Genomic DNA, 115,343 nt, shown 5'->3' on the forward strand with positions numbered 1-115,343 from the left:
CCTGATACATAATCATAGGCGTCTTCTTGCTTTACATTCCGGGCTGTTTTTCCGATGACAACGGCTAGCTCACATTCGTAGTGCATGAAGGTTACATCAGACGGGCGGTGGGTTTGTCCGCGGTGACCGACGAACGTATTCGGCCCTTTTAAAAAGACAAGTGGTTCGGTTGGCGCGTTAAAGGCTAGTTCACTAGCATGATCTGCATAATTAAGACCAAGAGCAAAAACGGTTTGTGGCTCAAGAGGGGTGAGCCATTGGACTTCTTCTTCTGATACAGTGCGACCATCTTGTAAGATCAGTTGCCCGTTTTCTTCTCTTCCTTCGTGGATCGCTCCGGCATATACAACGCGTGCAGTTTTCATTAGCGGTTCCCTCCTTTAAGCGGAATTTCTTGTTCTGGTAAAATTGTATTTTCGAGAAAGCCTGCTCCGTCAATTTCAATACGGACGTGATCGTAGGCTTGGACTAATGGCGCGTCCTCAGCAACACCAATGAGAAGAGTGTCTCCTTGGTAAAGAGTCATGAATTCGGTAATGTCTTCAAGTAATTGTTCTACAGAGCGGATGAGGTTCGCGGTCGTATTTTCCTGGACGAGTTTACCGTTAACCCACGTGCGGATCGAGACGCTGTTAGGAGATTCAAACGAGTCTTTTTCAACAATCCACGGCCCCATTGGGCAAAAACCGTCTCGGGAGCGGTGTTTGACCGCTGGACGAAACACACTTTCGTGAGGAACGGTCACGTCATTTACGACTGTATAACCCATAACGTAATCTAAAGCGCTTTCTTTTTTTAGTTTAGTAGCGGTTTTTCCGATCACGATGCCGAGAGTGGCTCCCGTTTGAATGAATTCTATGTTTTTTGGAAGAGGAATGGGCTGTTTGTGACTCGTGTGGGTATTCCTCGGTTTTATGTAAAGAACAGGTGCCTGTGGAGGCTGGTTGTATGGGTCTTGATTTACAGCGTCACCTAGTTTAGCAAGCTCTCCTTTATAGTTTAAAAGTGTCCCGTAAACAGTGCCTGTGACGGGTGTCTCGTACTGTAATTCTTCCATGTTCCGTTGGATACCTTGATAAAAAATACTAGACTTTGATTGATCGAGTGATGCAATTACATCATCACGTTGACCAGATAGTTTTACTCTGACTTTTTGCATAAAATTCACTCCTCATTTTTCTGAATGTTCTATCTTCTATTTTATCATATGAAAAGGTTTTGTTGTGCGAATGACTTTTTTTGTGTGCTTTGTTGAAACTTGTTATAATTATGTAATGTAAATTTATTCACTTGATTCAGGGGGAGTTGACATTATGTCTATGAAAAAACAACAAGACTTAGGTCTTTTTCAAACAATAAACGAGCGTCACTCTGTACGTAAATATGATCCGGAGGCGACGATTCCTGAAGAGGAATTGACTGAAATATTAGAGGCTGCGTCAAAAGCGCCTTCATCTTGGAACTTGCAACATTGGAAGTTTCTCGTTGTTGATGATCCGAAGAAAAAAGAACAGCTTTTGCCAATCGCTTACAACCAGCAGCAAATCGTTGATAGTGCGGCAGTTATCGCTGTTTTAGGTGATGTACAAGCGAATGAAAATGCTGAAGATGTCTATCAAGGCGCTGTCGATAATGGCTTTATGACGGAACAAGTGAGAGACACACTCGTCGGGCAAATCAACAAAGCGTATGAAGGGGATACACCTTTTCCTCGCGATGAAGCTTTCTTAAACGCATCTCTTGCTTCGATGAATCTAATGCTTGCAGCGAAAGCAAAAGGATACGACACTTGTCCAATGGGTGGCTTCCAGCGTGGGGCCTTCGTAAAAGAGTTCAATGTACCAGAACGTTACGTACCTGTCATGCTCTTAACGGTCGGGAAAGCAGCAAAACCTGCTCACCAATCTGCACGCTTTGACCTGGAAAAAGTCGTTGTAAAGAACACATTTTAGTAGTTTGTCTATTTTTCTAGGGCTCTGCCTCTGAACGGTCGTTCAGGGACAGAGCCCTCTCTTTGTTGTTTGGAAGTTTTAAAACCCGGGGTGAGGGTAGTATTTACATAATGACCTTTCTTGGAGGTGCACGTACGATGGCTAGAACTGTTGTTGCGGTAATGGACTCATTGGGGCAAAGGGAAGAAGTTTTCGGAGAGCTGCTAAGGGATAAAGGCTATTCAGAAAGTGATATTCATGTCATTTCTAAAGACGACGAGGAAGCGGATCGTTATGCACGCTACTTTGAGCAAGGGAATTACGTCGTTACGGTTGATGTTGAAAAGGATCTTGGTAAGAAGCATAAACAAGACCCGGAGCATTTTGCAAAAAAGCACGAATCTATCGCAGATCAAGGGCACTATCCGCATCATCATATGAAGCGAGGGATGTAACCGCGGATTGCCCGCTACTTTAGTTAAATAGCTAATTTGCCTGGTATCTTCTTTTAGATATCAGGCTTTTTCTTTGGGGAAAGAGCGATCCTGCTCATATTAAGGGGGCCGAACCAATGAACTGTTAAGCTTGGCAGTACTTACGGCAGAGCGTGAATAACCAGATTAAAAAGCAGTTTGACTAGAAAAAGAGCCTAGTTGACCAGATCCCACCCACTCCCAACGAGCAGGCATAACCAAAGCGGGCTAATCCAATGTGTAGTAAGATGAAGAAAGGTTTAACAGGCGGTATTCATTGCTGTGAAGACATACACCTAGAACAGGACGGGATTCAAATGATATGGGAATTGCTTTTTATTTTTTTGATCATCTTAATTGGAGGTTTTGTTCAAGGGGCTAGTGGGTTTGGTTTAGGGCTCGTGGTCATGGGGTTTTTGCCTCTAATGCTTACAATTAAAGAGAGTACGTTAATTGTGATTGCTTTATTACTTGTCGCTTCATTAAGTATACTTCGTAAAATCTATAAACATATTGAATTAAAAGGATTAATTATCGTTTTGAGCTCGGCTCTTGTTGGACGAGTGTGTGCTTTTTTTGTTTTGAATGCGTACGGGGAAATGGAGATTATGAAGCAGTGGCTGGGCTTCTTTTTAATCGGGATGGTCATTTATTTAGTATTAGATAAAAAGAAAAAGGACTCTTCAATTGGGATCAACCCTATAATTCCGATCATACTTGGGTTTCTTAGTGGGTTTGTTGGAGGCGTGTTTGCTGTAGGAGGCCCATTTATGGTGTTTTATTTCTTGATAGTCTACAAAGATAAGCTTAAATACAGTGCTAACCTGCAAGTGACGGTTGTTGTCACCACGTTGTTCTCCCTTATTTTGCATGGTTTGAACGGAGACTTTAATACTGGCTTTTATGTGTATTTCTTCGTAGGGGTTGTCGGTGTTTTTATTGGAACGAGTTTAGGTTTGAAATGGTTTGAAAAACTACCAAATAACGTGATTCGCAAATTTGCGATGATTTTAGTATTTATAGCTGCATTGAATTTAATTATATTCAGCTAGATTCGGAGTGGGGGTGTGTCTTACCCTCTTTGTTAAAATTCTGGAAAAGCTCTTTAGAGTTAACGAAATTTATTAGTGGGCATGATATGATAGAACTAGTTTCAAGAGGTTGTGATTTTTTTAAAAGATACTGCAATAGATTGTATTTAGGAGGTAGTACTCGTGGAAAATAGAAAACAAGATTCAACGGTGGCACAGCCGTTTGTCGATAAAATTATTGAAAATGTAGAGAAGGTTGTTGTAGGAAAGCGTAGTGAAATTGAGCTAAGTTTAATCGCGATGCTCAGTGGTGGGCACGTCCTTTTAGAGGATGTTCCAGGAGTTGGGAAAACGATGATGGTAAGAGCAATTGCTAAATCGTTAGGCGCTGATTTTAAACGAATTCAGTTTACGCCGGATCTCCTTCCTTCTGACGTGACGGGTGTTTCTGTGTTTAACCAGCAGACGATGGATTTTGTTTTCCGGCCAGGACCGGTGATGTCCAATGTCGTTTTAGCTGACGAAATTAACCGGACATCTCCGAAAACGCAGGCGGCTCTGTTAGAAGCGTTAGAAGAAGGAAGTGTGACGACCGACGGAATGACACGAGAGTTACAAGATCCCTTTTTTGTCATGGCTACTCAAAACCCGATTGAGTATGGCGGTACGTATCCGCTTCCTGAAGCGCAGCTCGACCGGTTTTTGTTCAAATTTAAAATTGGTTACCCTTCTAAACGTGAAGAGCTTGAAGTTTTAAACCGTGTTGAAAAGAAGCATCCGATCGAGGCTTTAAAGGAAGTCCTTACCCTCGATGATTTACTGAACATGCAAAAAGAAGTGGTCAATGTTTATGTTGATGAAATGGTGAAAACGTACATTATTAATCTTGTAACTGCAACACGAAAGCACCACACGGTTTATTTAGGTGCTAGTCCTCGTGCTTCTATTGCGCTTATGAAGGCAGGACAAGCCTATGCTTATATGCAAAAACGGGATTACGTCATTCCTGATGACATTAAGTTTTTGGCACCTTATGCATTAGGACATCGTATTCTCTTAAACTCGGATGCAAAACTTTCAAATTTAACCAATGATCACGTGATCCGTGATGTCATTAAACAAGCAAATATTCCTGTTCAAAAGGAAGCTACTAAAGGATGAGCTACCTGAAATCGGTGTACCTGGCAGTAAAAAAAGTGATGAAGCTTATTGCTCTAGTAGCAGTTGTTGTTGGAACGTTTAGCTATGCGATGTTTCAAGGCGGCTTTGTGAGCTGGTTTTTGTTTTATGCGGTAACAACGATTTTTGTCGTGATGCTTTTGTATATAGCGATTCCTTTAGGAGCTTTGGAAGTAACGAGATCTTTCGGACAGTCGGCTGCTGTTGCTGGTTCGAAAATGACAGTGACGGTAACCATCAAAAGAAAGTGGCCGTTTCCGTTTTTATACTTGGTCGTAGAAGATGAGATGGACGAAGGGTTGGAGAGACAGCTTGATTGTTCTCCGAAAATGATTTTTTACCCGACCGTCAAAAAAGAATTGACATTTCAATATACGATTCCTTCGTTGAAGCGGGGGGAGTATGCATTTAAAGGGACTCGTTTAGAGACGAGTGATATGTTCGGGTTGTTTCAAAAACAAAAGTATGTAGCTGCTTCCGAGGACCTTCTTGTTTACCCGGATTATCATCACATTGAACGCTGGTCCGCTTATGAAAGGCACGATACCGAAACGCGGTTGTCGGCAGCTGATTTTGTAGAGGATGTAACGTCAGTTGCTGGGGCGAGGGAATATGTACCGGGGGACAAGTTAACGAGTATTGATTGGAAAGTGAGCGCTCGTGCGAATAAGCTCATGACGAAAGAGTTTGAGGAGTATATTGGGCAGAATTTCCTTATGGTCTTAAACGAGCGTGTAGCTGATTATCAGTCGGACACATTGGAGGCTTTTGAAAAAGGAATAGAGCTTATTACGTCAGTTGTAATGTACTCCCATCGCAGACAGCTTCAGTATGGGCTTTGGTCAATGGGGGAGCATGTAACAAAATTCCCTTTGGATGCTGGTGCAGATCAGCAGCAGCGACTCGTTTATCATTTGGCAAAAGTGAAAGCGACAAGGACAGGGGACTTTGAAGCGCGCTTTCGTGAAGAAAGTGATCAAATCCCAAAAGGAACATCGTTCATTTTAGTTACAACGGAATTAAGTGATGAACTTCTTAACCGTGTGAAAATTTTGTTAAGCAGACGTGTACAGGTGTATGTTTGCTTAATGGTGACAAAAGTGGACCGGGACCCTTGGGAGAAAGAACGCTTTTATGAACTAAAGCGGCAAGGGGCCGTGACTTATATGATTTCAGACGGTAATTTATCAGACGCGATCTCTACAAATGAAGGTGAGCGCTATGAAACGATTCGATAAAGAAAAATCTCATACATTTGTTCATTTTCTTGTGTACGCTCTCGGCTTCTTGCTTGTTTGGGAGTGGCTAAAGCCGATTCCCTTAGTGACGTATACCGGTGAAATTGAAATGTTTGCCTACTTTGCTATGTTGGCTTTTCTGTTAATCTTTTTTAAGGTTCCATTTTACGCTACGATCCCACTGCTCTTTATTGGGAGCTTGTATGGACTTCATACGATTTTTCACGAAGGCAGCTTTTTTAGCAGAGAAGGAGGCGGAGAATCAGTTCGCTTCTTTTTTGCAGACCTTGCACAAAACTTCCGGTTCATTCTATCTTGGGATCTCTATGCTTTAACCGATCCGTTCCGTTCGTTTTTGTTCTTTTTATTACTAGGGTTGGTCGCTTATTTAATGTATTTTTGGATTTTCCATATTAAGAAAATCTTCTTTTTTATTTTTGCAACGATTGTTTATATCACCCTTCTTGATACGTTTACTGTAGTTGATGCAAGTATGGCGATCGTTCGCATCGTCGTCATTAGCTTCTTTTTAGTAAGTATGCTTCACATGCTCAGTGTTCAGGCAAAAGAGAAAGAAATTGGCAGACGTTCTGCTTCCTTTATGTCAACAGCCTGGCTTTATACATTGGTCGTTATGATTTTGGCCGCGACGACAATCGGTTACGCAGCTCCGAAATTAGAGCCGCAGTGGGATGACCCTGTCCCGGCAATGGAACGGTGGGTTACAGGTGAAACGGGTATTGGCGGCGAAGGAGTCAGACGTGTAGGTTACGGGGACAACGATGAACGTTTGGGTGGCGGATTCATTCAGGATGATACTCCGGTCTTTTATGCGGAAACAGAACAGCCGGGGTACTGGCGAGGCGAATCAAAACATGAATATACGGGCCATGGCTGGGTTTCAAGTCCGCAGTACGAAGAGTCATCCTCCGTTTTCCAAGAGGAAGTAGATTATTACATGTACGACTCTTCTGTTAAAACTGAGAACTATTCAACATTGCTAACGATGGAAGAAGGGGTAGGCTATTCGAATCTTTTTTACCCTGGACAGCTTACGTCTTTAAACGTCGATACGATGGGCTTCTCTGTAGACGGCCAAACGGACGGAGCTCCTGTGCCGCAGTTTGAAACCGATGTCGTTGGCGGTGAAGTCGTTGCTCGGGGGCAGGGAGGAAATGAGGATGTTCAACTTTTAGAATATGAACTTCAATATGACTATCCTGCTTTTAATATTGATACACTAGAATCTTCAGATCAGGAAGACCCAGACGACATTCGCGATCTGTATTTACAGCTTCCTGACGATTTGCCTGAGCGAGTAGTTGAGCTGGCAGAAGAAATTACAGACGAACATGACAATCGTTATGATAAAGTGGTTGCAGTTGAGCAGTATTTTTCAGAAAATGACTTCACATACGATACCGCTGACATTCCTGTTCCAGAAGAAGGTGAAGACTACGTCGATCAATTTTTGTTCGATTCTCGTCGTGGCTATTGTGATAATTTTTCAACTTCCATGGCCGTTTTACTAAGGTCCGTTGATATTCCGACGCGCTGGGTGAAAGGCTTTACGGAAGGGGAGTCCGTTGAAAATCTCGACGATGGCCTGGAACGTTACGAAGTTACGAATGGAAATGCTCATTCTTGGGTAGAAGTTTACTTTGAAGGGGTAGGTTGGGTACCATTTGAACCGACACAAGGATTTAATAACAACGTCGAGTTCACTGAAGAAAGTGAAGAGCTAGATATTACCACAGAAGATGACGAAGAAGATGAGGATAGAGAGTCTGCTGAAGTGCCGGGCCAAGATGACATGACACCGCCGATGGAAGATGACCTTGATGAAGGCAGTGCCGGACCTGGTAGCGGAGGGACGTTTAACCTCGGCTCCATCAATTGGCTTACACCAAAAACGTTTTTCATTTCACTTATCGTCCTTGTCATAGTATTGATTATGTATCAGAAAAAACATCGGATGCTCAACCGGTATTTCTTATGGTATTACAAACTACTAGGGAGAGATGAACGTTTTGTAGAAGCCTATCAGCGTGCGCTTTGGATACTCGATAACGAAGGTATTCCACGAGGTGATGGAGAAACACTCAGGGAGTACGCTAAGCGCGTCGATCATATTACAGGCACAATGGCCATGGGGCGCTTAACAGATCGTTATGAAAGAGTATGTTATGGTGGGAAAAATACCAAAAGCAACTGGTCAGAAGAAAAGCATTCTTGGGAAGAGCTGGTTAATGCATTGAAGTCTTGACCGGGGAGCTTTAGATTGGTAAAATGAATCCGTTCGAAAACCAACGTGTTAAGAAACAATGAGGTAAAAAAACAACTGGATCCTTCGTATATCCTTAGGAATAAGGCCTAAGAGTCTCTACCGGGTTGCCATTAACTACCTGACTATGAAGGCAGATTCTATGTTTGCAATAGAGAGGTTCAAAAATTCTTTTGTACGCTCATTAAAACTAGAATTCTGCCTTTCTGTCTTTTATTGACGGCAAGGGGGATTTCTAGTTTTTTTTAAGAGTTGAATGAATTTCATAATTCTGAGCCCAGGCTACGTTGGACGGAAACTCCTGCGGAAAAACGGACCATCTGAGACCCGGCAGGGCGCTTTTCTCGAGGAGGCTGAAGCGTTGCCTGCGGAAAGTGAAGCCATGGAAGCGGCACCCTTTGTATTTGAGTTCTAGAGTTATTCAGTAATCCCCAATTAACCTGTCCTATTAAATGTAACCAGCACTTTTTATCGGACAGAACATAGGCATGTCATCGGGTAAGGGCGCCTTGCGCTTTTCTTTTACTAGGAAATAAACAGGCTTCAAGAGTTTTTGAGCCTGATCTGCATGAAATGAAAGCATAGCCGATCATAATAAGGAACAGATAGCGGATCGGGTTGACAATAATGTAAAGGTGGATGGATGATGCAGGAGATTAACGAAAAGATTATTGTCCTTGATTTCGGAGGACAGTATAACCAGCTGATTACACGTCGTATTCGTGATCTTGGAGTGTTTAGTGAGTTGCACTCCCACAAAGTAACGGCAGAAGAAATTAAAGAAATGAATCCAACAGGCATTATTTTTTCAGGTGGGCCGGGAAGTGCTTACGTTGAAGGAGCACCTTCTTGTGATGAAAAGATTTTTGATTTAGGCATTCCGGTTTTAGGGATTTGCTATGGTATGCAGCTGATGACACATCACTTTGAGGGAAAAGTGGAAGCGGCAAATCACCGAGAATACGGAAAAGCGATCATTGATGTTGAAAACGAAAATAAACTATTTGAAGGACTTCCAAAAGAGCAGTCTGTTTGGATGAGTCACGGTGATAAAGTGGTGGCACCTCCTGCTGGTTTTGTTGTCGATGCTACGAATGTCTCTTGTCCGGTTGCGGCAATGAGTGATGTACGCCGTAAACTATACGGGGTTCAATTCCACCCGGAAGTACGAAACAGTGAGTACGGAAATGAACTTTTGAAGAACTTTGTCTATAGTATTTGTGAATGTGAAGGCAACTGGTCGATGGAAAATTATATCGATATGGAAGTTGACAAAATACGTGAAGCTGTTGGCGATCGTCAAGTGTTGTGCGCTCTAAGCGGAGGTGTAGACTCTTCTGTTGTAGCCGCTCTTGTTCATAAAGCGATTGGTGATCAGCTTACGTGTATGTTTATTGATCACGGCTTGCTTCGAAAAGGGGAGGCTGACAGTGTGATGAAGACCTTCACTGAAGGGTTTGACATGAAGGTCGTAAAAATTGATGCCCAAGAGCGTTTCCTTTCAAAGCTAGCGGGGGTATCCGATCCTGAGCAAAAACGTAAAATTATCGGTAATGAGTTTATTTACGTGTTTGAAGAAGAAGCAGGTAAACTTAAGGACATGGACTTTTTGGCTCAAGGAACGCTGTATACTGATATTATCGAAAGCGGCACGGATACGGCACAAACGATTAAGTCTCACCATAACGTAGGTGGACTGCCGGAAGATATGAAATTTGATCTAATTGAACCGTTGAACACACTGTTTAAAGATGAGGTGCGTGAGGTCGGTTCTGAGCTGGGTCTTCCGGACGAAGTCGTGTGGCGCCAGCCGTTCCCAGGACCAGGGCTTGGTATCCGAGTACTTGGAGAGATCACAGATGAGAAACTAGAAATTGTCCGTGAATCTGATGCTATTTTACGCGAAGAAGTGAAAAATGCTGGTCTTGAACGTGAAATCTGGCAGTACTTCACAGCGCTTCCGGATATGCGAAGTGTCGGTGTAATGGGTGATGAAAGAACGTATGACTATACAGTAGGTGTGCGTGCTGTAACTTCGATCGATGGCATGACTTCTGACTGGGCGCGCATTCCTTACGATGTGCTAGAGAAAATTTCTACACGTATTGTAAATGAAGTTGCTCACGTAAACCGGGTTGTGTATGACATAACATCTAAGCCACCTTCAACGATTGAGTGGGAATAAACCTTGTTTTTGGGTGCGAAACCGAACATTAGTTAAAAATTGGATTGTGAATATTCGTGTTTAACATTGACACCTCTTTCTAACCTCTGGTACTATAAGTGAGGAACACAAGGTAGTTCGTATAATAACGGGAATAAGGCCCGTAAGTCTCTACCAGGTTGCCGTAAATGACCTGACTACGAACGATCGAGTTGGAAAGAGGAGGGCTCTTAACTAGAGAGCTTGAGCTTGTATTCATTTTTCAACCTTTCGTCGTATTTTATAGAAGACTTTCGCTCCGGGCCTACTTGTAGGCTCGGAGTTTTTGCGTAGAAGAGCAAAAAGTTCAGGGGACTGTCCCCCGAACAATTTGTCGGGGGACAGTCCCCGTACAATTTTGTGAAGAAATGAAGGGGAGATTGGGGAATGAAAGGTTACTTTCAGTTTGATGAATTAGAGACGAATTATCGTCGTGAATTTTTAGGTGGTTTGACGACATTTTTGGCGATGGCATACATTTTGTTTGTGAATCCTAATGTTCTTGAGCCGACGGGGATGGATACGGGTGCGGTGTTTGTAGCTACAGCACTTGCTGCAGCGATTGGAACCGCGATTATGGGGCTTGTTGCTCGTTATCCGATTGCCCTAGCACCAGGAATGGGACTTAACGCATTTTTCACGTTTTCGGTTGTCCTGGGTCTTGGGATTCCGTGGGAAACAGCTCTACTTGGTGTTTTTATTTCCGGTATTGTCTTTATAATCATTTCTGTCATCGGTATTCGTGAGTTAATTATTAATGCGATTCCAGCTGAACTTAAATACGCAGCAGCAGCAGGTATTGGATTATTTATTGCTTTTATTGGGCTGCAAAATGCTGGAATCGTCGTGTTTTCTGAAGATACAATGGTACAAGTAGGAGATCTTACGAATCCAACGACGTTACTTGCTGTATTTGGTGTAGTCATTACCGTCATTCTGATGACGATTGGCTTAAAAGGCGGTATCTTTTATGGAATGATCGCTACGGCTGTAGCAGGAGTTCTATTTGGACTTATTGAAATGCCAAGTTCCATTGTCGGATCAGTGCCAAGTCTGGCGCCAACGTTCGGAGCGGCTTTTGCCCCGTTCGGTGAAATGGCTTTATCTGAAATTTTCACATTTCAACTATTAATTGTTATCTTAACGTTCTTATTTGTAGATTTCTTTGATACAGCGGGAACTTTATATGCTGTTGCAAACCAAGCTGGCTATGTGAAAAATAACAAGCTTCCAAGAGCGGGCCGCGCGTTATTGGCGGACTCTTCCGCATCGTCTATTGGTGCGATTCTTGGTACATCGACTACGACGGCTTATATCGAATCGTCTTCAGGAATTGCTGCAGGTGCCCGAACAGGGTTTGCCTCCCTTGTCACAGCGTTCTTTTTCTTGATAGCTTTGTTTTTCTCACCACTCCTTGTGGTCGTAACAGGAGAAGTAACAGCTCCTGCATTGATTATTGTCGGTATTCTGATGGCTGGTGCTCTTTCCAATATTGACTGGAAACAGTTTGAAGTAGCTGTACCTGCATTTTTAACGGTGATCGCGATGCCATTAACGTATAGTATTGCCACAGGAATTGCTCTCGGGTTTATCATGTACCCAATTACGATGATCGCGAAAGGTCGTTGGAAAGAAGTTCATCCAATCATGTACGTGATGTTCTTTGTGTTCATTCTTTATTTTGTTTATCTAGGTGAATAAAGTATAATCCGGGGGTCTGTCCCTGAGCACTCGCTCAAGGACAGACCCCTTTTTGGTATTAGATGTTAGAAAAAGAGCTTTTTAGGGTAAACTACTTGAAAATGTCGTTTGCCTTTGGGGAGGGCTTACATATGCCAAGAGTCTTATCGATAAGTACGGAAGTGCCACCTCATACAGTAGAACAAAATGAAACGGAAGCCATTGTCAAAGAAATGTTTCGCGAGTCATTTACTGATATTGATCGTCTAATGAAGATTTTTGGGAATGGTCAGATTCAAAGGCGGAATTTCGTCGTTCCGAAAGAATGGTTTGCTGAAGATCATTCGTTTGAAGAAAAGAATGACTTATACATAAAAGAAGCGGTACACCTAGGAACTGAGGCAGTCCGCACATGCCTTGCTCCAAACGAATTTCTTAATGAGGCCATCGACTATAATGACATTGATGCGATCATTTACGTATCGAGCTCGGGCTTAGCTACACCAACGATCGATGCACGAATTATCAACCAACTGCCGTTTTCTCCGCACATTAAACGCATCCCGCTCTGGGGACTAGGGTGTGCAGGCGGGGCAGCTGGTGTGAGCCGGGCCTATGAGTATTGCCGAGCCTATCCAGATGCCAAGGTTCTCGTCTTGTGTGTTGAGCTATGTAGTATAACCTTTCAGAGAAATGACATCAGAAAAAGCAACCTCGTTGGCACGTCGTTATTTGCAGATGGAGTCGCTTGTGCCCTTGTAGTAGGAGACAACGTTGAGACCGAGAATAATCAAGCATTACCGGCGATTCCGCATATTCTTGGCACACAGTCTACTCTCATGAAGGACAGTGAAGATGTGATGGGGTGGGATGTGAAAAATGAAGGCCTCCACGTCATTTTTTCCCGCGATATCCCGTCTATTATAAAGGAGTGGCTAAGGCCAAACGTTGACATGTTTCTCGAACAACAAGGCTTAACAAAAGAAGACATTGCTCACTTTGTTGCCCATCCTGGTGGAAAGAAAGTACTGGAAGCATACGAAACAGCAATGAATTACTCTAAACAAATGACAGAAATACCGAGAACAGTCCTTGAAAACCACGGAAACATGAGCGCGCCTACCGTACTCTATGTATTAAAAGAAACGATGCTTCAGCGGCCAGAGAGTGGGAGCCAGGGGATCATGACCGCATTAGGACCTGGTTTTTGTTCTGAAATTCTTCACTTGAAATGGGAGGCGGTCAGATGATGATGCTTTTTGGGACGTTAATCGGGATCATAGTGGCACAGCGAGGAATAGAACTTGTTGTAGCCAAAAATAATGAACGATGGATGCGCGAAAAAGGAGCCCGTGAATTTGGCGAATCTCACTACAAGTGGATTGTGGTTATGCATGCGAGCTTCTTTCTCATTCTCATTGCTGAAGTGTTTATGCTAGAAAAGTCAGCGATCACTTGGTGGGCACTCCCGTTTACGATCTTCCTTTTAGCTCAGGCTGGACGGATATGGGCACTCACATCACTTGGGCGCTATTGGAATACAAAAATCATAGTATTACCTGGTGCGAAGTTAGTTAAAAAAGGTCCGTATCGCTGGCTCAGTCATCCAAACTATGCGATTGTTACGATAGAATTTCTCGTGATCCCGCTCATTTTCGAAGCATATCTCACGTGTATACTCTTTACGCTATTGAATGGGCTCATTCTATTAAAAGTGCGGATTCCAGAAGAAGAAAAAGCACTCGGATGGGCGACGGAACAAGTCGGGAATAAATGATAACAAGTCAGGAGAAACGCCACAAATGCGAACAGTATTCTTCTACCTACACAAAAAGGAGTAATCCGTCAGAAGACGATTACTCCTTTTTGTATGGGTGACAGAAACTATTTACACCAACTCCGACTGCAAATAGTGATAAAGTAACTTCGTCGTTTCTTCAATTGAGGAACGATGGGTTCTTTCAAACGCATGAGAGGAATCAATTCCGGGACCGACTAACCCATGTACAATATCATGTCCCGCACGGATCGCCGCTGAGGCATCTGAGCCATAGTAAGGATAAATATCAAGCTTATAGTTCACTTCATTTTCTCTTGCAAGCTGAACTAAATGCTTACGCAATCCATAGTGATAAGGGCCACTCGCATCTTTTACGCATATCGACACGGTGTATTCATCGGTAGATTGACCATCACCCATCGCTCCCATATCGACAGCTAAATATTCTACTGTCTCAGGTGTGATGTTCGAATTCCCGCCGTATCCGATTTCTTCATTGTTTGAGATCAAAAAATGCGTTGTATAAGGCAGCTCCACGCTTTCTTCCTTCACTTGTTTGATTAATTGTAAAAGGATACCGACACTCGCTTTATCGTCTAAATGGCGAGACTTGATGTAGCCATTAGCCAACACTTCGGCCCTGGGATTAAACGAGACAAAGTCACCAACTTCAATTCCAAGAGCACGGACTTCATCAGCACTATGTACTTTTTCATCAATACGGATTTCCATATTATCTTGATTACGCTCAGCTTTCCCAGCGTTTTTATACACATGGACCGACGTTTGATGCATGAGAATCGTTCCACTATATTTCTCTCCAGCGGTCGTTTCAATTTGACAATACTCGCCTTCAATCGAGTTGTATTTAAAACCGCCGATAAGGTCGAGCTTCAAGCGGCCACTCGCTTTTACTTCCTTGACGATCGCGCCTAACGTATCAACGTGAGCGGTTAGCATGCGATGTTGATCGCTATCCTTTCCTGGAATCGTAGCAATCAATCCACCTTTTCGGTTCCGCTTTGTTCCCACTTGCAGGTCACGAAGAACCCCCTCTACAAATGAAATTACTTCGTCCGTATTCCCAGAAGGACTCGGAATCTCTACTAATTCTTTAATCAATTCAATCGTTTTATCAGCATTCGGATAACTCATGACACCCACTCCTGTCAAAAAAATTCTGTTAGTTATCCCTCTATTATATCGGTAAAAGAACGAACGACAAACCAAATCATTAGGATATTCCTGAACTCGCAAAAAATCCGTTATAATAGAATGGAAATAATATTTTAAAATTTTAAATAATTTGGGTAATTCTTCACTACCCATTATAAAGAAGGTGTTATCGATGAGGATTCATAACAAATTTATGGTTTTCTTTATTATTGTTCTCTCTCTCATGTGTGCGATTACGTTAATTATTTACAAAAATAGTCAAGAGTCTATTGGTCAGTATGATCGTATTCTCCAACGTTTTCTCGTTTTAAATGAAATCTCACAAAACACAGATGAGATCAATCACGTATTTCAAGATTATTTATTAGTCCAAAACGAAGAAAGGCTTGAAGATTTTGAACAATATAAGGCTGAAATCTACTCGAATCAAGCACAGTTCACAGAAGTTATTTCACCACAATACGATACTTCACTTTCAAAAAATTATTATCACATGCTTTCCTATTTTATTGATCAAATGGAAAGGTCACTAGAGACTCAAACGCAAGAGCAGACAACAGAGCACTTTATATATCGAGAGGAAGTCGAGAAAGTAGCGACTTGGTTAAATGAGACGACGTTAAGGCTAATCAATCACGAATTGGAGGATTATCATCAACTGCATTCTGATAGCTTAATGCAAAACCAGTTTCATTTATCCTTTGCGATCTATGGCGCGATGTCCCTTTTTGCTATCAGCCTATTATTCACGTATTTTATGTCGAAAAGGATTCTCTCACCTATTCATCGTTTAGTAGAGCAGGCGAATGAACTTTCAACCGGAAACTTTGATGTAAAAGATGTCGAAGTGACCAATGATGAGGTTGGTGTTCTGAGCGAAACCTTTAATCAAATGAAACGAAACGTAAAACAACTATTTGTAGAAATCAAACAACGAGCTAAGCTGGAACAAAAGTTACAGGACCAGGAAATCAAAAACATTGAAACGCATCGTTTATTAAAAGAAATGGAATTACGCTCATTACAAAATCAGATGAACCCTCATTTTTTATTTAACACGTTAAATGTCGTCTCTAAGATGGCGTACATCGAAGGAGCGGAAAAGTCGAGTGACTTAGTTGTCTCGATTTCGAAGCTGCTTCGTTATAACTTAAGACCACTTGAAAAGGCGGTTACTTTACGAGATGAGATTAGCCATGTGAAAGAATATATTGAAATCCAGCAAGTGCGTTTTAGTGAAAGGATCGTAGTTGAAATTAAAATTGAAACGAATGATTTAGACATTCCGATTCCTTTACTAACACTACAGCCGATTGTAGAAAATGCGTTCATTCACGGGGTGGACGCAAAAGAGTCAGGCGGAGAAATATGCATCCGTGTTTTTGAAAGAAATCATGCAGTTGTTGCCGAGATTTCGGATAACGGTGAGGGAATTGATGCTGACGTCCTTAAAGAATTAACGGATGAACCAAAAGGACATTTAACAGGGATTGGCCTCATGAATGTCCAAAAAAGACTGAGAATGTTTTATGACAAGGATGATACCGTGAAAGTAAATTCCACTTTAGGGTATGGAACGACGATCCAACTGTCATTACCGAAAACAAATGAAGCTGAAAGGTGGGCTTGACATGAAGCATAGAATGATGGTTGTGGATGATGAGGTGTTAGAAAGACAAGCTTTAAAATCAATGATCACTAAATTGTTTGATGATGTTGAGGTCGTAGCTGAGGCCGGAAATGGGAGGAGTGCAATTGAACTTGCAGATGAAAAGCACCCTGACATTATTACGATGGATATTAAACTGCCAGGTATGGACGGATTACAAACGATTGAAGAAATTCAGTTAAACCATCCTCATATTCGTTTTATTGTCCTTTCAGCATTTGATACATTTTCTTATGCTCAAAAAGCGATGACGTTAAACGTCAACCATTACTTGTTAAAGCCATACAAACAAGAGGAGCTTAAGGAGACGGTGTCCAAAATATGCAGAGATAGAGAAAGGGAACAAAAAGCTAGAGTTGAAAAAATAAAAATGAAGGACCACCAAGAGCATATGAAAACATTAGTGGAAGTGGAATGGGTCTCGACAATTATTCACAACCAAATACAAGATATCTCGATCGATGAATTGAATCAACTTATTGGACTTAGCTTCAATGAAGGCATTGGTGTTATTGTATATTTTCACGAAAAAAACGGTCATATTGAAGACTCTCAACAAAAGTCATATCTATATCAGCAAGTTAAAACGGTGTTAAAGCAAACCTCCAACTGTTTGGTCGGACCGATGATTTACGATCATATTCCTTTGTTTATGTTAAAACAAAGCGGAGAAGCAAAAGTAAGTTTGCGTAATCAAGTGATCACAAATATGAAAAAACTATTTGACCATCTATCAACTATTCCTCATCTTAAAGACGTTTCTGTATCAGCCGGTGCGGGAACCTCAGTTTATAACCTTGAAGGCTTTCAAGAATCTTATCACGAAGCATTAGTAGCTTCGCGAAGTGAAACGAAAGATCGCCGTGTGCAATTTTATCAAGATTTAGCAAAAGAAAAACCAGTAAAGGTTGATTCTATTAATCGCGAGAAAGAATTGCTCGTTACCATTCAACAAGTGGATTATGAGCGGGCACACCGGATGATGGAAGGAATCATCAATGATCAGGTGTTGAAGCATGGTGTTCATCTTGAAAAGATCAAAAGATCCCTGACAGAACTGTTCATCTTAATATCGCGGCTTTCGGACTTTCCACTAGGACAAGAATTAGCTTATTTTCCTGAGGTTGTTTCTGTAGATCAGTTAAGAAATACAGCTTTTTACCGACTCAACAACGTGATGCAGGTTTTAGAAAAACAAAAGGAACAAAAAAGTGAAGATATGTTAGAGAACATTCAATCTTATATAAAACAGCATTTTAAGGATGACCTCTCGCTAGAATCGATTTCAAATCAAGTCAACTTAAGCCCTTCCTACTTTAGTAAACTTTTTAAGGAGAAGACGGGGCAAACGCTCATAGATTATTTATCTAAAGTGCGCATTAAAAAGGCGAAGGAATACTTAAACACTTCAGATTTAAGTTTGAAAGAAATTTGTTTTGAAGTAGGGTATCATGATCCGAATTATTTTAGCCGGGTTTTTAAAAAGTATGAACGTGTATCTCCTAGACAATATCGTCAAGAGGTGGCGAAAAAGCAACAGAGTTGACGATAACATCCAAAGGTAAAAGAAAATTGTCCTTGTTTTTCGTAAAATTATGCTAGTTCACTAGACTTAAGTATGAATTTATTTCACAGATGATAAAAAAGTAAAGGTGATAACAAAAATATAAGTAGTAATATTCTGAAAACAACCTCCTTGGCATGATTAAATATGGATGTAAGCGATTTCAATTAAATTCAGACCAATCTAAAAGGGGGATTTCCAATGCCATTGAAAAAGTATGCTTCATTTCTACTATTATCGATGCTGTTACTTTTAGCTGCATGTGGATCTGATGATGTTGATTCAGAAGATGTAAATGGAGCAGACGAAGGTGAAAGCGAAACGACTGAAGATGACGGAGAAGAAAGCTCATCGGAAGCGACCGGAGATACAGAGGGTGAGTTAGAGATTTTCAGCTGGTGGACAGGAGCTGGAGAAGAGGCTGGCTTACTCGCTTTAATTGATTTATTTGAAGAAAAAAACCCTGACATTGAAGTAGTCAATGCGGCTGTCGCTGGTGGAGCTGGAACGAACGCTCAAGCTGTTTTAGCGAGTAGAATGCAAGGAAATGATCCGCCAGGTACTTTCCAAATTCATGGTGGAGCGGCACTAAACACAGGCTGGGTGGCTGCAGGTAGAATGGATCCACTTACTGATCTTTACGAAGAACAGGATTGGCTGGACAAATTTCCGCAGGATTTAATTGATATGGTAACAAGTGATGGAGACATCTATTCTGTACCGGTGAATATTCACCGAAGTAATGTTCTCTTTTATAACGTTGAGGTTTTTGACGAGCATGGGTTAACCCCGCCGACAACGTTTGATGAATTTTATGAAGTAGCAGATACATTGCAAGAGGCAGGAGTTACACCACTTGCACTAGGCGATCGTGAAAGCTGGACTGCACTTCACCTATTAGAAACGATTGCGTTAGGTGTTCTCGGCCCAGATGGCTATAACGATTTGTGGACGAAGGATTTAGCGTTTGATTCATCGGAGTTTCAAGAAGTATTAGAGCATTTTGACCGTTTCTTAGATTATACCAACGATGATCATGCCGCTCGTAACTGGCAGGACGCATCTCAATTGGTGGCGCAAGGAGACGCGGCAATGAACGTTATGGGAGACTGGGCAGCAGGCTATTTTGCTACTGATTTAGAGTTAGAGCCGAATGAAGATTTTGGCTGGGTCGCTACTCCTAATTCTGCGGGATCTTTCATGGTTGTAACCGATAACTTCGGCTTGCCTAAAGACGTAGAAAACCCAGAAATAGTGAAGGATTTCCTTCGGGTACTCGGTTCTGTAGAAGGCCAGGATACGTTCAACCCGCTTAAAGGCTCGATTCCTGCTCGAGTAGATGCTGATCCAGAGCAATATAATGCTTACGGACAACAAACAATTGAAGAATTTAATGAAAGTACATTAACGCCTAGCTTAGCACATAACTCGGCCGCTCCTGCTGGCTTTGTTTCACAAGCAGACCAAGCGATCAATGTCTTTGTATCTTCAAGAAACATCGAACAAGCGATGGAGACATTACAGCAGGCTGCTGAAGAAAACATCGAGTAATCATTTATGTGTGTGGGGGTTAAGGGTGGTAGAATGCCTACCACCCTTTCCTATTTTTCCTTTAAGAGGATGTTCAAAAAGTCCGCTAAAAATAGCTGTTGGAGTGGAGAGTATGATCTCCTGCTACATACCACCACGTCCTGGGGAAGATCGTTGGCTCGCTTCTTTTAGCATCAGATGTCTCTTTCGTAGCTAATTAAGCTTACGAAGAGTATCCGTCGAGACAGGTTGTAGTGGTCGCTATGATGTCTTGCTCGTCGCTCCGGTGCTCGAAGACTTTGCCGCCTCGACCTAATCGGCTCTGTTTATGCTCCATTTAAACACGGACTTTACAAAAGCATGATTTTTCGTAAGGGGTGATGTACTTTGAACCAAAAGAGGATTTCTTCGGATAAAGTCCTTCCATTTTTATTTATTTTACCTTCGATCATTGCAATTGGTATTTTTGTTTATGGCTTCATTAGTTGGACAGGGTATGTTTCCTTTACAAATTGGAATACCTTAACGCCAGACTTGTCATTTGCAGGTCTGAAAAACTATATCTTTTTATTTAACGACTACCGCTTCCAATCTGGCATGAGAAATACGTTATTTTTCACCTTATTTTTTATCATTGGTGTTTTAATGTCAGGTTTTTTTCTGGCCATTTTTATCGATTCGAATATAAAACAAGAATCAATCTTTCGAAATATTTTCTTATTCCCGATGGCATTGTCATTTGTCGTTACGGGTGTTGTCTGGCAGTGGCTTTTAAACCCGAGTACAGGGGTGAACATTTTATTAAGCAATCTGGGCTTTGAAAAACTACCAGGATGGTACACAGACACAACGATTGCCTTTAGTTTTCCGCTTGGTAGTATCGATTTTGGAATTCCAGTAGCAATGATTGCTGTCGTCATTGCCGCGATTTGGCAAATGACGGGATTTTCACTGGCGATGTATTTAGCTGGGTTACGAGGGATTCCTGAAGAAGTTAAGGAAGCGGCAAGAGTGGACGGAGCAACGGAGTTTCAAGTGTATCGAAAGGTCATTTTTCCGATGCTTATGCCAATCACAGTAAGTATTGCCATTATCATGGGTCATATTTCATTAAAGATCTTTGATCTAATTTATGCGATGACAGGTTCAGGTGCTAACTTTGTCACGGATGTTCCGGGTGTTTATATGTTTGAAACGACATTCAGAGGAAACTTTTTTGCAAATGGAGCAGCGATTGCGATGATTATGCTCTTCCTCGTGGCCGTTGTCATCGTCCCTTACCTGGTTTCTGCAAGAAGGGGGGATTCGTAAATGATAGTGAGAAAGAAAGTGAGTCGTATTTTCCTATATGCGATTTTAGTGGTCATGGCCCTGTTTTTCTTAATGCCGATTTACGTCATGATTATTACGAGTATTAAACCGCTGGATGAAGTGTCGCTCGACCGGATGTGGGAGTTGCCATCTACAGTATCTTTTGAAGCCTATCGATATGCTTTTGAAAGACTATATCCTAACTTTTTGAATACGTTATATCTCGTTATTCCAGCAACGATTCTATCAGCTCTCTTTGGCTCGTTAAACGGGTATGTTCTTTCAAAGTGGAAGTTTAAAGGCTCGGATTGGATTTTCACGGCGATTTTGTTCGGAATGTTTATACCTTACCAAAGTATTCTCATCCCATTAATTCAATTTCTCCAAAGTATAGGACTTTACAATTCGATTCCTGGGTTAATTCTCGTACATGTTGTTTATGGTCTGCCAATCACAACGTTAATTTTCAGGAATTTCTATGCGAATATTCCTTACGACCTTATTGAAGTGGCGAAGATTGACGGTGCTGGATTTGTAGGAATTTACAAGCATATTATCTTCCCGCTTTCGATTTCAGGGTTTGTCGTCGTTTGTATATGGCAATTCACAAATATATGGAATGAGTTTTTATTTGCAGTCAGTATCACAAGTACAGGATCACAGCCGATTATGGTCGCGCTGCAAAACCTTTCTGGAAGCCAAATTGTGCAATGGAACGTCCAAATGGCCGGCGCGCTGCTAGCTGCCCTGCCAACCTTACTTATTTACATTTTAGTAGGGAAGTATTTTGTAAGAGGGTTGTTGGCTGGTTCTGTGAAAGGGTAAATATCATAAAAAAGCCTGGTAATCCTGGATTGCCGGGCTTTTATATACTTTAAGAAAATTTAACTTCTCTAAAGGAATAAAGCATAAGCGTAACTAAGGCTTGGCGGTAAGCCAAGTTTTCATTAGATTGATAGGATATATTACGATTTTCTTTGTTCGCTCAGAAGGTTCCTTTTGTTTCGTCTTTGCTATAACAAATTTGTCCATATTAAAAGTAAGAAAATACAGAAAATTAAAATAAGTAAATCATCCCTTCGTGATAGGATTTAAAATGAAAGCGATAACAAAAATGAGGGGAGAGATTGGGTGCAAAAAAAATGGAAGGTCGTAACGTCAGTGATGCTTACTAGTTCACTTATGATGTCTAGTCTTTTTGTTAACACAGCGGCAGTGAATGGACAAGAGGAGGGTAATCCCCCGCAATTAACGGGAGAAGCATCGATTGATGAGGTTGTCGATGCGATGACACTGCAAGAAAAAGCAGCTCTACTCGTCGGTGGGAACAAGGAAGTATTAGAGGAGATTGATAACGAGATTATCGGTGATCAAGCAACAAGGGTTCCTGGAGCGGCTGGGCAAACGCAAGCAATCCCAAGACTCGGGGTTCCTTCTATTGTTTTAGCAGATGGTCCAATGGGGGTCCGCATTGATCCGACACGCGAAGATGATGATGACACCTATTATGCAACGAAATTTCCTGCTCCTAACGTACTAGCCTCAACATGGGATACAGATTTGGTCTATGAAGTAGGCGAAGCGACAAGCCACGAGCTTAAGGAATACGGTGTTGATTTACTACTGGCTCCTGGGATGAATATTCAAAGCTACTTGCTAAATGGACGAAACTATGAATATTTTTCTGAAGATCCTTATGTGACAGGAAAAATGGCCTCTGAATTCGTGAATGGTGTAGAAGACCAAGGTGTTGGGACGACGATCAAGCACTTCGCTGCTTATAACCAAAGAGCAGATAACAATATCGATTCAATCGTTAGCCAAAGAGCACTAAGAGAAATCTACCTAAAAGGGTTCGAAATGACGGTGAAGAATTCTGATCCATGGGCGATTATGGATTCTTACAATAAAATTAACGGTACATGGGCGACAGAAAATGAAGACTTACTTACCTCTGTTTTAAGAGATGATTGGGGATTTAACGGTTTTGCCATGACGGACTGGGAATTTGGCTCCAGAGATATTGCAAAACAAATGGAAGCAGGTACAAACCTGTTAATGCCAGGAAGTGAACATCAATCAGAAGCGATTGTCGATGCCGTGAACGATGGGTTACTGAATGAAGAAATTTTAGACAGAAATGTGAAGGAGATGCTTGGAATCATCGTTCAAACCCCAACATTCTTAGGGCTTGAGCCTTCAAATGATCCCGACTTAGAAACAAATGCTGAGATTGCAAGAAAAGCAGCGGCAGATGGTATGGTTTTATTACAAAACGAAGCGGATACTTTACCTTTAGACAGTAACTTGAATGTTTCACTATTTGGTACGCCACAAGTGGAAACGATGACTGGAGGAAGAGGGAGTGCACTTGTCCATTCTGCCTATCATCTAGGAATTCCAGAGGGCTTACAAAATGCAGGGTTTACGCTTAACGAAGAGCTTTACGATAAATATGAAACGTATGTTGAGGAAATGAGAGATACAGATGAATACCGAGAAACAGGCGGAGGATTTTTTAATTCTACGTTCCCAACGCTGCCAGAAATGGATGTAGCAGATGAGGCTGTTACAGCAGCGGAAAATTCTGATGTCGGCATCATCGTTTTATCATCGGAATTCGGAAGCTATGGTTCAGACCGTTCTTTAGAAGATTTCTACCTATCTGAATCTAAGGAAGAGATGATCACAGATGTATCCGAAGCTTTTCGTGAAGAGGGCAAACCAGTCATTGCGATTTTGAATGTGGAAGGTCCGCTAGAAGTTGCTAGCTGGAGAGATCAGGTCGATTCTGTCTTACTTTCTTGGCAACCTGGTCAGGAATTAGGAAACGCAGTAGCCGATGTTGTAACGGGGAAAGTGAATCCATCTGGTAAACTGCCACAAACCTTCCCTGTTGTCTATGAAGATGCCCCTTACTCAGAAACCTATCCTGGAACGGATCAGTTTATTTACGAAGAGGATATTTATGTGGGATATCGTTACAACACGACATTCGATGTAGAGCCAGCCTATGAATTCGGTTATGGATTATCGTACACAACATTTGACTACGATAATGTTCGTGTAAATCGTAATGGAAACTTCAAGGACAAAATTACTGTATTTGCTACTGTTGAAAATACAGGGGACGTCGCTGGTAGAGAAGCCGTTCAAGTTTACGTCAACGCACCAGACGGCAAATTGGAAAAACCAGAAATAGAATTGAAAGCTTTTGATAAAACGAAAGAACTTCGCCCAGGTAAAAAAGAAAACTTAAAATTTGAACTAGATGCTCAAAACCTTGCTTCTTTTGATGAAGAATTATCTGCTTGGGTTCTTGAAGAAGGAACCTATGAAGTAAGAGTCGGAGCTTCTTCACAAGATATCAGAGACACTACTACCTTTACAGTGGATGAAGACATCATTCTTGAAGAAGTAAATGACGTATTAGAACCACAAATAGAGTTTGACCGATTATCAAAGCTAAACTACTAACCTTTATTGCTGCCACTAAAAGTTCACTCTTTAGTGGCAGCATTTTTTAGGCTCATCCCCCAAAAAAAATCTGTACGATCTTCTGGAAATAAGACTAAATATATATACATATAAATAGTATAGGTAAGGAAGAAGGAGTAAATGGAGAGTAAACTCCTATTATCGTAAAATAAGAATAAATACCGAGATTTATGAATGAATATGATTGTTTCAGGGGGAGAGGCATTGATCCAGACTGTTTTGGAAAATGCAGTAGGAATGCTCGTAATTATTCTCGTAATTAATGTAGTGTATGTCACACTGTTTACGATTCGGATGATTTTTACGTTGAAAAGTCAGCGGTACTTAGCTGCAGTAACTAGCATTGTAGAAATATTGGTATATATTATCGGATTAGGGCTGGTCCTCGACAACCTCCACCGAGTCGAAAATTTGGTTGCCTACGCGTTGGGGTACGGCATTGGTGTTGTGGTTGGGATGAAAATTGAAGAAAAGCTCGCTTTAGGGTATATTACTGTTAACGTGATTACGAAAGAATACGAACCTGACATTCCGAATGCATTACGAGATAAAGGATACGGTGTGACAAACTGGGTTGCATATGGACGTGAAGGAGAGCGGCTGATGATGGAGATTCTCACCTCACGAAGGTCCCAAACCGATTTGTATAATACAGTCAAAGGCCTCGACCCGAATGCCTTTATTATCTCCCACGACACGAAGATGTTTTATGGAGGGTTCTGGGTCAAAGGTATACGGAGGTAATGGATAGACATGACGAAAAAAAGAAAAAAAGAGAAGTTTTACGTAGAGGAAGGGGAAACGGTGGCCGATTGCCTCAACCGCATGGCAGCAAACGGCTATCAACCCGTCCGAAGAATGGAAGAACCCGTGTTAAAAGAAGTCAAGAAGAACGGCAAAGTAGATGTGGAAGTTTCCCATCAGCGGATTATGTTTGAAGGAAAGCTAAAAGAAGAGTAGAGAGTGTCTCATGGAGGCATTCTTTTTTGTTTGGGGCGGGAGGAAATAATTAGAAGCGGAGTTGTTTTGATTAGAAAGGGATCCCGTTTGACCAGAAAAGAAGCTGTTTTGACCAGAAAAGGATCCCGTTTGACTAGAAGCGTAGCCTGATTGATTAGATACCCGCCGTGCTGTCCTCCGAAAAATAGCAATTGTCGACGACAGAAGGACAATATAAAGAAAACTAATGGTAAAATACGAACGATGAATTTATTTATATAACATATTGTTCGATTTTGGTTGACACTCCTCGCATCCTCTTGTTAAGATAAAATCGTTAAAAGGAATTGAACAGACCTCATATAATCTTGGGAATATGGCCCAAAAGTTTCTACCTGATGACCGTAAATCGTCGGCCTATGAGGACGATCAGTATACGTAATTACTATGTAGACGACGGATTCTTGCGTGCGTATTAGCACCCGTGTGTCTATATGCAGTGTACACGTGTGCGTTTGTCCTCTTGTGGGACAGATGTACACGTTTTTTTGTTTTTATAGACCTTTAATAGTATAGACAATTGAGAGGTTATTCTCGTGATGATTTTTAATAGAAAATGAAAGTAGGTTGAGAGTATGGCAAAAGTCGGTGTGATTATGGGTTCTATTTCGGATTGGGAAACGATGCAGCATGCGACAGAAGTGTTGGAGGAGATTGGTATCCCTTATGAAAAGAAAATCGTGTCGGCTCATCGGACGCCGGATCTCATGTTCGACTATGCGGAAACCGCGAGAGAGCGCGGCCTTGAAGTGATCGTTGCTGGGGCTGGCGGGGCGGCGCATCTTCCGGGGATGGTAGCGGCGAAAACGCTTTTGCCAGTCATTGGTGTTCCGGTTCAATCGAAAGCGTTAAATGGACTTGATTCTCTGCTTTCGATCGTGCAAATGCCTGCGGGTGTGCCGGTGTCAACAGTTGCTATCGGAAAAGCCGGCGCAACGAACGCTGGACTTTTAGCCGCTCAGCAGATTGCCGTTCATGACGCAGAAGTTGCTAAAAAGCTAAAGCAACGTAGAGAAAACAAATACAAGGAAGTACTGGAAAGCGGGGAAAAGCTATGAGTAGAATCCTTCCTGGTAAAACGATCGGTATATTAGGTGGCGGGCAGTTAGGGAGAATGATGTCTTTGGCGGCTCGTGAAATCGGCTATCGGATCGCTGTTCTTGAGCCAAAGCGCGACTCTCCTTGCGGCCAAGTGGCTGATCTAGAATTGACGTGCTCTTATGACGATCTCGGAGGAGCAAAAAAGCTGGCGACAGCTAGTGACGTGATCACGTATGAGTTTGAGAATATCGACTATAAAGTAGCTTCCTGGCTAGAGGAGCATGCTGCTTTTCCCCAAGGAAGTGATCTGCTTGCGATTTCACAAGACCGACTTCAGGAGAAACAAGCGATTACTTCTTTTGGAGTGCCGGTAGCTCCTTATGCTGAAATTAGCACGTTAGAAGATTTACAACGAGCAGCCACGAAGCTTCAATTTCCTTGTGTGTTGAAAACAACGCGAGGTGGCTACGATGGCAAAGGGCAAGCTGTCATCCAAAACGAAGTGCAAATCGTTAAAGCATGGCAGGATCTTAATGGAAAAGGGCCATTCGTTTTAGAAAAATGGGTGCCGTTTAAAAAGGAACTGAGCGTGATTATTACGAGGAGCGTGTCCGGTGAAGTTCGTGTATTCCCGGTAGCAGAAAATATTCATAAAAACAATATTCTTCATCAAACGATTGTGCCTGCGCGTGTGTCGAAAGATGTTGAAGCGAAAGCGATTCTTATCGCTGAAAAGCTGGCGACTTCTTTCCACCTAATTGGGACGCTGGCAGTGGAAATGTTCTTAACCGAGGACGACGAGATTTATGTGAATGAATTGGCGCCGAGACCGCACAACTCCGGTCATTTTTCCATTAATGCCTGCCAAACATCACAGTTTGAACAGCACATTCGCGCGGTTTGTGATCTTCCGTTAGGGAAGACCGATTTACTAAAGCCTGCTGTGATGGTTAATATATTAGGGGAGCACGTACCAGGAGTTTTGGAAAATCTACATGAATTTCCTGAAGCTCACCTTCACCTTTACGGGAAGGATGAGGCGAAGCCCGGACGAAAAATGGGGCATGTCACGATTCTTGCAGATGATGTGGAACAAACTTTGGTACAGTTGAACTCCTCCTCAATTTGGAGAGAAAAAGAAGTAATGGAGGCAAACAAATGATTGAACGTTATACGAGGCCTGAAATGGGTGCGATTTGGACGGAGGAAAACCGCTATCAAGCGTGGCTCGAAGTCGAAATTAAAGCGTGTGAAGCGTGGGCGGAGCTTGGTGATATTCCAAAAGAAGACGTGGCAAAAATCAGAGAAAATGCGAGCTTTGATGTGGAGCGCATTCTTGAAATTGAAGCCGAGACTCGTCACGATGTGGTTGCTTTTACCCGGGCAGTTTCTGAAACTTTAGGTGAAGAGCGAAAGTGGGTTCATTACGGGTTGACGAGTACGGATGTGGTCGACACGGCGTTATCTTATCTTTTAAAACAAGCAAACGAGATCATCCTTGCTGATCTAGAGCGATTTATCGACATTCTTAAAGATAAAGCGATCGAGCATAAAGATACGGTGATGATGGGGCGTACCCACGGCGTTCACGCTGAACCAACAACGTTTGGCTTAAAGCTTGCCCTTTGGTATGAAGAAATGAAAAGGAACCTTGAGCGCTTCAAACAAGCAGCAGAAAGTGTTCGTGTTGGAAAGCTGTCTGGTGCTGTTGGGACTTACGCAAACATCAATCCGTTTGTTGAGAGCTTCGTATGTGAAGGGCTTGGACTGGAAGCGGCGAGCGTATCGACACAAACGTTGCAGCGTGACCGCCACGCGCATTATATGGCGACGCTGTCGTTAATCGCAACATCGATTGAAAAAATGGCAGTTGAAATTCGCGGCCTGCAAAAAACGGAAATGCGCGAAGTAGAAGAGTTTTTTGCAAAAGGTCAAAAAGGGTCTTCTGCGATGCCGCATAAGCGAAATCCAATTGGCTCAGAAAACATGACCGGCCTTAGCCGTGTGATCCGTGGTCATATGGTTACAGCTTATGAAAACGTTCCTCTTTGGCATGAGCGTGATATTTCTCATTCTTCAGCTGAACGAGTGATTTTACCGGATGCGACGATTGCCTTGAACTACATGCTTAACCGTTTTGGCAACATCGTGAAAAACTTGACGGTGTTCCCGGAAAACATGAAACGTAACATGGGGCGTACGTTCGGCCTCATTTATTCTCAACGTGTGCTGCTCTCTTTGATCGACAAAGGGTTGGTGCGTGAAGAAGCATACGACTTGGTTCAGCCAAAAGCGATGGAGGCTTGGGAGAAACAAGTACCGTTCCGTGAGCTTGTTGATGCTGATGAAAAAATTACCGACTTGCTATCTAAAGAAGAATTAGACGATTGCTTTGACTATCAGCATCACTTAACGCATGTGAATACGATTTTTGAACGAATCGGGTTTATCAAATAGGGTACAGAAAGAGGGGACTATTCCCCCTTTCGATCCTATGAATTGCCAAAATTACGAATCTTCACATATTTGAGGAGGGGAAATATGAGTCAGCAAGCGTGTTTATACGAAGGGAAAGCGAAGCGAATCTATGAGACAGAGACTCCAAATGTGTTTCGAGTGGCTTACAAAGATGACGCCACAGCGTTTAATGGAGAAAAAAAGGATGTCCTAGGAGGGAAAGGACAGCTAAATAACGAGATTAGTAGTCTTATTTTCACCAAGCTTCACGAAGCAGGCGTTGCCAACCATTTCGTTGAGCGTCTATCTGAAACCGAGCAGCTAGTGAAGAAGGTTGCGATCATTCCACTTGAAGTGGTTGTACGAAATGTAGCTGCTGGAAGTCTCGTAAAGCGGCTTGGTCTTGAAAAAGGTGACGAGTTTTCGGAGCCAATCATTGAGTTTTATTACAAAAGCGACGAACTTGGTGATCCGCTTATTAACAACGACCACATCCGCTTTCTAGATTTGGCAACCGAAGGAGAGCTTCATCAGATCAAATCAGACGCCATTCGCGTCAATCAAGTCCTTACTGATCTTTTCCAAAACATCGGGATCAAGCTCGTCGATTTTAAACTCGAGTTTGGAAGAGAAGAGGATGGCACCGTTCTTTTAGCTGATGAGGTGTCGCCGGATACGTGCCGGCTTTGGGATCAAGAAACGGGAGAATCATTAGATAAAGATTTGTTTCGCTTTCAACTCGGAGACTTAAAAACAGGGTACGAAACGATATTAACACGCTTAGGGGGAGTCAACTCATGTTCGAAGTAAATGTATTTGTCACGTTAAAGGAAGCCGTTTTAGACCCGCAAGGAACGGCGGTCAATCATTCTTTACACCAGCTAGGGTACAACGAGGTAGAAGATGTACGGATCGGAAAAGTTCTGACGCTTAAAATGGCGGGTGAAAAAGCCAGCGTAGAGACTCGAGTTACAGAAATGTGTGAAAAGCTTCTTGCCAACCCGGTGATTGAAGACTATCGATTTGAAATAAAGGAGGTCCTGGCGCAATGAAGTTTGCCGTTGTTGTTTTTCCGGGATCGAACTGTGACATCGACATGTACCATGCTATTCAAGATGAGCTTGGTGAAGAAGTAGAATACGTGAGTTATCAAGAAACGAGTTTAGCAGACTATGACGCGGTGCTATTACCAGGAGGGTTTTCGTTTGGGGACTACCTGAGATCAGGTGCGATTGCTGCGCGTCTGCCGATAAGTGAAGGCATTAAACAAGCAGCTCTAGCAGGCAAGCCCGTTCTTGGGGTTTGTAATGGATTTCAAGTTCTACTTGAGCTCGGTCTTCTTCCAGGGGCGATGCGTCGCAACCGTCAGCTGACGTTTCTATGTAAGCCGGTTCAGCTTATCGTTGAAAATAACGTTACGGTGTTTACAAACAGCTACGAAAACAAGCAAGCGATCACGGTTCCGGTCGCTCATGGTGAAGGGAACTACTTCTGTGATGTAAAAACGCTTGACCAGCTAAAAAAGAACAACCAGATTGCGTTTACGTACGCGGATGATGTGAACGGATCTCTTGAACGGATTGCGGGTATTACAAACGCAGCCGGCAACGTCCTTGGCATGATGCCTCACCCTGAACGAGCGGTAGATGAGCTGCTTGGTTCTGCCGACGGATTAAAGATGTTCCAATCGATTTTACAACACTGGAGGGAATCCCATGCAATTACTTCATGAGCCGTCACCTCAACAAATTAAAGAACAGCGAATCTATACGGAAATGGGCCTGACTGATCAAGAGTTTGAATTGGTAGAAAAGACGCTCGGTCGCCTCCCAAACTATACGGAAACCGGGCTTTTTTCCGTCATGTGGTCAGAGCACTGCAGCTATAAAAATTCGAAAGTACTTCTAAAGAAATTCCCAACAGAAGGGGAACGTGTTCTGCAAGGTCCTGGTGAAGGGGCTGGGATTATTGATATCGGCGACGAGCAAGCGGTCGTTTTTAAAATCGAAAGCCATAACCATCCGTCTGCGATTGAGCCTTATCAAGGAGCGGCAACGGGTGTTGGCGGGATCATTCGTGATGTATTTTCCATGGGAGCGAGACCTGTGGCACTACTCAACTCCCTTCGCTTCGGTGAACTTGGAACGCCGCGTGTGAATTACTTGTTTGAACAAGTGGTAGCTGGGATTGCAGGATACGGAAACTGTATCGGGATTCCGACCGTTGGAGGAGAAGTGCAATTTGACCCATGTTACGAAGGCAATCCGTTAGTGAACGCGATGTGTGTCGGGCTAATTGATCATAAAGATATTCAAAAAGGCCAGGCAAAAGGCGTTGGCAACCCGGTCATTTATGTCGGTGCGAGCACGGGAAAAGACGGAATTCACGGCGCTACGTTCGCGTCTGAAGAGCTGAATGAAGGATCTGAAGCCAAGCGTCCGGCTGTTCAAGTAGGCGATCCATTTATGGAAAAATTACTTCTTGAAGCGTGTCTTGAAGTCGTGAAAAATGATGCGCTTGTTGGGATTCAAGATATGGGAGCAGCAGGCCTTACGTCGTCTTCAGCGGAGATGGCGAGTAAAGCTGGCTCTGGAATTGAGCTAAACCTTGATGAAGTTCCTCAGCGTGAAAAAGGGATGACGCCATACGAGATGATGCTTTCTGAATCTCAAGAGCGGATGCTGCTTGTCGTTCAAAAAGGTCGTGAAGATGAAATTATGGACATTTTCGAGCGCCACGGACTTCTTGCTAAAGTGGTCGGTCAAGTAACAGATGACCGCAAGCTTCGACTTGTTCACGAAGGACGTGTTGCAGCAGATGTGCCGGTAGACGCACTCGCTGAAGAAGCGCCAGTTTACCATAAACCATCGACAGTTCCGGCTTACTATCAAACGTATCGAAAGCAGGAGATGACGGTACCGAAAGTAGAAGACCCTACGCAAACACTACTGTCTTTACTTGCTCAGCCAACGATTGCGAGTAAGGAATGGGTTTACGATCAGTACGATTATATGGTACGTACAAATACGGTTGTAATGCCAGGCTCTGATGCAGCTGTACTTCGCATTCGCGGTACAAAGAAAGCTCTAGCAATGACAACAGATTGTAACTCTCGTTATCTTTACCTTGATCCGAAAGAAGGCGGAAAGCTAGCAGTTGCTGAAGCGGCTCGTAACCTCGTATGTTCTGGTGCAAAGCCTCTAGGTGTAACGGATTGTTTAAATTACGGAAGTCCTGATAAGCCGGAAATCTTTTGGCAGCTAGAAACTTCTACGGACGGCTTAAGTGAGGCATGTCGAACACTTGAAACACCGGTGATCGGCGGGAACGTGAGCTTATATAACGAAACAAACGGAGAAGCGGTTTATCCGACACCGGTGATTGGCATGGTCGGACTCATCGAAGACCTGGATCATATTACGACACAGGCATTTAAACAAGCTGGCGACTTGATTTATCTCGTCGGAGAAGCAAAAGCAGAATTTGGCGGCAGCGAGCTTCAGAAATTTATAGACGGTAAAATTTCCGGCCAGCCGCCGACGATTGATTTAGATGTGGAAAAAGCTCGTCAGGAACAGATTCACAGTGCAATTACAGCAGGTACACTCCAGTCAGCACATGATCTTTCAGAAGGTGGATTTTTAGTCGCACTAGCGGAATCGATGATGAAAACAGGACTAGGTGCTAGCGTGTCGATTGGCGAAGATGTTGTGACTGAAGGATTTTCGGAAACACCTTCACGTTACCTAGTATCTGTTGCAAAAGAAAAACGTGCGGAGTTTGAAGCAATTGTAACGGATACCCGCTGCATTGGGGAAGTGACAGATATAGCGAAGCTTGAAGTGTACGGAAAGATGGGTGACACGGTACTGTCTGTCGATTCAACGAGACTCGAGGAAGCTTGGAGAGGAGCGATTCCATGTTTGCTGAAATCAAAGGCTTAAATGAAGAATGTGGCGTATTTGGCATTTGGGGTCACGAAGAGGCTTCACGCATTGCCTATTATGGTTTGCATAGCTTGCAACACCGCGGACAAGAAGGAGCAGGCATTGTCGTTTCAGATGGCGAACGATTAAAAATTCAAAAAGGCCTCGGTCTTGTAAATGATGTGTTTAATGATGAAAATTTAAATGAACTTACAGGTAGAGGCGCTGTCGGGCATGTTCGTTATACAACAGCTGGAGATCATGATTTGGTCAATTGTCAGCCATTCCTTTTCAATTCGCAAACGGGGAGCCTGGCGCTTGCTCATAACGGGAATTTGGTTAATGCCAATGATCTAAAACATCAGCTTGAAAGGCAGGGCAGCATTTTTCAAACGACCTCAGACACCGAAGTTCTTGCTCATCTCATGAAACGGAGCGGTTATGAATCAGAGGAAGAGCGATTGATGAACGCTCTTACAATGGTAAAAGGTGCTTATGCCTTCATGACGATGACAGAAAACCAACTGATGGTTGCTCTTGATCCGAATGGCTTACGTCCACTGTCTCTCGGTCGGTTAGGCGACGCTTATGTAGTCTCCAGTGAAACATGTGCGTTTGATATTATCGGAGCCGAATACGTCCGAGAAATTGAGCCTGGTGAAGTGTTGATTATAAACGATGATGGGATTCGCAGCGAACGCTTTTCTTTTTCCACCAAAAAATCGATTTGCTCAATGGAATATGTCTACTTCGCTCGTCCAGACAGCCATTTAGAACAAATCAACGTCCATTCTGCTCGGAAAAGTCTTGGGAAGCAGTTGGCTATGGAAGAGCCGATTGAAGCAGATGTCGTCACAGGTGTTCCAGATTCTAGTATATCAGCCGCCATCGGTTATGCTGAGCAAACAGGGATTCCGTATGAATTAGGGCTCATTAAAAACCGTTATGTCGGCCGGACGTTTATTCAGCCTTCACAACAGCTACGCGAGCAAGGGGTAAAAATGAAGCTGTCTGCGGTGCGTGGTGTTGTCGAGGGAAAGCGTGTAGTGATGGTGGATGATTCGATTGTCCGTGGAACGACGAGTCGACGAATTGTTAAATTGTTAAAAGAAGCGGGAGCAAAAGAGGTCCACGTGCGAATTAGTGCGCCGCCAATTAAAAACCCGTGTTTTTATGGTATTGATACATCAACAAAAGGAGAGCTCATTGCTTCTTCAAAGTCTGTAAAAGAAATTGAAGCAGAAATTGGGGCAGATTCCCTTCGTTATTTATCAGTGCAAGGCTTGATGGATGGGATTGGTCGTCCAAAGACAATGGAAAACTGCGGGCAGTGTCTCGCGTGCTTTACAGGAGAATACCCGACAGAAATTTATCCGCACACGATCCACCCTTATGAAAAAGTGTAAACGGGCGTGTTCAAAAAGGAGGACAATATGTCTAAAGCGTATGAAGAGGCAGGAGTAAACATCGAAGCCGGTTATGAATCGGTTCACCGGATGAAACGTCATGTGGCGCGGACGATGCGCCCGGAAGTCATGGGCGGATTAGGAGGGTTCGGCGGAATGTTCGATCTCTCGCAAAAAGGGTACCAAGAACCTGTACTCATTTCGGGAACAGACGGTGTTGGAACGAAACTGATGCTCGCTCAAGAAACGGGCGTCCATGACACGATCGGCGTCGATGCCGTGGCGATGTGTGTGAACGACATCGTCGTGCAAGGAGCGGAGCCCCTTTTCTTTTTAGACTATTTAGCCCTGGGTGAAAATAAACCAGAAGTAGTAGAACAAATTGTCAAAGGTATTGCGGATGGATGTAAAGAAGCAGGCTGTGCGCTCATTGGCGGCGAAACAGCTGAAATGCCGGGCATGTATGATCCAGACGAATACGACGTTGCTGGCTTTGTAGTCGGAGCAGCGGAAAAATCCCGGCTCATTGATGGCTCAGCGATCTCAGATGGGGATATCCTCATCGGGCTTCCTTCGAGCGGTATTCATAGTAACGGTTTTTCGCTCGTCCGCAAAGTGTTAGCTGACCAACATGTATCCCTCAATGATAGTGTTCCCGGTGGTGAGGGGAGTTCAATTGGTGAGTGGCTCCTAACACCTACACGCATCTATGTGGACGCTGTACTACGTTTAGCGAACAACGGACTTCTTAAAGGAGCGGCACATAACACAGGTGGCGGACTTTATGAAAATGTCCCTAGAATGCTGCCGGACGGAGTGAAGGCCGTAGTAGACCCGGATCAATGGAAGCAACAAGATGTTTTTAGTTGGTTAAAAAAGCTCGGCGATCTTTCGGAAAAAGACATGTACAGTACGTTTAACATGGGTATAGGCATGGTGTTAGCTGTCTCTGCGGACCACCTAGAGAAAGCTTTGACACATCTAAGGGAAGCAGGAGAGACTCCCGCAGTGATTGGAAATATCCAATCTAGCGAAAAGCAACCTTCCATTACCATTAAGGGAGTCGATACACCATGAAAATCGCTGTATTTGCATCAGGAAGTGGAAGCAATTTTCAAGCGATTTTAGAGGCTCAAAAGGAAGAGACTCTTCAAGCCGAAGTCGCTCTTCTCGTTTGTGATAAACCTGGAGCAAAAGTGATTGATCGGGCGGTGGCCCATAATATTCCAATCTTTGTTTTTGATCCGCATAATTACAATATGAAGGCAGAGTTTGAACAAGAGGTCATCACAAAATTAGCAGAGCATGATTGTTCCTATGTGATTCTCGCCGGATATATGCGGCTTATTGGAAAAACGCTTTTGCAGCCTTTTGAAGGACGGATTATCAATATCCACCCGTCCTTACTTCCGGCTTTTCCAGGGCTGGACGCGATCGGGCAAGCCTTTGATGCCGGAGTCAAAGTGACTGGGGTCACAGTTCACTTTGTCGACCAAGGGGTGGATACAGGTCCAATTATTGCTCAGCAAGCTGTTACAATAGAGGATGGGGATACACGAGCGGATATGCAGCGAAAGGTTCAAGAAGTTGAGCATGCTCTCTATCCTAAAACGATACAATCAATCATCACTAAAAAGATGAAGGAGGTTTCAATCCATGAGTAAACGTGCATTAATTAGCGTGTCTGACAAAACAGGGATTGAACAACTGGCACAAAGCCTTGTCGAGGCTGGTGTAGAGATTATTTCTACTGGTGGAACGAAGCGTGCGATCGAAGCTGCTGGCATTCATGCGATTGGTATTGAAGAGGTCACAGGTTTTCCTGAAATGATGGACGGCCGTGTTAAAACGCTTCACCCTCGTATTCACGGCGGACTTTTAGCGTTAAGAAATTCAAGTGAGCATGTGAAGGCGCTGCGGGATCATGAGATTCAGCCGATCGACCTTGTGATTGTAAACTTGTATCCATTCCAGGAAACGATCGAGAATCCGGATGCGACATTTGAAGAGGCGATTGAAAACATTGATATTGGCGGTCCTTCGATGATCCGTTCAGCTGCCAAAAATCATCGTGACGTCGCTGTAGTCGTCGACCCGTCAGACTATCCGGTAGTGATTGAAGAAATGAAAGCAAACGACAGTGAGCTTTCAGATGAACGGAAACGAAAATTAGCAGCGAAAGCCTTTCGACATACAGCGGCTTACGATGCACTCATTGCTGAATTTTTAACTAAGCAGTCAGGAGAAGAGTACCCGGAAAGCCTGACGGTCACATACACGAAAAAACAGACATTACGTTACGGAGAGAATCCTCACCAGCAGGCAGCCTTTTATGAGCGCCCATTAGGAAGCCAAACGTCAATCGCTCGTGCAAAGCAGCTCCAAGGTAAAGAACTTTCTTATAACAACATTAATGATGCCGATGCGGCTGTAGGTGTCGTTAAAGAATTCACGAAGCCTGCAGTGGCCGTAATCAAGCATATGAACCCGTGTGGAGTGGGGATTGGCGAGTCGATCAATGACGCCTTTCAAAAAGCGTATGAAGCAGATCCGGTTTCGATCTTCGGCGGAATTATTGCCTGTAACGGTGAAATTGATGCCGATACAGCGGTAAAAATGAAGGAAATCTTTTTAGAAATCATCATCGCCCCTTCTTTTACAGAAGAAGCAAAGGCGATCTTAAAAGAGAAACCAAATCTTCGTCTGCTCACGATCTCCTTTACCGACACGCAGGCACTTGAACAACGAATCAGCACAGTTTCTGGAGGAGCTCTAGTACAGGACACTGATACGTTGAGCTTTGAAGACGTTGAAACAACGATTCCAACGAAGCGTCAGCCAACAGAAGAAGAGCTGCGTCAGCTTGAAATGGCGTGGAAAGTTGTGAAGCATGTCAAATCGAATGCGATTGTCTTAGCAACGAGTGACCGGACAATTGGTATTGGTGCAGGTCAAATGAACCGTGTCGGGGCAGCGAAAATAGCTCTTGAGCAAGCAGGAGATCAAGTGAACGGTGCGGTTCTCGCTTCAGATGCATTTTTCCCAATGGGCGATACGGTAGAGGCAGCTGCGAAGGCTGGGGTCCGTGCGATTATTCAGCCTGGTGGATCCAAGCGTGATCAAGAATCGATCGATAAAGCTGATGAATATGGTGTCGCAATGATTTTTACAGGTGTACGTCATTTTAAACATTAAATGGGGAGGGAAAAGGATATGAAAGTCCTTGTCATAGGCAAAGGTGGACGTGAACACGCGATCTGCTGGAAGTTTGCCCAAAGTCCGAATGTAACCGAAGTGATAGCGGCACCAGGCAGTGACGGTATGCGTTCGGTGGCACGTTGTGTGCCGATCGAAGAACATGAAGCGGATGACCTGTTGACATTTTCAGCAGAAGAAAATATCGGTCTAGTCGTGATCGGCCCGGAAGCGCCGTTAGTCAACGGACTCGCTGATCGCTTCACAGAGGCTGGTATTCGCGTATTTGGTCCTTCCCAAAAAGCGGCACAAGTAGAAGGCAGTAAAGAATTTGCAAAAATATTGATGAAAAAACATGCGATTCCTACAGGGGATTATGCTGTATTTACAGAGCTCGATCGAGCAAAAGACTACGTTCGAAAACACGGCGCTCCGATCGTCATAAAAGCAGATGGTCTTGCAGCAGGTAAAGGTGTCGTTGTGGCTATGACAGAGACAGAAGCCTTTAAAGCACTTGAGGATATGCTTGACTCCAAGCAGTTTGGCGAGGCTGGAGCCCGCGTTGTGATTGAAGAGTATGTAGCAGGGGAAGAATGCTCGTTAATGGCGTTTGTCCATGGAGAGACCGTTGTCCCGATGGTCGTTGCCCAGGATCATAAGCGCGCCTTTGAGGGTGATAGAGGCCCCAATACAGGAGGCATGGGGGCGTATTCTCCGGTCCCTCACCTTAATGAAAAAACAATTGCCGAAGCCGAAGAACAGATTCTCCGTCGCATGGCTAAAGCTATGAGTGAAGAGGGCTGTCCGTTCACAGGAATTTTATATGCGGGACTCATGATTACCGAAAAGGGACCAAAAGTGATTGAGTTTAATGCAAGATTTGGCGATCCTGAAACTCAAGTCGTCTTGCCTCGCTTGAAAACACCACTGGATGACGTGATCGTAAGCGTATTGAATGGAGAAGAAAAAGAAATTTTGTGGGCGGAGGAAGCTTGCCTTGGAGTGGTACTCGCATCTGAAGGATACCCTGACGGCTATGAAAAAGGGCAGGTGCTCGATTCGAACTTGCTGAAAAGTGAAGAAGGGCAACTATTTTTCCACGCGGGTACAAAAAATACAGAGGCTGGCTGGGTGACAAACGGAGGAAGAGTTGGCATTGTAACAAGCTTAGCAAATACGTTGGAACAAGCGAAAAGTGCAGCTTACAACGACTTGGCACGTGTGAAACTCGATGGATTATTTTACCGTAGCGACATTGGTAATCGTGCTATTTCTCCTGTGACCGCTGGCGCTTCATCCATAAGTAAAACAAAGTAACGATACTTCCGGCAATTAATAAAAATAGAAAAACAGTATCAATGGCAAACTCCCATTGCATATGAAAACACCTCTTTTAAGATTTGTAAGGGTGTCTCATCTTTTGAGGCACCCTTTGCATATTGGTTTTGACTGCTGATGATTATGAAGGATTTACAGGGCCGGAATCATGGTTAAAATCGATATCATCAAATGTCTCTTCCATTCGTTCTTCAACTGCAAACGTTACCGGGCAAAATCGCGTGATTCCTTCAGCTACTTTCATAGCCCCCATCATCGCTACAAATAAGGGCGAGCTTCTATACGGCCTTCTAACCAACCTAGCAGTTGCCCAAGCTAACAATGTAAATCCACAAGTAATTCTTACAAGCGCATTGATCATTCCGATATTTGGTCTCATTTTAAATACTTCCACCTTTCATTTTTGAAATAATTTAAATTCTTAATGAATTACATAGCAAAAAATGGTACGATTAAAGGAAACTAAACGTTCAGGTGATCACAATGTTAAATCAACCAATACAATGGTCAAAAAAACAAATACGCGAACAGCTTGAAGTCGTACGTGGAAATCTTCCACCAACAAAGGTGATTGCGAACGCAAGCTGGCTTAACAGTCTAAGAAAGCAGTGGATGAGTGGGCACATTTGGATTTATGGAGATCGTATCGTTTATGTGGGTAGTGAATATCCGGTCAACATTAAAGGCACCGACATTATTGATGTTAACGGAGCACCCACTGTCCCAGGTTATATTGAACACCATGCTCACCCATTTCAGTTATATCATCCCCTCAACCTCGCCCGATATGCATCTGAAAGAGGGACGACGACTTTAATCAGCGACAATATGCCGCTTTTTTTAAATTTGCCAAAAAAGAAAGCGTTTACTTTATTGGAGGAGCTGCAAAAAACGCCAACGTTGATGCTATGGTGGGCCCGTTATGATGGTCAAACCGCTCTTCATGATCACGACAAACATTTTACACATGGAAAAATAATGGACTGGCTCAATCACCCTTATGTCGTCCAAGGTGGAGAATTAACAGACTGGCCATCTGTTCTTCATGGAGATGACTCCATGCTGCAATGGATGCAGGAAACAAAGGCAAAGGGCATGCCAATTGAAGGCCATCTTCCAGGTGCAGGAGAAAAGACCCTTACGCAAATGGCCTTAACAGGAGTCGATTCTGATCATGAAGCTATGACAGAAGAAGACTTACTTCGCCGGTTAGACCTAGGGTACACTACCTCGATGCGCTATTCGTCCATTCGTCCCGACTTACCTCAACTTCTGGAAGCCGTCCGTAACCATGGATTAAGCACGAGTGATAAGCTTATTATGACAACGGATGGTTCGCCGCCAAAAGTGATGCAAGAAGGAGTCATGGACCGAGTCATTGACATTGCATTGGAGAAAGATATTCCAATAATTGATGCCATTGGCATGACCACTTACAATGTAGCTAAACACTATCGTCTCGATCATGTGCTCGGAATGATTGCTCCTGGAAAGTTAGCCAATCTCAATATCTTAGAGTCTGAGACCAATCCACTGCCGAAATCTGTTATGGCAAAAGGACAGTGGGTCGTAAAAGAAGGTCAGGCTCTACACCGTCATCTAGAGTTTAGTTGGGAGAAATACGGGTTTGAACCATTGAACCTCGATTGGCAGCTATCGTCTGACGACCTTCATTTTTCGATGCCCCTTGGTATTGAAATGGTAAATGACGTCATTATGAAACCGTATCATCCTGAACTCGATTTAACAGCCAATGTTATTGAGGCAGACCGAGATGAATGCTTTTTCGTTCTTATTGATCGGTATGGTGAATGGAAAATCAATACAGTAATTAAAGGCTTTGCTGATAATTTATATGGCATGGCAAGCTCTTTTTCCAATACAGGAGACCTCATTCTGATCGGGAAAAATAAACAAGGGATACTTTCTGCTTTTAACGCATTAAAAAAGCAGAACGGAGGCATTGTTATTGTCAATGAAGCCGGTGTTGAAGACAGGTTACCTCTAGCGATTAGCGGGGTCATGTCCGATCTTGAACTCCCGGAAATTGCCAAACAAGAAGAACGCCTTCTCTCTACGTTGAAAACCAAAGGCTATCGTTACAACGATCCTGTTTACGCTCTGCTATTCTTTTCTGCTACGCATTTACCATTTGTAAGAGTCACCCAGCAAGGGATTTTTGATGTGAAACAGAAAAAGGTACTCTTTCCTTCGATTATGCGTTAAACTATAAAAGTATAGAGGAGTTATTATTAGAAATGAAACTGTATGTAAATAAGATGTTCCTAGTATTTGCCTTGCTTTCTTGTTTTCTTCTTGTTGCCTGCAGTGAAGAAAGTGCAGGAGAAAACGATAATGAAGGACAAGGGGTAGAGGATACGCCAGTCGAGGACGCGGACGATGAGGCAGAAATCGAAGAAATCCCAACTGAAGAAGCGGAGCAAAAAGCCGATTACGACGCTCCTTTAACAGGGTTACCTCTTGATGAAGAAGCTGCACATACCGCTTTTGGAGTCATGATCGAAAATTCTACAAGCGCAAGGCCACAAACGGGGCTTTACCAAGCAGACCTCGTATACGAAGTTCTATCTGAAGCAACCATTACCCGGTTCCTTGCTATCTTTCACAGTCAAGAAGCAGAGCGTATTGGTCCAATAAGAAGTGCAAGAGATTATTATGTACATTTAAATAAAGGTTATGATGCTATTTACGTATCTGCAGGCGGTAGTCCGAGTGGGCTTGAGTTAGCTGAAAGTGATTATGTACCTTACATCAGTGCGCAAACCTATGATCAGCAGTATTTTTCCAGATCTTCTGAGCGTAGTGCACCTCATAACATGTATACAACCTTTTCTGATCTCGTTTCTGTTGCCGAACTGATCGGCTTGAATTTAGAAAATGCCCCACCACAGCTCCCCTTTGATTCTGAGACAAGTACGTCACGAACTGGGGAAGAAGTGGATGAATTTGAAGTTCTTTATGGTAGTTCAAGTAATAATGTAAAATACGAATATGATGAAAAATTGAATGGATATCGCCGTTCAAACGGTGGAGTTCCAACTGAAGACCACGACACGGAAACTCCGGTAGCACCGCAAAATGTCTTCGTTGTCGAAGCATCTCATCGTGTCATTGACGACGCTGGCAGAAGAGATATTGACATTACTTCAGGTGGGGAAGCGTACCTTTTCCAAGATGGTGTAAAGCACGACGTCGACTGGCAAAGTGATGACGGTGTCATCCTCCCGTACCACGAAGGAGAACCCGTACAATTTGTCCCCGGACAAACGTGGATTAACATTGTCCCTAAAGAAAATGGCGGACTCACTTCACAAGTTGAAATGAATATTGAAGGTCATTAAATGTCAATAACAATGAAAGGATGAACCAATTCATGCAAATTAATAAATTGAGAGGTAATGAGCTTGACCAGTTATTTCAAGCCATTCTCAGCTTAAAAGACATGGAAGAATGCTATCAATTTTTCGATGATCTTTGCACGATGAATGAAATTCAGTCCTTGGCTCAACGTCTGGAAGTAGCAAGAATGCTGATGGACGGTGATACGTATCAAAAGATTGAAAAAGACACGGGTGCCAGCACAGCTACAATCTCACGTGTGAAACGCTGTATTAATTACGGAAACGACGGCTATCAAATGACACTCGACCGTGTGAAAGAAGCAAAAGAAGAAAAATAAACGTTAGAGAAAACGCATCCTTGAGGGTGCGTTTTTAGTAGTTTCAGAAGGTTTACGAGCTGTGCTTGGTTTGGGTGATTAGATCTGCTTTGGAAGAGTGGGACTACATGTGGATTGAGTGGATCTGGGTTGGAAAACCAAAACTGAGTGGAGTTTGACTAGAAAGCAGAGCGTGTTGACTAGATTAAGCGCGGGTTAGGGTGGATCTGCGCCGGAAAACCAGATAAAAGCAGAGTTTGACTAGAAAGCAAAGAGATTTGACTAGAAAAAAGAGCACTTTGACTAGAAAAAAGATCGATTTGACTAGAAAGCAGAGCGATTTGACTAGATCGAGCGCCGGTATGAGTAGATCCGCCCCGGAACCAGATCCGCACTGAGTTTGATCAGATCCCGCCCGAAGTTGACCGGATCGCTCTCTGCTCCCCCCTCTTGTCACTACCAATAAAAAGCCAAAAAACTCTTCCCATGACTAATGAGTCTAGCTTCATTATTTGGTATACTTATATGATGAGTTTACAAGTCTGAAGGAAAGAAGTTGGAGGAAAAAACCGTGCTTGAATATAGAGACTGGAAGCATGTTTTTAAGTTAGACCCGAATAAATCGCTGGATGATGATGCGTTGGAGGCTATTTGTGAATCGGGTACGGATGCGGTAATTGTAGGTGGGACGGATGGTGTCACTGAAGACAATACGCTTGATTTACTTATGAGGATACGACGGTATTCGGTTGCGTGTGCTTTAGAGGTATCAACTCTAGAGGCGGTCACACCTGGCTTTGATTATTATTTAATTCCATCTGTCGTTAATACAGACAAAGTTAAGTGGATTAACGGGCAGCATCATCAAGCTGTGAAGGAGCTTGGCCCGATTATGAATTGGGATGAAGTGTTAACAGAAGGCTATTGTATCCTTAACGGAGACGCTAAAGTTGCCCAGTTAACAGGTGCGAATACTGACCTTGATGAAGAAGATGTAGTTGCATATGCCCGGATGACTGAACATTTGATTCGAATGCCGATTTTTTATCTTGAATACAGTGGTATGTATGGGAACCCGGAAGTGGTGAAGGCGGCGAAAGCTGTCCTCTCAAACACACAGGTTTTTTATGGTGGAGGCATTTCAAACAAGGAGCAAGCAGAAGAAATGGCCGAGCACGCTGACACAGTTGTTGTCGGTAATGTTATTTATGAAAATTTAAAACGTGCGTTAGCTACTGTTAAAGCAGTAAAAAAGTAAGTATACAACGGTGTGAAACTACGATAAACTAAGAATAAATGAGAACATATGTTTGGATGGTGGTAACATGGAACAAACAGGTAATCAATTGCTGTCAGGTTTAAACCCTGAGCAACAAAAAGCGGTGAAACATGGGGCTGGCCCGCTATTAATTATGGCTGGAGCTGGGAGTGGGAAGACGCGAGTTCTCACTCACCGAATTGCGTATTTAATTGGTGAAAAAGGCGTAGCTCCTTGGTCAATTTTAGCTATTACCTTTACGAACAAAGCCTCTAGGGAAATGAAAGATCGAATTGGAAAAATCGTTGGAGGTTCTATTGCTGAAGACATTTGGATTTCGACGTTTCACTCGATGTGTGTAAGGATGTTAAGAAGAGATGTCGATCGGATTGGTGTTAATCGTAATTTTACGATTTTGGACGGATCAGACCAAATGACGGTCGTAAAAAGGTTAATGAAAGAGCAGAATATTGATACGAAGAAATTTGAGCCGCGAAGCATTTTAGGCTCGATCAGCTCGGCTAAAAACGAATTGAAAACGCCGAAGGATTTTGGGAAAACAGCTTCAGGTCCGTATGAAGATACTGTATTAAAAGTTTATGAAGCGTATCAAAAAGAGCTTAAGAAAAATCATGCGTTGGATTTTGACGACTTGATTATGATGACGATTAAGCTGTTTAAACAAGTTCCTGAAGTGCTGGAATTTTATCAACGAAAATTTCAGTATGTGATGGTTGATGAGTATCAGGATACGAACAGAGCGCAATACATTCTTGTGAAAATGCTGGCCGATCGCCATAAAAACATTTGTGTTGTTGGGGATTCAGATCAGTCGATTTATCGCTGGCGCGGGGCGGATATTCAAAATATCCTTTCCTTTGAAAGTGACTATCCGAATGCGGTTGTCATTATGCTTGAGCAAAATTATCGATCAACGAAAACCATTTTAAAAGCAGCGAATGATGTGATTGGAAACAACGCGAATCGGAAGCCGAAAAATCTGTGGACCGAGAACTTAGATGGTGAGAAGCTTGCGTTATATGAAGCAGATAATGAGCGTGACGAAGCTCAGTTTATTGTTGGGAAAATAAAAGAAATGACTGACAGCGGTAAATATTCAGAGTCAGAAATTGCTGTCCTTTATCGAACAAATGCTCAATCTCGTGTGATTGAGGAAATGTTCGTCAAGTCTAACCTTTCCTACACGATCGTCGGCGGTACAAAGTTCTATGACAGAAAAGAGATTAAAGATGTCTTGGCCTATTTGCGAGTGATCGCGAACCCGGATGACGATATTAGCTTGCGTAGAATTGTCAATGTACCAAAACGCGGGATCGGCGCTTCTACCGTGGAGAAGATCGATCATTTTGCCGATTTGCAAGGAGTATCTCTTTTCCGTGCCCTGCAGGATGTAAATGAGATCGGTTTGAGTGCGCGGGCGCGTAACTCTTTAGCCGAATTTATCGACCAATTAAATGGCTGGGTCCAAATGCAGGATTATTTATCAGTCACTGAACTTGTTGAAGAACTGTTGGATAAAACCGGTTATCGCGCGATGCTAAAAAATGATAAGAGCTTGGAATCCGAAAGTCGTCTTGAGAACATTGAAGAATTTTTAACTGTAACCAAAGAGTTTGAAAAAACAAATGAAGATAAATCATTAGTTGCCTTTCTAACCGATTTAGCACTTATTGCAGATATTGATAAAGTAGACGATGAAGAGGAAGACAGCAATCAGGAACAAATCATTCTGATGACTTTGCACTCTGCAAAAGGGTTGGAGTTTCCTGTTGTGTTCTTGATCGGACTTGAAGAAGGGGTGTTTCCTCATAGCCGTTCTCTTATGGAAGTAGTAGAGATGGAGGAGGAGCGCCGACTTGCTTACGTGGGAATTACCCGTGCCGAAAAAGAATTATATTTATCTCGGGCAAGAATGCGCACGCTATATGGTAGGACGAATATGAATCCAGCTTCCCGCTTTTTGAGTGAAATTCCGGAAGATCTCCTTGATTCGTTTAAAGAAGAAAAACCAACACCGGACTGGATGAAGACGTCCACAGCCTCTCGAAATAAGCCGTCCTTTAGTCAACCTGGCCGCGCAGCAAGATCGGACCAAGGGAGTACTGGAGGGGCGGCACCTGCACCTGGGAGGACGAGAATGCGCACGCAAACAACGACGACAGGTGGCGACTCGTTTTCATGGGCTGTTGGTGATAAAGCTGCTCATAAAAAGTGGGGAACAGGAACTGTTGTAAGTATGAAAGGGGACAAAGAGAACGTCGAACTCGATATTGCTTTCCCCGAAGTTGGCGTTAAGCGTCTTTTTGCCAAGTTTGCCCCCATAACAAAGCAGTAAGGTGGGAACCGAATGGATCGTAACGAAGTGAAAAAACAAATCGATCATTTAACAGATACATTAAACGACTATGCTCATCATTATTATGTATTAGATGAGCCTAAAGTGTCAGATGCCGAATATGACCAGCTTCTTCATGAGCTTATGGAACTGGAGAAAGCGAATCCGGAGCTGAAGCGAGACGATTCACCCGGGGAGCGTGTAGGTGGAGAGGTCCTCGATTCGTTCAAAAAAGTGCAGCACGACGTACCGATGCTTAGTTTGTCGAATGCCTTTAACGCACAGGAGCTCCGCGATTTTGATCGCCGCGTTCAACAAGGGATAGGGCGTAGTCTACGGTATAGTTGCGAATTAAAAATTGACGGGCTAGCAGTGACGTTAAAGTATGAACAAGGCAAGTTTGTTCAAGGGGCTACTCGAGGAGATGGCACGACGGGTGAAGATATTACAAGGAATTTAAAAACGATCCCGTCGATTCCACTCCGATTAAAAGAACAAGCAGACATTGAAGTCCGCGGCGAAGCTTTTATGCCGAAGCGCTCCTTTGAACGTTTGAATGAAGCAAAAGAAGCACAAGGAGAGCAGCTGTTTGCGAACCCGAGAAATGCAGCAGCTGGTTCGTTGCGCCAACTTGACCCGAAAATTGCAGCCAAACGAAGTCTTGACATTTTTGTCTATTCTATCAGCCGATTACAAGGGAAAGAAATCTATTCTCATCACGAAAGTTTAAATTACGTGAGTGAATTAGGCTTTAAAATTAATCGTCAGCATAAAGTGTGTGACACGATTGATGAAGTTATTGACTACTGTGAGAGCTGGTTGGAAAAAAGAGCAGATCTACCTTATGAAATTGATGGGATTGTTATTAAAGTAGATGATTTGAATGCTCAAAAGGAATTAGGATTTACCGCGAAAAGTCCGCGTTGGGCAACGGCTTTTAAGTTCCCGGCTGAAGAGGTGATCACCACCTTGGAAGAGATTGAATTAAATGTCGGTCGTACAGGTGTGGTCACACCAACTGCAGTTTTATCCCCTGTTGCAGTAGCGGGTACGACAGTGAAGCGTGCGTCGCTTCATAATGAGGATTTGATTCGTGAAAAAGACCTCAAGCTTGGTGATAAAGTCACGATCAAAAAAGCCGGGGATATTATCCCGGAAGTTGTTAATGTTTTAACCGAGCAGCGTACTGGAGATGAACAAGACTTCTCCATGCCGACTCACTGTCCTGAATGTGAAAGTGAACTTGAACGAATCGAAGGAGAAGTTGCATTACGCTGTATGAACCCGAAATGCCCTGCGCAAATTCGTGAAGGTCTTATCCATTTTGTTTCTCGTAATGCGATGAACATTGATGGTTTAGGCGAACGTGTAATTGCCCAGCTTTTCCAGCACGGTTTGATCCAGGATGTGGCGGACATTTATAAGCTTGAAAAAGGAGAACTGCTCAAGCTTGAACGGATGGGGGAAAAATCCGTTCAAAATCTAGTCCAAGCGATTGAGGTAACGAAAGAAAACTCACTTGAAAAACTGCTGTTTGGCTTGGGTATTCGTCATGTAGGATCCAAAGCTGCTCAGACGCTAGCCCAGAAGTTTGAGACAATGGAAGCTCTCCAACAGGCAACAATCGAAGACTTGATTGCCATTAATGAAATTGGCGATAAAATGGCTGATGCAATTGTAACCTATTTTGATAAACCAGAAGTCACTAGCTTGATCCAAGAGCTGGCTGATGTCGGTGTAAACATGGTATACAAAGGACCGAAGCTGCGTGACGCAGAAGAGATGGACTCGCCATTTGCGGGGAAAACGATCGTTCTCACCGGCTCGATGGAACATATGAACCGAAATGAAGCGAAAAAGGAAATCGAGCTGCTCGGAGGTAACGTCACCGGAAGTGTGAGTAAAAATACCGATTTACTCATTGCGGGTGAAAAAGCGGGATCAAAGTTAAAGAAAGCACAAGAGCTGAATATAGAAATTTGGGATGAAGCGAGAATGCTGGAGGAATTAGGCGGATAATTCACTTGGCAACAAGGGCGCTGTCATCAATGGTGAGGAGTGTATAAGGTGACAAAACGACTCGGTGTGCTTAGTATCGTAGGTTTACTCGTTCTCTCTGGTTGTTTGCCAGCCTTAGAACGTGAAGAAGAAGTAATTGTCGTAGAGGATGAAAATGAAGAAGACGAGTATGAATATGTGATTACCCCGACACTGGAGACTCCGGAAAATTATTACCGCAATGTTCTTCGGGATGGGGCGTATCAGCGTAGTCCGGCGAGAGGGAATGTGGCTCACTCAATGAATAACCGCATTGATATTGATCAATTCGAAGTGGGGCTTATGGAAATAGCGTCAGCTAATTTTAGTCAGGATGATTATTACTTTCAGGAAGGTGAGTTTTTAAATGGTAATACCATTAATTCATGGTTGCGACGCTATGATCCTTCTGAAGAGCGATATGAGCATGGCTTAAACCCGAGCTTAGGTGATGGTGATGATCTCGAAGAACAAATGCGCAAAAACCCGGCCTATTTATCGCATATTATGGAGCATAATTACATGTACGAAGAAGGGGAAGACGGAGTCCAACTCGGAGGAGTCGTGATCGGATTAGGACTTCGATCGATTTACTACTTCCGTACAGAAGATGATGAAGGGCGTTACTTATTCCACGAAGAAGCCTTAGATGATGAGGAAGTGGAAGCTGCCGGAAAAGAAATGGCCCAAGAAGTTCTGGAACGACTCAGATCTTTAGAGGAACTTCAAGATGTTCCGATTGTTATCGCACTCTATCAGGAAGAAAAGCAAAACTCTCTCGTACCCGGTTCGTTTATTGCCATGGCTGAATCGAACAGTGGAACCGAGCTTGGAGGGTGGGAGCAAATTAATGAAGAGTTTTACTTTTTCCCATCAAATGCGGCCACTGAAAATCGACGCGACCAAGCTGAAGCTTTTAATCAGTTCAAAAATGATGTAGATGACTTTTTTGACCACTCAATCGGTGTTGTCGGGAGAGCCAGGTATAAAAATAACGATATTCAGGAAATGAAGATCGACGTGAACCTTCAGTCCCATGGAAAGGCAGAAATTATTGCGTTAACACAATTCATCAGTGGAAGGTTAAGTTCTACTTTCACATTTGATGCATCGATACATGTCTATTTAGAATCGGTGAGCGGAACGGAAGCCCTGATAGTGCAGTACCCAGGTGAAGAACCGTTTGTTCATGTATACCAATAAATTTTAAAATAAAGGTGTCTCAAAGGGTCGTTGTTTGACTTTTTTGAGACACCTTTTTTTAAAGGTGAAAAATTGAATGAATTCCTCATAATTCTAAGCTCATGCGGCTCAAGGGCTCTAAGACATGGAAAAAGGAGCACCTCCCCAAATGTCGAATTTAGTAAGTCACCAAACAATCGAAATGAAATGGGAGGAAACCCCTCGTGTCTATTGTACGAGAGAGCCCTACGTAGTTGGCCGGAATCTGCAAGACAAAACGGACCAGCCAAGACCCCGCAGGGCGCATTTCCCAAGGAGGCTTGGCGGTTCGTCCGTGGAAAGCGAGCAGATGGAGGCCAACGTAGCTACATAAAAAAGCCCCTCTTAATTTAACACTAAGCAAGTTGGAGACCGTAGCCAAGTTTTCTTTATCGCTTTACGGCGTAAGGGAAAGTTAGACTTCCTTATTCAATAGATCAATGTGAAAAGCTCCTTCGATTGACCTATAATAGACGATCGGAAAAAAGAAAAATTCACCAAAATGACCCGGACTTTATGTCGATTGTGTGAAAAAATGAAATTCATTTAAATTTTTTTTAGTGAATATATATGACTATATTTATATGAAAGCGGTTACATTTGGAGGAACTATGTATATTTATTCGCGAAGACGATAGAAGAATAATATTTACAATGTTCTGATATTTATTTTGTGTTATAGTTCTGCTTGTGCCTTAAATCGGAGAGAGACAGAACAATCTTGAAAATTCTAAAAGTTGCATAGAGGTGAATAAGAGCGATCTGTCGAAATCTGTAGGTATTATTGTGAGTAAGGTCAGTCACAGTAGCAAATGCTAACAAATACTTAGAATAACGAGAGTTTACAAAACATAAAGGAGGGATAAATGTGGAACACTCATTAACAGCAGCAACTTGGTTCTGGCTATTCGTCCCAATGCCGTTACTCGTCATACTATCAATTATTACATTTTTCACTGAGAGGAGAAGATAAGACATGGAAACGTCAACGTTAATTACGTTTATTATTTATTTAGTAGGTATGCTTGCCATCGGGTTAGTTGCATACAAAATGACTAGCAATTTATCTGATTATGTATTAGGTGGTCGTCGTTTAGGAGGAAGTGTTGCTGCATTGAGTGCGGGTGCTTCTGATATGAGTAGTTGGTTGTTACTCGGTTTACCAGGTGCGATGTATGCTGCTGGTATGACAGAAATCTGGATCGGTGTCGGTCTTGCCATTGGTGCCTATTTAAACTGGCAATTTGTCGCGACTCGTCTTCGTATGTACACAGAAATTGCAGGAGATTCAATTACGCTCCCTGATTTCTTTGAAAACCGTTTTAAGGATGAAACAAAAGTTCTTCGTATTGTATCAGCCATTGTTATTTTAGTGTTTTTTGCGTTCTATACATCTTCAGGTCTTGTAGGTGGAGCATTGTTATTTGAATCCGCATTCGGGCTTGATTATACACAAGCATTATGGATTGGTGCTATCGTTATTATTTCATATACGTTTTTAGGTGGATTTTTAGCTGTAAGTTGGACTGACTTTGCTCAAGGGATTCTCATGTTCCTTGCGTTGATCGTTGTACCAATCGTAGCCATTCAGCAAATGGGTGGTTGGGGAGAAACCGTCGATGCTGTAGGAAACATTGACCCTGTTTATCTTGATGTGTTTACAGGTACAAGCTTTGTCGGCATTATTTCGTTATTAGCATGGGGTCTTGGTTACTTCGGTCAGCCTCATATTGTTGCCCGTTTTATGGCGGTCAAATCTAAAGATGAGATTCCTAAAGCACGTTTAGTTGGTATGACGTGGATGGTATTTGCGCTATTCGGTGCCATCTTTACTGGTTTTGTCGGGATTGCATTCTTTGCCGATGCACCGCTTGCAGATTCTGAAACAGTTTTCATTCAATTTACCCAAGTCCTCTTTAACCCATGGGTATCTGGGTTCTTACTCGCTGCGATTTTAGCTGCGATTATGAGTACGATCGACTCCCAGTTACTTGTATCTTCAAGTGCGTTAACAGAAGACTTTTACAAAGCGATTTTCCGTAAAAGTGCATCTCAGCAAGAGCTTGTATGGGTAGGCCGTATTGGTGTTCTTGTAATCGCACTCTTTGCAGTTGCGCTTGCTTATAATCCTGAAGCAACTGTCCTTGAGCTTGTAGGTTATGCTTGGGCCGGATTTGGTGCTGCATTTGGACCTGTTGTTATTCTCGCGTTGTTCTGGAAGCGAATGACGAAAAATGGTGCACTTGCAGGTATGCTCGTCGGTGGTGCAACAGTTATCCTTTGGGATCTGTTCGTGCCAAGTGCACTATATGAAATCATCCCTGGATTTATCTTCGCCTGGGTTGCTGTTGTCGTTGTCAGTCTAATGGGTGAAGAGCCTTCTAAAGATATTCAAGAAGAATTTGACGAAGTACAAAAGAGCCTGTAAAAGGTATTTGAAAATAGCGTCTCCCTCCAAAATGTGAGGGGGGCGTTTTTTAAAAAGATTTATGAGAGGACAGCTACCTTCACGCCGCTCGTCTCAAGATACAGCGGAGAAGAACGCTTTTGTGAAAAGGCAAATCTGGAGACCGTAGCCAAGCTGGAAAGTGTTTAAAAGCTCTTCTGCGTAGTTGGCGAATCTAGCAGGTAGCCTCTGCACCTCAAAAAATGCCTCCCACTCACCCTGCGCTTTGTTGCTTGTGTTAACCATCTTTGGTATCATCAGTTTATTATCTTACATACGAAATGGCGTCTTATTAAAATGATGGAGGTAGAGAAATGGAGCGGATCACAAAGGATCAAATAAAACATGTTGCTCACTTAGCGCGCTTGGAATTCAGCGACGATGAAGTGGAAAAGTATTCCGAGCAACTGGATGCTATTATCAATTTTGCTGAGCAGTTAAATGAATTAGATACGACAAATGTTGTCCCGACATCTCATGTGTTTGATGTACGAAATGTCCTCCGTGAAGATGAAGTGAAACCTTCGCTTACTCAAGAGGATGCGTTAGCTAATGCACCAAAACAAAAGGACGGACAAGTGAAAATCCCATCTGTTTTCACACCTTAAGCTCTAAAGGGCCAAAGTATAACTGCAACGAAGGCTTCCCCAATTAGCGGCAAGCTAATTTTTCTTTAAATAGAGGAGTGACCCTATGTCAATTTTAGACCAGAGTTTTACGCAAATACACGAGCGTTTACATAAAAAAGAACTATCGGTTAGTGATTTGGTTGATGCTTCGTATAAAAGAATTGCCGAGGTTGACGATCAAGTAGGTGCTTTTTTACATAAGAACGAAGAGGCAGCGAGAAAGCACGCTGGAGAACTTGATGAAAAGCTCGGTACTGATGAAGTGAAAAACGGCTTATTCGGTTTGCCGGCTGGGATTAAAGACAATATTAGCACTAAAGGAATACGCACGACGTGTGCGAGTAAAATCCTCGAAAACTTCAATCCTTTGTACAACGCGACTGTTATCGACCGGTTATCCGCTGATAGCATGGTGACAATCGGGAAGCTGAATATGGACGAGTTTGCGATGGGGTCATCGAACGAAAACTCCGGATATAAGCTGGTGAAGAACCCGTGGGATACAGCACGTGTGCCAGGTGGCTCTAGCGGTGGTTCAGCTGCGGCGGTTGCTGCAGGTGAAGTCTTATTTTCACTTGGCTCAGACACGGGTGGCTCTATCCGTGAACCTGCAGCGTTTTGTGGGGTTGTAGGGTTAAAGCCGACGTACGGAAGAGTTTCACGTTTCGGGCTAGTCGCTTTTGCATCATCACTAGATCAAATCGGTCCTATTACGAGAACAGTAGAGGACAACGCTCGTGTGCTGCAATCGATTGCCGGGCACGATCGACTCGATTCAACAAGCGCCAGTATCGATGTCCCGGATTATAACGCTGCACTAACGGGTGATATTAAAGGCTTGAAAGTCGCTGTACCTAAAGAGTACTTGGCTGAAGGCGTAGATCCTGAAATTCGCGGGAAAATTAAAGAAGCGCTCCACGTTCTCGAAAGCTTGGGGGCTACATGCGAAGAAGTTTCTTTGCCACATTCTAAATATGCCGTTGCGACGTATTATTTACTTGCATCATCCGAAGCGTCTGCGAATCTAGCCCGTTTTGACGGGATTCGTTACGGTGCGCGAGTAGAAGATGAAAATCTTATTGAAACGTATATGAAAACACGAAGCGAGCATTTTGGAGATGAAGTAAAGCGTCGTATTATGCTTGGAACGTTTGCGTTAAGCTCAGGCTACTACGATGCCTATTATAAAAAAGCTCAGAAAGTCCGTACATTAATTAAACAGGACTTTGATGAAGTGTTTCTTAATTATGATGTCGTTATTGGGCCGACAACGCCGACAACGGCATTTAAAATTGGCGATAAAATTGAGGATCCGTTAACGATGTATGCGACTGATATTTTAACGATTCCAGTAAATTTAGCCGGTGTTCCTGCGATTAGTGTCCCTTGTGGGTTATCAGAAGGGTTACCTGTAGGTTTGCAAATTATCGGGAATCACTTTAAAGAAGAAACCGTCTTCCGTGTCGCCCACGCTTATGAACAAGCGACCGACCATCATAAACTAAAGCCGGAACTATAAGGGGGGTGGAGAGAATGAAATTTGAAACGGTCATTGGACTTGAAGTTCATGTGGAGTTAAAAACAAATACGAAAATCTTTTGTAGCTGCTCAACAGAGTTTGGTGCGCCACCGAACTCGCAAACGTGTCCAATTTGTCTAGGACACCCTGGTGTACTGCCAGTTTTAAATAAAAAAGCGGTGGAATTTGCGATGCGGGCAGCCTTGGCACTTAACTGCGATGTCGCGAAAGAAACGAAATTCGATCGAAAGAACTATTTTTATCCAGATAGCCCGAAAGCGTATCAGATTTCTCAATTCGATAAACCGATTGGTGAAAACGGTTGGATTGAGATTGATGTGAACGGTGAGAAAAAACGAATGGGCATTACCCGACTTCATTTAGAAGAAGATGCAGGGAAACTAACCCACGTGGATGGGGAAGGGCACTCCCTCGTTGACTTTAACCGTGTTGGGACGCCATTAATTGAAATTGTCTCTGAACCGGACATGCGCTCACCTGAAGAAGCGTATGCTTATTTGGAGAAGTTAAAAGCGATTATGCAGTATACAGAAGTGTCCGATTGTAAAATGGAAGAAGGATCACTAAGATGTGACGCCAATATTTCACTCCGCCCAGTAGGGGAAGAAGCTTTTGGCACGAAAACGGAATTGAAAAACTTAAATTCGTTCGCGAACGTCCAAAAAGGCGTGGCATACGAAGAAGTTCGTCAGGCAGAAGTGTTATCTTCTGGTGGTGAGATCCTACAAGAAACGAGACGGTGGGATGCAGATAATAAGAAAACGATTCTTATGCGTGTAAAAGAAGGCTCTGATGATTATCGTTATTTTCCAGAACCAGACCTTGTCGACTTGTATATTGAAGACGAATGGAAAGAGAACGTTCGCTCCGAGATTCCTGAACTTCCAGACGCACGTCAAAAGCGTTATACGAAGGAGTTAGACTTGCCTGAGTACGATGCTCAAGTTCTTACACAGCAAAAAACGATGAGTGACTTCTTTGAAGAAGGGCTCACGTTTGGAGCACCAGCGAAGCTTCTATCCAACTGGATGATGGGTGAAGTGAACGGGTACCTCAATGCAAACAATAAAGAAATCAGCGACGTCCCGCTAACTGCTGAAGCGTTAGCCAAGATGATTGGGCTAATTGAAAAAGGGACAATATCGAATAAAATTGCGAAGAAAGTTTTTAAAGAGCTGATTGAAAAGGGCGGAGAGCCTGAACAGATCGTAAAAGATAAAGGTCTTGTCCAAATTACCGACGAAACCGAAATTCGTAACATGGTCAATGACGTTTTAGACGGAAATGATCAATCAATTGAAGACTATAAAAACGGAAAAGATAAAGCGATCGGCTTTTTAGTCGGGCAAGTGATGAAAGCTTCTCGTGGTAAAGCTAACCCGCAAATGGTCAACACAATGCTTGCAGAAGAAATTAACAAGCGTTAGCTGTACCTAGTATAAAAGGCTCAAATATCGAGGGTGTCTCAAAAAAGTTTGAGACACCCTCGTTTGTAATTTTCTGTGATGTTTGTTAGGATAAGACAATGTGAATAAGCGCACAATTTTAAAAAAGAAACCGCAAATTAACGATAACTGGAGGAGACGATTTGAAAAAAGAAGCTCTTCAATTCTTACTACTAATTACGTTAACGATCGGCTTTTTTGTTGGGTTGATTTCTCTTGTCATCCTAGGGATCTGGGGAATTGGGGTCAACCTCGTTCAAATAGAATCAGGCTTTAGCGTCATGATATTTGCATTTGCTACATTTGGCTGGATCATTCCTCTTCAGCTTTTATCATTACTAAGAATGCTTCCGGTGCAACGACGACCATGGCGTATCGTGTTTCCGTACGTAGAAGCTCTTTTTCAAATTTCAGTGTTTGTCCTTTATCTGATTGGGCTAAATGCTACCATTACCACTGTTAACTTCTCCAATATCGGTTTGGTGGCGTTTGCGGTGACAATGGTAATGTTAACGAAGCTCGCTTTTATGAAGATGAATGAACAGGCCAGAAAGGTTCGGAAACGAGAAATAGAAAAATATTTATCCAATGAATAGGCAGCGCCTCTTTATTTCGGCTCTTTGATCATACTCAAAAATGTCATGTTGGATCCTTTAACTTTACTTGAAAAATACTGCTGTTCTATAAAGCCAGTTTTTAAATAAAGGCGAATTGCTCGCTTGTTAAATGCAGCAACCACAAGGCGGAACCGCTCCGTACTGTATGTATCTCCTAAAAACTGCAAAACTTTTTTGAAGAATTGTTCACCAATCCCCATTCCGGTTAGCTCGGGTTTTAAGCCAATTCCGATATCCAAAAAGCACTGTTTTTCATACACTCCGGTATCATAGCCCCCTGGCACCCGTGCTTCCTCACCGGTACAACAAAAGCCAACAAGTTCATTCTCTTGATTGATCACGGAAAAATAAGATCCGTTTATAAGCTCCTGTAAACATTCGTTCGTAGGCTCTAAATTATAAATCGAATAAGGCTCCGGGTATTGCCAAAATAAGATTTTTTCTGCATGAAGGGGACGCATTTTCACAAATGTCAGCTTTTCTGCTTTGGATAAGTCGTTCATTATTTTCACCTCAGTCTTCCATTTCATGCTAAATATAATTCTTCGATATACGAAGCATTTTTCCTTCCCCTCTTTTGAAAAATAGTCACGAAAAAGATTATGGGTATGTTAAAAAGGAAGCGAATATTGAGGGGGATGAATGATGAATGACCGTTTGGCTTATATTTTAGCAGTATGTCTAGTCAGTCAGATAGCTATGACAGCTCCACAAGTATATTCAGCACCATCTGTTGTGACGCTGCTACAACAAGAAGAACCAGCGTATGCTAAGTGGGGAAAGCTAGCGGTTGAAAAAGTAAAAGAGCGCTATCCTGATTATAAAGTAGTCGACTATTTACATATCGGTAGAGAAGAAGGAGAAGAGGATAATCAAGCTACAGAAAAGTTCAAATTGTGGTTAAGAGATGATGGCGAGTGTGAGTTTGGCGTGTTTATTAACATTACCTTTGATCTCAAAACGGAAGAAGTAATCGAAATAACCTATGAAAAAACAGATCGGTAAAAAGGGTTTTTCAAAGAGGAGAAAGAAATACATATGAATAATGAAATGTGAATGGGGAGCGAGCTCCTCTTCTTTTTTTGTGTGTACAGAAGCTGAAGAAAGTTGGAGGGGAAAGCTGATGTTTTTTCAAAATACACTCACCACTGAGCAAGAATTAAATGCCCTTATAGGTAAACCGAGCGAGCTCGTTCAGCGAAAAACCATTGATATTATTGATGATCATTGTAAACGGTTTATTTCGATGTCACCATTCTTGATTATCTCGACATCTGACGACCAGGGAGCCTGTGATGCGTCGCCAAGGGGAGATGCTCCTGGATTTGTTCACGTTCTCGATGAAAAGCATCTCATTATTCCTGAAAGACCTGGGAATAAAAGAATGGACAGCTTGCGAAACATTTTAGCAAATGATCGAATCGGGCTTCTTTTTCTCATTCCTTCATTAGGTGAAACATTACGTATAAACGGGACAGCGTCGATTGTAAAAGATGAAGAGCTGCTTACACGTATGGCTGTGCGAGGGAAGAGGCCATTGCTTGGAATTGGCGTAAGGATAGAAGAGTGCTTTGTTCATTGTGCTAAATCAATCAAACGCTCAAAACTATGGAATTCGGATACTTGGCCAGATACCGAGGTGCTTCCGTCTGCTGCTAAAATGCTGACTGATCATGCGAAGTTGGATGGGATGGATGAGCGAGCGATGAAAGATAGGCTGGAGAAAGGGTATCGTGAGAAGCTTTATTAGCGTAGTTTGTAATAATTTGTCGAATCGCCGATAAAGCAGGAATTTCCGCTGATAAACTGGGCACTTCCATTGATATCGCCATAAGTTTAGAACATTTTGCTGCTCAACGCGCACTCTTAATCGAAAAATTGCAACTTTGGGTAGAATTGATCTGCTTTTATATAGAATAATGATTGTTTTGTGTAGAATTGCTACCAAAGCCTTTTATTAGAAGTTGATTGCTTCATACAAACCTCTTATCTTTAATGAACGTATAGTAAAATATACGTCCTTTTTACGGAGGAGGAACGATTGTGATCGGAATTATTGTGAGTAAGAAGCAGTTTTTTCAACTAGTAAACGATACATCGAAGGTGGAGAAGCTTTCCTTTTATCAGAGATTTGCAGATGAGCATAATGCACCGATTGTTTTTTACTTTTTAAGTGAGAATGTGGTCATTCATAAGCAGGTGGATGGCTATGTGATCAGGAAGCAAACGAAACCGTTGCGAAAGACAATGGCACTTCCGAGAATCACCTATTGCCGGGCGGCGATACCAAAAAGGTTTCGCAGTCAGCTAGACTCCCTGGCGAAGAAGGAAGGCTATCAATTTTATCAAATTCAGTCCGCGAAAGAGCGGAATAAGTGGCGGCATCTGAGTTTTTTGAAAAATGATTTGAATCTTTCAGCTCATATTCCTGAGACGAGAAAGTTATCTTGGAAAAATATGATGGAGGTGTTAAATAAACATAAGCGTGTGATTTTGAAGCCGGAGAGAGGGGCGTTGGGGAGGAGGATTATCGCTGTCAATAAGGGTGATAGCAGGTATTTAGTGAAAAGGAAAGTGAAAAAGAAGCTTAAGATTGAAACGTTAACTGCAAAAGAGCTGAAGGATTTTTGCCTTTCTTTGAATCGTATTCCTTATTTAGTGCAGCAAGAAATACAATCGGTTACTTGGCGTGGGCGGACGGTCGAGTGCAGGATGAGTGTGCAAAAGGCAGTGGGCGGGACGTGGCAAGTAACTGCGAAGGCAATCAGGCTGGCGCAAAGAGGCGACTATTTAACAAATATTGCCCAAGGGGCGACGGCGCATCCGTTCAGCAGAGGTTATATTTCAAAAGCAAAAACGAATGTCGAGGAGTTGGGGTGTCAAATCGCCTCCCAATTAGAAAAGAACTTGCCGATCATCGATGTTGGACTGGATTTGATGGTTGATACGGCCGGGCGTGTTTGGTTTATTGAAGCGAATTTAAAAGATCAGCGTCTTACGTACAAAGCGGCGGGGGAGTTGGAAGCGTGGTATGAAGCAACCGCTCAGCCACTCCGTTATATTTTAGCGAAAGAGGAGAAAATATGGAACAACGCACAAAGCGTCTCAAACTGATTTCTTGTACGTTAGAATTGATCGAACAAATAGAGGACGATTATCCGTGTGGTGAGCATATGACGGATTTTTTGAAAAAGCTAGAAGAAGACGCTGCTATTGATGGCTGGGGTCCTTGGGTTGTTTTTCAAAACGGGAAAGCGATCGGTGATATTGGTTTTAAAGGTGAACCTACGCCAATTGGCACGGTGGAAATTGGCTATGGGTTTATGACCGATTTTAGAAATAAAGGCTATGCTACTGAGGGTGTAAAAGCCTTAATTGAGTGGGCATTTCAAAATGAGAGAGTAGAGAAAGTGCTGGCGGAATGTGCAGTGGACAATGTACCGTCTATACGAGTGTTAGAAAAACTAGGGTTTGACGTTTTTGTTGAAAAGGATGGGATGATTTATTGGGAGTTGAAGGGATAAAACCAAGTAATAGCGCATAAAACCGATTGTCAATTAAACGGTGATGGGAAGTAAATAAATGCCATTCTCTCTCTAGAACATCATATGTTTAGTAGGGGGAGTTTCTATTGAATAAGTTTTTCCTTTTATTTTGGTGTGTAGTTTAAGTTTTGGAAGTCGTACAACCTATGCATGACACAATGGGCAAGGCTGATCAGGATAACGTTGAAGACAATAGGAGAAATGGTGAGATGATTAATAATGACTTTCTACGAATTCCTCCTAATAGAGAACGTAAACTATTGGAATCCGTACTTTTATCAAACGGCCCACTGCCATCTCCTTATCAGCCAGAGGAAAAAAGGATGAAAGAGAAGAATTACCGGAAAAAAACAATATAAAGCGTATTTCTTTATGAAAACGGACAGGCTGCTAATGCCGTTCGTTTTTTAAACATTTCGAGATACGATCATTTAGGTGAATTAACGGAATGAATTTCACAATTCTGAGCCCAGAAGGCTTGGCGGTTCGTCCGCGGAAAGCGAGCAGATGCAGGCCAACGGAGCTGCAAAAAGACTAGTTAGTTCAAGATTTACCTAAAACATTAAACCTATGTGACGGGTAGGTCTTTGTAACAGTAGGTCATTTACCTTTAACGTTATCACTTGCATGAATGTAATAAGATAAAGGTGAATCTATATTTTTACCTCAAATTAGAAGGAGTGGAAGCATGAAATTACATCATCTTAATTTAACTGTGACAGATGTTTCAGCTACGAAGACTTTTTTAGAAACCTATTTTGGTATGCGGTGTATTAGTAGTCGGGGGAACGGGTTTGCGGCTATGTTTGATGACGATGACTTCGTATTAACCTTAATGAAGGGAAAAGAGGTTCATTATCCGAACACCTTTCATATTGGATTCCCGGTGGAAAGTGAAGCGGAAGTAAACAATATGTATCAACGTTTAAAAGAAGGTGGGTTTGCAGTTGAGCCTCCCCAACATGCCCATGGTTATACTTTTTATGTAGAAGCTCCTGGAGGATTCACTGTCGAAGTTCTGTGCTAATTGTGCGCCAATGAAATAAAACAGCTTAGAGATTTATACTTTCTCTAAGCTGTTGCCGGTTATTGATTCACTTTTTCAGCTGGTCTGGTGTCGGATTCATTTTTCGTATAAACGGATTGGCCGTTTACGATCGTTTCTTCAACTTCTGTGTAGGCGTCAAAAGGGTGCTTCGTCCAGATAACGAGATCTGCATCTTTCCCTTCTTCAAGAGATCCTACACGGTCCTCGACGCCAATGTGACGAGCGGCTTGGCTAGTGATTGCTCTGAATGCCGTTTCTTCACTTAGTCCAAATTTGACCGCATTAGCCGCAGAGGTTGTTAAATACTCAATCCCGATCACGGGGTGGTCGGTTGTAATTGACATGGGGACGTTGTATTTATCAAGCTCGACTAACGTATGGAAGCCTTTGTCTGCAAGCTCCACTTTTGAACGCGTGGACATTGTTGGGCCGATGGAAACGTGTACGCCTGATTCTGCAACTTGTCTCGGGATTAAGTGCCCTTCAGTGCAATGCTCAATTGTAACGTCAATATCGAATTCTTTTGCAATTCTCAAAGACGTGAGAATGTCATCTGCGCGGTGAGCGTGTGTGCGGAAAGTGATCTCTTTATTTAGAACAGGAATAAGCTGCTCCATTCCTAAATCGCGATCCTTTACTTCGCCTTTTGCTTTTTTCTCCTTATAATCTTGCGCTTTCATTAGTGTTTCTCTTAACAAACCAGCAGTTCCCATTCTGGTCATTGGGGAAACGCTCTTTTGACTATATACCCGCTTTGGATTTTCACCAAATGCCCCTTTCATTCCGGATGGATCTCGAATGAGCATTTCGTCGACGACATGTCCCGCGGTCTTAAGGACGACCATTTCTCCACCAATCACATTCGCACTGCCTGGCATCACTTGTACAGTCGTAACGCCACATTCCCTCGCGTCTTGAAAACCGCGTTCTCTCGGGTTGATCCCGTCCAGTGCACGAATATGAGGCGTTAAAGGCTGGGACGTTTCGTTAAAGTCCTGTCCTTCTGTTCCAAAGCCTGATTCGTGCACTCCTAAATGAGTATGGACATCAATAAGGCCGGGTGTCACGTATTTTTCTTCACAATCAATCACTTCCGCATCAGCTGGGATTGCAATGTGATCACCTGCACCGATGATCTTTTCACTGTCGATTAAAACAGTGGCATTCGTGTATGTATTTCCTAACCCGTCTAAAACAGTCGCATTTGTGTATGCTTTCATTGTTTTTGTCAGCTCCTTTTTTGGTCTTGATGTATTCTTATATTCAGTCTTTCGTTAAACTAAATAAAAGTCCTGCATAAATGTTCAATTGTAATCTATTTGTTATTTTGGTCGCTATAAACAATGAGCTAGTGAATGGAAGGGAGTAAAGTGAGGTGGGCAAAGTGGTGTATGATGGTGAATTGCGATATTAAATGCGCAGATGTCGGCTTTTTGGTTGTGGACATGGATCATGATTTAAGAGAGAGTAAAATGGAAGATAACCTACTTAGAATAATGGGTGAACGTTAAGGGATAGTAAGTAGGAGAAGGGGTTAAAATGCAAAAGTCGTTTGGCGTCTTCCTTGAAGAATAAGCGTAAGGAGATGACTAAAGTAGATGCCATTTGCAAAAGAAAAGCATCAACCATCTATTTACTATGAAACGATAGGCAAAGGGACACCCATTATTTTTATTCCACCACCGGGCGTGGGACATTTAACCTTTCGTTATCAAGTCACTTTAATGGATGTATGTAAGGTAATTACTTTTGATATAAGAGGTGATTGTCGCAGTGGTCGAAGCTCTGAACCGATGACGATGACACAATTGGCTTATGATGTGAAACGAGTGCTAGATGCCAATCAAGTAGATAAAGCGATTATCTGTGGTTACTCAAACGGAGCCTATATCGCCCAAGAGTTTGCATTCATCTATCCAGAGCGGACAGCAGGTGTCATTCTCATGGGTGGATACTTTGCAGTAAGGAGCTTTTTGTTGGAGAAAGAATATCAAATAGGCGTATGGGCTGCCAAAAATGAGTTAATGACGCTATTAGCAGCGGCTCTTGCTAAAAGCCACTTTTCTGATAACCAGCATATGAAAGAATTGTATTCAGAAATAATCCGAACAGACCCACAAATGTTAGCAAACCAATATCACCTTGGCTTACATTACAGCAGTGCAGACCGGCTACAACAAATAAAAGTACCTTTACTATTAATTTACGGTGCGGAGGATTATTACATTCAATCTTACCAATATCTATTTCGCAAGGTAGTCCGTGACATAGAAGTTGTGTATATCCAGGGAACAAAACATCAAGTGCCTACAAAAGCCCCATACGAGTGTAATGCTTTAATTAGAAATTGGATGACACGAAAAAAGTTGATCAAGCCATATAAGACAGTAAAAAAACGCATGTGATGGTACCGACCCCGAAAGTTAGAGCGGAAAAACTAACTTTCGGGGGTGTTTATTATGGCCAAATATAGTGGAGAATTTAAAATAATGCTTGTCACCAATTATCTATATGGAAATCTTGGATATGGGTCATTGGCCAAAAAAAAATAATATGGCTGGATGAAGACATTTCGTGATCAAGGAGTAGAAGGCCTGAAACTAAAATCAAAGGGGTGGCCTTCTATGTCTAAGAAACCTAATAATCAGAAGAAAAAGGAAGAAAAAAAGTTTACACTAGAAGAAGAATTAGAACGTGAGCATGAACTACTAAGACTGGAGAATGCGTATTTAAAAAAGTTGAAAGCTTTTCGCTGAGAACGCCTTTTACGAATTAGCATTATACTTCATAAAAAACTCTCCTTTCCTCACCGACAATAATTTCTGATGCTACACTCATCAATAGCACCATTACAACGATGACAGCCTTTCCTCTAAAGCTAATCTGTTTGTTGAAGAAGGATTTAAATTGAACTTTTCAATAATAACTTTTCCGTTTGTTCAAGATGTAAGCTAAGGTGTTGGCTATAAGCGATATAAATAAAGATACCACTATTGAAAAGGTTATTGCAGTAGTTAAGTTTAAAAATCCAAAATAGGAAAATAACAAAAGAAAAATAAGTGGTATACCAAACCACCTTGATTTTACTACTCCTTTCCAACCTATAATTACAGTGTTTTTCTTTTGTATCTTTGAAAATATAAGAGGAGAAAAAATAATAAATAAGAGTACCAAAGAAAAAAATAACCCAAACCAATCAAACTGCTTCATATATTAACTCCTTTCAATAAGTCGCATCATACTTATGTCTTTTGGTATTGAAGGATTTTCTCCTCATTAGTGTAACACCATTTTCCCATTATTTGGACAAAAAAAGAGCTGCTTAATTGCAACTCTAAAATAACTAAAGCACTCGTTAGCTTAATAAATAGACCCTTTAGATTTTCTCTAATATTACATAGTTGTTAATGTAATTCCTTTACCTTTGAAGAGTTCCACGCTTGTTTCGGCAATCAAATAATAAGTGGATAAGACTTTCGTAATACGGGAGAAATTCTTCATTTTTGATCATCGTCAAAATTTCTTCCTTGCTTGCCCATTTCACGTTTTGAACCTCTTCATACTGTAAAGTGAGCGTATGTAAATGCACATCTTCTTGGATTAAATAAATATCATCAAATCCATTCTCAAAGTTAATTGTTAAATGAGGTCGAATATGCTGAAAATCTACTTTCAAACCAATCTCCTCATGCAATTCTCTTTGCGCAGCAATTTGACTAGTATCCCCAGCTATGGCACTCCCTCCTGCAGTGAGATCCCACAGATTAGGCCACCCCTCTTTGAAGGACTGCCTTTGTTGAATGAGCATTTCACCGTTTGAATTAAAAATACATATATGAATAACTAAGTGAAAATCCCCTGGTTCAAGCTCGTTACCGCGAACCCATGTACGATTTGTTTTGCTTCGATTTATATCATATAAATCCCATAATTCCATCAGAGTTCCTCCAATTTCAGGTGACGTTATTTTGAGTTTAACCACTTAACCTTTATTCAACTAACGCTTCCCGATAACGCAACAAGAAACGAGCTTCTATTAGCTGGTTTTATTGAGGGTATATTACCCTTGTCTTGAAGCATAATCAAGTATTTCTTGGTACAGTTCGTTCCAATCATGAAAATATACAGTTACTTCATTTGGATTTATAAGAATTCTTTCTTCTGACTCATACTTGGCTCTAAAGTCATGTAATTGGTCAATGTTCATACGGTAAAAAACTTGATAGCCTACTTTAGGGTAAGGACTATTTTCATCCCAGTTTGGGTTTTCATTATGATCAACTATAATATTGCCTAATAGAGAGCAACTCCCTGTAACATACCCTTCTTCATATGCTTCACGCTTTAAACATTCTTCAGGGTTTTCTTCATACTCAATATGACCACCTGGGAAGTCCCAACCTCTATGGTTTAAATTGACTAATAATAGATTATCATCCTTAAAACAAAATCCATGAACACTTGTTATTAGTTCTCTTGGTGGGAGTTGTTTATCACGTTTCCAAGTTAATTTTACTTTTGCTTCACCCCAATTCACATATTTTGTAATCATGTATTTTCTCCCCTTATAACCCTATAATTTCTTCAACTCTTCTGCTTCGTTAGTCTTAAAAAAATGTATGAGCTTATTAAACGATTAAATACTACATATATTCAGTAAAAAAAACAAAGTAAACATAGTTTCCATAGAAAGAGTAACACAAATACATCACTATTGTATCTGGAGCTGATGTTAATGAAAGTGCAAGAGGTTTTAATTAATGACAGAAAGAGATTTTTGCTTATTGATAGGGAAAACAAACCTGTCGTTCCTGTTATAAGGTTTCTTAAATATCTAGATAACATTGGAAAAGCCGAAAATACACTAAAGTCATACTGTCACTATTTAAAGTTTTACTTTCAATTTTTAAATGAAAAAGAAAAAGAGTACAAGGAAGTGGATCTTGATCTTCTGGCGGAGTATATATCTTGGCTAAGAAGTCCATATCAATCTACTAAAGTAGTTCAATTTCAACAAACAAAAGCAAGGAGATCTGAGCGGTGATTACGGCCACTCGAATGTACCACTCTCGCCATGTTTTTTACCATCGAGTGACAAGGATTTTACCACACAACGCCAATGTGGTTACCATTGAATAAAAAAGCCCCAAAGATTAATATTTTAATAATCTTGTAGGACTTTTTTTTACGTTCAGCTTAGTTAGGTTTGTTATCGAAGTAGTTCTTGATCATTTTCCTCGAACCTTGCCAAATATCCTGCTCTGTCCAAGTATGAGGAAAAGGCTCCTCACCATAGACACTCAAAAGCTCTGCTTTTAGTTCTTTAGGAAACGGATACCAGGCTTTATATCCACTCCCTCATTTTTTTGAACAATACTGTATATAAGCTTCCGTTAGTTTGAGTACGTTTTTTCATAAGCTAAAATTAAAACTATGTTTCATCTATTATTTGCTGTAATATCTTTTTGCTTTCTGCGTCTTTTTGTCTTGGTGTTCGACCAATTTGTTCATAAACCTCTTTCTCTTCCAAAAGTTGTGTTGGGTTTAATACATGGGCTGATATGCCATTCAACATAAAAGTTTGTGGAAGCAAAGAATCTGGTCTCCATACCCATTCAGGTAATCCATTCAAAATAAGGTTTCCGGTGTCTGAACGGGTTATATAGCTAAATGTGATTTCTACATTCCCCTTGCAAAAATCAGACTGTCTATTACAAAATTCTTCTTTAACTTGGGTCTTTTCATAACCAGCTTTTAATAGTTCATATTCTAATCGGTCCCTATTTTGTACCCACGTTACTAAATCAATATCGTCATGTAGGCGAGTAATCTTGCCAAGTAGAAAGTCAATTGCCCATCCGCCCCGCAACCAAAACTTAATATCAAACCCTTCAGCAAGGGCTCCGATTTCACTCAATACTTTTAGTTGTGACTTAGTTTGTGCCTCAAAAATTTCATGTGTAATGGTAATTCTCCTGTCTCCCAACATTTATATAGAAATTTCCAGATTTAAGCAGCCTACCTGTTAGCAAAACAAACATGGTAATCGCTGTTCCACTAATGCATCCCGTTAGCGTAATTACAATTTTTCACATACTTTGGGAGGTTTCAATTTATCTAAATTTCAAAAAATTGTTCTTGAAAATGAATTAGCGATTTTATTTTATCTACACTGTAATTTTGATTAGCTACAACTAGTTTATCTTCTGCATCGTAATTCCTATTTACAATTGCCAATAACTTTTCCTTCATATTCACTTAATGCGGTGCTTTCCTCTAATACATAAGCATCAATTTCTTCACCATCTTCTGCTTTTGTATTTGGAATATAGCCGTAATTTATTGGATAAATAAATTTGTATCTAGGGTACTTTGTACCTAATTGTCTAACTACAACACCCTTTACTTTTATTTAAATACTCCTTATACATTTGTGCACCACCACCTTCATCTCAAAACCTCTCCCAAAAATGAAAAAATAGAACAACGAGAGCTTTTTCAACTCTCGCTACAGTTTAGTTTAGCGACAAAGCATCGTTTCTTAACTACAATAGTAATTTTGCAAATTATTTATGGTATGACCTTAGTTGTTTTCTGTAAAACAAATCCTTGAAGGGGACCAATCCAATGGTACTTAGAGACACGCCCATTAAATTATGATCATATAGCGCTTTTTGGAAAGTCCAATACAAGGGAATAGTAATACATCTTTTACATAATAACGTATCAATTTTAGTAAATTCTTCCATTCTATGCTGCATTTCTTCTTTTTGGAAAGCATTATTCAAAGTTCTTTGTATGGTCATTTTATTTTCTTGATCAATAAGGTTATATATGACTCCTGTTTGAGATTCAATCAAATTATAGAGCGATATTTCTTCCGATTCTTCGGTGACAAATTCCGAAAGAACTAGGTCAGCATTTTTTACATTATCTATAAAGACGGAAAATGGAAACTGTTTGGTTTCAATCATAATCCCGTATTTTTTACACTCTTTTTGTATCCATTTTACATCCTCTCTATGTGGTGAAAGATCATATGTCATTAAGGTCAGTGGTTCTTTTAGTGTATTATCATAGGGTTCACCATCATACTTACCATCCTGAGAAGAAGAACGTTGTTTGATAAATGAACTTGCAGGTTCATACCTTGGATAACCCAGATCCTTTATCATTTTCATTTTGTCTAGTATTGCTGACAGTTTTCTTCTCATTCCCTCATTCGTTCGTATTTTTTCTTTATTCATATTCCACATGAGATACTTTACAGATAATCTTCTTCTTTCAATATATTGTAGTTGATTATTATTATCTTTCCTGGTTGTAAAAGGAATGTAAAAAATCGGATCTCGATTAATATCGTTTATATTAAGATACTTTTCGATAGATGGCAGTATAAAAATATCAATTTCATCTATGTGTGCTCGTTCTTGAAAATAGTCGTGATGGACTGAGAGTTTAAGAAAATTTGATTCGTGTTCTTTAATTCTGTAAGGACCTGTCCCTATGGGGAGTTTAGAAAACTCATCCATTGACTTGTAAGCATAATTATAAGGGACAATTGAACATTTCGGTGAAGTAATAAGAAGGAGCCAGTGAAAAAAAGGCTTGGTAAAAATAAATTGCACCACGTACTTCCCTATACATTTAATCATGTCCAAGTCTTTAACGATCCATTTAGATGGTGTTTTCTTTAACCTTTCAAAAGTAAATTTAACATCCTCTGCTACAAGATGTTTTGAGTAATGAAACGAAACACCCTTTCTTAAATAAAAGGTGAATTTCTTTCCGTCACGATCTATCTCCCAATAATGAGAAAGACAGGGTTCTACTTCCTTTTTTTCTTCGCTATATGTTACTAACGTATTAAATATTTGTTTTACTATATGCCTTTCTGTTTGTCTTTCGACGTGTGAGGGGTCTAAAGAGTAAAGAGACCGGTAATATGGTATTTTTAAATACTCATTCTCATTTTCGGAATTATGGGGCAACTTAGTTTTAGTACCAAAAACCTTGTTAATAAACGTATTGATCAGTTGATGAATTTCATTTAACTGGGGGTCATGCTCTAGTATAGAAATAAGTCGTTCAATATCTTCCGTTTTTGGGGAATATTTTTCATACCTCTCAAACATTTCTTCCAGCGTTTTTAAAAAAGTGATATTTGTTGTATTTCCTCTTCCTTTTCCTCTAATAACTTTAATCCACTTTTCGTCTTCCATTTTATTTAGGATGTGAATAACATTCCGTTCAGAACAAGCTAACTCTTTGCTAATAGCATGTCTCGTTACACTCGTTTTACGATCTCTCTTGATTTCTGCAAATGTAATAAAAAGTCTAATATAATATTCAATTATCCTCATTGGCAACCCTCCGATTTAAAAGGTGAAATAACTATTATTAATTTACACTTTTTATTCTCCTTTTATCAAATATAATCAAATATATGTAATCAAAGTATTTAATTTGAACATTAATTAGCAAAAAATGATCGGATGGTGATTATAATGAGTGATATTCAAAAAGGACATCTCTTTAATGTACTTTCAGTTTTTATGTTAGCGGTAGGACCACTATTGTCGAAATTTGGACTCCTGCAAATTTCTCCTTCTAAAGCAGCGTTAATAAATGTGGTAACAATTATAACTGCCTGTGTATTATTAGGCCTATTTACTAAGAATTATGTAAAATTTTATTTTGAAAAAAATATTATACTGTTAGCTGTATTTAACTCTTTAGGAATCATCTTTTTATTTCTAAGTATTAATTTACTTTCGCCAGTGGAGATTGGCTTTCTAGGAAGATTCTATACAGTGTTTGCTGTAATTTTATCCGTAATTATTTTGAATGATAAGTTATCTAGAAAAGAATTGTTTTTCATTACTTTTACTGTTCTTGGTACTTTTCTGTTTGTTGATACAGGTGGTGATTACACTAATAATTTAATGGGTAGTTTTTTTGCTCTTTTATATACATTCTTCTTTGCATTAACAAATATATTTATTAAAAAAACGCTGTCTAAACAAAAGAGTTCTAACTCCATCATGTTCACTAACAATTGTATTTCGTTACTTTTTGTCATGATTTACACATTAATCATGGGGGAACTTTTTGATGGAAATTATTCATTCGAAGGAATTGGATATCTAGTGTTATCAACACTTTTAGGGGGATTCCTTGGAACACTACTATTATACGAAGCATTAAAGTATTTACGATTTTCTATTGCTAATGTTACTAGAGCCTTTAGTCCATTGTTACTTACGGTTATTTCTTATCCCTTTTTCCCAATTGAGATAACAGTTAAAAATACATTAGGTGCCATAATATTGATTATCTCCATTCTCTTGCTTTCCATGGGAAATAAGAAAGAAAATGCAAATGAAAAAATCACTGTAACTTCTAAAAACACAGAATAAAAGGAAAATAAAAAGCTGCATTTGCAACTTCCTGGACCTTCAACTATTGCTCCCGTTTGTATAAATACACTACTTCACAATGGAATTAGAATGGAACATCGTCTAATTTTATAGGGGTCTTTCTTCCTCGTTCCCAGTCCTTGCGAATAATCGCATAAATGAATGCATCTTCTACTGAACCATCGTCATTTTCCCAAGACTCCCGTAGATAACCTTCTTTTTGAAAGTTACACTTATAAAAAATTTTTCTCATTGCATAATTATCGTGACGAGTATATGCCTCAATCCTGATTTTTTCATTTGAGTCTGAAAAAATATAATTAGTAGCCCATTTTACTGCTTGTTCTCCATATCCCTTGCCGCGTACCTCATTAGATAACCTAACGTCGAATAATAAAGGCATTGTGTCAGAAATATCACTTATAATGATTAACCCTACCTTTTTCTTAGTTTCCTCTATCCAAAATGTTTCTTTATCATCTTCATACCACCCAGTTTTATACCGCTTTATTATCTCCTCTTCTGAAGGCACAGGGTCAGCGTGAAAATTCCAATTATTTTTTGTATAAAGGTTTATTAGTTCACTTAATTCATTAGTTAGTTTTTTAAAAGTAAGATGTTCCATAATCTCCTGCTCCTCATTTTTTATTAAAAAGTATTATTCTTTACATTCCTTCATTTTACGTTTTCAATTAACCTCCATGTTAGCACTACAAAAAGCAACAATGTTTTTTCCACTAGCGTTCTCCGTTAGTACAAACCTTGAATCCAAACAATAAAAGTAAATAACGCAACAGTACTACATAGGTAACCCCAAAAGGATTTCTTTGCTCGTTGAAATTCAGCTAACCCCATCATTAGAAATGTGCCACTCATGAAGAACAGCATGTAGCTCGTGTATTTATCCGTTGAATTTAGCAACCCATATCCTGCAACAATAATAGTTAGTGCGGCAAAAATAGTTCCTAATATCTTAAAAAACACTATTTAAAACCCCTAATTAGCTTATTTACGTCAATAAAACATGTTCAACCAAAGCACCCCGTTAGTGATACAACAAACTATCAAAAACGTTTACGTTGGAATCTTCTACTTCTCTAGTAAATTGATTAGCCTTAACCTTACTAGAAAAACATAGGGAGCATATAAAGTAATAATGTTGCAAATAAAACTGAAACAAATATCAAAATGCAATTTATTACAAATTTCATTGGTGGCACACTTTTAGGATTATCTAACTTATCAAGTTTCTCGTTTATTCTTTTGAGTTCTTTTAGTATCTCTTTATTTATTTCGTCTGACACAACTATCCCTCCCTATTTCTACTTCCCCCGTAGCAGAACCAACAGTGAAGCTTGCTTTGCTCCACTAATGCTTACCCTTTAGTTGAAGAAATTTGATTCAGTCTATACCAGTTCATTTTCCTCATTACTTATAGCCGATTATCAATTTTCAGGATCTTTTCTAAAGAAAACACCATTACACAAACTGCAATGATGTCTTCACACGTTTTCCAGGTTTAGGTCAATATTATTGTCCAGCACGGTCTATGTTAAAGCTGAAATAAAACCATATACAATACAAGAAAGCCAACACTTACTGCCCCAGAAATTATTGTCATGTTACGATGTTTCTTTTTTACTCCAATGGCGAGCGAAATAATTGAAGCAACTAAAAGCAGTGTTATGAATATTTTCATTCCTTTCACCTCCGAAATTTTAATTAACGCTAGTCTATCATAATAATATGCCGATTCATCAAATTCACATGCGGACTTATGGTAAATAACTTGCAGTCTGAATCCACGCTTCCCATCATCCCTGACTTATATCCATCTTTACCTTCTAACTGCTCACGTTCCTCTTTAGAAATGGCTCATAGTCACATATTAATAAAAATGAGTATCCCATTACCTCAGAAAATGAATAAATCAAAAAAGCAGAAATCTGCTTTTTTGATCTTTTCTTCTTCGACTAACGCTACCCTTTAGCACGGGAGCAACGACAGCTTTTTTAGCTAAAGATTAAGTTATTTTACAACAATAAATTCAAAATGAACTGTTCACCAATAGGACCGTTTTTTCTCTTTCCTGTATCTGTAAAACCTACTCTTGAGTACAGTCGCTGAGCAGGAATATTTTTATGATTAACAGCTAATACAATTTCGTGACAGTCAGGAAATTCAGATTTAACAAAATTACTCAGTATGAGCATAGCTTGTTTAGCATATCCTTTTCCTTGCCTTGCATAGTTAACAGATAATGCAGTTAACAACATGGCATTGGGATTATCTGAATACTCCTTTACACGTTCAGTTTTATGTAATAAAAAGAAACCTACAGGTTCTTTCTCATCTAATATAACAATTCGTTTTTCCCCTTCTCTCTCCTCTAAAATCTTGCTTGGTAATGCTGTGAATTGTGCTTGTTCTTCAGGAAGCTCAAAAGAATTTAATTCCTCTAAATATTCATTTGAAATATGTTTTAACTTAACCATAATCGGTATTCCTCCAGTTTTTTCTGAATATTAACATAAAGGAACGTATATTCGAATTCTCTATATTTCAGTCTCTACGTGAAAAAAGCTGTTCAACGATCCAGTTGTCTTCTTAAACTCTTCTCTTCATAGTGTAACATCAATTTTCAAATAACTGTTTCACTAAAGGGATATATATCCACTTTTTAAAGTATTTACGGTAAAGCTCTCTTCTCATCGTTCCACTAAGTTGTGCATAAATCCTCGTAGTTTCGCTTATTTCATGTTCTAATAGATTTTGAATGACTTCTAATGGCGCACCATTATTCATCAGATGAGTCGCATAACTGAGTCTTAATTGGTGGGGGTGTATGCTTTTATTGATTCCGCTCTGCTTGAAATACGTTTTATAATATATCTCATTTGTGCGATGCTCAACCGATGAGGATCTCGTTTCGTAACAAACAATGCTCGATTGGAATCACTGCGTTCTTGAAGATATCGTCTTAACCATATTTCACAACGATTATTAAAATAGACTACACGTTCTTTATCACCTTTGCCGGTTACGATGGCAGACCGATTTTCGAGACTTACACTCTCTTTATCTAGTAGAACCATTTCACCAATACGACAACCTGTTGAATACATAAACTCAAATAGTGCATTTTCAAAAGAACAGATACAACCTTCACGTAAGTATTCCATCTCTTTTTCAGTAAGGAATTTTCGTATACGCAAAGAGGGTCTACTCTTTTTCATGGTGAGAATCTGCAAGGAAATAACGCTCCTTTTGCCAAAGGTAATCGCACTCTTTAATCAATTGAATAATACTGTTCATTCTAATGGATTTTTCTTTTCACTTGGGTAATCAATTGAGTTGGCTATTTCAACTAACATTTCAGGACTGACCTTTTCTGAAATTCTTTTAGGAATATTAAGTATATATTGCCAATTATCTCTTTCAAAGACGAGGGCTTCGAATGATTCCGAAACGCTAATAAACTTTGCCTTATCTCCGTTTTTTAATTTGAATTGTTCTACAATCCGATTATCTTTGATTGGAATTTTATGTTCAATAGGGCGAACAAAAATAAAATAATGATTTTCTGGTGACTTATCATTGATAAACTCCAATTCAAGGTGGCCGTTTGTGTCACCATCTGCATCAGTAAACCTTCCGAAATGATGTGTAAAGTTTAAAGGTGGAAGCCTAAGCGGTAGTTTTAAGTCTTGTTTGAAATGATTTTCAAATTCTTTAACAGCACCTTCAACTGTTTTATAACCAATTTCAGGATATATCTCTTCAAAAGGTCGAGACTCGCTAATTGTATTTGCAGAAATTGTTTCATTGTTTACCCCACAAATAAGGGTACTAAAAATCAGCAACATTAGAAAAATATTCTTAGCCAATTTACATCACCCTAACTGTATTTGGGTATTACCTTAACCTGTAAATTAACAAATATTCATTTTTCGCTATCCTCCCCAATACTTCAACAAGAGCAGCGACTGTCTTTTATGCTATCGCACACCGTTAATTTAAGTACACTTCTTCACGTTTTACTAGGAAAAAATAGCTTATATCCTATCAAACCACCAACTAAAGCCGATAATCCAGAAATTATAACATTGGTAATTAAGCTTGTTTTAGGAATAAAATACTCAGATAATAAAACAACAATTCCAACAAATAGACCTGTAAACAAAGCTATTCTTATACTTCCATTTTTCAAAATAGCCACCTCCAATATAAGACATAAAACTATAAGAATTGATTTCACTAGGTATTATTTTTTACGACTAAATTCCCTTGAAAGTTTCGCATTCTAATTAAAGCAATCTCCCCATTACTTTAAGTGGTTTTCTTCACAATCTCTACATCTTTCTTATATCTATTTTAACATAAATATCCAAATCCTTTTCTTTCACATAGGAAATAATACCAAAATCACAAAGCTGAATTAAATATTTTCACCCATGTGAATAGGGGGGGGGAATTATTATGTGATTTTGCTGTTATCTTTAGAGAAAGTCTGAAGTCACAACGAAAACGCATGTGATTTTCGTTGTGAAAATCCATGCGTTTTAGCTTGCTGATAGATATGTTTGCACCTCTGATGTAAACCCGTTAGTCATAGAATGGAGGGGGTTTTTAATCATTTTTTCGAATGGAAAATAATACGATAAACTATGCTCAAGCAGAGAGTAGCTTTTTAGTATTCGCTAGGGACATGATGCGTAAGTGTCGTTCATTCTCTTTCCACATCAACCATGCTATACTTGTCATGTAAAAGAGTGGTAACCTCTAGAAGGTGGAGGAGTTAGCTATGAAAAAAGCGAGACTAATATACAACCCCTCCTCGGGAAGGGAAAATTTAAAAAGGCAGATTCCGTATATACTCGAGCGCCTTGAGAAAGCGGGGTTTGAAGCTTCTACTCATGCGACGACCGGAAAAGATTGTGCCAAGCGTGCCGCGGCATTAGCGTCTGAGCGGGAGTTTGACCTGGTAATTGCGGGGGGCGGAGACGGAACGATCAATGAAGTTGTCAATGGGCTCGCAGAAAAAGAGCATCGCCCTATGTTAGGACTTATTCCAGCAGGGACGACCAATGATTTTGCCCGGGCACTGCAAATTCCGCGAGATATTGAAGGCGCCTGTGATATTCTTTGTGACGGAAATACGAAGGCTATTGATATTGGTAAAATAAAGGACCAGTATTTTATAAATATTGCCGGTGGCGGGACGTTAACTGAATTGACGTATGAAGTACCAAGCAGGTTAAAGACGATGATGGGGCAGCTTGCTTATTATGTAAAAGGGTTCGAAAAACTGCCAAGAATCCGGCCAACACATGTAACCATTGAATATGACGGAAAATGGTTTGAAGGAGAAATCATGCTGTTTCTCGTTTCAAACACGAATTCTGTAGGTGGATTTGAAAAGCTCGCACCGAAAGCTTATATTAATGATGGCTTATTTGACTTGCTCATTTTGAAAAAAACCAACTTAGCAGATGTGGTCCGTCTAACTGGCGCAGCAATGCGAGGCGAACATACCAATGATGAAAAGATCATTTACGTCCAGGCAAATCGCATAAAAATCCATTCTCAAACAGACATGCAATTAAACTTGGATGGAGAATACGGTGGGAAGCTTCCAGGAGAATTTGTAAACTTGCATTGCCATTTTGACATGCTCGTTCCAGATATTGCGCTTTCTAATTTTCAGGATCTATATTAAAAAAGCTTGGGGGAAATTTCCCTCAAGCTTTTTTATGTCTTACTGCATCTATTAACGATTTTTATCCTGTTGTTGATCGCTTGGAGTGTTTTCTAATTTTTTCATTTCTAAATCTAACTTTTTGTGTTCTAATTCTATTTTCTTCGTTTTTAATTCGTAACTTTTTTTCTTATCGTATCCGTAATATAGAAGAGAGAATCCGACAATAATTGTAATGAATAACCAAAAATCCAAATTACCCACCTCCATGATTATAGTACTCTTATTGAGGGTAAAATTGAATGGTGCTCCGCGCAAGTTTTCTTATTTAAGCCCTTCAATCCTGCCGTAATCGGCGAGGGCTTTTAACGTTTTTACCGTCAACTCACCTTGCCATTCTTTTTCCACTTTTGACTTCCAAATGTTTTCATATTGTGACCAAGCCCAAAACGGAGACCATGAACCATCTTCGTTTTGATGCTCAATTTCATGATCGAGATTTTTCAAAACGACATCTTCAAGAATATGAGCACACGGAGATTCTGGGTGCGGGGCAAACCAAAGCGGTTTTGCACAATATCCGTCCCATAGTTGAGGGTCTAGAGTCACGACCTCTCTTATTTGAGGTTTAAGCGTCTCCAAAATTTGATTCTTCCCGGGCTCGGGCATCATTTCAGCTAACCGTAAATAGCAAAGAGCCTCATGCATTTCCAACGGTTTATTTTTACTATCCAAGAAAGAAAAAGCTTGATCATGCAAATGAGGGAAGGGGTTGTCTGTTATTACTTGAGGATAGCAATGAAAATATCCAACGATTTCCGCACCCGGATTGGCTTCAAAAGTCGTTGCTTGCGTGTCAAAGTGCCACCAATCAGCGTGAGGCTCTTCGTTCATCGTTTCTAATTTCAACGGCCAGAACCCATAGGTTGAATAAACGTCGTTCAAATAGCTCATCGCGTTTTGAATAAATGGATGATTCCATGGAGCACGCACTGCCCGGGCATACTGAAGGGCAACGGAAGTCGCGATTGGACTCGATTTTTTCATTCAGATATCCGGTTCCATTCCGTGACCGACGCCGCCATCGTCGTTTTGGTAAGGGATAAGGCTTCTAAAACCGCTTCAGGAGAACCATTGTCAAAATAAAACTCAAACAAACGCTGGTCAACAAGACGGGCATGACGATTTATAAATTCTACAGCTAGTCGAAAATGATAGAGGGATAATGTTTTCATAGCGTCTCTCTCCTTAGATAAATAAGCTCTCATCCGATTGTACCATATTTTGGTTATTTTAGTATTGAGTTGTGGAAAATTGCAGTTTTCTATTTCTTTCTCCCAGTTGAATGAATTTCATAATTCTGAGCCCAGGCGGCTCAAGGATTCTAAGACATGAAAAAAGGAGCACCTCCAAATGTTGATTTTAGTAAGTGATCAAATAAACTAGATGAAGTGGGAGGACTATTGTACGACAAGAGAGTTTTTCGCCAAGACCTCGCAGGGCGCTTTTCCCGAGGAGGCTTGGCGGTTCGTCCGCGGAAAGCGAGCGGATGGAGTTCAACGGAGCTACATAAAGTGACTCTTATTTTAACAACAAACAACAACCCAAAAATTACGACAAAAAGCTAAACAAAGAAACCAAACCTAAATGAAAAAACAGCTAAAACCATAATGATTTTAGCTGTCGAGTGGTGTGGTTATTTTTCTATGAAATCCATCCCGTCTTCCTTTAAGCCGGGTCTTTTTTTCGTTTAAGAGATTGGGACCGCATATAAGTTCCTACGCGCCAGAACCATTCAACCGGTCCGTATTGGAAGTGTTTAAGCCACCATCTACTAATGAAAATTTGCAAAATGAATACACCAAGGACGATGAGAACCCCGATTGGAATGCCCACTTCACCAAACAACCCAAAACCGTATCCGTAATAAAGAGTAGTCATGATGATGGATTGGGACAAGTAGTTGGTGAGGGCCATTCTGCCAACGTACCCGAATCCTCGAAACAGTTTTTCTAGGATGCCTGCTTGGAAAAGAAGCATGAAGGCACCGATATATCCCAAGGTAAGCATAGGGCCCCCAAGGATCATACTGAAGTATTCAAGCTGATATTGGTTCGTAAACACGTCACCAGCCTTTGTGATTAGACCGATCGTACCGAAAACGAGTGTCATGATTAGAAGGGGCTTTTTCGATTCCTCAGGTCGATGAATCCAGCCTTTTTTTGCTAAATAGGCACCTAGTAGGAACAGCATAATGATTTGTAAGCCCATGACAAAGGACATCGTGATCGTGTATATGATGCCAAACTCGACGTCTTGAAAAGGATCAGCAGTCAATCGGTGGACGACGACATCGAGATATGAACCTTCGGATAAAGCGGAAATCTCCTGTTCTTTAATGTTAGTAAACGTCATGTCGTCAGCACTTCCGTCATCTGGCATGAGACTAGGAAGGACAAGGAAAATTGCTAAGCCAAGAACCCACGCTAAGATCGTTTTCGGTTTCCGCTTGATAAATAAAAGTAAAAACAACCCACAAATCCCGTAGGAAAGGAGAATATCTCCATCCCATATAAAATACGTGTGGATGATTCCTAGGAAAATGAGTATGAGCATTCTGCGAAAGTACAAACCTCCGAAAGACTGCCCTCTCTCTTGGAGTCGTTGCCAAATCAAAACCGCACCAAAACCAAAAAGCATGGAAAAGAGAGGGTAAAAGCTTCCCTCAAAAAAGAGCTGAATCATTGATGTTGTGCCACTTTCCGTTGCACCAAAAACAGGCTCAAAGTTCTTGAAGCCAAACATCCCATATTGAAAATATAAACTGTTCACAAGCAAAATTCCAAATAACGCGAAACCACGCAAGCTATCTAAGTGTGACAGCCGCTCCCCAGGCTGAACAGGCGTTATCCGTTCATTGCCTGATGATTGATCGTATCCCATCACAAACCCTCATTTCTCCTCTAAAATCTAACTAACTATTATTTACAATTCTACATACGCGCCAAAAAGTCAAGAGGTTTCACGAAAAGTTCGGGGGACAGTCCCCCGAACTTTTTTCAATAAAAAAGAGCAGGGGAATTTCCCCTGCTCTTTGGGCTTTCTTATTTTGCTTGTTCTTTTTCTGTTTCTGGTTCCCAGCATTCGGTTCCTTTTAGACCTTCGATGCGGTCTGCTGTAAAGACAGGCTCTTTCTTTGCTTTTCTTTGTTCACCGTAGTCTTTTAATACGGAAATGGCAAGTTTACCAAGGATTGCGATGACGATAAGGTTCATCACGGCCATGAGTCCCATGAACAGATCGGCCATGTTCCAGACAAGGCTGATTTCTGCCAAGGCACCGAAGAAGACCATGATGATAACTAAGGATCGGTAAACGTTAATTAACACTTTGTTTTTCTTAACAAATTCCATGTTCGTTTCACCGTAATAGTAGTTTCCGATAATCGAGCTGAAAGCAAAGAGCAGGATAGCAATCGCTAAGAAAGAGACAGCCCATCCACCCATATGCTCACTGAGTGCCATTTGCGTAATTGCAATTCCTTCTTGTCCTTCCATTGTGTAAACATCTGTAAGAAGGATAACAAAGGCTGTTGCTGTACAGATAATTAATGTATCAACAAACACGCCAAGAGACTGGACGAGTCCTTGTTTCGCAGGGTGCTTTACATCAGCGGTTGCTGCCGCGTTTGGTACACTACCCATACCGGCTTCGTTTGAGAAGAGTCCACGACGAATCCCTTGCATAATGGCAGCACCAATACCGCCACCAACAACTTCTTCAAGACCAAACGCATTAGCGAAAATCAAGCGAATAACGCCTGGTAGCTCGGTAATGTTTGCAATGGAAATACCAATTGCAAAAACGAGATAAATCAAAGCCATAACAGGTACAACGATTTGCGTTACTTTGGCAATACGTTTTACACCCCCAAAGAAAATTACGCCGGCAACTGCTGCAAGAACAACACCGACAACGGCACGGTTTATGTCATACGCATTTTCAAAGGCATGAGAAATCGTATTTGCTTGCACCATGTTGAAAATAAACCCGAAACAAAGGGTAATGAGGATCGCAAAGGAGATCCCTAACCAACGGGCATTCAAGGCTTTTTCCATGTAATAAGCCGGTCCGCCGCGGAAGTTTTCACCGTCGCGAACCTTGTACACTTGGGCTAGTGTACTTTCAATGAAGGCTGTAGCTGCACCGATAATGGCAATGAGCCACATCCAGAATACGGCACCCGGTCCTCCAATGGAGACCGCTAATGCCACACCCGCAAGGTTACCTGTTCCTACCCGGGAAGCAGTACTAATCGTAAAGGCTTGGAAGGATGAGATTCCTCTCTTTCCTTCTTTTGTAATCGTACTTTTTTCAGTGATGACTTTGAACATTTCGCCAAAATAACGAAACTGAACAAAGTTTGAGCGGACGGTAAAATAGACACCTAAGCCAAGCAATAAGGCAATAAGTACATAAGTCCAAAGAAGATCGTTGGCTGCTCCGACGAACCATTCAACCGCGCTCACAAATACATTTTGTTCATCTCCATTCAATTTGCACACTCTCCTTTTCTAGTATTTTAAAGGACCAATGTATCAAATTATATCAAAATACCAAAAATTATGGCAGAGTAAAATATTCCTCCTTTTTCTGTTTTGAAAGCAGCTGTTGTATTAAAGCCTACTCCGTTCACTTCCCCAAGGGGAAACAGTAGCTACTAAGCTACTTTTCAAGAATAAATTACATATGCCTTTTTACCTACGATCCCATTTTAAGTATTTCGGATGATGACTTTAATGAAACAAACCGCAGAAGCAGGAATTCTGAATTCTACATAAAAGTGGCTTAATTCTACACAAAAGTAAGTTTATTGATCACAAAAGGGAAAGAATTCAGCCAAAAGGAAACAGAGCTTCAGCAAAGTGTAGGGATTCTACATAAAAGGGGATTAATTCTACACAAAAGAGAGATAATTCTCCACAAAAGTAAGTTTATTGACCACAAAAGGGAAAGAATTCAGCAAAAGAAAGCAGAGCTTCAGCAAAGCGTAGGGATTCTACATAAAAGGGGATTAATTCTACACAAAAGAGAGATAATTCTCCACAAAAGAAAGTTTATTGACCACAAAAGGGAAAGAATTCAGCAAAAAAAAGCAGAGCTTCAGCAAAGCGTAGGGATTCTACATAAAAGGGGATTAATTCTACACAAAAGAGAGATAATTCTCCACAAAAGAAAGTTTATTGACCACAAAAGGGAAAGAATTCAGCAAAAGAAAGCAGAGCTTCAGCAAAGTGTAGGGATTCTACATAAAAGGGGATTAATTCTACACAAAAGAGAGATAATTCTCCACAAAAGTAAGTTTATTGACCACAAAAGGGAAAGAATTCAGCAAAAGAAAGCAGAGCTTCAGCAAAGCGTAGGGATTCTACATAAAAGGGGATTAATTCTACATAAAAGAGATATAATTCTACACAAAAGAGGGATAATTCTCCACAAAAGTAAGTTTATTGATCACAAAAGGGAAATAATTCAGCTAAAAGGAAGCAGAGCTTCAGCAAGGTGTAGGGATTCTACATAAAAGTGGCTTAATTCTACACAAAAGAGGAATAATTCTCCACAAAAGTAATTTTATTGAGCACAAAAGGGAAATAATTCAGCTAAAAGGAAGCAGAGCTTCAGCAAAGTGTAGGGATTCTACATAAAAGAGGATTAATTCTCCACAAAAGTAATTTTATTGAGCACAAAAGGGAAAGAATTCAGCCAAAAGGAAGCAGAGCTTCAGCAAAGCGTAGGGATTCTACATAAAAGAGGTATAATTCTACACAAAAAAGGATTAATTCTCCACAAAAGTAATTTTATTGAGCACAAAAGGGAAAGAATTCAGCAAAAGAAAGCAGAGCTTCAGCAAAGTGTAGGGATTCTACATAAAAGTGGATTAATTCTACACAAAAGAGGAATAATTCTCCACAAAAGTAAGTTTATTGATCACAAAAGGGAAAGAATTCAGCAAAAGAAAGCAGAGCTTCAGCAAAGTGTAGGGATTCTACATAAAAGGGGATTAATTCTACACAAAAGAGAGATAATTCTCCACAAAAGTAAGTTTATTGAGCACAAAAGGGAAAGAATTCAGCTATAAGGAAGCAGAGCTTCAGCAAAGTGTAGGGATTCTACATAAAAGGGGATTAATTCTACACAAAAAAGGATTAATTCTCCACAAAAGTAAGTTTATTGAGCACAAAAGGGAAAGAATTCAGCTATAAGGAAGCAGAGCTTCAGCAAAGTGTAGGGATTCTACACAAAAGAGGAATAATTCTCCACAAAAGTAAGTTTATTGACCACAAAAGGGAAATAATTCAGCTAAAAGGAAGCAGAGCTTCAGCAAAGTGTAGGGATTCTACATAAAAGTGGATTAATTCTACACAAAAGAGGAATAATTCTCCACAAAAGTAAGTTTATTGATCACAAAAGGGAAAGAATTCAGCAAAAAGGAAGCAGAGCTTCAGCAAAGCGTAGGGATTCTACACAAAAAAGGATTAATTCTCCACAAAAGAGGAATAATTCTCCACAAAAGTAAGTTTATTGATCACAAAAGGGGAAGAATTCAGCAAAAGAAAGCAGAGCTTCAGCAAGGTGTAGGGATTCTACATAAAAGTGGATTAATTCTACATAAAAGTGGATTAATTCTACATAAAAGAGATATAATTCTACACAAAAAAGGATTAATTCTCCACAAAAGTAAGTTTATTGAGCACAAAAGGGAAAGAATTCAGCTATAAGGAAGCAGAGCTTCAGCAAAGTGTAGGGATTCTACATAAAAGGGGATTAATTCTACACAAAAGAGGGATAATTCTCCACAAAAGTAAGTTTATTGATCACAAAAGGGAAATAATTCAGCTAAAAGGAAGCAGAGCTTCAGCAAGGTGTAGGGATTCTACACAAAAAAGGAATAATTCTCCACAAAAGAGCAATAGCTCAACCTAAAAATATAAAAAAAGCTCCCCTTTCGTCCTAGACCAAAGGGGAGCTTGAATGTCTTAAGTGAGAGCTCATCTAAAAAGTTTTATATTATTGCAGATATCATGATCGTTTATTTTAGCTCATTTTACTAAACGTTCATGTGCTCGCGCTGTAACTCTGATTTAACAGGTTCTTTATTTGGAGCTGCTTTTTTCTCTTTTCGTTTTGTCGTCGTTAAATAATAGATAAAAGCTGCGGTTTTCATCCAGCCGCGAAGGTCTTTTTCATCCATTTTTGCTGCGCCTTTGTCAACTTCATCTGTTGCACGTGTTGTCATTTTTACAAGAGAAGATGTGAGCTTGTTTGCTGTTACTCCGACATTGTTAACGGCATGGAACAAGGGGTCAAGCTGCGTTAGTTTATGGTTTACGTCCGCGATCGTTTCGTTTGTGTTGTATAGTGTGAGTTTTGTCTCACTCGTAATTTCCCCGATCTGCTGCTCCATATTTTCAACGGTGTTTGCTGTGTGTGAAAGAACCTCCTCGACCTGCTTTAAAACTCTCGCTAAAAAGACGACTAAGCCGGCAAAAGATAATGCGATAATTAATGCTGCGATTCCGATCAAAAAATCCATGTTTAACTCCTCCCCATTCATTAGTCAGTTGTTCTGTAGGTTTCGATCATATCAAGGAAATCCGCTATGTACTCACCGATGAGGGGGAGTGATACGGATTGACTTAATATAAAAATGAGCAAGCCGATGAAGATTGCCGTTCCAATCGTTAATCCTACTCCTCTGGCTACCCCTGCAATTAAATTGACTTTAATCACTTCTTTTTTATTCGTGAAGTGATAGGTAATATCCTTTAAATGACCTTTTGTTGTCATCTCCTCAAGCCGGTCAACGAGCTTTTCCATCCGTTCCTGCTCTTCTTGTGTTTTTTCATCGCGGCGATGTTTGGCAGGGACTTTGCGGCTTTCTTGTTCTTTTGATAAAGGCAATGTGTGATCCCCCCGCCAATTTTTTTGATAGACATCATTCACTTACCCTCGCTGGTGTACTTGTAAACGTGTGGAAAGGGAAGCTTATGCTAAATTACTTCGCATTGCGTTTATTTGACCGCCTGTTAACAGGACAAATCCGACGAGGTAAAACCAGATGATTAAAATAATCACACCACTGAGTGTTCCGTGCATGATCGATAGATTTGCGAAATGATTGATATAAAAAGATAAACCAAATGAGCTGATTTGCCAACCTAATGTCGTAAAGACAGCTCCAGGGATGACTTGGCGTACAGTAAGGTCGAGGTTCGGTCCTACCTTATAAAGGAAAACGAGAACTCCAAACACAGTTGCTGTACTTACCGTCCAAACGACCCATTCCCATGATTTTATGACAATGGTTGGAATATCGAAAAGAAGAGCGATAAAGCCGTCGAGTGTCACGATGAAAAAAGGGAGCACCAATTGGATGATGACTGCGATTATGAGAAGGATTGCGAGAAACAAGGATAGCAGCCGAATTTTTAAAAATGATCGTTCTTCTTCTTTTCCGTGGGCTAAATTTAATGCGCGAATCGTTGAGTGAAGGCTGTTGGTTGTTGCAAAGATGGCTAATACGATCCCGAAGGAAAGAAAGCCACTTCTTCTTTGGCCGAGAAGCATCTCTTCATTTTTTTCGATAATTGTGTCGACTTCGCCTGGGGTGATCGCGGAAATTAAATGCAGCAGCATTTGCCCATCAATGGGAAAATAACTGAGCAGAGCGAGCCCGAATAAAAGAAACGGAACAAACATGAGTAGAAAGTAAAAGGCGAGCTGGGCTGACAAGTCGATGACCTGTCCTTTTTTTAGTTGGTGAAAAAAGCGGATCAGCCAATTTTTCATTACGGGATCTTCCTTATTTTTTAGTCGTGGTCTTGTGAGTTAATGTCTAGCTCCAGGCGCCATCGGCTCGTGTCAAATAACCTGCCCGATTAAAAGTAAAAAGCACTTTTTATCGGACAGAACATTTGCACTTCGCCGATAGTCGGGCGCCTTGCACTTTTCTTATAGCATGACCGTTTTTGATCAAAAGTATAGAAATTTCATGTTGATCTAGCATTGTTTTCCAGTAGAATGGAAGGGGGGGATTTAATGTGGGAAAATTAAAAATAATGACGGCAGTTACGTTTACTTTTTGCTTGTTTATCGGTTTAGTTTTTTCAATGGCTCTAGGGCAGCCCGTAAGTGAACAGGAAACTGGGGACATTGGCTATACAACTAGTCCTGAGATCGAGAGGAAGGCAAATATTTTTGAATTGGCATTTAAATCGACATTTACTACGCGTGTACATGTAACCGATCCTGAAAAGGTACGAACGGTCACGAGCGTTGCGAATGTGTTTGAATACGGGGAACACGTTGCTCAACATGTGTCGGGGGCGCTGCTTTATGACGATGAATTCCCATTTGAGGGTGACTATATCAACTTTGCGGCTGGAGAAATTAGCGGGATTGACGAGGGGGCAGATGGTGATTATTGGCTCCAAATGATTGCTACTGATCAAGGCGGAGTAAAGAGCAATTTGGATCTTCGCGAAGAAGGTGGGAGTGTTGCGACCGTCGCGCAAGATGCTGCACCGGTAAATGACGCTGAATCTGTCATTTATGGTGTTACTGTCGTTGAGGGAACAGGAGAGCTTTACTCATCCTTTGAGGACCGTGACAGGTTTTATGATTGGGCTGAATACGAGGAGAAAGTGATTACATTTGAGCTTTTGATTTCATCTGAGCGTTTGGAATTAGAGTCTTGGGGTTTGAGGGAAGAGGAGTAATGATGTAAATCGAAACAAGCTTAGAGGGGGAAAGGTCCCTAAGCTTGTTTAATCTTTATAGGCTCTATACCAATGATAAGGTTGTATTTCTTTTAATGTCTTAAAAGTAAGACTGTGATCAGCAGAATATATAGCTGCCTTTACATTGCATCCCCAATAAAATAACCTTTCCTGACATACGCCACATGGAGTGAGTATCAAGAAATCTGAGTTTTCATCATCACGTACGACACAAATAGAATGTGTGACAGCAGTATTTCGTTTATGTGCTTCTAGTATTGCACCTGTTTCGATACATAGTTCGGTGGATGCGTTGATCACTTCTGGAGCTACACTTGTTAAAATCGTTCCGTTTTCCGTGTACATTGCTGCTGCACCGCCCCATCCAACAGGGTACCTTTCTTTTATGAGTGTGACTGCAGCTTCATATAGACTTATTTCAATATCCATGTTATCGATCCTTTCTAACTCGTTTCAACGGTGTGCTGAAATTGCTATTAAGTAATCAGCAACCTCATCTAAGTGCTCCGTCGTTGAAATGTCTTCTTCTAAGAGTGGAAGGCGGATTTGCGGAATACCGTGAAAGTCGGTGGCGATTTCTTTAAGATAGCGTTCTTGTTGAATTTTGCGTTTTTCGAAAAACTGCCCGTCGACAGTGTCGGGAATAACTTTATTAATAACAATGCCTTCTACTGGTATGCTGTACTTTTTCAACGTGTCGACTCCGCGCTTCGCTTCTGCAATTGGCAGGCGTTCGGGGTTTAATACGAAAAGAAAGCCGGCTTCTTTTTTATCAAGTAAAATGTCTCTTACCTTCGCAAACTTTTCCCGTCGCTTTTGCAGTGTATCAAAAATCGGATCTTCTACAGGTTCACCGTCGTTTAAAAGCTGTGAGTAATCTTGATTCGTTTTTTTGCGGCGTTCAAGCATGCCGTCCATCCAGACTCCCATTAATTCCGGCAAGGTCATCAGTCTTAACGTATGCCCTGTGGGTGCTGTATCAAAAATGATCTGATCATAATTTTCTCGCTCGTCAAGGATAATTGAGGTGATCCGGTCAAACAAAGCTGCTTCATCAGCGCCGGGACTCGTTTTTGCCATGTCCATTTGCCGATGAACTTCTTCAACCATCGTGGCTTTCACGTGACCGGAAATGTTTGCTTTTACTTGTTCAATGTAGCGCTCGCTTTCTTTTTCTGGGTCAATTTCCATCACAAAAAGTGAAGGCGCGACTTTCTTTGCCCGATGGTTCAATTTTGTATGAAAAAGGTCACTCAAGTTATGAGCGGGATCTGTTGAAATGAGTAGTGTTCGCTTGCCACTGCGGCTCGCAGCTAGTGCAAGTGCTGAGGACGTCGTCGATTTTCCAACTCCGCCTTTTCCGCCGACAAATAAAATTGATTTTGAGATGAGGTTTTCCATTGGTGTATCACTCCTTCTTTAACAACATCGAAATCCATTGATCGGAGACTTGTCCATTCCCATGCGCAAATGCCATTCATGAAATCGTTCTAGCATATGTGGGTACAGTTCCAGTGTGTAGTAGAACGCTGGGTTTGGAATTCCGAGCATATCCGAATAACAGAGAATGAGAAAAAGGTCATCTTCGTCTCGGAGCTCACGAGCGATTTCGTTGCGGTGTCCTTGTTTGAGGATTTGATCGTAAAGATCCAGCACGCGTTTTAAATTCATCGTAAAAATCCCCTTCCTAAAAATAGAGCCAGCTAGCCAATATGGCTAGTTGGCTCTAAGGTGTAGGTGCTTACATGGATTGATCTTTGTCTGTTGGGAAGTTCGTGTTATCTTTTCGCAACGCATTGGCAGCTTCTAGTAGAATCCAGAATGCAAAGGCTAAAATGATCGACCCTAGTAGGAATAGAAGAACGTTTAGTTCTCCGCCTCCGTAGCCGGACCACTCAAAGACGACTTGACGCAGCATCGCGTAAAGGGTCATGACTAAGACGAAAACCATAGGAACTAACGTAACGAAATAGTTACGCCCTAACCTTTTCAGCCACAATGTAATAAGTAACAGTGTAATCCCTGCAAGTAGCTGGTTGGCAGTTCCAAACAATGGCCATAACAGGTATCCACCTGAGCCAAACCCTTGAGGTCCTTCTGGTATAAGGACAAGAGCGGCGGAAGAAACGACAGCGATGGACGTAGCGACGTGTGTCTTTGTTAGCGATTTTACTTTATATTCATTACCAAGCTCTGAGATGATATAGCGCATTAAACGGACAGCGGAATCAAGAGATGTCGCTGCAAAACTAACGATAATAACAGCGATAATCGTTGATGCAATATCAGCAGGAATAAGGAGTCCAGTTGCAAGTTGGCCAGCACCTTCAATGAACGAGCCTAACCCAATTTCACCTGCTGCACCAAAGCTATTGTAGGCTTCGAGAAATGCTCCTTGGTTTGTGAAAAGTGTCGCAACGGCAATGATAGAAATTAGAGCAAGAAGCCCTTCACCAACGGCCCCTAAGTATCCGACTACACGAGCATCCGTCTCTTTGTTTAGCTGTTTACTCGATGTACCGGAAGCGATCAGACCATGAAACCCAGAAATCGCTCCACATGCGATCGTAATAAAGAGAAGCGGGAACCAAGGTGTAGATGCTTCTGAATTCGTCATTGGTGCGGTAATCGAAGGGTTTGAGAAGAATAACCCAAGGTATAAAATAAGAATTCCTAAAACAAGCTGGTGTGAATTGATATAATCACGCGGCTGTAAGAGCTTCCAAACAGGTAACGAAGATGAGAAATATACATAAACCATTAAAACGATAATCCAAACGAAAAAGGACATCGATATGCCGTCGAGACCAAACATGACGGTGTTTTCTGCTCCACCAAAGTAGCGCGGCAGATCAATTTGCAATGCAGGAACTCGTGAGGCAATGACCGCGGTTACGTACATCGTAGCCAACGCGGCAATTGATGGAAAAAGCATATTGCCACTACGTTTGTAAACGAGGTGCCCAATCCAAATTGCAAGTGGAATTTGAATGAATACCGAAAGCACCGAAGATGGAAAGGTAATAAACAAGTTGGCAATAACCCAGGCAAACACAGCGTTTACCATAAGTACGAGAATTAAAATAATGAATAAGAACAAGATTTTTGCTCGCTGTCCGATTATTCTATTGGCCAGTGTTCCAACGGACTGCCCCTTATTACGGACAGATAGTACAAGGGCACCAAAGTCATGAACACCTGCTGCGAACACAGTACCTAACACGACCCACACTAATGCAGGTAACCATCCCCAATAAATGGCAATGGCAGGTCCTAAAATAGGTGAAGCTCCTGCTACAGAGGAAAAGTGGTGTCCCCAAAGGACCCATTTGTTTGTCGGAACAAAATCGACGCCGTCTTTATATTTATGGGCAGGCGTCTCGTAATCCGGATCAAGACGATAGATTTTTTCTGCGACGAACTTAGAGTAATAGCGATAACCGAGATAAAAGACAAGTATCCCGATTAATGCGATCATTATGGCATTCATTGTTTTCTCCCCCTCGTCTTTTCTAGTACTTTTAAATCATTCTACGAAAACGTTTATAAACCTTCTGTACTCTCTATTATTTTCTATAAATTCTAAATAATCAATATAAAAGTCCTTATTTTCATAAAAAAGTGGTGTTTGTTAAAAGCTAGAGAAAGAATTGGTAAATAGAGGAGGGTAATAAAGAGTGAAACTAAAATGGAGTAAAAGAAAACGATCAGCGGTTGCTTATACGTGGAAAGGCCTTCTTGTAATGATTGTGACGATGTTTGTGAGCACAAGTCTCGTCATCGCCTTCCCTGAAAGTGAATTTGTGTACCGTTTGACAGGCTGCTTGCTGTTAGGAGGCTTTGCTTCCATAAGGCTGCCTCATGCGATAAAAGAAGTACGCCCGCATTTATACCGGGGGTGGCTTCGTGCGTATGGCGAGTGGCTAGGAGGTAAGTCAGAAAAAGGAAGGCAGTCGGTTGAAGGGTGAGTTAGGGAGTGGAGTCTGGTGTAAGTTGGTTTGTGATCTGGTTACAGAGGGAGATTTAGTCAAACAGACGAACGCAGCTTTTATATAAAAGAAGCCCATTCAACTTGTGAGCGGGCTTCTTTACAATTCATTTAATCATCTATTTTGATCAGTTCAGCAATCTGTTTATATTTGCTTGAAATGGTCGATGGAGATACTTTGTATTTTTCAGCGATCGCCTTTTGGCTGACTTTCTCTGCGGCCTCGCTATATTGATGAAGCCAGTATTCGAGAGTAGCTGCAAATATTTCCGGCTTGGTCACTTTCGGGGACGTTTTTTCAACATACTCCGTCCACACTAAGCGTGCAAAGAGGAGGTCGGAGTAGGGAACGCTGTCCACAGCAAGGTTCTGCGTGAAAAGACGAAACGCTTCTTCACCGTTTTCTGTAAGGACTTCGTCGTTAATAGAAAGCACCATCTGGTTAAGAATCCCGGCTAAAATGTGTAATGCCGCAGGATAAGCTCTCGTGAGAAGATCGCGTTCAGATTCATTTTCATAACCGAACAATTGGTAGAAACGGTTCCACTCATAGACAAAGGAGTCTTTGAATGTTTCTGGAATGATCATGATATCAGAACCAAGCTCGTAGCCTTTTAACGTTGGGTAAAGGTAACCAATAATCAAGTCATCTTCTGAAAGCTGCTTCGTTGTTGGCGTCATTTCCAAGGTAATATGTGCTTTAGCAAACCAATCCATGATCGTTACGTGCTTGCCTTTAACGTCCTTTACGGAATATAGACCTGGACGAATCGTGCGCCACTGAGTCAGAAACGTACTAAACGCTTCGGAGTAGTCATCTTGATATTCGTTAAGGTACGCTTGTACGACAGATTGATCATCAATCACCTTCGCGTTAAACAAACTCCATAGAGAAGCGCTTTGGACAAATGCTTTCTGGTCGGCTTCTTCAAGAACGGAGAACTCCTTCACATCATTCCAAATCGCTTGTTGAATCTTCTCTTCATAAGGACGGCTAAACTCTACGACACGAGGAAGAAAATCCTGATAGTCTTTCTCATCCTTTCGTGTAGCTGATGATGCCGCTTGTTGTTTGTTCATACAGCACTTCTTATATTTTTTCCCGCTCCCGCAAGGACACGGATCGTTTCGTTTTACTTTTGTCATACTAAATTCCACCTCATTCAAATAAATCACATCCTCTATCATAACAAATTGTGCGGGGACTGTCCCCGCACAATTTGGATTAGCCCTTGTTTATGGTACAATCATGTGCAGAATGTTATGAGCGGAAAGGATCGACATAAATGGCAGCGAACGAAACACCTGTAAAAAAGAACGAACAAGTCCATGTGACTTTTGAAGATTTAACGCACGACGGCGCAGGAGTAGCCAAGCTAGATGGTTATCCAATTTTTGTTCCGCGCGCCCTTCCTGGTGAACAAGGCGAAATTAAAGTGATTAAAGTAAAGAAAAACTATGCGATTGGGCGTCTGATTGAACTAACGGAAGAGAGTGAAGAACGCGTAGAGCCGCCATGTCCCATCTTTAAAAATTGCGGCGGTTGTCAAATTCAGCACCTTTCCTATGAAGCACAGCTTGAGCATAAACGTAAGCACGTAGAAGGCGTTCTCCGACGAATTGGAAAATTGGACAACGTGACGGTTCATCCTACCCTTGGGATGGAGGATCCGTGGCGTTATCGTAACAAGGCACAAGTACCGGTGGGAGAGCGCAACGGTGACATTATTGCCGGCTTCTATGCTAAACGAAGTCATGAGATCGTCGACATGCCGAATTGCATCATTCAGCACGAAGAAAGTGACCACACCGTCCAACTCATCAAAGACTTGGCCAAAAAATACGGTATCCGCGCCTATGATGAAGAAAAACACCGTGGCACGCTTCGTCATATTGTGACCCGTCACGGTAAAAACACCGGAGAGCTCATGGTCGTACTCGTCACAAGAGGCAAAGAGCTTCCAAATAAGAAAAACATCATCCAAGACATTCGCGACAACCTTCCGCACGTCAAATCAATCGTGCAAAACATTAACCCAAAGAAAACGAACGTCATCTTTGGCGATAAAACAGAAGTCCTTTGGGGCGAAGAAGTCATCTACGACAGGATTGGCGATGTGAAATTTGCGATTTCCGCTCGGTCATTTTATCAAGTGAACCCTGACCAAACGAAGGTGTTATATGATAAAGCGTTAGAATACGCCAACCTTACCGGACATGAAACTGTGATTGACGCATACTGTGGCATCGGAACAATCAGCCTGTTCCTTGCCCAAAAAGCAAAGCACGTCTACGGTGTTGAAATCGTACCCGAAGCGATTTCCGACGCGAAAAACAACGCCCGACTCAACGACCTTACCAACGCTGAATTCGCCGTCGGGGAAGCCGAAAAAGTCATGCCATGGTGGTACGCTCAAGGCGTTCGACCAGACGTCATCGTCGTCGACCCACCACGAAAAGGCTGCGACGAAACACTGCTTGAAACGATCGTCAACATGAAACCAGAGCGTGTCGTCTACGTTTCCTGCAACCCAGCAACACTGGCAAGAGACTTGAAGTATTTAGCTGAGCATGGATTTGAAACGAAAGAAGTTCAGCCGGTGGACATGTTTCCGCAGACGATGCATGTGGAGTGTGTGGCGGAGGTCGTTCGCAAGGGGAATTAATCGATTTCATTGAACAGGGAGAACCAGGATGAACCGTCCCCACATACGAAATGGAGAGTTGTTTATGGAAGATAATGTATTTGAACAGATGGCAAGAAGATATGATACAGAAGAAAGAATAAAATTAGCTAAAGTTATAGTTAAGGTAGTAAGACCAGAGTTACGAAATAGTAAGTCGAAATCGTTAATAGACTATGGGAGTGGTACTGGTCTAATTGGTTTAGATTTATCAGATTTAGTTGATTCCGTTTTGTTGGTAGATTCATCAAAAGAAATGTTGGAGGTTGCGAAAGCTAAGATTTCTCACAAGGGAATTACTAACTCAAGGGTACTTTCTTCAGATTTCACTCAAGAAACTCCTGAACTTAAGGCAGACATGATTGTAATGTCATTAGTCCTTCTTCATATTCCAGATACTAAAAAGATTTTACAAGAGTTGTTCAACATTTTAAATAATGGTGGTAAGCTACTTGTTATTGATTTTGACAAAAACGACAAAATAAATCATCCGAAAGTTCATAACGGTTTTTCACATGAGGAATTGAAAACAAAGTTATCCGAAGTTGGATTTAAATCAACTGAAATTAAGACATTCTATCATGGAAATCGTATTTTTATGAATCAAGATGCCTCAATGTTTATATCCAGTAGTATAAAGTGATGGAAGCAGGGGACGGTTCTTCTGCTTCTTTCGACTGTCAAAAGGAAGCAAGGGAACCGTCCCCGCGCTACCGCCCAATAAAAGCAAAAAAGTGGCGGTCTGAGTTAAACCGCTACTTTTTTTATTGATCCATTTCATTTTTTTCAATCAAATTGATGATTTCTTCATTGGCTACTGGTTCAATTTCCACCTTCTTTTTATTTTTGACAATATTCTCAGTGGTGTTCTTTATTGCCTCTTTATCCACTTCGCCGCCGAGTTTTTCGTCCCAACGTGCAGGTACTTCGTAAACATTAATTGTACCATCTCCATTCCCGCTGTAAGTAACAGCTCCATCTACTACACGGGTACCCTTTAACTGGATCACATCTTCAGGATAGGTGGCACTTACATCTTCGTGATTAGGATTAATCGGAGTACCAGCAGGGATTTTTTTAACATACATTTTATCTATTTGTTGATTTGGAGCTAGTTGATGCCACACCCTTGCATATTCAATTTCTTCGGAGGAGTATTTAGACAAGTCAACATCTTTTCCTTTAGATCCTTCTTCACTTTTTGAGGAGTCATTATTCGGTTTATCATTTTCTGATTCGTTTGAAGAATCATCAGTAGATTCATCCTTCTCTGCATCCTTTGATGAATCTTTACTAGATTCCTCTTTCACTGAATCATCTGTTTTCTCTGTGGACTCTGATTTATCTTCTTCTTTATCTGATGAACCATCTTCCGTTTCAGAATCTGCTACAGATTCGTCCTCCTCGTTATTTGCCCCTTTACTCTCAGAACCACACCCTGTGACCATTACAGTAATCAGAAGCAGAGCTACACAATAAAACATCACTTTAAAATTTCTCATTCAACCTACCCACCCTTTCATTTCTTCTAAAAAACATATGTATTGAGTGAGGAAAAGAAATAATTTCCAACCCTGCATATATGTTATTATCTATAATCTAAAATGACAAGGTATTTTTGTATTTTTTGTATTATTTTGTAATATTATGGGGGAAAGGGGCGGTTCTTCTGCTTCATTCGACTGTCAAAAGGAAGCAAGGGAACCGTCCCTGCTCTTTCCCACCCAGCGCAATAACCTGTCTCAATCCATTATCCCTCCAGTGTTGCTATCCTGATATTTAAGCTTTTCAAAGAGAGCTATACTGTTCAATATCCTGCGTTATATTTTGGATGGACTGCTGCCAAAATTCCGGTTGAGAAAGGCTTATGCTGAAATGCTTCTCAACCAACTGTTCAAGTGGGAGTAATCCTGTTTCATTTAAGAAACTTTGGAACTTTCGGCTGAATAGATTATCTTTCTCCGCTTGCTTTAATAGTCCAATACTTAACAGGAACCCGAGAGGGTAGGGGTAATTATAAAAAGGGATGTTTGCCTGGTAAAACTGAACATACTTAATCCAAATAAATGGCTCGTATTCACTTAATCCATTGCCGTATGCTTCTTTTTGACATTGTAATGAAAGCTCTTCTATCTGTTTGTCATCCAGGGGGCCTTTTTTTCTGTATTCATAGAATCTATTTTCAAACCAGAAAGCTCCTCTAATCGCCATTAAATAATTCAGACTTCGGTCAATCTTAGCTCCAAGAATCGTTTTTTTGACTGAAACATCGTTGGTGTTTTCAATTACATAATCGATATAGGCCGTTTCAAAGAAGATTGAAGCAGTTTCAGCTGTAGTCATTTCAAACGTTTCATCCGAAAATCTTAGTGATGGAGATTTTTTCATTTGTTTAAAATGCCAGGCGTGGCCCAGTTCGTGAGCAAGCCTTCTTGCGCTGTCTATACTGTTGTCGTAATTAATGGATATCCGTGATTCACCTTCCGGCATAAATGGTGCACAAAACCCTCCCGGCGGCTTAGTATCACGCGGTTCCGCATCTACCCAGCCTCTCCTAATGATTTCTTTAATAAATTTGCTTTGGTTACTGTCAATGGGCGTAAGGGCTTCATAGATTCCTTCAACTGCCTGTGAGAAAGGAATTTCGTACGGTGTTTCCTGAAATGAAGTCATTACCTCATGCCACGAGATTCTTTCTTTACCTGATTTGTGAGCTTTGATATTTAAATACCTGACAAGCTCAGGCAGGTTGTCATCAACTGTATTCCACATGGCGTCAAGTACCGGCTTTGAAATCCCGTTTAACTTTAGTGAACCTTCAAGGTAATCCGTGTTCTTCACCTCATTCTCATTTAGCCGTAGTCCAACCATGGAATTGTAGATAGAGGCAAAAATACCAGCTTGTTTTTCCAGTGTCCTGTTAAGTTTAGTGAATACAAGGTTTCTGGTAGAAGGCTTTGGGTGAGACAGCGCTGAATAACTGGCTTCAGCAAACGATAATTCACTCTTTTCACCCTCAATTTCGACTTTAACTTTTAGATTGTTTCTTACTTGTTCATAGATTTCTTCCAGACTGCTGAGTGTTTCTGAGGCAAAACCTGTTATGATTTTTTCTGCGCTGATTTTGGGCTCTGTACCTTCTACTAAATCCTCTATAAAATGCTTATGATTAATACGGTCAGACCAGGCTGCAAATTGCTCATCACTCATATGCCTGATTCTTTCAAGCTGATTAGATACTAGGAGATGAATGTTTGATTTTAACTCTGAGATGTTTGAATGTATTGAAGATAAAAGAGAGGGGTCTGCCTTTTCGGTCGTAAGGCAATAATAGAAAGATTCTGCTGAATCCACTTTTTGAATCAGTCGTGCAAGTGTGTTCAATTCGCTTTCATTCAGTGATTCTGATTCTTCAGTGTTCTCAAGTGCTGAAAGATTTTTTTTCAAACTATTAATGTGATTTTTAAACTGTTCCGTGTCCGGTCCGCATGGAAGAAGATTAGACAGGTTCCATCTGGGAGGAGCAGAGAATGTATTCATTTTGTTTTCACTCCTATCATGTCTATGAAAAGGGAGACTCTATAATTAAATGATAATCCCTGTTTTCTTTGTAGGCATTGAAAATCATATAAAATTTGGCTATCTAATCATGTTTAATATACTTTTTGAGTTCTTTAAAATGCCCAATAAACCAAGACTTTTTTTCGCATCTCTTGCTAATTTCTTTTCGGCTGTTTTAATGATTTTCTCATCGGCCGTAGAATAATTACCGGACTCAAACATTGGTTGAGGATCATATTCCAGTATCAGCTGAATCGCTTTGGTCTCATTTTCTCCAATAATTCTATTCGATAAATATAAAGCCATATCAATACCTGCAGACACCCCCGCGGCGGTTATGTATTTCCCTTCCTCCACAATGCGTTCTCTTGTCGGTACCGCTCCAAACTTACTTAACAGATTTAGAGGTTTCCAGTGGGAGGTTGCCTTCAGTCCTGTTAATAAACCGGCTGAAGCGAGCAGCGTAGAACCCGAGCAGACTGATGTTGTCCATTTAGTCGTCTTGTCGATTTTCTTAATCCACGTCAACACGTTCTCGTTCTTCATTTCCTCAACGAACGCGATAGTGGAACCGGGGATGATTAAAATGTCCGCCTCTAGAACATCTGCGATACGGTGCTTCACGTTAATATCTATAAAACCAGAATCAGCCTTTATTTCTCCGGTTCTCTCAGCCACAAAGTAAATCTCAGCGTCAGGAATGTTTCGTAAAACCTCATATGGGCCGATGGCATCCAGCATAGTTATGCCATTGTAAAGGTAAATGACTATTTTCATATTTTTTCCTCCTCTTTCTCTAGAAACTATTCAATAACACTGCTGGAAATCCTCTAACCAACGAGAAATCTGCATAAAAAGCCAAAAAAAATGGCGTTTCATGATAGTTAGCCTGGCAAGACAATATTCAAAAGGTTACAAATAATTACATATCCTGATTGATTTTATATAAGAAAAAACACACATGCTGACAAATTATTCCTTTAGACACTGTAAATTACTAACAATACAATTTATAATAATACATAGAGTAAAAATGACGTAGCAAAGGGACGGTAAGGAAGCAAGAGAACCGTCCCCACGCTTCATTTGGCAAAATGTAAATACAAGGCAAAGGTACCATGTTGGACTATGACTGCAAAGCTAATAAGGTTTTTTTCAAAAGGTAATTAATGGGGTGAGTTAATGAGTATCTCTTTTAAGCACCTAGCATACAAGATACTTAAAGAAACAAGCAAACCAATGACACCAACTGAAATCTGGGAGTACGCTAAACGTAACAATTATGATAGTTTAGTTTCATCTAAAGGCAAGACGCCAGAAAGGTCAATTGGTGCCAGGATGTACGTGGATATGAACAAAAATCCAGATAGTAAATTTATTAAAATTGAAGAAGCGAAGCCGAGGAAGTTTTTCCTCAAGGAATTGGCTAGTGAAGCAGAAATAAACAGAATTCGGGAGAAGGAAAAAGAAGACGTGGAGGAACCGGAAGGCAACACTAAATATTCTGAGCGGGATTTGCATCCGTTCCTCACCTATTTTGCTGATACGTTTATGAATATACATACAAAAACCATCTATCATGAGCGTTCTACAAAAAGCAGTTATGCACAATGGCTGCATCCGGATATTGTAGGTGTTAACTTCCCTATTGATGAATGGCACAAAGAAGTTCTGGAGTTTGGTATGCAGTTTGGTAGCCAATTAGTAAAGATTTATTCTTTTGAACTGAAGAAAGAGCTGACTTTCTCCAATCTTAGAGAATCTTTTTTTCAGACGGTTTCAAACTCAAGTTGGGCTAATGAAGGGTATTTGGTGGCAGCAAAAGTATCTAGAGATGATGAGTTCTTAAATGAACTAAAGCGTCTGTCCACTGCTTTCGGGATAGGAATATCGAGCTGGATATTGAAGACCCTGATTCTTCTTCTGTGCTGTTCCCGGCCAGATACAAACCAGACCTGGATTGGGAAACGATAAATAAGATAACGGTCCAGAATCCGGATTTCAAAAAGTTTATTAGAAGAGTAAAGAATGATTTGAATAGCCACGAAGTCATTAAGCAAATGTACGATAAAGTTTATGAAGCAGAAGCTTTAATTGACTTAATAAAGAAGTGAAATGATTGAACCTCCTCTATATAAAAGTGGAGGTTTTTTGTTGTCATGCGAAGTGATATATAATTAGGAAAGCATATTGGAGGATGGTGTGTTATGAAACTTCGCAAAAGCAAGTTGTCACCGAGAACGATAGAAGAAAGTAAACAGTTATGAAAAGCTAAGGGACGGTTTTTCTGCTTCATTCGACTGGCAAAAGGAAGCATGAGAACCGTCCCTGCGCTTCCCTTCACTGAATTTCAAGAATTTTGGTACTTATTTCAAATGACCTTTGGATTACTATTAAAGACTGTAAACGCTTACGGTGTTGTGGTTATCAGATTTCACTATAGTAACTGAACGCTCGCTCACCAATTTCGCTCTTATCCCAATATAGAGAACAGACTAAATTATCTGAAAAGGATATGGACAAGGGTTTATAGGGGTGCTATATTTGGTCGTAGAATTTAACATCACGAGGAGGAGCTTCTATGATTGAAAATCCACTTATAGCCACGACGTTAATCTTTGCTTTAATTGCTTTGGGTGAATGGTTATCCATTGTCTCTAGAGCAAGGGTCCCCATGCTTTTAACTGCTATGGTTGGTTTCTTAATCTGCACCTGGACAGGGGTATTTCCAGCAGATATTTTAGACAAATCAATGTTCCCTGCTCTCGGGGCAATCTTAATTGGCCCAGCGCTTGTCCATATGGGGACACTCATTCCATTTGAATTGCTGAAAAGTCAAATAAAGGCTGTTGCTATTGCCATTGGAGGGTTAGTCGTTACGATTGGGACAACCCTTATCTTTATCACTATCTTTTTCGACTATTCGACTGCTGTTGCTGGTGTCGGCCCAGTTACAGGCGGCATTATCGCCCTCATTATTACGTCAGAAAAGTTAACCGAAATTGGCTTAACAAGTTTAATCGTCGTCCCAGCCTTAATTGTGGCGTTTCAAGGCTTGATGGGAATGCCGTTAGCGCTAAACTTTATGCGTCGATATTCTAAAAAAGTAATCAATCAAATCGACGAAGGGACATTCGTTCCAATGACGAAAGGGATAGACAAAACAGTTTTAGAAAAAGAAAGCCAAAAAACAAGCATTTTAAAATCTAGTTTAACGCTAAAGCTATTCTATGTTTTTGTTGGGGCTGCAATCGGAGTTACTCTTGGTGAACTTACAGCCATTCACTATAGCTTATGGTGTTTAGCAATAGGAATTGCTGGCTTAAAATTTGGTCTATTCGAAGCACGCTCACTTGAAAAAGCGAATTCATTTACGATCACCATGATTGGTATTATTTTCGTTGTTATTGGTACGATGGCTGATGTCACTCCACAGGATGTTTTAAATCATTTACCTGCAATTATGGCGATCATCTTTATCGGTACAGCAGGACTTTCCCTCGGTGGTTACATCGTATCAAAGCTAGTAAAGTGGGACCCTTTAAAAGGAATGCCAGTTGCTTTAACAGCACTCTTCGGATTCCCAGCAGATTATATCTTGTGTGAGGAAGTTGCACGTAGTGTAGCGAGAAATAAAAAAGAAGAAAAATTGATTTTTGAGGAACTATTGGCACCGATGTTAATCGGAGGATTTACAACAGTAACCATTGCATCAGTTGTCATTGCAGGAATACTTGTACAAACACTATAAGGAGAGAGATGACTTATGAGTAAAAAACTGATTAAAAACGGCACTGTTATTAATGGAACAGGTGCTGATGCAAAGGAAGGACATATTGTTGTTGTTGAAGGAAATAAAATAGTGTATGTCGGTCCAGAAGAAAGCTATGATGTTTGTGGAGATGAAGAAGTGATTGATGCACAAGGTGGAACAATTTTACCAGGGTTAATTGATACACATGTTCATATGATGTTTGAATATGAGCCTGTTCAAAAAAGATTAACTACCCCATTTTCAATGATGTTTTATAAAGCACAAAAATATTTTGAAAAAACGATAAACGCAGGGGTAACATCTGTACGTGATGCACTTGGAGCAGACCTAGGTGTCAAACATGCCGTTGAGCAAGGCTACATTAAAGGACCACGCCTCCAAGTGAGTATTAACGCCTTAACCATTACAGGTGGTCACGGAGATGGCACCCAGTTGTCTGGCCAAGTATTAGATATCCTTCCATCTGATTACCCAGGCATGCCAGACGGACGGTGTGATGGTGTCGATGAAGTAAGGAAGAAAACACGGCAAATGCTTCGGGCAGGAGCTGAAGTCATTAAGGTTCATGCAACAGGCGGTGTCTTAAGCCCAACCGACCATCCAGAATTCACACAGTTCTCTCTAGATGAGCTAAAAGCCATTGTCGAAGAAGGAAAGTTTCGCAAGGGTGTCAAAGTCATGGCACATGCACAAGGCGCAGAAGGAATTAAAAACGCTGTTAAAGCTGGAATCCATTCAATTGAACACGGGATATTTATTGATGATGAAGTAGCTGAATTAATGGTTGAGAGCGGAACCTATTTAGTTCCAACACTTCTAGCTCCAGTATCTGTGTTAGAAATGGCCGATCAACTCGGGATGCCACAATCAGCAGTCGAAAAATCTAAAGAAGTCATTGAACAGCATAAAGAAAGCATTGCCCGTGCACATAAAGCAGGCGTTAAAATTGCTATGGGGACAGATGCTGGCGTGTTTCTCCACGGCACAAACCTACGTGAACTTGGCTTAATGGTTGATGTCGGCATAACCCCAATGGAAGCGCTCGTTGCTTCCACAAAAACCGCAGCAGAGTGTTTGGGATGGGATGACAAGCTCGGGACATTAGAAGAAGGAAAACTTGCCGACGTTGTGGTAGTGAAAGGAAACCCATTAAATGACATTTACTCCTTGGCAGATAACGATCATGTTCAAGTTGTGATAAAGGATGGAAAAATTGAAAAGAACTTATTAGTATAAAATAATATTCGACGTAGCAAAGGGACGGTTTAGTTAAAAACCGTCCCCGCGCTTTCTATTAATTACGTGTTAATTGAGCTTTTTTAGTATCAATCGGATTAAGGTCGAATCGGTCTGCATTCATTACTTTGACCCAGGCAGCGATAAAGTCTCGGACAAACTTTTCTTTGTTATCGTCTTGAGCGTAAACTTCTGAAAGGGAACGTAGAACGGAGTTGGAACCGAAAACGAGGTCAACTCTCGTTGCAGTACGTACGACTTCACCTGTCTTGCGGTCACGTCCTTCATATACGTTGTGGTCAACAGGTTTCCATTCGATTCCCATGTCAAGTAAGTTCACAAAGAAGTCGTTTGTGAGGGTGCCGACACGGTTCGTGAATACGCCGTGCTTAGTGCTACCGAAGTTAGTACCAAGCGCACGCATACCACCAATAAGAGCAGTCATTTCTGGTGCAGTAAGAGTTAAGAGTTGTGCTTTGTCTATAAGAAGCTCTTCTGGTCTTACATTGTACTGCTTCTTCAGATAGTTACGGAAACCATCAGCGTAAGGTTCCAGTACATCGAAGCTCTCTGCATCCGTTTGTTCTACTGTGGCATCACCGCGTCCAGGTGTAAACGGAACTGTTACGTCAAAGCCTGCATCTTTTGCAGCTTTTTCTACTGCTGCACTACCGCCCAGTACGATCAAATCGGCAATGCTGACTTTTTTATCAAGGTGATTTTGAATGTTTTGAAGTACGGTAAGTACTTTTTCAAGTTGTTCTGGCTGATTCACTTCCCAATCCTTTTGTGGAGCAAGGCGGATGTGCGCACCATTGGCACCGCCACGCATATCGGATCCGCGGAAAGTGCTGGCGGAAGCCCAGGCAGTTGTTACGAGTTCGCTCACTGTAAGTCCTGAGTCCAGGATCTTCTCTTTTAGCTCTTCGATTTCTGCATCTGTCAATTCATAATCAACTTTTTGGATAGGGTCTTGCCAGATAAACTCTTCTTCCGGAACTTCTGGTCCAAGATAGCGGTCACGAGGACCCATGTCACGGTGTAAGAGTTTAAACCAAGCATGAGCAAAGGCATTGGCAAATTCATCTGGATTCTTATGGAAACGGCGGGAGATCTTTTCGAATTCCGGATCTTCACGCAACGCCATATCCGCGGTAGTCATCATTGTTGGAACACGCTTGGATGGATCTTCCGCATCAGGTGCAAGGTGGTTCTCATCTGGATTGACAGGCTTCCATTGATGTGCACCGGCAGGGCTCTTCGTTAGCTCCCATTCATATCCGAACAGCATATCAAAGTAAGTGTTGTCCCATTGTGTCGGAGTAGGCGTCCAAGCTCCTTCAATTCCGCTCGTGATTGTGTCAGAACCTTTTCCGCTGCCATGTGTGCCTTCCCAGCCTAAGCCTTGTGATTCAAGAGGAGCTGCTTCTGGATCTGGGCCAACATGTTTCTCGGCGTCTCCTGCACCGTGCGCCTTACCAAACGTATGACCGCCAGCCGTTAGTGCAACCGTTTCTTCATCGTTCATTCCCATACGCAAAAAGGTTTCACGAATGTCACGGGCACTTGCAAGCGGATCGGGCTTTCCGTTTGGACCTTCCGGGTTTACATAGATAAGACCCATCTGAACAGCTGCAAGCGGATTTTCCAGTTCACGATCACCGGAGTAACGGTTATCACCGAGCCATTCTGTTTCAGAGCCCCAGTAGATGTCTTCTTCCGGATGCCAGATGTCTGGGCGTCCAGCTCCAAACCCAATCGTTTTTCCGCCCATTGATTCGATCGCCACATTCCCTGCTAGAACAAGGAGGTCGGCCCAGGAGATCTTGTTACCGTATTTCTGCTTAATCGGCCATAATAATCTGCGAGCTTTATCAAGGTTGCCGTTGTCAGGCCAGCTGTTTAGCGGAGCAAAGCGCTGTGCACCAGTTCCACCGCCACCTCGGCCATCACCAGTTCGATACGTACCAGCCGCATGCCAAGACATACGGATAAAGAATGGACCGTAATGTCCGTAGTCAGCAGGCCACCAATCTTGGCTGTCGGTCATTAATTCATTAAGGTCTTTCTTAAGTGCATCGTAATCTAATTCTTTAAACTCTTCGGAATAAATAAAATCTTCTTCCATAGGATTAGATTTTGTGTCATGCTGTTGCAAAATATTTAAGTTCAGCGCATTTGGCCACCAGTCTTTACTTGTCGTACCGCTAGATTTTTTGCTTGTAGAGCTTCCATGGAACGGGCAACTTTCAATGCTTTGCACGTCTTTGTTATCCATATTTCCCTCTCCTTTTGTGTATAATATAGTAAATAATTACCCCTCTAGTCGTAAGAATTTCACGACTCAGATTAGAATAATTATTTCCATGTTATCATTATAAAAAAATATTATTTAAAATGAAAGAAATAAAGCTTGTGAGAATAAAAGTATTTTGATTGCCCTAGCAAGAAGGAATGTTTTTTGTTAATATTCGATTTCGGCATTAAGGATCGAAATTCCTTCTTCTTCTGCTTATTGATGGGTAAAGAAGAATGAGAACCATCTCCACTTTCCCACGCTTCCAGACCAAAGTAGGAATAAGGTGTATGGGTGAAAGGGAACTACATAACCGTTTAGTCCATAATAAAAAGAGCAGGCATATAGCCTGCTCTTTATCTAAAATCATTTGCCAAAACTTTTGGTAGAAATAAGAGTATCCTACCCGTTATCTTGTGAATAAACAGGAAGTATATTGACTAGTCTCAATGAACCTAAGGACTAGTGGAAGAATTGGAGCTGATCATTCTTCACAACTTCCGTACAATGCAATTTTCCCCCGACAAGCAATGGAATTGTACGTCTGATGTAGTTAATCTCTCTACTTCTAACCGATTCCTTCCCGTGTGACCCATCACGGATACAATCGAAGATCAGGTGAGCAAACTCATGCTCAATCCTCCGCCAAGAACTAGGTTTATTCCGATTCTCTTCGGACATGCTCTAACCTCATCGTAAAGTATTTCCAGACTTCTTTGTCGCTACGTTCCTCAGGGGTTAGTTCTTCGTCCGGTTTTGCACCAAGAGTAAGTTGAAAGTCACCGCCATACTTTTCCTCAAGCTCGGCAGATTGATATACAAGGAAATCGAATTCATTTAGGTCAAGGTCGCTTTCCTCTAAATCACGTTCTCTTTGTATTTCACGCTCGTAAGACTCGATAATTTTGATAAGTGGAATAACCTTACCAGCAGGGTTCCGGTAGGAGGCGGTTTCAGGAATTCGAATGTGTTGTCCTTCTTTTGCACGCTCAATTCCAATGAAGCGACCTTCCTTAATCCACTTATTGATTGCTGTTTGAGACACATCAAAAAACTTTGCTAATTGCCCAGTTTTATAAGTCACAACTTCTTCTACGTAAGCGTCGTCACTAGCCAACTCAGCCCAGCGTTCCTTGATTTCTGATAGTAATTTTCGGACCTTTTCTGGATCACTCAAGATATAATTATTTACTTTGCTACTATCAATTTTGAAGCGCGGTGATTCTTCCAATAACTTTAAACAAGCCTTGAGAAATACAATGTTTGACTCGTTATCATTGATAATGTTTTTTTCGAATTTTTCCATGAATATGTTCTTTTCTTGGACATCCAATGACATATTGATCACCTCTCACCTCCAATCATACATAAACTGAAACCAAACTGAAACCCCTAGGCACTATTCTTTTCATATTTATTTTATTTATACCCTCTATTCTATGAATATGTGCATAGATAGAAAACATTCCTGAATCCTTTGATGCGCTATAGAAAATCCATGATAGGTTATGGTTAGATCCTTCATGCTGCTCCGATTTAGATTGAAAGAAAAATGAGCCTTATTGATTATTCGATAAGGCTCTTTGTATCGAAAATGTTTGTCGAAAAATAGGCCAATTTGTGAAACGTTGGCTGTTTTCATACCGTCAAATAGAGTAAGTAAAATTAAAAGGGGTTAGTGTAATGGTGGTAAATCGTTATTTTAAGATCATTTTTGTGTCTGTGCTCATTGTCGCTTTACTAGGCTCTTCCTATTGGATTGGATTTGCTGGAGATCAAGGAGAGGTTGAGGTTCTTCAACAAGATTTAGCTGAGGCGAAAATAGAAGTTGAAGAGTTAAAACAACAAGTTTCACAGTTTGATAAAGTGCGTGATGAAAACGATCAGCTAAAAAGTAGATTAGAAGATAGAGAGAGTCAAGTTAAAGATTTTGAAGAGACCATTGAAGAGTTGGAGGAAAAAATCGACCTGATTGAGAACGGTCTTTCAACAAAGGAACCTGAACCAGATGGCTCAAAAAAAGTATTTTTGACGTTTGATGATGGACCAACGGCTATCACAGAGGATATTGTGGATACGTTAAATGACTATGATGTAAATGGGACATTCTTTACGGTTGGTCAAAGGATGGAAGAGTCCCCTGAAATATCTCAGCGTACGTACGAAGAAGGGAACATGATATTGACTCACTCTTACACCCATGACTACTCGATCTATGAGAGTCTTGATTCGTTTTATGAAGACTTGCGTTTAGCTGAAGAGGCTTATGAAAATGTACTTGGGTTTGAGGCACCACAAATTCTTCGTTTTCCTGGAGGATCATCAAATCACAGTTCCTTTAATTACGGCGGAGAAGAATTCATGACAACGTTAACGGAGGATATAAAGGATAGAGGCTATCATTATATCGACTGGAATGTAACCTCGGGTGATGCGAGTGACATTTACGACCAGCCTGACGAGATGCTTAAGCAGATCAAAGCGACGAGTGCGGATCGAGATCTGGTCGTCCCTCTTTTTCATGACACAGCGCGAAACGAAGCAACAGCAGAAATCCTTCCTGAAGTGATTGAGTTTTACAAAGAGGAAGGCTATGAATTCCGAACCTTTGCTGACATTACAGACGAAGAGTTAAACGAGATGATGAATAAACAAATCGCAGATAAACCCGTCGTTCGCTAGGGATTTGAAGAAGCAAGATATTCGACATTAAGGACCATCAATAGTTGAAACCGTTATTAAGAATACACAATATTAATAGTGTATTCTTAATTTTTACATAAGGTGTTGGTTATGAGTTCATCTGTATAGGTATTTTCCCTTTTTAACATTTCCTTTTTCTAAAATTTAATAGTGATCTAGAAAAAAAGCACTATCAGAATGTTAATGAAAAATAAAAATATTTCATACTTCTGATGCAAAGATATTTATTTTGGAGACTAAAGTACTAAGGGGAATGGATATCGTTTTTTAGCTTACAGTGTCTTAATGTTATCTTAACGCGACCATAATAATAGATTGATAGAATCAAATCAGAATTAACGACTAGATATTTCACCATACTTTTATCAAAGGGGGCAAGTAATTACGTTTTTGAAATGTTTGCAAAACAAAAATACGTGGAGGCTGGATCTATGTTAAAAAAAGCGATGGTTGCAAAGTTAAGTGTGGCATTACTGATTATTGGCTTAGGGGTTAACGAGGGATGGACACAGGCAAGTCCACCAGGGCATGCTGGAAAACCTGGTCAACCGGGTCCACCTGATCATGCAGGTCCAAAGGAGAAGGTTGAAAATGTGATTTACTTCATTCCTGATGGCTACTCTGCTGGTTATAATGTGAACTATCGTCATTATAAAGAAGACTTGGGACCTGTTTGGGATGATTTTCTCACTGGGATGATGACCACTCATTCTAAGGATAATCGGATAACAGATTCCGCAGCAGCTGGAACCGCCATGGCTACTGGTGTGAAGACCAACAATGGTTTTGTCAGTCAAACTCCAGATGAAGAAAACTTGGAGACGATCCTTGAAGCCGCCGATCAAGCCGGTAAATCTACAGGCTTAGTCGCTACTTCTACGATTTCCCATGCCACTCCAGCGGTATTTGCCTCCCATGTAAATTCTCGTAACAATCAAGAGGAGATTGCCCGTCAGTACATTGATGAAGGCGTGGTAGATGTGTTCTTAGGCGGTGGTTTAGAGTACTTTTTACCTGAGAGTGAAGGTGGAAGACAAGAAGAGCGTCACCTCGTTAATGAAGCGATAGATCAAGGGTATCAATTCGTGGAAAATCGAGAGGAGCTACTAGAGATTGAAGAAGGGACTATTCTGGGTTTATTTGCAGATGATGCCATGAAACCTGAACTGCATCGAGAAGGAACAGGTCAACCGAGTATGGCTGAAATGACCAGCAGTGCAATTGACGTATTAAGCCAAAATGATGATGGATTTTTCCTTATGGTGGAAGGTAGTCAAATTGACTGGGCAGGTCATGCCAATGATGCGGCATGGGCCATGAGCGATACGGCTGCGTTTGAAGAAGCTGTAATTGACGCTTTAGAATTTGCCGATCAAGATGGGGAAACGCTAATTGTGATTGCCGGTGATCATGATACAGGTGGTATGACACTAGGAGGATATAATAGTAAGGGTTCAGATGTAGAAATCCTTCATGATGTAACTGCCACAGGAGATTATATGGCCGGACAACTAAATAGTGACCGTAGTAATGTAACAGACGTGGTGGAAGAATATGCAGCAATCACCCTTACAAACGAAGAAGCCCAATCTATTCAGCAATCGGATAACCCCAGCCTTGCTATTAATCAAACGATCAGTGATTATGCAGGAGTGGGATGGTCTACAACGAGTCACACAGGAATTGAAGTTCCTATCTATGCCTATGGCCCCGGTTCTGACCATTTTAGAGGTTTAATTGATAATACAGACGTTCCACAGACGATGGCAGCCCTTCTTCAACTACTGTTATTAAATGAAGAATAAGCGCTAAAAAATTATTAGAATAATGAAGAAAAAGAGGTGTCTAAAAGGGTAGAAAGCTATCCCTTTTAAGCACCTTATTTAATTCCTAGATGTTTTTTTGAAGGATAGGTCAAATATGGATAACTGCACAAAAGACTGATAGAACAGTAAAAATCAATTTCGTGTAAGCCATACTCAAAACAATCGGCTTTTATGAGTATGTCATTAGCTCAGAAACCATTCATATTAGAAGCATATTATACTTCCGTAGAAGTGTCGTGGTGTCTTCGGGCCTTTATAAGTAAGGCTGTTTTCTAAAAGATTGTTGTTCTTGACACAAAATATATAAACTGCGACATAGAATAGATTGATTTCCGCTCCGGACAGTCGCTTTCCGCGGGAGTCGACAATCATCCATTATAAAAATGAATAGCCATTGTTTGACTTCATCAATGTGATGAATTTACAAAGCACTAGACCAGCGAAGGAAATACACGTAGACTCCAGCGGGAAAGCGAAGACGTTGAGACCCCACAGTGAGCGCACTTTGCGAATGAGGAGGCTCAGCGCGAGCCCGCGGAAAGCGTAGTGTATTTCCGAAGCGGTAGGTGATGTCGCAGTTTATTTCAGCTGCGAAGATTAAAAGCAACAATACATACGAAAAGAGCCATAATTAAAAGTGAAATATTAAACATGGCTGATGCCTTCATAATTCTGAGCAAAGGGGATAATCACTTCGTCTTTTAATTATCTTTAAATTGTTCTTAATCGATCCATGATTGAGACCATTTTTCGATTTCCTTCATAAGTGGTTGTAAGGATACCCCTTTTTCAGTCAAAGAGTATTCAATTCGAACGGGTGTTTCAGGAAATACCTCTCTTTTAACAATTCCTTGTTTCTCTAAATCCTTTAATCTTTCGGACAGAAGTCTTCCGCTAATGCCAATTTCAGCTTCAATTGTGCAAAAACGTTGCTGCCCTGAAAGTAGCTGGTAAATGATCAATCCAGTCCATCGTTTACTTATAATATTCATTGCTTCTTCAAATCTTGGGCAGAGTTTAGAGTTGTTCAATTTTAATCACTCCTAATATGTATATCATATCATAAATTTCCGATAAAAAATAACTAGATTATTTAAAATAAATAACTTACTTGACAGAAATTATATATTAAAATACACTTACTTACATAAAGTAATTAACTAAATTAATTGCGTAACATTTTATTTGGTTAAGAATAAGGAGTGGAAGGTCAGTGTTAAAAAAGTACGAAATGGGTGCAATGCTTTTAAGAATCGTTTTAGGTTTTACTTTTTTTATTCATGGATTGGATAAATTTCAAGGAGGTATCAGTAATACAGCCGGATTCTTTGAAAGCTTAGGTATTCCGGGATTTTTGGCTTTTGTGGTAGCACTAATAGAATTAGTCGGTGGTATAGCGATGATATTAGGAATTGGAACACGGGTGGTTTCCGTTTTATTTGTTCTTATTATGGTTGGAGCGATTTTCATGGCAAAACTTCCATTAGGCTTTTTAGGAGATGGCCAAATGGCTGGATATGAATTGGACGTCGTTTTATTGACCATTTCCGTTTATCTCGCGATTGTCAATAAATCCATGTTCGCATTAGATAACGTTATTTTTCGATCCAAGCAAGAGTAATATTAAATTTTAAAAAAGAATTTATAGGCGGATAGCTTCCTTTACGCTGAGACTTTATAGCATGGGGAGGAAGATAACGCTGTTTTTAATAAAAGACCGCGATGTGGTTTTTCAAAACAAATAGAAGGAGGTAGTGAATGTATGAATTTTCATAAGCAACCTAATACATTCGTAGGTCAAGTTGATCTAAAAGTTGAGGATATTGAACGCTCTCTTACGTTTTATCAAGAAATCATCGGTTTTCAAGTGTTAGAACAAACGGGCCGAAAAGCCAAGCTAACTGCGGATGGTAAAACGACGTTGTTATCGATTGAACAACCTGAAAATGTCACACCAAAGCAACAGCAAAAAACAGGATTATATCACTTCGCACTTTTATTACCTAACCGTTCGGATTTAGTTGATGTGGTACAGCATTTGCTTCAAAATGGCTATCGGTTTGGATCATCGGATCATCTTGTTAGTGAAGCTCTTTATCTATCAGACCCTGACGGAAACGGAATTGAAATCTATACAGACCGACCAGCTTCCATTTGGAGTTGGAAAGACGGTGAAGTGGCGATGACGGTTGATCCATTAGATTTCGACAACCTTCTTCAGGAAGCAAAAGGGGGTTCTTGGCGAGGACTTCCTGCTGGCACAGTAATGGGGCATATTCATTTACATGTATCGGAACTACCAACAACAGAGGAATTTTATCATAAAGGGCTAGGGTTTGATGTAGTATGCCAATTCGGTAATCAGGCACTGTTTATGTCTACTGGCGGTTACCATCATCATATCGGATTAAATACGTGGGCTGGAGTAGGAGCACCTGCACCTCCTGAGAGTAGTGTCGGACTGAGACAATTTTCATTGGAATATCCAAGCGTGGAAGCGAGAAACAAAGTCCTCCAACAATTAAAACAACTACAGGCAGCCATTTTTGAAGAAAATGGAGTTGTTCACACACAAGACCCTTCTGGAAATGTTATTCAATTGAATGTAAATACTCATGCTAACTAAATTGTGCGGGGACAGTCCCCGCACAATTTTGATTAGGTCTTGCTTATGGTACAATTATGTGCATGAAGAAGGAATGAAGCATATGAATAACGAATTGGATATAGTAAAATAATCGAATGGTTGGCTAATTAACTTGTTTTGTATTTATTTTTTGGGAGGGTTGATTATGGGTCCGTTAAAAGATATACGTTGGAGACAGCGATTTGAAAACTTCGAGAAGTCCTATAAGCTTTTAGAAAAGTATGCCAAAGAAGATATACATTCAGAAATAGAGAAAGCGGGGATTATTCAATTTTTCGAAATGACTTTTGAGTTAGCTTGGAAAGTACTGAAGGATTATTTGGAAGCACAAGGTTTTATTGTGAGAAGTCCCCGAGAAACGATTAAACAGGCTTATCAAATCGGAATCATTGACGATGGCCATACTTGGATAGATGCTTTATCAAAGCGAAATTTAACAACCCATACATATGATGAAGCATTTGCAGACAAATTCGTACAAGAAATAAAGCAAACGTACTTTCCATTATTTAAAGCACTTTATGAAAAATTATTAGAGGATGAGTAGCGTGTATGGATTATTAGATCGTGACCTCCATTATATATTGGAAGCCTTAAAAAAATTTGATGAGATAGAAAGTGTTATTCTTTTTGGTAGTCGCGCAATGGGGAATTATAAAAAAGGGTCCGATGTTGATATTGCGCTTAAAGGGGGAAAAATATCAAGTGAAGTAATGTCCGAATTGGACGAAATGTTAAATGAGGTAAATCCCCTTCCATACTTTTTTGACATCATTCATTATGAAGCAGTAAACAATGATAACCTAATCGAACATATTGATAAAGTCGGAAAAGAGTTGTATCGAAAAGAATAAATTGTGCGGGGACAGTCCCCGCACAATTTTGATTAGGTCTTGCTTATGGTGCAATTATGTGCATGAGGAAGGAATGAAGCATATGAATAACGAATTGGATAGTGAAAAATAGGAAGTATTGCTGGACAAAAGCTCCCCCTTTTGCTCAGCTTTTTTTGTATCTTAAAACTATCAGACTTCTGATATACTATACAGATACTTATTGTTAAGCTGATGATGAACGGAAAGAAGGACTTACATGAATCGTTATCAACGTAAGATCATTATTGCACTGCTTATTGCAACTTTCCTGGCGGCGATTGAGGTGACAGTGGTTAGTACGGCCATGCCTAGTATCACAAGAGATCTCGGTGGGCTCGATTTGATTAGCTGGGTGTTTGCCATTTATCTGTTAACGTATGCTGTGATGACACCGATTTTCGGGAAGCTTGCTGATTTATTTGGTAGAAAGAAGATTTTTATTACAGGGGCTACTTTGTTTTTAATTGGTTCTGCTTTGTGCGGGCTTTCTCAGTCGATGGAACAACTGATTCTGTTTCGGGCGGTACAAGGGATTGGCGCTGGGGCATTGATGCCGATGACGTTTACGATTGTGGGAGACGTTTTTTCCTATGAGAAACGAGCAAAAGCCCAGGCCATCATTGGCTCGATTTGGGGAATTGCCGGCGTTTTTGGACCATTAGTGGGCGGTTTTTTTGTTGATTTTCTCACATGGCATTGGATCTTTTACATCAACATTCCATTCGGTCTTATAGCGATGTACTTAATCGGTAAGAATTTAGAAGAAAAGATCGAGAAACGAAAACGCTCGATCGATTTTGGCGGGGCGATCACGTTCATTATCGGAACAGGCGCATTGCTTTATGCTCTCCTTTCGGGCGGGAATGAGATTGCCTGGAATGATCAGCTTATGTTTTACCTGTTTGGCATCGCATTCTTGTTTTTAGTGACGTTTGTTGTGATCCAACTGAAGGTAGCTGAACCGATGATCCCGTTTCACTTGTTTAAAAACAGGCATTTATTTATTGCAAATCTATGTGGATTACTGATGGGCTCCATCCTCATTGGGTTAACGGCTTACTTACCGCTTTGGGTACAAGGCGTCCTACTTTTACCCGCGACGTTTTCCGGATTAACCTTAATTCCGATGTCAATCGGCTGGCCGTTAGGGGCGTTTTTGAGCAGCAAATTCATGGTTAATTTAGGAGCAAAGCCAATTGCCCTTACTGGAGTTAGTTTTATTGCCGCCAGTACTTTCGCGCTAACCTTCATTTCTAGTACCACACCTAATCTCGTTCTGATTGTTATTATGTTTTTTGTAGGATTTGGATTTGGTTTATCGATGACGATGTTTACGGTTATTGTGCAGTCCTCAGTCGGTTGGAATAATCGAGGCGCGGCAGCATCGTCCAATGCCTTCCTCAGGACGCTCGGGCAAACGCTCGGAATTACCGTTTTAGGAACCGTCTTGAACCAATACATCGGAGGTCATACGAACAACGGAACCGATGTCGCACCTGAGCTTCTTGCCACAGGACTTCATTCTGTCTTTATTATTTTATTTATTCTCGCAGGGCTAAGTGTTCTAGCCACGAGTTTACTTCCGAAAGAAGAGCCTGAAGGGGCGGATCAAACTTCAAAAGGATAAGGAGAGATTTTTTGTCAGTGACCGATATGAACGCTGGTAAAAAATCGGCGAAAATACCGAAAGACATAAGCTCCTTTTCTGGTCAAAGAGATCTTTACTAGTCAAACCGGCTCTTTTTCTGGTCAAACAAGCTCCTTTCTAGTCAACCAGGATCTTTTTCGAGTCAACCAAGACCCGCTTCTAGTCAAAACAGCAAGGAACCTGGTCAACCCGCGTCGAGATGTAGTCAAAAGAAGGTCTGATCTAGTCAAACGAAGTTCGGATCTGGTTATTGATTTTACAGGTTATTCTTTTTACGAACTCCTATTCGCTGACATATTGTGTCATCTCTTTCATTACAATGAATATGAACGTTACAGTTAAAGGGAGATGATCATAGTGAGTCGTACAACAGAAATGGTTTTAGGTATATTGGGTGGTTTGATTGGATTTGGCGGTGCATTTTTTGCTTTATTTATCGGCAGTATTGATGAAGCCGTAAGCGGGAGCAATGAAATTTCAGGGTTAGGTACGAGCGCATTTTTATTTAGCACGTTGGCAATCATTGGAGCAATCGTTGTGAAATTCAAAGCAAAGCTAGGCGGATGGCTGATGCTCATTAGTGGTGTCGCAATTTTAATTTCAATTAGTCTATTCGGCGTTGTGCCTGCTTTGTTTCTTGTAGCGGCAGGGTTAATGGGAATTATTCGAAAACCCAAACAACAACCTATCGCGTCATAAAGGTGCCTGACCCCCAGTACACTAAAGTATTAACGTACTGGGGGTCAGGCACCTTCAAAAGAGAGGGATCTCAATAGAGGAAGGGGAGGTTTTGTTGAATTTATCTGGGTTTCCGCGGAACCGTTATACATTATCACCGACGCCGATTGAAAAGGCAAATCGATTTTCTGAAGCTTTAAAGGGCCCTAACTTGTATATTAAACGAGATGATTTACTTGGTTTAACTGAAGGCGGTAACAAAACGAGAAAGCTAGAGTTTCTCGTTGCTGACGCACAAAATAGCGGGGCAGATACGATTATTACGGCAGGGGGAATTCAATCGAACCATTGTCGGTTAACGTTGGCTGCTTGTGTAAAGGAAAATCTAAAGTGCCTTCTCATTTTAGAGGAAAATGAAGTCGCGCAATTTGATACACAGACGAATGGAAATTATCTTCTTTATCAGTTGTTAGGAACAGAATCAATAAAGGTTGTCCCAAACGGAACGGACGTATATGCAGAAATGGAAAAGGCGGCTGAAGAAGTAAGGAAAGAAGGTCGGACTCCTTATCTGATTCCGGTGGGCGGTTCCAATGTCACAGGAATCACCGGTTACGTGGCATGCGCAGAAGAGATCGTACAACAAGCGACGGAACAAGGGATGCATTTTAACTATATTGTCTGTACAAGTGGCAGTGGCGGTATGCATGCCGGTTTGCTTACTGGGTGTCGAGGTATGGAAAGCAAAATCGAAGTCATCGGCATTAATGTCAGTCGAGAAAAAGCCATTCAAGAAGAGAATGTTTATCAGCTTACAAAAGAAACCGCTGCCCACGTCGGCGTAGAAAATTCTATTCCGCGTGAAGCCGTTACGTGTTTTGACGACTATGTGGGGCCGGGCTATGCTTTACCAACGGAAGAAATGGTGGAGGCGGTAAAGCTAGTAGCACAAACAGAAGCTATTTTGCTTGATCCGGTTTATACGGGTAAAACGATGGCTGGACTTATTGATCTTGTACGAAAAGGGTACTTTGAACCAGATGATAATATATTATTTATACATTCTGGTGGAACACCGGCGGTTTATGCTTATGCTGGGATTTTTTATGGAGAAGAGTAATAAAAACTATAATATAATTGCTCCTAGTTTTAGGTTTACTCTTTAAGGCGGGAGTTTTTATAATTATCAAGGAAAAATAATTCTAAAATTTCTTCTTTGTTGGGACTTTTGTTCCTCCTCTAAGTGATAAAGAGGCAAATGTTCTTAAAACCTTGATGATTCCCTACAATTTCAATTTCTAATTCGAAAGGTTTCCTGATTTTCATAGATGGCAATCTTTTTCATAGATAGTAAAATATTCCTTGAGAATGTGCTTAATCGAGAGGGGCTACCACATGAACCTGAACAGGTATCAAGAGATATTCGACATAGAGGATACGACAGAACGTTGCCGGAAAGTACTGGATCACGTTGAACCGAAAATGCAGGAACTTTTTACAAGGCTTAAGAAAGAACTTGAAGAAACTCATAGTGAAGAGAATGTCATCGAGATAAAAAGTTACGGTGTCACCTTAAGGACGACCTACCACGATTCGCAAAATCCGAAATATGCTGACTCAAAAAAGGATACAAATATCGGTCGAAGATATTTTATTCAGTTGGTTAAAAAAGTGTATGACGATGAGGTTAATTTGCTTACTTTAGAATTAAATGGAATGGATCGTACATATCGAATCTATGTGGAAGCGAATTTTTATTTAATATGGGGAGCCTTGGCA

108 protein-coding genes, 1 pseudogene and 3 riboswitches (2 of these 112 cut by a window edge) are annotated in these 115,343 nt (G+C 41.1%); of the genes and pseudogenes, 71 read left to right on the forward strand and 38 right to left on the reverse strand.

The genetic code is table 11. The features are described from left to right. Window positions 1–365 carry the start of a fumarylacetoacetate hydrolase family protein gene (locus CDZ94_RS16345; protein WP_096438845.1) on the reverse strand. 385 nt of this gene lie to the left of the window's left edge, so 365 of the gene's 750 nt are visible here — the first part of the coding sequence; its start codon is at window positions 363–365; the stop codon falls past the left edge of the window. Beyond that, complete coding sequence (locus CDZ94_RS16350; protein ID WP_096438847.1) at window positions 365–1,159, reverse strand: fumarylacetoacetate hydrolase family protein; 795 nt, start codon at window positions 1,157–1,159, stop codon at window positions 365–367. The genes CDZ94_RS16345 and CDZ94_RS16350 overlap by 1 nt, the downstream gene beginning before the upstream one ends. Before the next feature lie 160 nt (window positions 1,160–1,319). Here CDZ94_RS16350 and CDZ94_RS16355 point away from each other — a divergent pair, with 160 nt between their 5' ends. The 10 genes from CDZ94_RS16355 (at window position 1,320) to CDZ94_RS16400 (ending at window position 13,796) form a co-directional block, all read left to right on the forward strand. Continuing rightward, window positions 1,320–1,952 carry a nitroreductase family protein gene (locus CDZ94_RS16355; protein WP_096440936.1) on the forward strand — a complete coding sequence of 211 codons (633 nt, stop codon included), beginning with the start codon at window positions 1,320–1,322 and terminating at the stop codon, window positions 1,950–1,952. Between the two features lie 137 nt (window positions 1,953–2,089). Beyond that, entirely contained in the window at window positions 2,090–2,386 is a 297-nt protein-coding gene (locus CDZ94_RS16360; protein WP_096438849.1) for a hypothetical protein, read from the forward strand. Window positions 2,387–2,652: 266 nt separating this feature from the next. Beyond that, on the forward strand, window positions 2,653–3,456 hold the full coding sequence (locus tag CDZ94_RS16365; RefSeq protein WP_245415749.1) for a sulfite exporter TauE/SafE family protein: 804 nt from the start codon (window positions 2,653–2,655) through the stop codon (window positions 3,454–3,456). Between the two features lie 162 nt (window positions 3,457–3,618). Continuing rightward, window positions 3,619–4,596, forward strand: a complete 978-nt coding sequence (locus tag CDZ94_RS16370) for an AAA family ATPase (protein ID WP_096438851.1) — start codon at window positions 3,619–3,621, stop codon at window positions 4,594–4,596. Further along, the gene (locus tag CDZ94_RS16375) at window positions 4,593–5,852 is read left to right on the forward strand and encodes a DUF58 domain-containing protein (protein WP_096438853.1); all 1,260 of its coding nucleotides are present in this window, start codon (window positions 4,593–4,595) and stop codon (window positions 5,850–5,852) included. The genes CDZ94_RS16370 and CDZ94_RS16375 overlap by 4 nt, the downstream gene beginning before the upstream one ends. Then, a complete protein-coding gene (locus CDZ94_RS16380; protein WP_198546729.1) occupies window positions 5,836–8,118 on the forward strand; it encodes a DUF4129 domain-containing transglutaminase family protein in 2,283 nt (760 codons plus the stop codon). Before CDZ94_RS16375 ends, CDZ94_RS16380 begins: the two co-directional genes overlap by 17 nt. A 64-nt stretch (window positions 8,119–8,182) precedes the next feature. Then, window positions 8,183–8,284: riboswitch (purine riboswitch) on the forward strand. Between the two features lie 498 nt (window positions 8,285–8,782). Next, complete coding sequence (guaA, locus tag CDZ94_RS16385) at window positions 8,783–10,321, forward strand: glutamine-hydrolyzing GMP synthase (RefSeq protein WP_096438857.1); 1,539 nt, start codon at window positions 8,783–8,785, stop codon at window positions 10,319–10,321. Window positions 10,322–10,418: 97 nt separating this feature from the next. Beyond that, window positions 10,419–10,520: riboswitch (purine riboswitch) on the forward strand. A gap of 206 nt (window positions 10,521–10,726) precedes the next feature. Further along, complete coding sequence (locus CDZ94_RS16390; protein ID WP_096438859.1) at window positions 10,727–12,040, forward strand: NCS2 family permease; 1,314 nt, start codon at window positions 10,727–10,729, stop codon at window positions 12,038–12,040. Window positions 12,041–12,171: 131 nt separating this feature from the next. Then, on the forward strand, window positions 12,172–13,269 hold the full coding sequence (locus CDZ94_RS16395; RefSeq protein ID WP_096438861.1) for a type III polyketide synthase: 1,098 nt from the start codon (window positions 12,172–12,174) through the stop codon (window positions 13,267–13,269). Further along, a complete protein-coding gene (locus CDZ94_RS16400) occupies window positions 13,266–13,796 on the forward strand; it encodes an isoprenylcysteine carboxyl methyltransferase family protein (protein ID WP_342587633.1) in 531 nt (176 codons plus the stop codon). Before CDZ94_RS16395 ends, CDZ94_RS16400 begins: the two co-directional genes overlap by 4 nt. Before the next feature lie 111 nt (window positions 13,797–13,907). Here CDZ94_RS16400 and CDZ94_RS16405 read toward each other — a convergent pair whose 3' ends face one another. Beyond that, window positions 13,908–14,954: a M42 family metallopeptidase gene (locus CDZ94_RS16405; RefSeq protein WP_096438863.1), complete on the reverse strand. Its 1,047-nt coding sequence runs from the start codon at window positions 14,952–14,954 to the stop codon at window positions 13,908–13,910. A 193-nt stretch (window positions 14,955–15,147) separates the two neighbouring features. Between CDZ94_RS16405 and CDZ94_RS16410 the strand changes: the two genes are divergently transcribed. The 20 genes from CDZ94_RS16410 (at window position 15,148) to purD (ending at window position 38,888) form a co-directional block, all read left to right on the forward strand. Beyond that, on the forward strand, window positions 15,148–16,605 hold the full coding sequence (locus tag CDZ94_RS16410) for a sensor histidine kinase (RefSeq protein WP_096438865.1): 1,458 nt from the start codon (window positions 15,148–15,150) through the stop codon (window positions 16,603–16,605). 1 nt (window position 16,606) lies between these two features. After that, a complete protein-coding gene (locus CDZ94_RS16415) occupies window positions 16,607–18,190 on the forward strand; it encodes a response regulator (RefSeq protein WP_198546730.1) in 1,584 nt (527 codons plus the stop codon). 219 nt (window positions 18,191–18,409) lie between these two features. Further along, window positions 18,410–19,759: an ABC transporter substrate-binding protein gene (locus tag CDZ94_RS16420; RefSeq protein ID WP_096438869.1), complete on the forward strand. Its 1,350-nt coding sequence runs from the start codon at window positions 18,410–18,412 to the stop codon at window positions 19,757–19,759. A gap of 381 nt (window positions 19,760–20,140) precedes the next feature. Continuing rightward, on the forward strand, window positions 20,141–21,049 hold the full coding sequence (locus CDZ94_RS16425; protein ID WP_425352567.1) for a carbohydrate ABC transporter permease: 909 nt from the start codon (window positions 20,141–20,143) through the stop codon (window positions 21,047–21,049). Further along, the gene (locus CDZ94_RS16430; RefSeq protein ID WP_096438873.1) at window positions 21,050–21,874 is read left to right on the forward strand and encodes a carbohydrate ABC transporter permease; all 825 of its coding nucleotides are present in this window, start codon (window positions 21,050–21,052) and stop codon (window positions 21,872–21,874) included. A 306-nt stretch (window positions 21,875–22,180) separates the two neighbouring features. After that, window positions 22,181–24,526, forward strand: coding sequence for a beta-glucosidase (locus CDZ94_RS16435; RefSeq protein WP_198546731.1), 2,346 nt, complete (start codon window positions 22,181–22,183; stop codon window positions 24,524–24,526). Window positions 24,527–24,784: 258 nt separating this feature from the next. Beyond that, window positions 24,785–25,291, forward strand: a complete 507-nt coding sequence (locus CDZ94_RS16440) for a DUF2179 domain-containing protein (RefSeq protein ID WP_425352568.1) — start codon at window positions 24,785–24,787, stop codon at window positions 25,289–25,291. 9 nt (window positions 25,292–25,300) lie between these two features. Further along, entirely contained in the window at window positions 25,301–25,507 is a 207-nt protein-coding gene (locus tag CDZ94_RS16445; RefSeq protein WP_096438875.1) for an NETI motif-containing protein, read from the forward strand. 317 nt (window positions 25,508–25,824) lie between these two features. Then, window positions 25,825–25,926, forward strand: a riboswitch (purine riboswitch). Window positions 25,927–26,121: 195 nt separating this feature from the next. Then, complete coding sequence (gene purE / locus CDZ94_RS16450) at window positions 26,122–26,604, forward strand: 5-(carboxyamino)imidazole ribonucleotide mutase (RefSeq protein WP_096438877.1); 483 nt, start codon at window positions 26,122–26,124, stop codon at window positions 26,602–26,604. Next, entirely contained in the window at window positions 26,601–27,749 is a 1,149-nt protein-coding gene (gene purK, locus CDZ94_RS16455) for a 5-(carboxyamino)imidazole ribonucleotide synthase (protein ID WP_096438879.1), read from the forward strand. Before purE ends, purK begins: the two co-directional genes overlap by 4 nt. Next, window positions 27,746–29,044, forward strand: a complete 1,299-nt coding sequence (gene purB / locus CDZ94_RS16460; RefSeq protein ID WP_096438881.1) for an adenylosuccinate lyase — start codon at window positions 27,746–27,748, stop codon at window positions 29,042–29,044. The genes purK and purB overlap by 4 nt, the downstream gene beginning before the upstream one ends. Before the next feature lie 84 nt (window positions 29,045–29,128). Then, window positions 29,129–29,854, forward strand: a complete 726-nt coding sequence (purC, locus tag CDZ94_RS16465) for a phosphoribosylaminoimidazolesuccinocarboxamide synthase (protein WP_096438883.1) — start codon at window positions 29,129–29,131, stop codon at window positions 29,852–29,854. After that, window positions 29,842–30,096, forward strand: coding sequence for a phosphoribosylformylglycinamidine synthase subunit PurS (gene purS / locus CDZ94_RS16470; protein WP_096438885.1), 255 nt, complete (start codon window positions 29,842–29,844; stop codon window positions 30,094–30,096). Before purC ends, purS begins: the two co-directional genes overlap by 13 nt. Continuing rightward, window positions 30,093–30,776, forward strand: coding sequence for a phosphoribosylformylglycinamidine synthase subunit PurQ (purQ, locus tag CDZ94_RS16475; RefSeq protein WP_096438887.1), 684 nt, complete (start codon window positions 30,093–30,095; stop codon window positions 30,774–30,776). Before purS ends, purQ begins: the two co-directional genes overlap by 4 nt. Next, window positions 30,760–32,988, forward strand: coding sequence for a phosphoribosylformylglycinamidine synthase subunit PurL (gene purL, locus CDZ94_RS16480; protein ID WP_096438889.1), 2,229 nt, complete (start codon window positions 30,760–30,762; stop codon window positions 32,986–32,988). The genes purQ and purL overlap by 17 nt, the downstream gene beginning before the upstream one ends. Continuing rightward, window positions 32,964–34,376 (forward strand): amidophosphoribosyltransferase, encoded by a 1,413-nt coding sequence (gene purF, locus CDZ94_RS16485; RefSeq protein ID WP_096440946.1) that lies wholly within the window; start codon window positions 32,964–32,966, stop codon window positions 34,374–34,376. The genes purL and purF overlap by 25 nt, the downstream gene beginning before the upstream one ends. A 27-nt stretch (window positions 34,377–34,403) precedes the next feature. Next, on the forward strand, window positions 34,404–35,453 hold the full coding sequence (gene purM / locus CDZ94_RS16490) for a phosphoribosylformylglycinamidine cyclo-ligase (RefSeq protein ID WP_096438891.1): 1,050 nt from the start codon (window positions 34,404–34,406) through the stop codon (window positions 35,451–35,453). After that, the gene (gene purN / locus CDZ94_RS16495) at window positions 35,450–36,040 is read left to right on the forward strand and encodes a phosphoribosylglycinamide formyltransferase (RefSeq protein WP_096438893.1); all 591 of its coding nucleotides are present in this window, start codon (window positions 35,450–35,452) and stop codon (window positions 36,038–36,040) included. Before purM ends, purN begins: the two co-directional genes overlap by 4 nt. Then, on the forward strand, window positions 36,033–37,571 hold the full coding sequence (purH, locus tag CDZ94_RS16500) for a bifunctional phosphoribosylaminoimidazolecarboxamide formyltransferase/IMP cyclohydrolase (protein WP_096438895.1): 1,539 nt from the start codon (window positions 36,033–36,035) through the stop codon (window positions 37,569–37,571). The genes purN and purH overlap by 8 nt, the downstream gene beginning before the upstream one ends. An 18-nt stretch (window positions 37,572–37,589) precedes the next feature. After that, window positions 37,590–38,888 carry a phosphoribosylamine--glycine ligase gene (gene purD / locus CDZ94_RS16505; protein WP_096438897.1) on the forward strand — a complete coding sequence of 433 codons (1,299 nt, stop codon included), beginning with the start codon at window positions 37,590–37,592 and terminating at the stop codon, window positions 38,886–38,888. A gap of 142 nt (window positions 38,889–39,030) precedes the next feature. On the opposite strand, the gene CDZ94_RS16510 is transcribed toward purD, so the two are convergent. Then, entirely contained in the window at window positions 39,031–39,288 is a 258-nt protein-coding gene (locus tag CDZ94_RS16510) for a YgaP family membrane protein (protein ID WP_096438899.1), read from the reverse strand. Between the two features lie 104 nt (window positions 39,289–39,392). On the opposite strand from CDZ94_RS16510, the gene CDZ94_RS16515 reads away from it, so the two are divergent. The 12 genes from CDZ94_RS16515 to CDZ94_RS16580 all read left to right on the forward strand — a co-directional run bounded on the left by CDZ94_RS16515 (window position 39,393) and on the right by CDZ94_RS16580 (window position 56,116). Continuing rightward, entirely contained in the window at window positions 39,393–41,135 is a 1,743-nt protein-coding gene (locus CDZ94_RS16515) for an adenine deaminase C-terminal domain-containing protein (RefSeq protein WP_096438901.1), read from the forward strand. Between the two features lie 32 nt (window positions 41,136–41,167). Continuing rightward, on the forward strand, window positions 41,168–42,271 hold the full coding sequence (locus CDZ94_RS16520; RefSeq protein ID WP_096438903.1) for a DUF3048 domain-containing protein: 1,104 nt from the start codon (window positions 41,168–41,170) through the stop codon (window positions 42,269–42,271). 32 nt (window positions 42,272–42,303) lie between these two features. Next, window positions 42,304–42,609, forward strand: coding sequence for a YerC/YecD family TrpR-related protein (locus tag CDZ94_RS16525; protein ID WP_096438905.1), 306 nt, complete (start codon window positions 42,304–42,306; stop codon window positions 42,607–42,609). A 550-nt stretch (window positions 42,610–43,159) separates the two neighbouring features. Further along, a complete protein-coding gene (gene pcrB, locus CDZ94_RS16530) occupies window positions 43,160–43,846 on the forward strand; it encodes a heptaprenylglyceryl phosphate synthase (RefSeq protein WP_096438907.1) in 687 nt (228 codons plus the stop codon). A 67-nt stretch (window positions 43,847–43,913) separates the two neighbouring features. Further along, window positions 43,914–46,202 (forward strand): DNA helicase PcrA, encoded by a 2,289-nt coding sequence (gene pcrA, locus CDZ94_RS16535; RefSeq protein WP_096438909.1) that lies wholly within the window; start codon window positions 43,914–43,916, stop codon window positions 46,200–46,202. Between the two features lie 12 nt (window positions 46,203–46,214). Continuing rightward, entirely contained in the window at window positions 46,215–48,221 is a 2,007-nt protein-coding gene (gene ligA / locus CDZ94_RS16540) for an NAD-dependent DNA ligase LigA (RefSeq protein ID WP_096438911.1), read from the forward strand. A gap of 48 nt (window positions 48,222–48,269) precedes the next feature. After that, a complete protein-coding gene (locus CDZ94_RS16545; RefSeq protein ID WP_096438913.1) occupies window positions 48,270–49,442 on the forward strand; it encodes a CamS family sex pheromone protein in 1,173 nt (390 codons plus the stop codon). A gap of 994 nt (window positions 49,443–50,436) precedes the next feature. Then, on the forward strand, window positions 50,437–51,888 hold the full coding sequence (gene putP, locus CDZ94_RS16555; protein ID WP_096438917.1) for a sodium/proline symporter PutP: 1,452 nt from the start codon (window positions 50,437–50,439) through the stop codon (window positions 51,886–51,888). Between the two features lie 332 nt (window positions 51,889–52,220). Beyond that, complete coding sequence (gene gatC, locus CDZ94_RS16565; protein ID WP_096438921.1) at window positions 52,221–52,514, forward strand: Asp-tRNA(Asn)/Glu-tRNA(Gln) amidotransferase subunit GatC; 294 nt, start codon at window positions 52,221–52,223, stop codon at window positions 52,512–52,514. Window positions 52,515–52,599: 85 nt separating this feature from the next. Continuing rightward, on the forward strand, window positions 52,600–54,054 hold the full coding sequence (gene gatA, locus CDZ94_RS16570) for an Asp-tRNA(Asn)/Glu-tRNA(Gln) amidotransferase subunit GatA (RefSeq protein WP_096438923.1): 1,455 nt from the start codon (window positions 52,600–52,602) through the stop codon (window positions 54,052–54,054). A gap of 14 nt (window positions 54,055–54,068) precedes the next feature. Then, window positions 54,069–55,502 carry an Asp-tRNA(Asn)/Glu-tRNA(Gln) amidotransferase subunit GatB gene (gatB, locus tag CDZ94_RS16575; RefSeq protein WP_096438925.1) on the forward strand — a complete coding sequence of 478 codons (1,434 nt, stop codon included), beginning with the start codon at window positions 54,069–54,071 and terminating at the stop codon, window positions 55,500–55,502. A gap of 161 nt (window positions 55,503–55,663) precedes the next feature. After that, window positions 55,664–56,116: a hypothetical protein gene (locus CDZ94_RS16580; RefSeq protein ID WP_096438927.1), complete on the forward strand. Its 453-nt coding sequence runs from the start codon at window positions 55,664–55,666 to the stop codon at window positions 56,114–56,116. Window positions 56,117–56,127: 11 nt separating this feature from the next. On the opposite strand, the gene CDZ94_RS16585 is transcribed toward CDZ94_RS16580, so the two are convergent. Next, window positions 56,128–56,640, reverse strand: coding sequence for a GNAT family N-acetyltransferase (locus CDZ94_RS16585; protein WP_096438929.1), 513 nt, complete (start codon window positions 56,638–56,640; stop codon window positions 56,128–56,130). Window positions 56,641–56,782: 142 nt separating this feature from the next. Here CDZ94_RS16585 and CDZ94_RS16590 point away from each other — a divergent pair, with 142 nt between their 5' ends. The 6 genes from CDZ94_RS16590 (at window position 56,783) to CDZ94_RS16615 (ending at window position 60,709) form a co-directional block, all read left to right on the forward strand. Then, a complete protein-coding gene (locus CDZ94_RS16590; protein ID WP_245415750.1) occupies window positions 56,783–57,142 on the forward strand; it encodes a DUF3889 domain-containing protein in 360 nt (119 codons plus the stop codon). Between the two features lie 118 nt (window positions 57,143–57,260). After that, entirely contained in the window at window positions 57,261–57,887 is a 627-nt protein-coding gene (locus CDZ94_RS16595) for a pyridoxamine 5'-phosphate oxidase family protein (protein ID WP_096440950.1), read from the forward strand. A gap of 293 nt (window positions 57,888–58,180) precedes the next feature. Further along, entirely contained in the window at window positions 58,181–59,251 is a 1,071-nt protein-coding gene (locus CDZ94_RS16600; RefSeq protein ID WP_096438931.1) for a YheC/YheD family protein, read from the forward strand. Further along, on the forward strand, window positions 59,221–59,661 hold the full coding sequence (locus CDZ94_RS16605; RefSeq protein WP_096438933.1) for a GNAT family N-acetyltransferase: 441 nt from the start codon (window positions 59,221–59,223) through the stop codon (window positions 59,659–59,661). The genes CDZ94_RS16600 and CDZ94_RS16605 overlap by 31 nt, the downstream gene beginning before the upstream one ends. A gap of 230 nt (window positions 59,662–59,891) precedes the next feature. Beyond that, entirely contained in the window at window positions 59,892–60,041 is a 150-nt protein-coding gene (locus CDZ94_RS21610; RefSeq protein WP_210421733.1) for a hypothetical protein, read from the forward strand. 329 nt (window positions 60,042–60,370) lie between these two features. Further along, complete coding sequence (locus CDZ94_RS16615) at window positions 60,371–60,709, forward strand: VOC family protein (RefSeq protein ID WP_096438937.1); 339 nt, start codon at window positions 60,371–60,373, stop codon at window positions 60,707–60,709. A 59-nt stretch (window positions 60,710–60,768) separates the two neighbouring features. On the opposite strand, the gene CDZ94_RS16620 is transcribed toward CDZ94_RS16615, so the two are convergent. Beyond that, complete coding sequence (locus tag CDZ94_RS16620; RefSeq protein ID WP_096438939.1) at window positions 60,769–61,950, reverse strand: amidohydrolase; 1,182 nt, start codon at window positions 61,948–61,950, stop codon at window positions 60,769–60,771. A gap of 378 nt (window positions 61,951–62,328) precedes the next feature. On the opposite strand from CDZ94_RS16620, the gene CDZ94_RS16625 reads away from it, so the two are divergent. Both CDZ94_RS16625 and CDZ94_RS21870 read left to right on the forward strand, forming a co-directional pair. Beyond that, the gene (locus CDZ94_RS16625) at window positions 62,329–63,135 is read left to right on the forward strand and encodes an alpha/beta fold hydrolase (protein ID WP_096438941.1); all 807 of its coding nucleotides are present in this window, start codon (window positions 62,329–62,331) and stop codon (window positions 63,133–63,135) included. Between the two features lie 219 nt (window positions 63,136–63,354). Continuing rightward, complete coding sequence (locus CDZ94_RS21870) at window positions 63,355–63,486, forward strand: hypothetical protein (protein WP_280951863.1); 132 nt, start codon at window positions 63,355–63,357, stop codon at window positions 63,484–63,486. 662 nt (window positions 63,487–64,148) lie between these two features. Here CDZ94_RS21870 and CDZ94_RS16635 read toward each other — a convergent pair. Further along, entirely contained in the window at window positions 64,149–64,667 is a 519-nt protein-coding gene (locus CDZ94_RS16635; RefSeq protein WP_096438945.1) for an NUDIX hydrolase, read from the reverse strand. A gap of 123 nt (window positions 64,668–64,790) precedes the next feature. Next, a complete protein-coding gene (locus CDZ94_RS16640; protein WP_096438947.1) occupies window positions 64,791–65,282 on the reverse strand; it encodes an NUDIX hydrolase in 492 nt (163 codons plus the stop codon). A 183-nt stretch (window positions 65,283–65,465) separates the two neighbouring features. Between CDZ94_RS16640 and CDZ94_RS16645 the strand changes: the two genes are divergently transcribed. Then, a complete protein-coding gene (locus CDZ94_RS16645) occupies window positions 65,466–65,774 on the forward strand; it encodes a site-specific integrase (protein WP_096438949.1) in 309 nt (102 codons plus the stop codon). 387 nt (window positions 65,775–66,161) lie between these two features. On the opposite strand, the gene CDZ94_RS16650 is transcribed toward CDZ94_RS16645, so the two are convergent. From CDZ94_RS16650 to CDZ94_RS16660, 3 genes are all read right to left on the reverse strand, one after another. Then, window positions 66,162–66,719, reverse strand: a complete 558-nt coding sequence (locus tag CDZ94_RS16650) for a nucleotidyltransferase domain-containing protein (RefSeq protein WP_198546732.1) — start codon at window positions 66,717–66,719, stop codon at window positions 66,162–66,164. Window positions 66,720–66,950: 231 nt separating this feature from the next. Beyond that, window positions 66,951–67,142, reverse strand: a complete 192-nt coding sequence (locus CDZ94_RS22005) for an inorganic diphosphatase (RefSeq protein WP_198546749.1) — start codon at window positions 67,140–67,142, stop codon at window positions 66,951–66,953. A gap of 154 nt (window positions 67,143–67,296) precedes the next feature. After that, window positions 67,297–69,093, reverse strand: coding sequence for an ABC transporter substrate-binding protein (locus CDZ94_RS16660; RefSeq protein WP_096438951.1), 1,797 nt, complete (start codon window positions 69,091–69,093; stop codon window positions 67,297–67,299). Between the two features lie 144 nt (window positions 69,094–69,237). Between CDZ94_RS16660 and CDZ94_RS16665 the strand changes: the two genes are divergently transcribed. Beyond that, entirely contained in the window at window positions 69,238–70,149 is a 912-nt protein-coding gene (locus tag CDZ94_RS16665; protein ID WP_096438953.1) for a DMT family transporter, read from the forward strand. 85 nt (window positions 70,150–70,234) lie between these two features. Here the strand turns inward: CDZ94_RS16665 and CDZ94_RS16670 are convergent, their stop codons facing one another. From CDZ94_RS16670 to CDZ94_RS16700, 8 genes and pseudogenes are all read right to left on the reverse strand, one after another. After that, the gene (locus CDZ94_RS16670) at window positions 70,235–70,774 is read right to left on the reverse strand and encodes a GNAT family N-acetyltransferase (protein WP_096438955.1); all 540 of its coding nucleotides are present in this window, start codon (window positions 70,772–70,774) and stop codon (window positions 70,235–70,237) included. Between the two features lie 125 nt (window positions 70,775–70,899). Then, entirely contained in the window at window positions 70,900–71,133 is a 234-nt protein-coding gene (locus CDZ94_RS16675) for a DUF3953 domain-containing protein (protein WP_096438957.1), read from the reverse strand. Window positions 71,134–71,273: 140 nt separating this feature from the next. Then, window positions 71,274–71,453 carry a hypothetical protein gene (locus tag CDZ94_RS16680; protein WP_096438959.1) on the reverse strand — a complete coding sequence of 60 codons (180 nt, stop codon included), beginning with the start codon at window positions 71,451–71,453 and terminating at the stop codon, window positions 71,274–71,276. Between the two features lie 248 nt (window positions 71,454–71,701). Continuing rightward, window positions 71,702–71,848 (reverse strand): hypothetical protein, encoded by a 147-nt coding sequence (locus tag CDZ94_RS21430; protein ID WP_157911776.1) that lies wholly within the window; start codon window positions 71,846–71,848, stop codon window positions 71,702–71,704. 334 nt (window positions 71,849–72,182) lie between these two features. Next, window positions 72,183–72,644 (reverse strand): GNAT family N-acetyltransferase, encoded by a 462-nt coding sequence (locus CDZ94_RS16685; RefSeq protein WP_096438961.1) that lies wholly within the window; start codon window positions 72,642–72,644, stop codon window positions 72,183–72,185. 139 nt (window positions 72,645–72,783) lie between these two features. Beyond that, window positions 72,784–73,370, reverse strand: a pseudogene (locus tag CDZ94_RS21935) (tyrosine-type recombinase/integrase); the annotation flags it as partial. A gap of 90 nt (window positions 73,371–73,460) precedes the next feature. Then, the gene (locus CDZ94_RS16695) at window positions 73,461–74,036 is read right to left on the reverse strand and encodes a hypothetical protein (protein ID WP_096438963.1); all 576 of its coding nucleotides are present in this window, start codon (window positions 74,034–74,036) and stop codon (window positions 73,461–73,463) included. 143 nt (window positions 74,037–74,179) lie between these two features. Continuing rightward, entirely contained in the window at window positions 74,180–74,359 is a 180-nt protein-coding gene (locus tag CDZ94_RS16700; RefSeq protein ID WP_096438965.1) for a hypothetical protein, read from the reverse strand. 594 nt (window positions 74,360–74,953) lie between these two features. Between CDZ94_RS16700 and CDZ94_RS16705 the strand changes: the two genes are divergently transcribed. Next, a complete protein-coding gene (locus CDZ94_RS16705) occupies window positions 74,954–75,868 on the forward strand; it encodes a diacylglycerol kinase (protein ID WP_096438967.1) in 915 nt (304 codons plus the stop codon). Window positions 75,869–75,919: 51 nt separating this feature from the next. On the opposite strand, the gene CDZ94_RS16710 is transcribed toward CDZ94_RS16705, so the two are convergent. The 5 genes from CDZ94_RS16710 to CDZ94_RS16730 form a co-directional block, all read right to left on the reverse strand. Beyond that, window positions 75,920–76,102, reverse strand: coding sequence for a hypothetical protein (locus CDZ94_RS16710; protein WP_096438969.1), 183 nt, complete (start codon window positions 76,100–76,102; stop codon window positions 75,920–75,922). 69 nt (window positions 76,103–76,171) lie between these two features. Further along, the gene (locus CDZ94_RS16715) at window positions 76,172–76,894 is read right to left on the reverse strand and encodes a hypothetical protein (protein WP_096438971.1); all 723 of its coding nucleotides are present in this window, start codon (window positions 76,892–76,894) and stop codon (window positions 76,172–76,174) included. Further along, on the reverse strand, window positions 76,891–77,082 hold the full coding sequence (locus tag CDZ94_RS16720; RefSeq protein WP_096438973.1) for a hypothetical protein: 192 nt from the start codon (window positions 77,080–77,082) through the stop codon (window positions 76,891–76,893). Before CDZ94_RS16720 ends, CDZ94_RS16715 begins: the two co-directional genes overlap by 4 nt. A 493-nt stretch (window positions 77,083–77,575) precedes the next feature. Continuing rightward, entirely contained in the window at window positions 77,576–78,790 is a 1,215-nt protein-coding gene (locus CDZ94_RS16725) for a DUF418 domain-containing protein (protein ID WP_096438975.1), read from the reverse strand. Window positions 78,791–78,951: 161 nt separating this feature from the next. After that, window positions 78,952–80,403 (reverse strand): alanine/glycine:cation symporter family protein, encoded by a 1,452-nt coding sequence (locus tag CDZ94_RS16730; protein WP_232735645.1) that lies wholly within the window; start codon window positions 80,401–80,403, stop codon window positions 78,952–78,954. 317 nt (window positions 80,404–80,720) lie between these two features. On the opposite strand from CDZ94_RS16730, the gene CDZ94_RS16735 reads away from it, so the two are divergent. Continuing rightward, a complete protein-coding gene (locus CDZ94_RS16735; protein WP_096438977.1) occupies window positions 80,721–81,428 on the forward strand; it encodes a hypothetical protein in 708 nt (235 codons plus the stop codon). A 1,527-nt stretch (window positions 81,429–82,955) separates the two neighbouring features. On the opposite strand, the gene CDZ94_RS16750 is transcribed toward CDZ94_RS16735, so the two are convergent. From CDZ94_RS16750 to CDZ94_RS16760, 3 genes are all read right to left on the reverse strand, one after another. Beyond that, window positions 82,956–83,441: a DUF948 domain-containing protein gene (locus CDZ94_RS16750; protein ID WP_157911777.1), complete on the reverse strand. Its 486-nt coding sequence runs from the start codon at window positions 83,439–83,441 to the stop codon at window positions 82,956–82,958. 20 nt (window positions 83,442–83,461) lie between these two features. Beyond that, window positions 83,462–83,809 (reverse strand): DUF5665 domain-containing protein, encoded by a 348-nt coding sequence (locus CDZ94_RS16755; RefSeq protein WP_096438985.1) that lies wholly within the window; start codon window positions 83,807–83,809, stop codon window positions 83,462–83,464. An 84-nt stretch (window positions 83,810–83,893) separates the two neighbouring features. Further along, window positions 83,894–84,697, reverse strand: a complete 804-nt coding sequence (locus tag CDZ94_RS16760; RefSeq protein WP_096438987.1) for a YihY/virulence factor BrkB family protein — start codon at window positions 84,695–84,697, stop codon at window positions 83,894–83,896. Window positions 84,698–84,948: 251 nt separating this feature from the next. Here CDZ94_RS16760 and CDZ94_RS16765 point away from each other — a divergent pair, with 251 nt between their 5' ends. Beyond that, window positions 84,949–85,626: a hypothetical protein gene (locus CDZ94_RS16765; RefSeq protein ID WP_096438989.1), complete on the forward strand. Its 678-nt coding sequence runs from the start codon at window positions 84,949–84,951 to the stop codon at window positions 85,624–85,626. A gap of 48 nt (window positions 85,627–85,674) precedes the next feature. Here CDZ94_RS16765 and CDZ94_RS16770 read toward each other — a convergent pair whose 3' ends face one another. The 4 genes from CDZ94_RS16770 to CDZ94_RS16785 form a co-directional block, all read right to left on the reverse strand. Continuing rightward, on the reverse strand, window positions 85,675–86,076 hold the full coding sequence (locus tag CDZ94_RS16770) for a cytidine deaminase (protein WP_096438992.1): 402 nt from the start codon (window positions 86,074–86,076) through the stop codon (window positions 85,675–85,677). A gap of 24 nt (window positions 86,077–86,100) precedes the next feature. After that, window positions 86,101–87,048, reverse strand: a complete 948-nt coding sequence (locus CDZ94_RS16775; protein WP_096438994.1) for an ArsA family ATPase — start codon at window positions 87,046–87,048, stop codon at window positions 86,101–86,103. Between the two features lie 18 nt (window positions 87,049–87,066). Then, window positions 87,067–87,318 (reverse strand): cory-CC-star protein, encoded by a 252-nt coding sequence (locus CDZ94_RS16780; protein WP_096438996.1) that lies wholly within the window; start codon window positions 87,316–87,318, stop codon window positions 87,067–87,069. A 70-nt stretch (window positions 87,319–87,388) separates the two neighbouring features. Continuing rightward, complete coding sequence (locus CDZ94_RS16785; RefSeq protein ID WP_096438998.1) at window positions 87,389–89,137, reverse strand: carbon starvation CstA family protein; 1,749 nt, start codon at window positions 89,135–89,137, stop codon at window positions 87,389–87,391. A gap of 187 nt (window positions 89,138–89,324) precedes the next feature. On the opposite strand from CDZ94_RS16785, the gene CDZ94_RS16790 reads away from it, so the two are divergent. Then, the gene (locus CDZ94_RS16790) at window positions 89,325–89,615 is read left to right on the forward strand and encodes a hypothetical protein (protein WP_096439000.1); all 291 of its coding nucleotides are present in this window, start codon (window positions 89,325–89,327) and stop codon (window positions 89,613–89,615) included. 131 nt (window positions 89,616–89,746) lie between these two features. Here CDZ94_RS16790 and CDZ94_RS16795 read toward each other — a convergent pair whose 3' ends face one another. Beyond that, window positions 89,747–90,781: an SEC-C metal-binding domain-containing protein gene (locus tag CDZ94_RS16795; RefSeq protein WP_157911778.1), complete on the reverse strand. Its 1,035-nt coding sequence runs from the start codon at window positions 90,779–90,781 to the stop codon at window positions 89,747–89,749. A 140-nt stretch (window positions 90,782–90,921) separates the two neighbouring features. Between CDZ94_RS16795 and rlmD the strand changes: the two genes are divergently transcribed. Both rlmD and CDZ94_RS16805 read left to right on the forward strand, forming a co-directional pair. Further along, on the forward strand, window positions 90,922–92,301 hold the full coding sequence (gene rlmD, locus CDZ94_RS16800) for a 23S rRNA (uracil(1939)-C(5))-methyltransferase RlmD (protein ID WP_096439005.1): 1,380 nt from the start codon (window positions 90,922–90,924) through the stop codon (window positions 92,299–92,301). A 64-nt stretch (window positions 92,302–92,365) separates the two neighbouring features. After that, window positions 92,366–92,962, forward strand: coding sequence for a class I SAM-dependent DNA methyltransferase (locus tag CDZ94_RS16805; RefSeq protein ID WP_096439007.1), 597 nt, complete (start codon window positions 92,366–92,368; stop codon window positions 92,960–92,962). Window positions 92,963–93,083: 121 nt separating this feature from the next. On the opposite strand, the gene CDZ94_RS16810 is transcribed toward CDZ94_RS16805, so the two are convergent. The 3 genes from CDZ94_RS16810 to CDZ94_RS16820 form a co-directional block, all read right to left on the reverse strand. Then, window positions 93,084–93,821 carry a hypothetical protein gene (locus CDZ94_RS16810; protein WP_096439009.1) on the reverse strand — a complete coding sequence of 246 codons (738 nt, stop codon included), beginning with the start codon at window positions 93,819–93,821 and terminating at the stop codon, window positions 93,084–93,086. Between the two features lie 286 nt (window positions 93,822–94,107). After that, window positions 94,108–95,859, reverse strand: a complete 1,752-nt coding sequence (locus CDZ94_RS16815; protein WP_096439011.1) for a M3 family metallopeptidase — start codon at window positions 95,857–95,859, stop codon at window positions 94,108–94,110. Window positions 95,860–95,958: 99 nt separating this feature from the next. Further along, window positions 95,959–96,657, reverse strand: coding sequence for a DJ-1/PfpI family protein (locus tag CDZ94_RS16820; RefSeq protein WP_096439013.1), 699 nt, complete (start codon window positions 96,655–96,657; stop codon window positions 95,959–95,961). Between the two features lie 405 nt (window positions 96,658–97,062). Here CDZ94_RS16820 and CDZ94_RS16825 point away from each other — a divergent pair, with 405 nt between their 5' ends. The 3 genes from CDZ94_RS16825 to CDZ94_RS16835 all read left to right on the forward strand — a co-directional run bounded on the left by CDZ94_RS16825 (window position 97,063) and on the right by CDZ94_RS16835 (window position 100,891). Beyond that, complete coding sequence (locus CDZ94_RS16825; protein ID WP_198546733.1) at window positions 97,063–97,854, forward strand: HTH domain-containing protein; 792 nt, start codon at window positions 97,063–97,065, stop codon at window positions 97,852–97,854. A 607-nt stretch (window positions 97,855–98,461) separates the two neighbouring features. Then, window positions 98,462–99,631: a hypothetical protein gene (locus CDZ94_RS16830; RefSeq protein WP_096439015.1), complete on the forward strand. Its 1,170-nt coding sequence runs from the start codon at window positions 98,462–98,464 to the stop codon at window positions 99,629–99,631. A 15-nt stretch (window positions 99,632–99,646) separates the two neighbouring features. Next, entirely contained in the window at window positions 99,647–100,891 is a 1,245-nt protein-coding gene (locus CDZ94_RS16835) for a metal-dependent hydrolase family protein (protein WP_096439017.1), read from the forward strand. Window positions 100,892–100,949: 58 nt separating this feature from the next. On the opposite strand, the gene katG is transcribed toward CDZ94_RS16835, so the two are convergent. After that, window positions 100,950–103,169 carry a catalase/peroxidase HPI gene (katG, locus tag CDZ94_RS16840; RefSeq protein WP_096439019.1) on the reverse strand — a complete coding sequence of 740 codons (2,220 nt, stop codon included), beginning with the start codon at window positions 103,167–103,169 and terminating at the stop codon, window positions 100,950–100,952. A gap of 676 nt (window positions 103,170–103,845) precedes the next feature. Then, on the reverse strand, window positions 103,846–104,535 hold the full coding sequence (locus CDZ94_RS16845) for a helix-turn-helix domain-containing protein (RefSeq protein ID WP_096439021.1): 690 nt from the start codon (window positions 104,533–104,535) through the stop codon (window positions 103,846–103,848). A gap of 335 nt (window positions 104,536–104,870) precedes the next feature. Here CDZ94_RS16845 and CDZ94_RS16850 point away from each other — a divergent pair, with 335 nt between their 5' ends. Both CDZ94_RS16850 and CDZ94_RS16855 read left to right on the forward strand, forming a co-directional pair. Continuing rightward, window positions 104,871–105,869, forward strand: coding sequence for a polysaccharide deacetylase family protein (locus CDZ94_RS16850; protein ID WP_096439023.1), 999 nt, complete (start codon window positions 104,871–104,873; stop codon window positions 105,867–105,869). Between the two features lie 452 nt (window positions 105,870–106,321). Further along, window positions 106,322–107,695, forward strand: a complete 1,374-nt coding sequence (locus CDZ94_RS16855) for an alkaline phosphatase (protein ID WP_096439025.1) — start codon at window positions 106,322–106,324, stop codon at window positions 107,693–107,695. A 743-nt stretch (window positions 107,696–108,438) separates the two neighbouring features. Here CDZ94_RS16855 and CDZ94_RS16860 read toward each other — a convergent pair. Further along, the gene (locus CDZ94_RS16860) at window positions 108,439–108,747 is read right to left on the reverse strand and encodes a winged helix-turn-helix transcriptional regulator (protein ID WP_096439027.1); all 309 of its coding nucleotides are present in this window, start codon (window positions 108,745–108,747) and stop codon (window positions 108,439–108,441) included. Between the two features lie 182 nt (window positions 108,748–108,929). Here CDZ94_RS16860 and CDZ94_RS16865 point away from each other — a divergent pair, with 182 nt between their 5' ends. From CDZ94_RS16865 to CDZ94_RS16900, 8 genes are all read left to right on the forward strand, one after another. After that, window positions 108,930–109,337: a DoxX family protein gene (locus CDZ94_RS16865; RefSeq protein ID WP_198520763.1), complete on the forward strand. Its 408-nt coding sequence runs from the start codon at window positions 108,930–108,932 to the stop codon at window positions 109,335–109,337. 141 nt (window positions 109,338–109,478) lie between these two features. Further along, a complete protein-coding gene (locus tag CDZ94_RS16870; protein ID WP_096439029.1) occupies window positions 109,479–110,342 on the forward strand; it encodes a VOC family protein in 864 nt (287 codons plus the stop codon). A 166-nt stretch (window positions 110,343–110,508) separates the two neighbouring features. Continuing rightward, window positions 110,509–110,910 (forward strand): nucleotidyltransferase substrate binding protein, encoded by a 402-nt coding sequence (locus CDZ94_RS16875; RefSeq protein WP_096439031.1) that lies wholly within the window; start codon window positions 110,509–110,511, stop codon window positions 110,908–110,910. Between the two features lies 1 nt (window position 110,911). After that, on the forward strand, window positions 110,912–111,217 hold the full coding sequence (locus tag CDZ94_RS16880) for a nucleotidyltransferase domain-containing protein (RefSeq protein ID WP_096439033.1): 306 nt from the start codon (window positions 110,912–110,914) through the stop codon (window positions 111,215–111,217). A 238-nt stretch (window positions 111,218–111,455) separates the two neighbouring features. Continuing rightward, window positions 111,456–112,865: an MDR family MFS transporter gene (locus CDZ94_RS16885; protein ID WP_096439035.1), complete on the forward strand. Its 1,410-nt coding sequence runs from the start codon at window positions 111,456–111,458 to the stop codon at window positions 112,863–112,865. A 378-nt stretch (window positions 112,866–113,243) separates the two neighbouring features. After that, window positions 113,244–113,585, forward strand: a complete 342-nt coding sequence (locus CDZ94_RS16890; protein WP_096439037.1) for a hypothetical protein — start codon at window positions 113,244–113,246, stop codon at window positions 113,583–113,585. 94 nt (window positions 113,586–113,679) lie between these two features. Continuing rightward, window positions 113,680–114,684 carry a D-cysteate sulfo-lyase gene (gene cuyA, locus CDZ94_RS16895; protein ID WP_096439039.1) on the forward strand — a complete coding sequence of 335 codons (1,005 nt, stop codon included), beginning with the start codon at window positions 113,680–113,682 and terminating at the stop codon, window positions 114,682–114,684. Between the two features lie 275 nt (window positions 114,685–114,959). Further along, a protein-coding gene (locus tag CDZ94_RS16900) for an McrB family protein (RefSeq protein WP_096439041.1) crosses the window boundary here: on the forward strand, window positions 114,960–115,343 show its beginning. The gene runs 1,860 nt beyond the window's last position; the window shows 384 of its 2,244 coding nt (coding positions 1–384); the start codon lies at window positions 114,960–114,962; its stop codon lies beyond the right edge, outside the window.

The organism is Alteribacter populi (genome assembly GCF_002352765.1).
GTDB classification, from domain to species: domain Bacteria; phylum Bacillota; class Bacilli; order Bacillales; family Salisediminibacteriaceae; genus Alteribacter; species Alteribacter populi.

What these genes read in the sequence shown, in the direction of transcription:
- CDZ94_RS16645 (WP_096438949.1), top strand. Translation starts at nt 65,466, where the DNA reads ATGAAAGTGCAAGAGGTTTTAATTAATGACAGAAAGAGATTTTTGCTT.
- pcrA (WP_096438909.1), top strand. Translation starts at nt 43,914, where the DNA reads ATGGAACAAACAGGTAATCAATTGCTGTCAGGTTTAAACCCTGAGCAA.
- CDZ94_RS16595 (WP_096440950.1), top strand. Translation starts at nt 57,261, where the DNA reads ATGTTTTTTCAAAATACACTCACCACTGAGCAAGAATTAAATGCCCTT.
- CDZ94_RS16855 (WP_096439025.1), top strand. Translation starts at nt 106,322, where the DNA reads ATGTTAAAAAAAGCGATGGTTGCAAAGTTAAGTGTGGCATTACTGATT.
- CDZ94_RS16815 (WP_096439011.1), bottom strand. Translation starts at nt 95,859, where the DNA reads ATGAATACATTCTCTGCTCCTCCCAGATGGAACCTGTCTAATCTTCTT.
- CDZ94_RS16375 (WP_096438853.1), top strand. Translation starts at nt 4,593, where the DNA reads ATGAGCTACCTGAAATCGGTGTACCTGGCAGTAAAAAAAGTGATGAAG.
- purL (WP_096438889.1), top strand. Translation starts at nt 30,760, where the DNA reads ATGCAATTACTTCATGAGCCGTCACCTCAACAAATTAAAGAACAGCGA.
- purF (WP_096440946.1), top strand. Translation starts at nt 32,964, where the DNA reads ATGTTTGCTGAAATCAAAGGCTTAAATGAAGAATGTGGCGTATTTGGC.
- CDZ94_RS16830 (WP_096439015.1), top strand. Translation starts at nt 98,462, where the DNA reads ATGATTGAAAATCCACTTATAGCCACGACGTTAATCTTTGCTTTAATT.
- CDZ94_RS16825 (WP_198546733.1), top strand. Translation starts at nt 97,063, where the DNA reads ATGAGTATCTCTTTTAAGCACCTAGCATACAAGATACTTAAAGAAACA.
- CDZ94_RS16605 (WP_096438933.1), top strand. Translation starts at nt 59,221, where the DNA reads ATGGAACAACGCACAAAGCGTCTCAAACTGATTTCTTGTACGTTAGAA.
- putP (WP_096438917.1), top strand. Translation starts at nt 50,437, where the DNA reads ATGGAAACGTCAACGTTAATTACGTTTATTATTTATTTAGTAGGTATG.
- CDZ94_RS16395 (WP_096438861.1), top strand. Translation starts at nt 12,172, where the DNA reads ATGCCAAGAGTCTTATCGATAAGTACGGAAGTGCCACCTCATACAGTA.
- CDZ94_RS16770 (WP_096438992.1), bottom strand. Translation starts at nt 86,076, where the DNA reads ATGGATATTGAAATAAGTCTATATGAAGCTGCAGTCACACTCATAAAA.
- guaA (WP_096438857.1), top strand. Translation starts at nt 8,783, where the DNA reads ATGCAGGAGATTAACGAAAAGATTATTGTCCTTGATTTCGGAGGACAG.
- CDZ94_RS16585 (WP_096438929.1), bottom strand. Translation starts at nt 56,640, where the DNA reads ATGAACGACTTATCCAAAGCAGAAAAGCTGACATTTGTGAAAATGCGT.
- purQ (WP_096438887.1), top strand. Translation starts at nt 30,093, where the DNA reads ATGAAGTTTGCCGTTGTTGTTTTTCCGGGATCGAACTGTGACATCGAC.
- CDZ94_RS16400 (WP_342587633.1), top strand. Translation starts at nt 13,266, where the DNA reads ATGATGATGCTTTTTGGGACGTTAATCGGGATCATAGTGGCACAGCGA.
- CDZ94_RS16685 (WP_096438961.1), bottom strand. Translation starts at nt 72,644, where the DNA reads ATGGTTAAGTTAAAACATATTTCAAATGAATATTTAGAGGAATTAAAT.
- CDZ94_RS16350 (WP_096438847.1), bottom strand. Translation starts at nt 1,159, where the DNA reads ATGCAAAAAGTCAGAGTAAAACTATCTGGTCAACGTGATGATGTAATT.
- CDZ94_RS16410 (WP_096438865.1), top strand. Translation starts at nt 15,148, where the DNA reads ATGAGGATTCATAACAAATTTATGGTTTTCTTTATTATTGTTCTCTCT.
- CDZ94_RS16780 (WP_096438996.1), bottom strand. Translation starts at nt 87,318, where the DNA reads ATGAATTTAAAACGCGTGCTGGATCTTTACGATCAAATCCTCAAACAA.
- CDZ94_RS16525 (WP_096438905.1), top strand. Translation starts at nt 42,304, where the DNA reads ATGCAAATTAATAAATTGAGAGGTAATGAGCTTGACCAGTTATTTCAA.
- CDZ94_RS16870 (WP_096439029.1), top strand. Translation starts at nt 109,479, where the DNA reads ATGAATTTTCATAAGCAACCTAATACATTCGTAGGTCAAGTTGATCTA.
- CDZ94_RS16820 (WP_096439013.1), bottom strand. Translation starts at nt 96,657, where the DNA reads ATGAAAATAGTCATTTACCTTTACAATGGCATAACTATGCTGGATGCC.
- purS (WP_096438885.1), top strand. Translation starts at nt 29,842, where the DNA reads ATGTTCGAAGTAAATGTATTTGTCACGTTAAAGGAAGCCGTTTTAGAC.
- CDZ94_RS16360 (WP_096438849.1), top strand. Translation starts at nt 2,090, where the DNA reads ATGGCTAGAACTGTTGTTGCGGTAATGGACTCATTGGGGCAAAGGGAA.
- purN (WP_096438893.1), top strand. Translation starts at nt 35,450, where the DNA reads ATGAAAATCGCTGTATTTGCATCAGGAAGTGGAAGCAATTTTCAAGCG.
- CDZ94_RS16715 (WP_096438971.1), bottom strand. Translation starts at nt 76,894, where the DNA reads ATGAAAAAATCGAGTCCAATCGCGACTTCCGTTGCCCTTCAGTATGCC.
- CDZ94_RS21870 (WP_280951863.1), top strand. Translation starts at nt 63,355, where the DNA reads ATGTCTAAGAAACCTAATAATCAGAAGAAAAAGGAAGAAAAAAAGTTT.
- ligA (WP_096438911.1), top strand. Translation starts at nt 46,215, where the DNA reads ATGGATCGTAACGAAGTGAAAAAACAAATCGATCATTTAACAGATACA.
- gatA (WP_096438923.1), top strand. Translation starts at nt 52,600, where the DNA reads ATGTCAATTTTAGACCAGAGTTTTACGCAAATACACGAGCGTTTACAT.
- CDZ94_RS16520 (WP_096438903.1), top strand. Translation starts at nt 41,168, where the DNA reads ATGAAACTGTATGTAAATAAGATGTTCCTAGTATTTGCCTTGCTTTCT.
- gatC (WP_096438921.1), top strand. Translation starts at nt 52,221, where the DNA reads ATGGAGCGGATCACAAAGGATCAAATAAAACATGTTGCTCACTTAGCG.
- CDZ94_RS16620 (WP_096438939.1), bottom strand. Translation starts at nt 61,950, where the DNA reads ATGAAAGCATACACAAATGCGACTGTTTTAGACGGGTTAGGAAATACA.
- CDZ94_RS16615 (WP_096438937.1), top strand. Translation starts at nt 60,371, where the DNA reads ATGAAATTACATCATCTTAATTTAACTGTGACAGATGTTTCAGCTACG.
- CDZ94_RS16355 (WP_096440936.1), top strand. Translation starts at nt 1,320, where the DNA reads ATGAAAAAACAACAAGACTTAGGTCTTTTTCAAACAATAAACGAGCGT.
- CDZ94_RS16365 (WP_245415749.1), top strand. Translation starts at nt 2,653, where the DNA reads ATGAAGAAAGGTTTAACAGGCGGTATTCATTGCTGTGAAGACATACAC.
- purH (WP_096438895.1), top strand. Translation starts at nt 36,033, where the DNA reads ATGAGTAAACGTGCATTAATTAGCGTGTCTGACAAAACAGGGATTGAA.
- CDZ94_RS16390 (WP_096438859.1), top strand. Translation starts at nt 10,727, where the DNA reads ATGAAAGGTTACTTTCAGTTTGATGAATTAGAGACGAATTATCGTCGT.
- CDZ94_RS16875 (WP_096439031.1), top strand. Translation starts at nt 110,509, where the DNA reads ATGGGTCCGTTAAAAGATATACGTTGGAGACAGCGATTTGAAAACTTC.
- CDZ94_RS16725 (WP_096438975.1), bottom strand. Translation starts at nt 78,790, where the DNA reads ATGGGATACGATCAATCATCAGGCAATGAACGGATAACGCCTGTTCAG.
- CDZ94_RS16785 (WP_096438998.1), bottom strand. Translation starts at nt 89,137, where the DNA reads ATGAATGCCATAATGATCGCATTAATCGGGATACTTGTCTTTTATCTC.
- CDZ94_RS16590 (WP_245415750.1), top strand. Translation starts at nt 56,783, where the DNA reads ATGAATGACCGTTTGGCTTATATTTTAGCAGTATGTCTAGTCAGTCAG.
- CDZ94_RS16805 (WP_096439007.1), top strand. Translation starts at nt 92,366, where the DNA reads ATGGAAGATAATGTATTTGAACAGATGGCAAGAAGATATGATACAGAA.
- CDZ94_RS16420 (WP_096438869.1), top strand. Translation starts at nt 18,410, where the DNA reads ATGCCATTGAAAAAGTATGCTTCATTTCTACTATTATCGATGCTGTTA.
- CDZ94_RS16720 (WP_096438973.1), bottom strand. Translation starts at nt 77,082, where the DNA reads ATGAAAACATTATCCCTCTATCATTTTCGACTAGCTGTAGAATTTATA.
- CDZ94_RS16750 (WP_157911777.1), bottom strand. Translation starts at nt 83,441, where the DNA reads ATGGATTTTTTGATCGGAATCGCAGCATTAATTATCGCATTATCTTTT.
- purM (WP_096438891.1), top strand. Translation starts at nt 34,404, where the DNA reads ATGTCTAAAGCGTATGAAGAGGCAGGAGTAAACATCGAAGCCGGTTAT.
- CDZ94_RS16650 (WP_198546732.1), bottom strand. Translation starts at nt 66,719, where the DNA reads ATGTTGGGAGACAGGAGAATTACCATTACACATGAAATTTTTGAGGCA.
- purE (WP_096438877.1), top strand. Translation starts at nt 26,122, where the DNA reads ATGGCAAAAGTCGGTGTGATTATGGGTTCTATTTCGGATTGGGAAACG.
- CDZ94_RS16640 (WP_096438947.1), bottom strand. Translation starts at nt 65,282, where the DNA reads ATGATTACAAAATATGTGAATTGGGGTGAAGCAAAAGTAAAATTAACT.
- CDZ94_RS16850 (WP_096439023.1), top strand. Translation starts at nt 104,871, where the DNA reads ATGGTGGTAAATCGTTATTTTAAGATCATTTTTGTGTCTGTGCTCATT.
- CDZ94_RS16415 (WP_198546730.1), top strand. Translation starts at nt 16,607, where the DNA reads ATGAAGCATAGAATGATGGTTGTGGATGATGAGGTGTTAGAAAGACAA.
- CDZ94_RS16705 (WP_096438967.1), top strand. Translation starts at nt 74,954, where the DNA reads ATGAAAAAAGCGAGACTAATATACAACCCCTCCTCGGGAAGGGAAAAT.
- gatB (WP_096438925.1), top strand. Translation starts at nt 54,069, where the DNA reads ATGAAATTTGAAACGGTCATTGGACTTGAAGTTCATGTGGAGTTAAAA.
- katG (WP_096439019.1), bottom strand. Translation starts at nt 103,169, where the DNA reads ATGGATAACAAAGACGTGCAAAGCATTGAAAGTTGCCCGTTCCATGGA.
- purK (WP_096438879.1), top strand. Translation starts at nt 26,601, where the DNA reads ATGAGTAGAATCCTTCCTGGTAAAACGATCGGTATATTAGGTGGCGGG.
- CDZ94_RS16775 (WP_096438994.1), bottom strand. Translation starts at nt 87,048, where the DNA reads ATGGAAAACCTCATCTCAAAATCAATTTTATTTGTCGGCGGAAAAGGC.
- purD (WP_096438897.1), top strand. Translation starts at nt 37,590, where the DNA reads ATGAAAGTCCTTGTCATAGGCAAAGGTGGACGTGAACACGCGATCTGC.
- CDZ94_RS16430 (WP_096438873.1), top strand. Translation starts at nt 21,050, where the DNA reads ATGATAGTGAGAAAGAAAGTGAGTCGTATTTTCCTATATGCGATTTTA.
- rlmD (WP_096439005.1), top strand. Translation starts at nt 90,922, where the DNA reads ATGGCAGCGAACGAAACACCTGTAAAAAAGAACGAACAAGTCCATGTG.
- CDZ94_RS16445 (WP_096438875.1), top strand. Translation starts at nt 25,301, where the DNA reads ATGACGAAAAAAAGAAAAAAAGAGAAGTTTTACGTAGAGGAAGGGGAA.
- CDZ94_RS21430 (WP_157911776.1), bottom strand. Translation starts at nt 71,848, where the DNA reads ATGAAAATATTCATAACACTGCTTTTAGTTGCTTCAATTATTTCGCTC.
- CDZ94_RS16635 (WP_096438945.1), bottom strand. Translation starts at nt 64,667, where the DNA reads ATGGAATTATGGGATTTATATGATATAAATCGAAGCAAAACAAATCGT.
- purC (WP_096438883.1), top strand. Translation starts at nt 29,129, where the DNA reads ATGAGTCAGCAAGCGTGTTTATACGAAGGGAAAGCGAAGCGAATCTAT.
- CDZ94_RS16665 (WP_096438953.1), top strand. Translation starts at nt 69,238, where the DNA reads ATGAGTGATATTCAAAAAGGACATCTCTTTAATGTACTTTCAGTTTTT.
- CDZ94_RS16405 (WP_096438863.1), bottom strand. Translation starts at nt 14,954, where the DNA reads ATGAGTTATCCGAATGCTGATAAAACGATTGAATTGATTAAAGAATTA.
- CDZ94_RS16660 (WP_096438951.1), bottom strand. Translation starts at nt 69,093, where the DNA reads ATGAGGATAATTGAATATTATATTAGACTTTTTATTACATTTGCAGAA.
- CDZ94_RS16760 (WP_096438987.1), bottom strand. Translation starts at nt 84,697, where the DNA reads ATGAAAAATTGGCTGATCCGCTTTTTTCACCAACTAAAAAAAGGACAG.
- CDZ94_RS16835 (WP_096439017.1), top strand. Translation starts at nt 99,647, where the DNA reads ATGAGTAAAAAACTGATTAAAAACGGCACTGTTATTAATGGAACAGGT.
- purB (WP_096438881.1), top strand. Translation starts at nt 27,746, where the DNA reads ATGATTGAACGTTATACGAGGCCTGAAATGGGTGCGATTTGGACGGAG.
- CDZ94_RS16885 (WP_096439035.1), top strand. Translation starts at nt 111,456, where the DNA reads ATGAATCGTTATCAACGTAAGATCATTATTGCACTGCTTATTGCAACT.
- CDZ94_RS16510 (WP_096438899.1), bottom strand. Translation starts at nt 39,288, where the DNA reads ATGAGACCAAATATCGGAATGATCAATGCGCTTGTAAGAATTACTTGT.
- CDZ94_RS16625 (WP_096438941.1), top strand. Translation starts at nt 62,329, where the DNA reads ATGCCATTTGCAAAAGAAAAGCATCAACCATCTATTTACTATGAAACG.
- CDZ94_RS16515 (WP_096438901.1), top strand. Translation starts at nt 39,393, where the DNA reads ATGTTAAATCAACCAATACAATGGTCAAAAAAACAAATACGCGAACAG.
- CDZ94_RS16795 (WP_157911778.1), bottom strand. Translation starts at nt 90,781, where the DNA reads ATGACAAAAGTAAAACGAAACGATCCGTGTCCTTGCGGGAGCGGGAAA.
- CDZ94_RS16440 (WP_425352568.1), top strand. Translation starts at nt 24,785, where the DNA reads ATGCTCGTAATTATTCTCGTAATTAATGTAGTGTATGTCACACTGTTT.
- CDZ94_RS16810 (WP_096439009.1), bottom strand. Translation starts at nt 93,821, where the DNA reads ATGAGAAATTTTAAAGTGATGTTTTATTGTGTAGCTCTGCTTCTGATT.
- CDZ94_RS16380 (WP_198546729.1), top strand. Translation starts at nt 5,836, where the DNA reads ATGAAACGATTCGATAAAGAAAAATCTCATACATTTGTTCATTTTCTT.
- CDZ94_RS21610 (WP_210421733.1), top strand. Translation starts at nt 59,892, where the DNA reads ATGATTAATAATGACTTTCTACGAATTCCTCCTAATAGAGAACGTAAA.
- CDZ94_RS16670 (WP_096438955.1), bottom strand. Translation starts at nt 70,774, where the DNA reads ATGGAACATCTTACTTTTAAAAAACTAACTAATGAATTAAGTGAACTA.